Origin of the sequence: Eubacterium sp. BL-380-WT-2B, from assembly GCF_009696115.1 — a bacterium.
Taxonomy (GTDB): Bacteria; Bacillota; Clostridia; order Eubacteriales; family Eubacteriaceae; genus Eubacterium; species Eubacterium callanderi.
The window spans coordinates 1-110,574 of the sequence record NZ_VUMP01000003.1 but is presented as its reverse complement, the minus strand read 5'-3'; the positions used below and the strand labels follow the sequence as shown (position 1 = coordinate 110,574).

General features: G+C 47.3%; 125 protein-coding genes, 2 pseudogenes and 1 riboswitch (1 of these 128 only partly in view). Of the genes and pseudogenes, 27 read left to right on the top strand and 100 right to left on the bottom strand.

All coding sequences use genetic code 11. From position 1 onward, the window contains the following. On the top strand, positions 1–779 hold the 3' end of the coding sequence (locus FYJ53_RS06605) for an amidohydrolase (RefSeq protein ID WP_154557233.1). Its footprint begins 946 nt before the window's first position; 779 of the gene's 1,725 nt are visible here — the last part of the coding sequence; its start codon lies beyond the left edge, outside the window; its stop codon occupies positions 777–779. A gap of 53 nt (positions 780–832) precedes the next feature. On the opposite strand, the gene FYJ53_RS06600 is transcribed toward FYJ53_RS06605, so the two are convergent. From FYJ53_RS06600 to FYJ53_RS06585, 4 genes are all read right to left on the bottom strand, one after another. Continuing rightward, complete coding sequence (locus FYJ53_RS06600; RefSeq protein ID WP_154557232.1) at positions 833–1,630, bottom strand: histidinol-phosphatase HisJ family protein; 798 nt, start codon at positions 1,628–1,630, stop codon at positions 833–835. A 13-nt stretch (positions 1,631–1,643) separates the two neighbouring features. Beyond that, the gene (locus FYJ53_RS06595) at positions 1,644–3,263 is read right to left on the bottom strand and encodes a type II toxin-antitoxin system RnlA family toxin (protein WP_090411546.1); all 1,620 of its coding nucleotides are present in this window, start codon (positions 3,261–3,263) and stop codon (positions 1,644–1,646) included. 374 nt (positions 3,264–3,637) lie between these two features. After that, positions 3,638–5,146 (bottom strand): ribulokinase, encoded by a 1,509-nt coding sequence (locus FYJ53_RS06590; protein ID WP_154557231.1) that lies wholly within the window; start codon positions 5,144–5,146, stop codon positions 3,638–3,640. Between the two features lie 248 nt (positions 5,147–5,394). After that, positions 5,395–6,363 carry a sugar-binding transcriptional regulator gene (locus FYJ53_RS06585; protein ID WP_013379729.1) on the bottom strand — a complete coding sequence of 323 codons (969 nt, stop codon included), beginning with the start codon at positions 6,361–6,363 and terminating at the stop codon, positions 5,395–5,397. Between the two features lie 248 nt (positions 6,364–6,611). Between FYJ53_RS06585 and FYJ53_RS06580 the strand changes: the two genes are divergently transcribed. The 7 genes from FYJ53_RS06580 (at position 6,612) to FYJ53_RS06550 (ending at position 11,960) form a co-directional block, all read left to right on the top strand. Then, entirely contained in the window at positions 6,612–7,652 is a 1,041-nt protein-coding gene (locus tag FYJ53_RS06580) for a glycerol-3-phosphate dehydrogenase (protein ID WP_013379727.1), read from the top strand. A 116-nt stretch (positions 7,653–7,768) separates the two neighbouring features. After that, positions 7,769–8,254: a Cys-tRNA(Pro) deacylase gene (ybaK, locus tag FYJ53_RS06575; RefSeq protein ID WP_013379726.1), complete on the top strand. Its 486-nt coding sequence runs from the start codon at positions 7,769–7,771 to the stop codon at positions 8,252–8,254. Between the two features lie 25 nt (positions 8,255–8,279). Continuing rightward, positions 8,280–8,972 (top strand): response regulator transcription factor, encoded by a 693-nt coding sequence (locus tag FYJ53_RS06570; RefSeq protein ID WP_013379725.1) that lies wholly within the window; start codon positions 8,280–8,282, stop codon positions 8,970–8,972. 37 nt (positions 8,973–9,009) lie between these two features. Beyond that, positions 9,010–9,225, top strand: coding sequence for a hypothetical protein (locus FYJ53_RS06565; RefSeq protein WP_154557230.1), 216 nt, complete (start codon positions 9,010–9,012; stop codon positions 9,223–9,225). Positions 9,226–9,254: 29 nt separating this feature from the next. Then, positions 9,255–10,178, top strand: coding sequence for an ABC transporter ATP-binding protein (locus FYJ53_RS06560; protein ID WP_154557229.1), 924 nt, complete (start codon positions 9,255–9,257; stop codon positions 10,176–10,178). Continuing rightward, the gene (locus FYJ53_RS06555) at positions 10,171–11,010 is read left to right on the top strand and encodes an ABC transporter permease (protein WP_154557228.1); all 840 of its coding nucleotides are present in this window, start codon (positions 10,171–10,173) and stop codon (positions 11,008–11,010) included. Before FYJ53_RS06560 ends, FYJ53_RS06555 begins: the two co-directional genes overlap by 8 nt. A gap of 41 nt (positions 11,011–11,051) precedes the next feature. Next, positions 11,052–11,960 (top strand): sensor histidine kinase KdpD, encoded by a 909-nt coding sequence (locus FYJ53_RS06550; protein WP_154557227.1) that lies wholly within the window; start codon positions 11,052–11,054, stop codon positions 11,958–11,960. Positions 11,961–11,995: 35 nt separating this feature from the next. On the opposite strand, the gene FYJ53_RS06545 is transcribed toward FYJ53_RS06550, so the two are convergent. Continuing rightward, entirely contained in the window at positions 11,996–12,985 is a 990-nt protein-coding gene (locus tag FYJ53_RS06545; protein ID WP_013379719.1) for a 2-hydroxyacid dehydrogenase, read from the bottom strand. 167 nt (positions 12,986–13,152) lie between these two features. Here FYJ53_RS06545 and FYJ53_RS06540 point away from each other — a divergent pair, with 167 nt between their 5' ends. Then, complete coding sequence (locus tag FYJ53_RS06540; RefSeq protein WP_013379718.1) at positions 13,153–14,196, top strand: dihydrodipicolinate reductase; 1,044 nt, start codon at positions 13,153–13,155, stop codon at positions 14,194–14,196. Between the two features lie 52 nt (positions 14,197–14,248). On the opposite strand, the gene FYJ53_RS06535 is transcribed toward FYJ53_RS06540, so the two are convergent. The 10 genes from FYJ53_RS06535 to FYJ53_RS06495 form a co-directional block, all read right to left on the bottom strand. After that, positions 14,249–15,175, bottom strand: coding sequence for a hypothetical protein (locus FYJ53_RS06535; RefSeq protein WP_154557226.1), 927 nt, complete (start codon positions 15,173–15,175; stop codon positions 14,249–14,251). A gap of 157 nt (positions 15,176–15,332) precedes the next feature. Beyond that, a complete protein-coding gene (locus FYJ53_RS06530; protein WP_158308581.1) occupies positions 15,333–15,902 on the bottom strand; it encodes a nitroreductase family protein in 570 nt (189 codons plus the stop codon). Between the two features lie 85 nt (positions 15,903–15,987). Beyond that, a complete protein-coding gene (locus FYJ53_RS06525; protein WP_195840246.1) occupies positions 15,988–17,349 on the bottom strand; it encodes a glycosyltransferase family 39 protein in 1,362 nt (453 codons plus the stop codon). Continuing rightward, entirely contained in the window at positions 17,339–17,515 is a 177-nt protein-coding gene (locus FYJ53_RS21130; RefSeq protein WP_013379714.1) for a hypothetical protein, read from the bottom strand. Before FYJ53_RS21130 ends, FYJ53_RS06525 begins: the two co-directional genes overlap by 11 nt. A 15-nt stretch (positions 17,516–17,530) precedes the next feature. Next, entirely contained in the window at positions 17,531–17,878 is a 348-nt protein-coding gene (locus FYJ53_RS06520; RefSeq protein ID WP_154557224.1) for an EamA family transporter, read from the bottom strand. Next, a complete protein-coding gene (locus FYJ53_RS06515) occupies positions 17,871–18,218 on the bottom strand; it encodes an EamA family transporter (protein ID WP_154557223.1) in 348 nt (115 codons plus the stop codon). The genes FYJ53_RS06520 and FYJ53_RS06515 overlap by 8 nt, the downstream gene beginning before the upstream one ends. Further along, a complete protein-coding gene (locus tag FYJ53_RS06510) occupies positions 18,199–19,164 on the bottom strand; it encodes a glycosyltransferase family 2 protein (RefSeq protein ID WP_154557222.1) in 966 nt (321 codons plus the stop codon). Before FYJ53_RS06510 ends, FYJ53_RS06515 begins: the two co-directional genes overlap by 20 nt. Beyond that, the gene (locus tag FYJ53_RS06505) at positions 19,154–20,284 is read right to left on the bottom strand and encodes an acetyl-CoA carboxylase biotin carboxylase subunit family protein (RefSeq protein WP_154557221.1); all 1,131 of its coding nucleotides are present in this window, start codon (positions 20,282–20,284) and stop codon (positions 19,154–19,156) included. Before FYJ53_RS06505 ends, FYJ53_RS06510 begins: the two co-directional genes overlap by 11 nt. A gap of 20 nt (positions 20,285–20,304) precedes the next feature. After that, positions 20,305–21,435, bottom strand: a complete 1,131-nt coding sequence (gene rffA / locus FYJ53_RS06500; protein WP_154557220.1) for a dTDP-4-amino-4,6-dideoxygalactose transaminase — start codon at positions 21,433–21,435, stop codon at positions 20,305–20,307. A 117-nt stretch (positions 21,436–21,552) separates the two neighbouring features. After that, complete coding sequence (locus FYJ53_RS06495) at positions 21,553–21,870, bottom strand: carboxymuconolactone decarboxylase family protein (protein ID WP_013379708.1); 318 nt, start codon at positions 21,868–21,870, stop codon at positions 21,553–21,555. Positions 21,871–22,037: 167 nt separating this feature from the next. On the opposite strand from FYJ53_RS06495, the gene FYJ53_RS06490 reads away from it, so the two are divergent. From FYJ53_RS06490 to FYJ53_RS06480, 3 genes are all read left to right on the top strand, one after another. Next, positions 22,038–22,673, top strand: coding sequence for an ATP-binding cassette domain-containing protein (locus FYJ53_RS06490; RefSeq protein WP_041690123.1), 636 nt, complete (start codon positions 22,038–22,040; stop codon positions 22,671–22,673). Continuing rightward, positions 22,666–23,460: an iron export ABC transporter permease subunit FetB gene (fetB, locus tag FYJ53_RS06485; RefSeq protein WP_013379706.1), complete on the top strand. Its 795-nt coding sequence runs from the start codon at positions 22,666–22,668 to the stop codon at positions 23,458–23,460. Before FYJ53_RS06490 ends, fetB begins: the two co-directional genes overlap by 8 nt. 189 nt (positions 23,461–23,649) lie before the next feature. Next, positions 23,650–24,495 (top strand): DegV family protein, encoded by an 846-nt coding sequence (locus FYJ53_RS06480; protein WP_013379705.1) that lies wholly within the window; start codon positions 23,650–23,652, stop codon positions 24,493–24,495. Between the two features lie 59 nt (positions 24,496–24,554). On the opposite strand, the gene FYJ53_RS06475 is transcribed toward FYJ53_RS06480, so the two are convergent. From FYJ53_RS06475 to FYJ53_RS06445, 7 genes are all read right to left on the bottom strand, one after another. Beyond that, positions 24,555–25,133, bottom strand: a complete 579-nt coding sequence (locus tag FYJ53_RS06475) for a TetR/AcrR family transcriptional regulator (RefSeq protein ID WP_013379704.1) — start codon at positions 25,131–25,133, stop codon at positions 24,555–24,557. 139 nt (positions 25,134–25,272) lie between these two features. Next, positions 25,273–26,721, bottom strand: a complete 1,449-nt coding sequence (locus tag FYJ53_RS06470; protein ID WP_073382313.1) for a GntR family transcriptional regulator — start codon at positions 26,719–26,721, stop codon at positions 25,273–25,275. 207 nt (positions 26,722–26,928) lie between these two features. Next, positions 26,929–28,218, bottom strand: a complete 1,290-nt coding sequence (locus tag FYJ53_RS06465; RefSeq protein ID WP_041689839.1) for a bifunctional diguanylate cyclase/phosphodiesterase — start codon at positions 28,216–28,218, stop codon at positions 26,929–26,931. A 403-nt stretch (positions 28,219–28,621) separates the two neighbouring features. Further along, positions 28,622–29,140 carry a hypothetical protein gene (locus tag FYJ53_RS06460; RefSeq protein ID WP_013379700.1) on the bottom strand — a complete coding sequence of 173 codons (519 nt, stop codon included), beginning with the start codon at positions 29,138–29,140 and terminating at the stop codon, positions 28,622–28,624. 154 nt (positions 29,141–29,294) lie between these two features. Next, positions 29,295–29,570 (bottom strand): LysR family transcriptional regulator, encoded by a 276-nt coding sequence (locus tag FYJ53_RS06455; protein ID WP_081474280.1) that lies wholly within the window; start codon positions 29,568–29,570, stop codon positions 29,295–29,297. Positions 29,571–29,746: 176 nt separating this feature from the next. After that, a complete protein-coding gene (locus FYJ53_RS06450) occupies positions 29,747–30,190 on the bottom strand; it encodes a hypothetical protein (protein WP_013379698.1) in 444 nt (147 codons plus the stop codon). A gap of 59 nt (positions 30,191–30,249) precedes the next feature. Beyond that, the gene (locus FYJ53_RS06445) at positions 30,250–30,603 is read right to left on the bottom strand and encodes a hypothetical protein (protein WP_041689838.1); all 354 of its coding nucleotides are present in this window, start codon (positions 30,601–30,603) and stop codon (positions 30,250–30,252) included. Positions 30,604–30,759: 156 nt separating this feature from the next. Here FYJ53_RS06445 and FYJ53_RS06440 point away from each other — a divergent pair, with 156 nt between their 5' ends. Further along, on the top strand, positions 30,760–31,419 hold the full coding sequence (locus FYJ53_RS06440) for a DUF1638 domain-containing protein (RefSeq protein ID WP_013379696.1): 660 nt from the start codon (positions 30,760–30,762) through the stop codon (positions 31,417–31,419). Between the two features lie 97 nt (positions 31,420–31,516). Here the strand turns inward: FYJ53_RS06440 and FYJ53_RS06435 are convergent, their stop codons facing one another. From FYJ53_RS06435 to FYJ53_RS06410, 6 genes are all read right to left on the bottom strand, one after another. Further along, positions 31,517–31,705: a ferredoxin gene (locus FYJ53_RS06435; protein WP_013379695.1), complete on the bottom strand. Its 189-nt coding sequence runs from the start codon at positions 31,703–31,705 to the stop codon at positions 31,517–31,519. Positions 31,706–31,806: 101 nt separating this feature from the next. Then, on the bottom strand, positions 31,807–32,319 hold the full coding sequence (locus FYJ53_RS06430; RefSeq protein ID WP_013379694.1) for a flavin reductase family protein: 513 nt from the start codon (positions 32,317–32,319) through the stop codon (positions 31,807–31,809). A gap of 129 nt (positions 32,320–32,448) precedes the next feature. Continuing rightward, positions 32,449–32,649 (bottom strand): cold-shock protein, encoded by a 201-nt coding sequence (locus FYJ53_RS06425; protein ID WP_013379692.1) that lies wholly within the window; start codon positions 32,647–32,649, stop codon positions 32,449–32,451. Between the two features lie 256 nt (positions 32,650–32,905). Then, complete coding sequence (locus FYJ53_RS06420; RefSeq protein WP_013379690.1) at positions 32,906–33,655, bottom strand: tetratricopeptide repeat protein; 750 nt, start codon at positions 33,653–33,655, stop codon at positions 32,906–32,908. Continuing rightward, positions 33,656–33,949 (bottom strand): lipoyl domain-containing protein, encoded by a 294-nt coding sequence (locus FYJ53_RS06415; RefSeq protein ID WP_154557219.1) that lies wholly within the window; start codon positions 33,947–33,949, stop codon positions 33,656–33,658. Positions 33,950–33,958: 9 nt separating this feature from the next. Then, positions 33,959–34,537: a DUF5714 domain-containing protein gene (locus tag FYJ53_RS06410; protein WP_154557218.1), complete on the bottom strand. Its 579-nt coding sequence runs from the start codon at positions 34,535–34,537 to the stop codon at positions 33,959–33,961. A gap of 221 nt (positions 34,538–34,758) precedes the next feature. Between FYJ53_RS06410 and FYJ53_RS06405 the strand changes: the two genes are divergently transcribed. Further along, the gene (locus FYJ53_RS06405; RefSeq protein WP_013379687.1) at positions 34,759–34,971 is read left to right on the top strand and encodes a hypothetical protein; all 213 of its coding nucleotides are present in this window, start codon (positions 34,759–34,761) and stop codon (positions 34,969–34,971) included. A gap of 106 nt (positions 34,972–35,077) precedes the next feature. Here FYJ53_RS06405 and FYJ53_RS06400 read toward each other — a convergent pair whose 3' ends face one another. The 7 genes from FYJ53_RS06400 to FYJ53_RS06370 form a co-directional block, all read right to left on the bottom strand. Continuing rightward, positions 35,078–36,520, bottom strand: coding sequence for a sodium:alanine symporter family protein (locus tag FYJ53_RS06400; RefSeq protein ID WP_090411584.1), 1,443 nt, complete (start codon positions 36,518–36,520; stop codon positions 35,078–35,080). Positions 36,521–36,564: 44 nt separating this feature from the next. Beyond that, a riboswitch (glycine riboswitch) is annotated at positions 36,565–36,659 on the bottom strand. 149 nt (positions 36,660–36,808) lie between these two features. Continuing rightward, positions 36,809–37,072 carry a hypothetical protein gene (locus FYJ53_RS06395; protein ID WP_013379683.1) on the bottom strand — a complete coding sequence of 88 codons (264 nt, stop codon included), beginning with the start codon at positions 37,070–37,072 and terminating at the stop codon, positions 36,809–36,811. Between the two features lie 13 nt (positions 37,073–37,085). Continuing rightward, positions 37,086–38,306 (bottom strand): Card1-like endonuclease domain-containing protein, encoded by a 1,221-nt coding sequence (locus FYJ53_RS06390; RefSeq protein ID WP_013379682.1) that lies wholly within the window; start codon positions 38,304–38,306, stop codon positions 37,086–37,088. Beyond that, entirely contained in the window at positions 38,290–38,808 is a 519-nt protein-coding gene (locus tag FYJ53_RS06385; protein WP_013379681.1) for an O-acetyl-ADP-ribose deacetylase, read from the bottom strand. Before FYJ53_RS06385 ends, FYJ53_RS06390 begins: the two co-directional genes overlap by 17 nt. 60 nt (positions 38,809–38,868) lie before the next feature. Continuing rightward, complete coding sequence (locus FYJ53_RS06380; RefSeq protein ID WP_013379680.1) at positions 38,869–39,459, bottom strand: hypothetical protein; 591 nt, start codon at positions 39,457–39,459, stop codon at positions 38,869–38,871. Positions 39,460–39,630: 171 nt separating this feature from the next. Continuing rightward, the gene (locus FYJ53_RS06375) at positions 39,631–39,888 is read right to left on the bottom strand and encodes a hypothetical protein (protein ID WP_154557217.1); all 258 of its coding nucleotides are present in this window, start codon (positions 39,886–39,888) and stop codon (positions 39,631–39,633) included. Positions 39,889–40,392: 504 nt separating this feature from the next. After that, positions 40,393–42,750, bottom strand: coding sequence for an ATP-dependent DNA helicase (locus FYJ53_RS06370; protein WP_154557216.1), 2,358 nt, complete (start codon positions 42,748–42,750; stop codon positions 40,393–40,395). Between the two features lie 117 nt (positions 42,751–42,867). Between FYJ53_RS06370 and FYJ53_RS06365 the strand changes: the two genes are divergently transcribed. Together FYJ53_RS06365 and FYJ53_RS06360 are read left to right on the top strand one after the other, a co-directional pair. After that, positions 42,868–43,542: a DUF3786 domain-containing protein gene (locus FYJ53_RS06365; protein WP_195840245.1), complete on the top strand. Its 675-nt coding sequence runs from the start codon at positions 42,868–42,870 to the stop codon at positions 43,540–43,542. 88 nt (positions 43,543–43,630) lie between these two features. Then, entirely contained in the window at positions 43,631–44,671 is a 1,041-nt protein-coding gene (locus FYJ53_RS06360) for a YdcF family protein (RefSeq protein ID WP_195840244.1), read from the top strand. Between the two features lie 47 nt (positions 44,672–44,718). Here FYJ53_RS06360 and FYJ53_RS06355 read toward each other — a convergent pair whose 3' ends face one another. The 3 genes from FYJ53_RS06355 to FYJ53_RS06345 all read right to left on the bottom strand — a co-directional run bounded on the left by FYJ53_RS06355 (position 44,719) and on the right by FYJ53_RS06345 (position 48,740). Continuing rightward, a complete protein-coding gene (locus FYJ53_RS06355; protein WP_013379674.1) occupies positions 44,719–46,101 on the bottom strand; it encodes a sn-glycerol-1-phosphate dehydrogenase in 1,383 nt (460 codons plus the stop codon). A gap of 87 nt (positions 46,102–46,188) precedes the next feature. Then, entirely contained in the window at positions 46,189–46,887 is a 699-nt protein-coding gene (gene araD, locus FYJ53_RS06350) for an L-ribulose-5-phosphate 4-epimerase (protein WP_013379673.1), read from the bottom strand. Between the two features lie 182 nt (positions 46,888–47,069). Continuing rightward, on the bottom strand, positions 47,070–48,740 hold the full coding sequence (locus FYJ53_RS06345) for a ribulokinase (protein WP_038353526.1): 1,671 nt from the start codon (positions 48,738–48,740) through the stop codon (positions 47,070–47,072). 186 nt (positions 48,741–48,926) lie between these two features. On the opposite strand from FYJ53_RS06345, the gene FYJ53_RS06340 reads away from it, so the two are divergent. Next, on the top strand, positions 48,927–49,691 hold the full coding sequence (locus FYJ53_RS06340; protein ID WP_013379671.1) for a DeoR/GlpR family DNA-binding transcription regulator: 765 nt from the start codon (positions 48,927–48,929) through the stop codon (positions 49,689–49,691). Positions 49,692–49,762: 71 nt separating this feature from the next. Further along, a pseudogene (locus FYJ53_RS06330) lies at positions 49,763–51,109 on the top strand (M20/M25/M40 family metallo-hydrolase). Positions 51,110–51,205: 96 nt separating this feature from the next. Here FYJ53_RS06330 and FYJ53_RS06325 read toward each other — a convergent pair. The 9 genes from FYJ53_RS06325 to FYJ53_RS06285 form a co-directional block, all read right to left on the bottom strand. Next, the gene (locus FYJ53_RS06325) at positions 51,206–52,234 is read right to left on the bottom strand and encodes an IS30 family transposase (RefSeq protein WP_154557211.1); all 1,029 of its coding nucleotides are present in this window, start codon (positions 52,232–52,234) and stop codon (positions 51,206–51,208) included. 10 nt (positions 52,235–52,244) lie between these two features. Continuing rightward, positions 52,245–52,430, bottom strand: a complete 186-nt coding sequence (locus tag FYJ53_RS06320; RefSeq protein ID WP_154557210.1) for a hypothetical protein — start codon at positions 52,428–52,430, stop codon at positions 52,245–52,247. After that, positions 52,427–53,185 (bottom strand): hypothetical protein, encoded by a 759-nt coding sequence (locus FYJ53_RS06315; RefSeq protein ID WP_154557209.1) that lies wholly within the window; start codon positions 53,183–53,185, stop codon positions 52,427–52,429. The genes FYJ53_RS06320 and FYJ53_RS06315 overlap by 4 nt, the downstream gene beginning before the upstream one ends. A 27-nt stretch (positions 53,186–53,212) precedes the next feature. Further along, the gene (locus FYJ53_RS06310) at positions 53,213–53,968 is read right to left on the bottom strand and encodes a zonular occludens toxin domain-containing protein (protein WP_154557208.1); all 756 of its coding nucleotides are present in this window, start codon (positions 53,966–53,968) and stop codon (positions 53,213–53,215) included. Positions 53,969–53,986: 18 nt separating this feature from the next. Further along, the gene (locus FYJ53_RS06305) at positions 53,987–54,241 is read right to left on the bottom strand and encodes a hypothetical protein (protein ID WP_154557207.1); all 255 of its coding nucleotides are present in this window, start codon (positions 54,239–54,241) and stop codon (positions 53,987–53,989) included. Beyond that, positions 54,238–55,683: a hypothetical protein gene (locus FYJ53_RS06300; protein WP_154557206.1), complete on the bottom strand. Its 1,446-nt coding sequence runs from the start codon at positions 55,681–55,683 to the stop codon at positions 54,238–54,240. Before FYJ53_RS06300 ends, FYJ53_RS06305 begins: the two co-directional genes overlap by 4 nt. 291 nt (positions 55,684–55,974) lie before the next feature. Then, positions 55,975–56,145 (bottom strand): hypothetical protein, encoded by a 171-nt coding sequence (locus FYJ53_RS06295; RefSeq protein WP_154557205.1) that lies wholly within the window; start codon positions 56,143–56,145, stop codon positions 55,975–55,977. A 542-nt stretch (positions 56,146–56,687) separates the two neighbouring features. After that, a complete protein-coding gene (locus FYJ53_RS06290; RefSeq protein ID WP_154557204.1) occupies positions 56,688–56,858 on the bottom strand; it encodes a hypothetical protein in 171 nt (56 codons plus the stop codon). Positions 56,859–56,866: 8 nt separating this feature from the next. Then, positions 56,867–57,124: a hypothetical protein gene (locus FYJ53_RS06285; RefSeq protein ID WP_154557203.1), complete on the bottom strand. Its 258-nt coding sequence runs from the start codon at positions 57,122–57,124 to the stop codon at positions 56,867–56,869. A gap of 384 nt (positions 57,125–57,508) precedes the next feature. Here FYJ53_RS06285 and FYJ53_RS06280 point away from each other — a divergent pair, with 384 nt between their 5' ends. After that, a complete protein-coding gene (locus tag FYJ53_RS06280; RefSeq protein ID WP_154557202.1) occupies positions 57,509–58,639 on the top strand; it encodes an aldo/keto reductase in 1,131 nt (376 codons plus the stop codon). Positions 58,640–58,690: 51 nt separating this feature from the next. Here FYJ53_RS06280 and FYJ53_RS06275 read toward each other — a convergent pair whose 3' ends face one another. The 8 genes from FYJ53_RS06275 to FYJ53_RS06240 all read right to left on the bottom strand — a co-directional run bounded on the left by FYJ53_RS06275 (position 58,691) and on the right by FYJ53_RS06240 (position 68,864). Beyond that, on the bottom strand, positions 58,691–61,492 hold the full coding sequence (locus tag FYJ53_RS06275) for an ATP-binding protein (RefSeq protein ID WP_243143958.1): 2,802 nt from the start codon (positions 61,490–61,492) through the stop codon (positions 58,691–58,693). Between the two features lie 107 nt (positions 61,493–61,599). After that, on the bottom strand, positions 61,600–62,751 hold the full coding sequence (locus tag FYJ53_RS06270; RefSeq protein WP_013379667.1) for a toxic anion resistance protein: 1,152 nt from the start codon (positions 62,749–62,751) through the stop codon (positions 61,600–61,602). A gap of 1 nt (position 62,752) precedes the next feature. Then, the gene (locus tag FYJ53_RS21775; RefSeq protein WP_154557201.1) at positions 62,753–63,964 is read right to left on the bottom strand and encodes a 5-bromo-4-chloroindolyl phosphate hydrolysis family protein; all 1,212 of its coding nucleotides are present in this window, start codon (positions 63,962–63,964) and stop codon (positions 62,753–62,755) included. 153 nt (positions 63,965–64,117) lie between these two features. Beyond that, the gene (locus FYJ53_RS06260; protein ID WP_013379665.1) at positions 64,118–64,834 is read right to left on the bottom strand and encodes a GTP pyrophosphokinase family protein; all 717 of its coding nucleotides are present in this window, start codon (positions 64,832–64,834) and stop codon (positions 64,118–64,120) included. Positions 64,835–64,956: 122 nt separating this feature from the next. Beyond that, complete coding sequence (locus FYJ53_RS06255; RefSeq protein WP_013379664.1) at positions 64,957–65,562, bottom strand: FMN-dependent NADH-azoreductase; 606 nt, start codon at positions 65,560–65,562, stop codon at positions 64,957–64,959. 7 nt (positions 65,563–65,569) lie between these two features. After that, positions 65,570–66,520: a 2-hydroxyacid dehydrogenase gene (locus FYJ53_RS06250; protein ID WP_013379663.1), complete on the bottom strand. Its 951-nt coding sequence runs from the start codon at positions 66,518–66,520 to the stop codon at positions 65,570–65,572. A 127-nt stretch (positions 66,521–66,647) separates the two neighbouring features. Next, positions 66,648–67,325 (bottom strand): RecX family transcriptional regulator, encoded by a 678-nt coding sequence (locus tag FYJ53_RS06245; protein WP_013379662.1) that lies wholly within the window; start codon positions 67,323–67,325, stop codon positions 66,648–66,650. 60 nt (positions 67,326–67,385) lie between these two features. Then, on the bottom strand, positions 67,386–68,864 hold the full coding sequence (locus tag FYJ53_RS06240; protein WP_154557200.1) for a M23 family metallopeptidase: 1,479 nt from the start codon (positions 68,862–68,864) through the stop codon (positions 67,386–67,388). 201 nt (positions 68,865–69,065) lie between these two features. On the opposite strand from FYJ53_RS06240, the gene FYJ53_RS06235 reads away from it, so the two are divergent. The 3 genes from FYJ53_RS06235 to FYJ53_RS06225 all read left to right on the top strand — a co-directional run bounded on the left by FYJ53_RS06235 (position 69,066) and on the right by FYJ53_RS06225 (position 72,023). Beyond that, positions 69,066–70,385: an ATP-binding protein gene (locus FYJ53_RS06235; protein ID WP_154557199.1), complete on the top strand. Its 1,320-nt coding sequence runs from the start codon at positions 69,066–69,068 to the stop codon at positions 70,383–70,385. 218 nt (positions 70,386–70,603) lie between these two features. Beyond that, positions 70,604–71,050, top strand: coding sequence for a DUF6323 family protein (locus tag FYJ53_RS06230; RefSeq protein ID WP_154557198.1), 447 nt, complete (start codon positions 70,604–70,606; stop codon positions 71,048–71,050). Position 71,051: 1 nt separating this feature from the next. Further along, positions 71,052–72,023, top strand: coding sequence for a DUF6179 domain-containing protein (locus tag FYJ53_RS06225; RefSeq protein WP_154557197.1), 972 nt, complete (start codon positions 71,052–71,054; stop codon positions 72,021–72,023). Here FYJ53_RS06225 and FYJ53_RS06220 read toward each other — a convergent pair. Together FYJ53_RS06220 and FYJ53_RS06215 are read right to left on the bottom strand one after the other, a co-directional pair. Next, the gene (locus tag FYJ53_RS06220; protein ID WP_154557196.1) at positions 72,020–72,814 is read right to left on the bottom strand and encodes a TIGR03915 family putative DNA repair protein; all 795 of its coding nucleotides are present in this window, start codon (positions 72,812–72,814) and stop codon (positions 72,020–72,022) included. The genes FYJ53_RS06225 and FYJ53_RS06220 overlap by 4 nt on opposite strands. Beyond that, complete coding sequence (locus tag FYJ53_RS06215) at positions 72,799–74,109, bottom strand: putative DNA modification/repair radical SAM protein (RefSeq protein WP_013379656.1); 1,311 nt, start codon at positions 74,107–74,109, stop codon at positions 72,799–72,801. Before FYJ53_RS06215 ends, FYJ53_RS06220 begins: the two co-directional genes overlap by 16 nt. A gap of 149 nt (positions 74,110–74,258) precedes the next feature. Here FYJ53_RS06215 and FYJ53_RS06210 point away from each other — a divergent pair, with 149 nt between their 5' ends. Then, positions 74,259–74,909 (top strand): pentapeptide repeat-containing protein, encoded by a 651-nt coding sequence (locus tag FYJ53_RS06210; RefSeq protein ID WP_177190723.1) that lies wholly within the window; start codon positions 74,259–74,261, stop codon positions 74,907–74,909. 40 nt (positions 74,910–74,949) lie between these two features. Here the strand turns inward: FYJ53_RS06210 and FYJ53_RS06205 are convergent, their stop codons facing one another. The 7 genes from FYJ53_RS06205 to FYJ53_RS06175 form a co-directional block, all read right to left on the bottom strand. Beyond that, entirely contained in the window at positions 74,950–75,429 is a 480-nt protein-coding gene (locus FYJ53_RS06205; protein ID WP_013379654.1) for a dCMP deaminase family protein, read from the bottom strand. Continuing rightward, on the bottom strand, positions 75,426–76,322 hold the full coding sequence (gene sdaAA, locus FYJ53_RS06200) for an L-serine ammonia-lyase, iron-sulfur-dependent, subunit alpha (RefSeq protein WP_154557195.1): 897 nt from the start codon (positions 76,320–76,322) through the stop codon (positions 75,426–75,428). Before sdaAA ends, FYJ53_RS06205 begins: the two co-directional genes overlap by 4 nt. Positions 76,323–76,332: 10 nt before the next feature. Further along, complete coding sequence (gene sdaAB, locus FYJ53_RS06195; RefSeq protein ID WP_154557194.1) at positions 76,333–77,001, bottom strand: L-serine ammonia-lyase, iron-sulfur-dependent subunit beta; 669 nt, start codon at positions 76,999–77,001, stop codon at positions 76,333–76,335. A gap of 52 nt (positions 77,002–77,053) precedes the next feature. Then, positions 77,054–77,584, bottom strand: coding sequence for a large conductance mechanosensitive channel protein MscL (gene mscL / locus FYJ53_RS06190; protein ID WP_371720490.1), 531 nt, complete (start codon positions 77,582–77,584; stop codon positions 77,054–77,056). Between the two features lie 81 nt (positions 77,585–77,665). After that, on the bottom strand, positions 77,666–77,965 hold the full coding sequence (locus FYJ53_RS06185; RefSeq protein WP_154557192.1) for a hypothetical protein: 300 nt from the start codon (positions 77,963–77,965) through the stop codon (positions 77,666–77,668). Between the two features lie 107 nt (positions 77,966–78,072). Then, on the bottom strand, positions 78,073–78,516 hold the full coding sequence (locus FYJ53_RS06180; protein ID WP_013379649.1) for a hypothetical protein: 444 nt from the start codon (positions 78,514–78,516) through the stop codon (positions 78,073–78,075). A 16-nt stretch (positions 78,517–78,532) separates the two neighbouring features. Then, positions 78,533–79,093, bottom strand: a complete 561-nt coding sequence (locus tag FYJ53_RS06175) for a TetR/AcrR family transcriptional regulator (RefSeq protein WP_195840243.1) — start codon at positions 79,091–79,093, stop codon at positions 78,533–78,535. Positions 79,094–79,349: 256 nt separating this feature from the next. Between FYJ53_RS06175 and FYJ53_RS06170 the strand changes: the two genes are divergently transcribed. Next, positions 79,350–79,739, top strand: a complete 390-nt coding sequence (locus FYJ53_RS06170; protein ID WP_154557190.1) for a hypothetical protein — start codon at positions 79,350–79,352, stop codon at positions 79,737–79,739. Positions 79,740–79,853: 114 nt separating this feature from the next. Here FYJ53_RS06170 and FYJ53_RS06165 read toward each other — a convergent pair whose 3' ends face one another. The 5 genes from FYJ53_RS06165 to FYJ53_RS06145 all read right to left on the bottom strand — a co-directional run bounded on the left by FYJ53_RS06165 (position 79,854) and on the right by FYJ53_RS06145 (position 83,555). Continuing rightward, positions 79,854–80,201 carry a DsrE family protein gene (locus FYJ53_RS06165; RefSeq protein WP_143074398.1) on the bottom strand — a complete coding sequence of 116 codons (348 nt, stop codon included), beginning with the start codon at positions 80,199–80,201 and terminating at the stop codon, positions 79,854–79,856. A gap of 75 nt (positions 80,202–80,276) precedes the next feature. Next, entirely contained in the window at positions 80,277–80,729 is a 453-nt protein-coding gene (mscL, locus tag FYJ53_RS06160; RefSeq protein ID WP_013379644.1) for a large conductance mechanosensitive channel protein MscL, read from the bottom strand. 75 nt (positions 80,730–80,804) lie between these two features. Beyond that, positions 80,805–81,725 (bottom strand): CorA family divalent cation transporter, encoded by a 921-nt coding sequence (locus FYJ53_RS06155; RefSeq protein WP_050814042.1) that lies wholly within the window; start codon positions 81,723–81,725, stop codon positions 80,805–80,807. 28 nt (positions 81,726–81,753) lie between these two features. Continuing rightward, on the bottom strand, positions 81,754–83,226 hold the full coding sequence (locus FYJ53_RS06150; protein ID WP_154557189.1) for an alpha-amylase: 1,473 nt from the start codon (positions 83,224–83,226) through the stop codon (positions 81,754–81,756). A gap of 149 nt (positions 83,227–83,375) precedes the next feature. Further along, the gene (locus FYJ53_RS06145; protein ID WP_013379641.1) at positions 83,376–83,555 is read right to left on the bottom strand and encodes a hypothetical protein; all 180 of its coding nucleotides are present in this window, start codon (positions 83,553–83,555) and stop codon (positions 83,376–83,378) included. 175 nt (positions 83,556–83,730) lie between these two features. On the opposite strand from FYJ53_RS06145, the gene FYJ53_RS06140 reads away from it, so the two are divergent. After that, entirely contained in the window at positions 83,731–84,021 is a 291-nt protein-coding gene (locus FYJ53_RS06140) for a hypothetical protein (protein ID WP_090411672.1), read from the top strand. Between the two features lie 149 nt (positions 84,022–84,170). Here FYJ53_RS06140 and FYJ53_RS06135 read toward each other — a convergent pair whose 3' ends face one another. After that, positions 84,171–85,364: a CaiB/BaiF CoA-transferase family protein gene (locus FYJ53_RS06135; protein ID WP_123876041.1), complete on the bottom strand. Its 1,194-nt coding sequence runs from the start codon at positions 85,362–85,364 to the stop codon at positions 84,171–84,173. Positions 85,365–85,688: 324 nt separating this feature from the next. Next, the gene (locus tag FYJ53_RS06130) at positions 85,689–86,348 is read right to left on the bottom strand and encodes a hypothetical protein (protein WP_073382318.1); all 660 of its coding nucleotides are present in this window, start codon (positions 86,346–86,348) and stop codon (positions 85,689–85,691) included. A gap of 156 nt (positions 86,349–86,504) precedes the next feature. Between FYJ53_RS06130 and FYJ53_RS06125 the strand changes: the two genes are divergently transcribed. Both FYJ53_RS06125 and FYJ53_RS06120 read left to right on the top strand, forming a co-directional pair. After that, complete coding sequence (locus tag FYJ53_RS06125) at positions 86,505–86,672, top strand: YjzC family protein (RefSeq protein WP_013379637.1); 168 nt, start codon at positions 86,505–86,507, stop codon at positions 86,670–86,672. 74 nt (positions 86,673–86,746) lie between these two features. Beyond that, positions 86,747–86,962: a KTSC domain-containing protein gene (locus FYJ53_RS06120; protein ID WP_041690115.1), complete on the top strand. Its 216-nt coding sequence runs from the start codon at positions 86,747–86,749 to the stop codon at positions 86,960–86,962. Here the strand turns inward: FYJ53_RS06120 and FYJ53_RS06115 are convergent. The 29 genes and pseudogenes from FYJ53_RS06115 to FYJ53_RS21410 form a co-directional block, all read right to left on the bottom strand. Further along, positions 86,957–87,466 carry a GNAT family N-acetyltransferase gene (locus FYJ53_RS06115; protein ID WP_013379635.1) on the bottom strand — a complete coding sequence of 170 codons (510 nt, stop codon included), beginning with the start codon at positions 87,464–87,466 and terminating at the stop codon, positions 86,957–86,959. The genes FYJ53_RS06120 and FYJ53_RS06115 overlap by 6 nt on opposite strands. A 101-nt stretch (positions 87,467–87,567) precedes the next feature. Further along, complete coding sequence (locus FYJ53_RS06110; RefSeq protein ID WP_013379634.1) at positions 87,568–87,906, bottom strand: cupin domain-containing protein; 339 nt, start codon at positions 87,904–87,906, stop codon at positions 87,568–87,570. A gap of 230 nt (positions 87,907–88,136) precedes the next feature. Continuing rightward, positions 88,137–88,292, bottom strand: a complete 156-nt coding sequence (locus tag FYJ53_RS21125) for a hypothetical protein (protein WP_013379633.1) — start codon at positions 88,290–88,292, stop codon at positions 88,137–88,139. Between the two features lie 38 nt (positions 88,293–88,330). Beyond that, positions 88,331–88,951, bottom strand: a complete 621-nt coding sequence (locus FYJ53_RS06105) for a lysozyme family protein (protein ID WP_050814041.1) — start codon at positions 88,949–88,951, stop codon at positions 88,331–88,333. 689 nt (positions 88,952–89,640) lie between these two features. Further along, a complete protein-coding gene (gene bsh, locus FYJ53_RS06100) occupies positions 89,641–90,615 on the bottom strand; it encodes a choloylglycine hydrolase (protein WP_154557188.1) in 975 nt (324 codons plus the stop codon). 518 nt (positions 90,616–91,133) lie between these two features. Then, a complete protein-coding gene (locus tag FYJ53_RS06095; protein ID WP_154557187.1) occupies positions 91,134–92,144 on the bottom strand; it encodes a peptidoglycan-binding protein in 1,011 nt (336 codons plus the stop codon). Further along, positions 92,144–92,428, bottom strand: coding sequence for a phage holin (locus FYJ53_RS06090; protein WP_154557186.1), 285 nt, complete (start codon positions 92,426–92,428; stop codon positions 92,144–92,146). Before FYJ53_RS06090 ends, FYJ53_RS06095 begins: the two co-directional genes overlap by 1 nt. Continuing rightward, positions 92,418–92,744, bottom strand: a complete 327-nt coding sequence (locus FYJ53_RS06085) for a hypothetical protein (RefSeq protein ID WP_154557185.1) — start codon at positions 92,742–92,744, stop codon at positions 92,418–92,420. Before FYJ53_RS06085 ends, FYJ53_RS06090 begins: the two co-directional genes overlap by 11 nt. A 58-nt stretch (positions 92,745–92,802) precedes the next feature. Continuing rightward, a complete protein-coding gene (locus tag FYJ53_RS06080) occupies positions 92,803–93,210 on the bottom strand; it encodes a lipocalin family protein (protein WP_154557184.1) in 408 nt (135 codons plus the stop codon). A gap of 3 nt (positions 93,211–93,213) precedes the next feature. Beyond that, positions 93,214–93,549 carry a hypothetical protein gene (locus FYJ53_RS06075; RefSeq protein WP_154557183.1) on the bottom strand — a complete coding sequence of 112 codons (336 nt, stop codon included), beginning with the start codon at positions 93,547–93,549 and terminating at the stop codon, positions 93,214–93,216. After that, positions 93,549–93,809: a hypothetical protein gene (locus FYJ53_RS06070; protein ID WP_154557182.1), complete on the bottom strand. Its 261-nt coding sequence runs from the start codon at positions 93,807–93,809 to the stop codon at positions 93,549–93,551. The genes FYJ53_RS06075 and FYJ53_RS06070 overlap by 1 nt, the downstream gene beginning before the upstream one ends. A gap of 1 nt (position 93,810) precedes the next feature. Next, positions 93,811–94,059 (bottom strand): hypothetical protein, encoded by a 249-nt coding sequence (locus FYJ53_RS06065; RefSeq protein WP_096920270.1) that lies wholly within the window; start codon positions 94,057–94,059, stop codon positions 93,811–93,813. A gap of 12 nt (positions 94,060–94,071) precedes the next feature. Next, positions 94,072–97,932 carry a hypothetical protein gene (locus FYJ53_RS06060; RefSeq protein ID WP_154557181.1) on the bottom strand — a complete coding sequence of 1,287 codons (3,861 nt, stop codon included), beginning with the start codon at positions 97,930–97,932 and terminating at the stop codon, positions 94,072–94,074. Continuing rightward, positions 97,908–98,540 carry a hypothetical protein gene (locus FYJ53_RS06055; protein WP_154557180.1) on the bottom strand — a complete coding sequence of 211 codons (633 nt, stop codon included), beginning with the start codon at positions 98,538–98,540 and terminating at the stop codon, positions 97,908–97,910. The genes FYJ53_RS06060 and FYJ53_RS06055 overlap by 25 nt, the downstream gene beginning before the upstream one ends. A gap of 18 nt (positions 98,541–98,558) precedes the next feature. Beyond that, positions 98,559–99,452 (bottom strand): phage tail domain-containing protein, encoded by an 894-nt coding sequence (locus tag FYJ53_RS06050; protein ID WP_195840242.1) that lies wholly within the window; start codon positions 99,450–99,452, stop codon positions 98,559–98,561. 13 nt (positions 99,453–99,465) lie between these two features. After that, the gene (locus FYJ53_RS06045) at positions 99,466–102,510 is read right to left on the bottom strand and encodes a phage tail tape measure protein (RefSeq protein WP_154557178.1); all 3,045 of its coding nucleotides are present in this window, start codon (positions 102,508–102,510) and stop codon (positions 99,466–99,468) included. Positions 102,511–102,772: 262 nt separating this feature from the next. Further along, complete coding sequence (locus tag FYJ53_RS06040; protein WP_154557177.1) at positions 102,773–103,123, bottom strand: hypothetical protein; 351 nt, start codon at positions 103,121–103,123, stop codon at positions 102,773–102,775. A 66-nt stretch (positions 103,124–103,189) separates the two neighbouring features. Then, positions 103,190–103,732, bottom strand: coding sequence for a hypothetical protein (locus FYJ53_RS06035; protein ID WP_154557176.1), 543 nt, complete (start codon positions 103,730–103,732; stop codon positions 103,190–103,192). 61 nt (positions 103,733–103,793) lie between these two features. Next, a complete protein-coding gene (locus tag FYJ53_RS06030; RefSeq protein WP_154557175.1) occupies positions 103,794–104,375 on the bottom strand; it encodes a hypothetical protein in 582 nt (193 codons plus the stop codon). After that, positions 104,362–104,745, bottom strand: a complete 384-nt coding sequence (locus FYJ53_RS06025; protein WP_154557174.1) for a hypothetical protein — start codon at positions 104,743–104,745, stop codon at positions 104,362–104,364. The genes FYJ53_RS06030 and FYJ53_RS06025 overlap by 14 nt, the downstream gene beginning before the upstream one ends. A gap of 2 nt (positions 104,746–104,747) precedes the next feature. Further along, positions 104,748–105,161 carry an HK97 gp10 family phage protein gene (locus tag FYJ53_RS06020; RefSeq protein ID WP_154557173.1) on the bottom strand — a complete coding sequence of 138 codons (414 nt, stop codon included), beginning with the start codon at positions 105,159–105,161 and terminating at the stop codon, positions 104,748–104,750. Next, positions 105,154–105,468, bottom strand: a complete 315-nt coding sequence (locus FYJ53_RS06015; protein WP_154557172.1) for a phage head-tail adapter protein — start codon at positions 105,466–105,468, stop codon at positions 105,154–105,156. The genes FYJ53_RS06020 and FYJ53_RS06015 overlap by 8 nt, the downstream gene beginning before the upstream one ends. 5 nt (positions 105,469–105,473) lie before the next feature. Beyond that, the gene (locus tag FYJ53_RS06010; protein ID WP_154557171.1) at positions 105,474–105,782 is read right to left on the bottom strand and encodes a phage head-tail connector protein; all 309 of its coding nucleotides are present in this window, start codon (positions 105,780–105,782) and stop codon (positions 105,474–105,476) included. A 28-nt stretch (positions 105,783–105,810) separates the two neighbouring features. Further along, a complete protein-coding gene (locus tag FYJ53_RS06005; protein ID WP_154557170.1) occupies positions 105,811–106,827 on the bottom strand; it encodes a major capsid protein in 1,017 nt (338 codons plus the stop codon). An 18-nt stretch (positions 106,828–106,845) separates the two neighbouring features. Next, the gene (locus tag FYJ53_RS06000) at positions 106,846–107,448 is read right to left on the bottom strand and encodes a phage scaffolding protein (protein ID WP_154557169.1); all 603 of its coding nucleotides are present in this window, start codon (positions 107,446–107,448) and stop codon (positions 106,846–106,848) included. 198 nt (positions 107,449–107,646) lie between these two features. Further along, positions 107,647–107,817 carry a hypothetical protein gene (locus FYJ53_RS21120; RefSeq protein WP_195840241.1) on the bottom strand — a complete coding sequence of 57 codons (171 nt, stop codon included), beginning with the start codon at positions 107,815–107,817 and terminating at the stop codon, positions 107,647–107,649. Between the two features lies 1 nt (position 107,818). Further along, entirely contained in the window at positions 107,819–109,000 is a 1,182-nt protein-coding gene (locus FYJ53_RS05995) for a minor capsid protein (protein ID WP_154557168.1), read from the bottom strand. After that, positions 108,981–110,405, bottom strand: a complete 1,425-nt coding sequence (locus FYJ53_RS05990; protein WP_154557167.1) for a phage portal protein — start codon at positions 110,403–110,405, stop codon at positions 108,981–108,983. The genes FYJ53_RS05995 and FYJ53_RS05990 overlap by 20 nt, the downstream gene beginning before the upstream one ends. An 11-nt stretch (positions 110,406–110,416) precedes the next feature. Beyond that, positions 110,417–110,574 (bottom strand): annotated as a pseudogene (locus tag FYJ53_RS21410) (PBSX family phage terminase large subunit); the annotation flags it as partial.

The window sequence follows — 110,574 nt, the reverse complement described above, 5'->3', positions numbered from 1 at the left end:
GCCCAACCACCCTGAAGCTTTTTAAGGACGGCACACTGGAGGACTATTCCTCCCTCATGTTTGAAAACTTCAGCGACCACTCCGGCGAGGGCGTTGAAATCCTGGATAACGACCATATGATGGCGATCGCCAGGGCCGCGGCCGATAAGGGCTTCAACCTCCACACCCACGCCATCGGTGACAAGGCCATCTCCGAAACCCTTGACCTCTACCGGGATCTGGGGGACATCGAGGGCACCAAGACCATGGCCCATGTCCAGATTCTGCCCGAGGACGGTATCCAGCGCTTTGCAGAGCAGACTGACGTCTTCTACCAGACCACCCCGGTATGGGCCTTGGGCGATGAATTTACCAAGTCCGCCCTGGGCGATGACCGCTACGGCCGCCAGATGCCGCTGAACACCGTTTCCCAGAACGGCACGCTGCTGACCTTTGGCAGCGACGCCCCGGTGAGCAACGGGCTGGCTGGCATCAACCCCTTTACGGAAATGTACCATGCTGTTAAGCGCGGCGAATCCGACGATTATGACCCGCCAAAGAGCGAGGGTATCGACATCGCCACCGCCATCAAGGCTTACACCATCAACGGGGCCAGACAGGTCAACGCCGGAGATGAAATCGGCAGTATCACCGCTGGCAAAAGCGCGGATTTCATCGTTCTGGACCGCGACCTTTTAACCGTCCCGACCGATGAGATCAAAGATACCACCGTGCTCCAGACCTACTTTAAGGGCAATGAGGTTTACAACGCCCAGGATCAGCAGGGCAGCGCAAAATAATCTAAAAAAAGTGTGAGAAACAGCGCTCAGATGCGCCTGTTTCTCACACTTTTTTATTGTCCTAAGGGCATCAGCCTTGGCCGGCGTTTTTCAAAGGCCGCCAGCGCCTCAAATCCGCAGTCTCTCAGCAGCGCGGCCGCCTCGGACAGCCCATCGCCCACCCGGGCCGCGCTATGGGCGTCGGAGCCGAGGGTGACGATCTGGCCGCCAAGGGCCTTGAACCTTTTTACAATCCAGGGGTTTGGCATAAACTGCCGGCAGTTTTTACTCAGGCTGGAGGTATTAATCTCAATGCCCCGGCCCCGGTGGATCACAGCCTTCAAAATCGCTTCAATCTGATGCGTGTAGGCGTCGAGCCGGTAGATTCCCTGCTCGTCCCAGGCATAGCGGTTGACCAGGTCCAGGTGGCCGAGCACATCGTAGTCGCCCTCCTCAGCCAGCCCCAGCACCTCGTCATAGTAAGCGTCAAAGGCGTAGTCGGCGCCGCGCTCCCGGATGGTCTGGCGGATGGTAATATCCCCGATATTGTGGACCGAGCCGATGATAAAATCGTAATGGGCCTGGGCCAGAAAATCGTCCAGGGTATCCCGCCGGTACTGCCCCTCCCCAACCTCAAGGCCGAAGCGCACTGCCGGGCCCGCCCCGGCGCTGTCCCTGAGGTACTCCTCATAGGCCTCGCGGTAGGGGTAAAGGCCAAAGCTCTTATCCTTTGGGTTTACTGTGAAATGGTCTGTGATGCACACCTCACTCAGCCCTCTGGCCGCCGCCATTTTACGGATAGCCCCAATGGTCTCCTCCGAGTCAAAGGAAAAGCGGGTGTGAACATGGTAATCGGCAAGATAACCGAACATAGGCGCTCCTCCCTCAGATGGTGATGGTCATCTCTTCCAGATGAAACTGAAAGCTGGCTGCCTCCAGGTTCTGCAGGGCGCTGATACAGATGTCCTCAGCCGCTTCCCGGCTGCCAATGACCATGACATTGTCCAGATTGGCGTGGAACAGGGCGTTTCTGTAGCTCCCGAAGTTCTCAAAAATGGACTGGAGCATCTCACCCTTCATGGAGTCGTTGATCATCTGCAGATACTGGTGCTTCTGACGCCCGACAGTTTTAAAAATCTTGCCCACCGGCTGGTTGGCCAGGTCGATGCCGCTCAGGTCTGCCAGGTATTTGAGGTACAGCTCAACCCCGCGGTATACGGAGAAAACCATGGGGCTGTAGTCGGTCAGCTCGATGCTGGCGTCGTTAAGCAGCACAAAGGACGGCGAAATCAGGTTGATGAACTGGTCCGCCTGATCCTTTAAAATCCGGATGGTATAGGGGATCTTTTTCCGGATGACCTCATTGATGGATTCCTTTTCCACCCTGCGGTCTCCGGTATTGTTCTCAAAAATATCCTCCAGGCGGATAATGCAGTCCCGCAGCAGCTCGGTGTTCAGTCCCTTCATCTCGCACACGCCGGTGTTGTTGTTGCGCCTGAAAAATACGGACTGCCCCTCAGAGACCATTTTAAAGCCGTTTTCCAGAGACTCGTTGGCCGCGCCGTCCAGCCAGCTGTTCCGGCAGATATAATCCCAGGTGGCGGTTTTCATGGGGAACCGCAGCTCAAAGGATAAAGGCTCAGGTGATTCGGCCTTTACACAGTCGATGGCTTCCACCAGGTAGCTGTTAATGTTGCTGGTCAGGGTGACCGCCTGTTTTCTTTTTCCCGGGCCTGTATTTTCAATTTTCAGGCTGACACTGTTATTGCTTTTGTCCGTGATGGCCTTGAGCTTTTTGGTCGAGCTGAGGCTCAGCTTCTCGCCAGTGACCACAATGCGGTTGATGCGGAAGCTGATGTCCTGTACCGTCCAGTGGGGCTCGGTCTTTGGGGGCTTTAGGGGCTCCTCGGCCACGGGCAGGGCTGTGAGCGCGGCCACGGCCACCGGCTGCTTTTTCTTTTCCCACTTGTAGCTTTCATTTTTCACCGCTGCCTTCTTGGCCGGCTCTTTTTTGGCGGTTTCCTTTTTAGCCGTCTCCTTTTTGGCGGTTTCCCGGTCAATGGGGTCTCCCCACTGGCGGTCGAACAGAGAGGCCAGGTCTGTGTCAAACAAATCGTTGCTGGCATAGACGGTGGCAATGCGCTTTTTGTTAAAATAGGAGATGGTGAACTTGCGCTTGTTCACATAAAAAACCCGGTGGTATTTTTTATTGTATTTGGGATTGTTGGTAAAATCCGGCCGTTTCATCAGGGTTTCGATCAGCTCCTCATACCCCTTCTCGCTCATGGAGAAGGAGTAGGTACAGGATATGCGGTGCGCAGAAACCGACAGCACCTCCAGATCCCGGTCAATGGCCTGTGAGGGGGCCCCGGAGATAAAGCAGTTGTTCTTTCCAGCTGCCTTGGTAAATTTAGCCTTGGAGGCCAGCACCATATTATCCGGTATGTCGTACGCCGCAATGGTGAGGTTTTCCAAAGCCTTCAGATCGCAAAGTTTTACTTTCATAGCAACCCTCCTTTTCTCTATTGTTATTTATACGCCTTTTTCGCTCTATTAATCATACCACAGAGGGGGGTGAATGTATATTAAATTCCACACTACGCAAAAAGATCGGCGCAAAACTGCGCCGATCTTACACTGTTGATGAAGCTTTAAATTAAGAGGTTAAACTTTAGAAAGAGACTTTTGAATGGAGAATGTAGAATTGAGAATGGAGAATTACAGGAACAAAATGCTGCGCATTTTGAGTAGGATAGCGGCCGCGGGCCGCTATATGAATCGCTTTTTCGTTAGAAAAAGGGTTTACTCATTCTCCATTCTCCATTCTCAATTTTCCATTGAAAGTGCCTCCCACTTTAACACTCATCCAACTGCCAAGCTTACGCCCCCGCCATGGTTCCCTTTAGCTGATGGTAGATTTCCACATATTTTTCAAAGATGCCTTCATACACCGCATGGGTTTCCGGATTTGGCTCGACCACATAGGCTTCCTTAACCATGCCGCGGGTGGCTTCCTCAAAATTCGTGTAGGCCTTAGAGCCCACAGAGGCCACAATGGCACAGCCCAGAGCGCTGGCACCTGCGTCCTCGGTCACCACAATAGGTTTTCCGGTCACATCTGAGATGATCTGCATCCAGACCTTATCCTTGGTAACGCCGCCGCAGCCCACAATGGTATTGACCGGGCTGCCATTCTGCTCAAAGCTGTCAATGATGTTCTTGGTGCCAAAGGCCACAGATTCCAGCAGGGCTCTGTAAATATGCGCCTTGGTATGGCTGAGGGTCAGGCCATAGATAACCCCCTTGGCGTTGGCGTCCTTATAGGGGGTACGGTTCCCCTGGAAGAAATCCAGAGCCACCAGTCCGTCGGCCCCGGGGGCAATGCCCTCAATCTGTTCATTCATATAGGCGTAGGGGTTGTCCATTTTGTCCACGCCAAACTCACGCATGTACCATTTTACAATGGAGCCGGCTGAGGTCTGCCCTCCCTCCAAAAGCCACGCGTCCGGGATAATGGGCGCGTCGTAGGGCCCCCAGAGGCCGTCCAGCTGCAGCTTCTGTTCGGAGAAGCAGAGCTGTACAAAGCTGGTGCCCATGATCATGGCCATTTTACCGGCCCGGTCTACCCCCAGGCCAAGCATACCGATGTGGGCGTCGATGCCCCCCTGCACCACGAGCATTTCCGGGTTCAGATCGTATTTTTCCGCAAAATCCTTATTGATGGTGCCCAGCACATCGCCCACACGGGTCACATCCAGAATCATCTTATCCTTATAATCCTCAAGGCCTGCCTGGTTGAAGAAGTCATCGGACCAGCCGCCCTCGCAGGCCACATAATGGGCCTTGCAGGCTGCCTGGCAGACCGAGTTCGTAAATTTGCCGCAGAGCTTATGGTTGATATAGTCCAGCTGCTCGATGATCTTATAGCTCTTTTGATAGATCTCCGGCTGATTATTCTTAATCCAGAGCATTTTCGGGATGGTCCACTCCACAGAATCCTCGCCGCCGCAGTAGTCGAGGATCGGGTGGTGGGTCGCGTTGACAAGCTCTGTTTCCTTAACCGCCCGGTTGTCCATCCACATGATGGCATTGGTCAGGGCCTCGCCGTTTTCATCCACCGGGATAATGGTGGGTGAGGTGGCGCACACGCTGATGGCGGATATGCTGTAGCGCAGGCCAATGGACAGCTTATCGGTCACATTGGCGACCGCGGTGTTCAGACAGCGCCACCAGTCCGCGGGCCGCTGCTCCGCCCACCCCGCCTGGGGGTACAGGGTTTCATAAGCCTGCTCATCCGAAACCACCACGTTGCCGCTCATATCGGCCACTACCACACGCACACTCTGCGTGTCCAAATCAATACCCATAAAATAATTCGCTTGCTTCATTTAAATTTCCCCCTTAGAAATTTGAAATTTATTTTCGGATTGTCGAAAAAACAGAAAGACGAAGCCTTTTACCTAAGGAAGAAAAAAGCGTCCTGCGGGCAACAACCTCACACGGATATCTTCTTCACTAAAGTTAACGCCTGATCTCACCAATGTCCGGCTGTTCCGGTTGTGTTTCACGATTCCTGGCCGTTTACCTCAGCGCCTGGACCTTTTTACTTATCTGGATAAAAGGCGCAGTCGCTGACTTATTTTTTCGAGTCCTCTGAATTTTCGTCGATCTCCAGAACCTTTCTCGCCAGCGGCTCGTCAAGATAAAGCACATCGGCATAGCCGCCGCGCAGAGCGCCCAGAACGGCCTCGGCTTTCTCAAGCCCCACGGCTACCATCAGCTTATTCGGTATTTTCTTAATGTGCTCAAGGGAAGTCCCCACGACTCTGCCGTCCAGGTTTTCATCCGCCACGTTGCCATCAATATCAATATAATGTGAGCAGACATCGCCCACTGCGCCTTTGGTCTTAAAGCTCATGTACTCCCGCGGGCTAAAGCAGCCCAGCTCATAGAGCACCGAACGCTCGGTGATGTTGCCCACCGAAAAGACCGCGGTCCGGCAGCGTTTTGCAAGCTGAAGCACTGAGCTGATCTGGGAATCCCCCATGATCACCTCAGCGATATGCGGCGTGTCCACAATGGCCGGCGCGGGCAGCAGATAGCCGTCCCCGCCGATGGCGTTCTTGAATGCCTTGACAATATCCGTCGCGCCTGACTCGTACAGGGCCCTTGAAGCCCCGCCGTTGAGCTGGATAGTCAGGGTATTGCTGCGGCTCATTTTTGGCAGGTGCTTAATGAGGACATTTAAGGTCCGTCCCCAGGCCACGCCCACGACGCTGTCATCCACGATGTACTTGGGCAGGTCCGCCGCCATGGCGCTGCAGACATCCTGCACCAGCACCTCTCTGTTTTCCACAACATCGGCCGCAATCACCACCTTGCGGATGCCAAAACGGTTGGTAAATTCAGCCTCCAGATCGGCCAGCGCGTAATGCGGCTGACGAATCCGAACCTCCACAAACCCCAGGTCCATGGCGTTCTTTAAAAGACGGCTGACGGTGGATTTAGAAATATTTTCCTTGGCGCCGATATCCTGCTGGCTCATCTTGAGTTCATAGTACATTTTAGCGACGCGAAGGATCTGATTGACTTTGCTCTGTTCCATAATGCTGTCTTCCCTTCTTGGTGGTAGAGAAAAATTTCAATATCTGAGATTATTTTCATTGTAATGGTTTTTCAATACTTTGTCAAGCTTATTTTTGTGAAAAACACAATACCGAAAAAATATATGAGATTATTTTCAATACTTGAAAAAAATCTCATTTTTCTCTTGACAATTCAAAAAAACAGGCGTATTCTATAATCAACAACCAATTACCACGAGAAACAAAAGAACCAAAGGAGATTAAAACTATGAGCATTCTTACCTATGTCGGCGCAGGCCAGATGGCATCTGCATTAACTTATCCTGTGATTGAAAACGGACACGAAGTACGCTTGGTGGGTACCCCCCTTGACAGAGAAATCATTGACGAGCTCCGCAGATCAAACTTCCATATCAATTTAAAGAGGACCTTGCCGGACAGTGTTAAGTACTACCAGGTCGAAGAAGTGGAAGAAGCCCTCAAAGGTGCAGATGTTGTATTATGCGGCGTCAGCAGCTTCGGTGTCGACTGGTTCGCGGAAAATATTCTTCCAATCATCCCTGACGATGTTCCGATGATCGCAGTGACCAAGGGCATGATCGACCAGGAAGACGGCTCCATGATCACCTATCCCCACTACTGGGAATCCAGACTTCCTGAGGGCAAAAAGCTTTCCATCAACGGCATCGGCGGTCCATGCACCAGCTATGAGCTGGCCGACAAGGACAATTCCGCCGTGGCATTCTGTGGCCGTGACATTGAAACCCTGCGCAAAATCAAGGCAATGTTCACTGCCCCCTACTACCATGTAAGCCTCTCAACCGATGTGATCGGTGTTGAATGCGCCGTCGCGCTCAAAAACGCTTACGCCCTGGGCGTTTCCCTGGCAGTCGGCATCGCGGAAAAGAATGAAGGCATCGGCGTTCAGCATTACAACTCCCAGGCCGCCCTGTTTGGACAGAGCGTGAAAGAAATGAAGCAGCTTCTGAATTTAGTGGGCGGCGGTGAAGAAAATATCATCTACGGCGCCGGCGACCTCTATGTTACCATCTTCGGTGGAAGAACCCGTAAAATCGGTACACTTCTCGGCCGCGGCATGTCCTTCGACGACGCCATGGAAGAGCTGGCAGGCGTCACACTGGAATCCATTGTCATCGCCACCCGCACCGCGAAGGCTGTCCGCAGACTGGCCGAAAACGGCAAGGTCGATCTGGCCGACTTCCCGCTGCTCATGCACGTAGATGACATCATTAACAAGGGCGCCGAAGTGGATATCCCCTGGAAAGCCTTTGAAACTGAAAAATTCTAGACAGCCCCTGCACCTCATATATAACCCCAAAAAGATCGGCGCAATTTTGTGCCGATCTTTTTTTGTGCTATAATATCTCCGTAATCAACCCACAGATAAAAAGGAAGTGACTTAGATTGGCAAAAAAGGATAAAAACAAAACCAATGTGATGCGCATTTTAGATAAGGCGAAGCTCCCCTATACCCCCCACGAATACGACCATGAGGACGGCGCTGTAGACGGCGTTACCGTCGCCGCCCGCCTGGGCCAAAAGGTGGAGGAGGTCTTTAAGACGCTGGTATGCCACGGCCACTCCGGCGATTACTGCGTCTTTGTGATCCCGGTGGCAGAGGCGCTGGATTTAAAAAAAGCTGCCCGGGCGGCTGGAGAAAAATCCGTTGAAATGATCCCTGTCCGGGACATCAACAGCGTCACCGGCTATGTGCGCGGGGGCTGCTCCCCCATCGGCATGAAAAAATCCTACAAAACGGTTTTTGATGAAAGCTGCAAAAGCATCCATCATATCATTGTCTCCGCGGGAAAGATCGGCTATCAGATCGAGATGGAGCCCGAAGCCCTTGTCACCTTTGTGCGGGGCAGCGTGGCCGACATTATAAAATAAGCCTGGCAAAAGAAAGGAACCCTCTATGAGCCCATACAATATTCTTATCGTAGAAGACGACGCGGACATCAACAGCCTTCTGGAAAAGCTGCTGACCAATGCTGGCTATCACGTGCGCCCTGCCTTTTCCGGCAGCGAGGGCAAAATGTGCCTGGAGCAGTACCAGTATGACCTGGTGCTCCTCGACCTCATGCTTCCCGGTGTTACCGGGGAGGCGCTGGTCGCCCAGATCCGCAGGTCAAGCACCGTGCCCATTATCATCATTTCGGCCAAGGCCTCCGTGGCTGACCGCATCGACCTTTTAAAGCTCGGCGCGGATGATTTTATCTGCAAGCCCTTTGACGTGGGCGAGGTGCTGGCCCGTGTCGAGGCCCAGCTGCGTCGCGCTGTGGCTTTTTCAGAAGCCGGCGGCAGCGTGAAGATTCTGACAAGCGGCGACCTCGTCCTGGACGCGGACAGCATGGAGGTGCGCCTGAAAGATCAGCCTGTTTCCCTGACCGTCCGGGAATTTAAAATCCTTCATCTGCTCATGTCCCATCCCAAAAAAGTCTTTACCAGAGAGAACCTCTTTACCCAGGTCTGGGAGGACGCGTTTCTGGGCGAGGACAACACCGTCAACGTCCACATCAGCAATATCCGAAGCAAGCTCGCCAAAATCGACCCTGACACCAGCTATATCAAAACCGTGTGGGGCATCGGGTTTAAGATGGAAAGGTAAACAAAGTGAAAGGTTGAAGGTTGAAAGTGGAAGGTTCATGAACCCTTTGGCTGACGCCAAAGCGATTAAAAGCGGCCGCAGGCCGCACCGCATCAAAATGTGCAGTATTTTTTATGCTTTCGGCAAGCCTCCGGTTTGGCCTAAGAAAAAGGTCGAAGTGCAAGGCATGGCGGCAATTCGGCTTTTTTCGACGGCCAAACTTCATGCTTTCTTAACATTTGCTAGAGCAAACCTTACAATTTCCCAAGTATAATAAAGCCAACGAAAGGACAGGTGAACAACATGAAAACAACCGTACTTAAAACACGAAACCTTACTAAAAAATACCATCATGTTCCGGCTGTGGAGGGCGTATCCCTCTCCCTCGAAAAGGGCGACATCTACGGCCTCATGGGCAAAAACGGCGCGGGCAAGACCACGCTGATCCGCCTGATCACCTCGCTGGCCTTACCGGACGCAGGCGAGATTGAGCTCTGGGGGGAAACCTCGGCGGGCGGGCTGAACACCATGCGCCACCGCATTGGCGCCATTGTTGAGGATTCCTGCTTTTATCCCTTCATGACAGCCCGTGACAATCTGGAATACTACCGGATACAGCGAGGCATTGCCGGCAGAGAATGTGTGGACGAGGCTCTGGAGCTGGTTGGCCTCAGCGGGACCGGAAAGAAAAAATTCCAGAAATTCTCGCTGGGGATGAAACAGCGCCTCGGCCTGGCCCTGGCCGTCATGCACCGGCCCGACCTGCTGATTCTGGATGAACCCACCAACGGGCTGGACCCCATGGGCATTGTGGAAATCCGGAACGTTCTGCTGCGGCTTAACCGGGAGCGGGAAGTCACCATTCTGATTTCCAGCCATATTCTCTCTGAGCTTTCCACCCTGGCCACCCGCTATGGCTTTATCCATCAGGGGCGTCTTGTCAATGAGATCACTGCCAGGGAGCTCGAACGCGAGTGTCAGGAATACCTTGAGGTGGTCGCAGACAACACCGAACGGGCTGCCATGGTTTTGGAAACCTGCCTGGACTGCCGCGCCTATGAGGTTCTCCCCGATGGCGTGCTGCGTGTTTACGGCTTTCTGGACCAGGTCCCGCTCTTATCGCAGACACTGGCGCAAAACGGCGTTGGCCTCTATGCGCTGACCCCCAAAGGCTCCAATCTCGAGGACTATTTTATCTCAGTTATCGGAGGTGAAGAAAATGCTTAACTACATCAAGGCCGAATGTTTTAAAACCTTTAAGCGGATTTATATGCGCAACACGCTGTTAATCTTCGTGCTGCTGGCCATCGCGGTCAACGTCCTGTTTTTTGTCGCCTTCCGGAGCAGCCCCACAAATTCTCAGGAGCTTATCCGGACCAGTCTCTCCGTTATTGTCCCCATGCTCCTGATCATGGTATACACTGCGCTCATTATGGTTGACATTGTCTTTTCTGATGAGTACAAATACAAAACCTTTAAAAATACCCTGTCCTTTGGCTTCACGAGGACCCAGGTCTATTTTGGGAAGCTGGCTGTCTCCATGATTGTGACGGCTGTCATATTCTCTATCACCCTGGCGGCTTATCTGGTCAGCCTGTTTCTGCTGCTGGGCTTCCCCGAAGATATGGGCCTGATCGGCGTGGTGTTTAACCGCGTTGCGGCAGCCATTCCTTTGTATATCGGCGCGCTGTGCCTCTGCAACGCCTGTGCCTTTATCATCCCCAACAATACGGCCTTCAGCTTTGTGTACATGGGTTTCCTGATGGTTCCCTATCTTCTGTTCTATACCCTGACGCTTTTAAATCCTGCTTTTACGCCGCTGTTCGGCACTGCTCTGGTAACGCCCTTTTACACATCCATCATGGGGCTGGACATCCATGTTGCCAATATGGGCGATATGATGGGCGTAGGCTTTAAGGTGGATAACATTGAAAACATCCTGAACGCTGCCCTCCTCCCCGGAACCTCTGTCGCCTACTGTCTCATCCTTGGTCTGGTCTACGCGGCAGCCGCTACCCTGATCGGCCTTGCGGTTTACAGACGCCGGGAAATACGTTAGAGGGCTTACCGTACATTACATTTCTGAAAGGAGTCAGAAACATGTTCCTGACACTCATCTTTTTTATCGCACTGTCGGCCGTTTTACTGGCTCTTTTACTGCTTGAGCGCCAGAGCCTGGGCAAGCTCAGGGATGACCTGAGCGCCGTCAACCATTCTGATGAAAGCACACCAAACAGGCGGCTGTCCCTGCCGGCGCCCGGGCGCTCCCTTGAGGCGCTGGTCCGCGAGATCAATGTCCTGATGGACCAGAAGCAGGCGGTTCAGGTGGAATCCCTGCGGCGGGAGAAGGCGCTCAGACGCCAGATCGCCAACATCTCCCATGACCTGCGGACACCGCTGACGGCCATTCTTGGCTACACCCAGCTTTTAAAAGATCCCGCCCTGTCCGCCGAGGACCGTGCCGAGTATCTGACCGTGGTGGAAAAGCGCTCCCACACCCTCCAGACCCTGCTCACAGGTTTTTACGACCTCTCCCGGATGGAATCCGGCGAGTACCCCCTGAACCTCTGCTCGGTTGCGCTCCACACGATTCTCTGCGAGCTGCTGGCCGCTTTTTATGAAGACTTTACGGATAAGGACATTCATCTTGAGATTGACCTTGAGGATGGGCTGCCCGAGGTGAGTGCTGACGCGGGCGCGGTCACCCGTATTTTCACCAACCTGATCCAGAATTCCCTGAAGCACGGAGGCCGGCACCTTGAAATCCGCCAGTACGCCGAAGGAAATACCGTGGTCACGGTTTTCAAAAACGAGGCCGGTGGTCTGACCGAGTCGGACATCGCTTCGATTTTTGACCGCTTTTTCACAGCCGACCGCATGCGCACCGGCCAGAACACTGGACTGGGTCTGGCCATTGTCAAAAATCTGGTGGAGGCCATGGGCCACCGGGTCACCGCCAGTCTGGACGGCTCACTTTTCAGCCTCCGTATTTACTGGAATCAGGCGTAAAAAGAGCACGGCACAATTTTGCGCCGTGCTCTTTCTTATGGTTTGATCACAATGTTTTCCGGCTCTTTTCCCTCAGATACCAGGCGCAAGTTTTTCCAGCTGTCCCGGTGCATCTTATGAAAAACGTGATAGGTCGTGCCCGCCACGTGGGGCGAGACGGCCAGCTTCTTTTCCCTGACTTCCTCAGGCAGCCTTAAAATCGGGTTATCCAGCGTAAAGGGCTCTGGCGCGAGGGTATCAATCCCGGCACCGGCAATGGTTCCATCAAGGAGCGCCTGGGCCACAGCCTCCTGATCCATGATCTCACCCCGGGCTGTGTTGATGAGGATTCCGGTTTTTTTCATTTTTCTCAAAAAGTCTCCGTCGATAAAACCAGTGGTTTCCGGCGTTACCGGCAGGTTGACACTCACAATATCTGAGGTCTCGAGCAGAGTATCAAGGTCACAGTAGGCAGCATTCCGCTCTGTCTCCTCCTTCTCGGGCAGACGGTGCCGGTTATAATAAAGCATCCGGCACCCAAAACCGTTCAGCCGTCTGGCCAGCTCCTTACCGATGGCGCCAAAGCCGACAATGCCCACAGTGCTGTCTCCCAGCTCCATGAGCCCGTCCAGTATGAACTGCTGCTTGGCGGCTGCCTGTCCGCCCTCATACACCATGCGGGCGCCCTCCATAAACCGGCGCTGCAGCGCTAAAATCAACAGGATGATCTGCTCAGCAACGGCGCCGCTGTTGGCGGAGGCGTTATTGCACACATATACGCCCTTCTCTCTGACGGCCTCCAGGTCAATCCGGTTATACCCCACACCCTCAGACTGGATCAGCTTCAGATTTGGCAGGCCCCGGATCAGGCTGCCGCTGACCGGCAGCACCGGGTCGGCAAAAATAAAGGCTGCGTCACCGGCCTTTTCCAAAATTTCGTCGTCGGTCATCCCCTGGGCAAAAACGAGCTCCCAGTCCTCTGGAATCTGGCTGAAATCGGTGTATTTCTCAATCCGCGCTCTGGCGGCCAAAACAATGACTTTCATTTTATCGCTTCCTTTCTTTCCCCATTGTAACGGTTTCTGCCGGTAATTTCAAGGCAGGTTTCTTAGGTTTTTTAAGCCCTTGTTTAATCCTTTGCTTTTGGGTATATTCCTAAAAGAAGATGCACGCAGGGAAACCTGCAAATTCAAAGAAAAGAGGTTTTAAGCCAATGTTTAGAGAAAAAGTCCGTGTGGTTCAATACGGCTGCGGCAAGATGGCCAAGGTCATTATCCGCTATTTATATGAAAAAGGCGCAGAAATTGTGGGCGCCATTGATGTTAACCCGGATATTGTGGGGATGGATGTCGGCGATTTTGCCGAACTTGGCGTAAAACTGGGCATCACCATCAGCGATGATGCCGACGCGGTTTTAGACAATACAGACGCGAATGTCGCCATTGTCACCATGTTCAGCTTTATGGACGATATGGAGGAAGCCCTCGAAAAAGTAGCCAAGCGTGGTATTAACGCCATTACTACCTGTGAGGAAGCGATTTATCCCTGGAATACTTCTCCAGCCATCACCAACCGGCTCGATGTCCTTGCCAAAGAAACCGGCTGTACCATCGCGGGCTCTGGCATGCAGGATATTTTCTGGATCAATATGATCGGTACCATCGCGGGCGGTGTTGAGCGCATCGACCGCATCGAGGGCGCTGTGAGCTACAACGTTGAAGATTACGGCCTGGCGCTGGCCAAGGCCCACGGAGCCGGCCTTACTGCCGAAGAATTTGAAGAACAGATTGCCCATCCCGAAACCCTTGAGCCCTCCTACGTTTGGAACTCCAACGAAGCGCTGTGCTCAAAAATGGGGTGGACCATCAAGTCTCAGACACAGAAAAACGTCCCCTTCTTCTCGGACGAGGATGTTTATTCCGAAACTCTGGGCGAAACCATTAAGCGCGGTAATGCCATAGGCATGAGCTCTGTGGTCACCACTGAAACCTTCCAGGGACCTGTGATCGAAACACAGTGTATCGGCAAGGTTTATGGCCCCAACGACGGCGATATGTGTGACTGGAAAATTTCCGGCGAGCCGGACACCACCTTCTATGTGGAAAAACCAGCCACAGTAGAACACACCTGCGCCACGGTTGTCAACCGAATTCCGGCGCTGCTGAACGCACCTGCCGGTTACTTTACCGTTGAAAAAATGGAGCCCGTCGAATATATGACCTATCCGATCCAATATTACGTGGATGAATTTTTCTAAAAAACCACAAAAACGGCACCGCTTTTAGCGCGTGCCGTTTTTTATGCCCATTTTACAGCTTTCCAAAGTTTCTCAGAAACAGGGTGTTCATAATGGCCCGGCTGCCCTTCCACCAGTTTTCACTGAGGATAAAGGCATCGCCGTACTGCGCCATATTATCGAACCAGGTCCAGGTAATCCCCCAGACACCGTCTTTGGGCTTGGTATCCAGCAGATACTGCAGCTCTTTCTCCACCATTTCCGCGTTATCTTCATAGAAAACACTGGAGGGGCTGTTGATGAAATTTGACGGGCGGACGCCGTACTGCTCCCAGATCGTTTCATCTTCCCCGATGGCTTTTTTTATTTTTCCGCCCAGCGCTTTTACCAGGGCGTCACCATCATATCCGCCGAGACTGATCTCTCTGATGGTGTCGATGAGCACCATATACCCGTTCAGGCCCATTTCTCCGTAGCTCATATCCTGTGTCAGCATCTCCAGAAAAGCTTGCGTGAAGGTGAGTGCCTTCTGGTAAAGCGGGGACTCCGGATCGCCATATTTCAGGATAAAGGCTGCGAAACTGGCTGTCATGCCAAGATACTCCTTACGGTTTATTTCCTCGCTGTAATTCCACCAGGGCGCGTGTGGGTAGTCATCGTTGCTTTCCACTGTAAAGCGCCAGCCATAGTCTGCCAGATCCTTCTCTGCCTCCAGGTATTTCCAGATTCCCTGATAAACGGGATGCTCCATGTCCTCAAAGCCGGCGAGTCTCAAAAGCCCGAGGGCGTGGTCGGTGCTCGCGGGGGTGGAATTTGGATTCCAGTTGTCCGGCTCCAGAACATGGCCAAAGCCGCCGTCCTCGTTCTGGTAGGATAACAGCGCGTCAGCAACTGCTTTTTTATCCCCATCCTCAAAAAAATACTGCCACAGGCACAGCTCCACATGCCGCGCGTTTCGGTACATCCATGTTTTAATTTCATTATAAAAGGCGTTCTGCATCGCAAGTCCTTCCTTTCGTTGTTATATCTGTTATTATACCATCTCAGATTCTGCGGACTTGTAAAAAAGCGACATTCTTGACGCTGTTAAAATTTCCACGTGCCAATAAAAAGGACACTGTCCGAAAACAGTGTCCCATACTTTATGTGAAACCACCTTACAGAAAACGTACCTTTGAGCCATCTCTCGGTTTCGCTTCCGGCGCTTCATCCGGATAGCCCAGAGCCAGACCGATAATAAACTCATAGCCTTCAGGCGCGCCAATCTTTTTCATCATGTCCGCACCGTCCTCGCTGGTCATATAGTCTAAAATCATGCCGATGATACAGGTGCCCACACCCATGGATTCTGCCGCCAGGGCCATGTTTTCAACCACAATGCCGCCGTCCACATAGCGCCATTTATTGGCCGTATCGCCCACAATAAAGGCAAAGGCCGGCGCGTGGTAATAAACCGAATAGTTATCCGCAGACAGATCATAGCGGCTGCCGTGCTCGTTGGCATAGGCCTTAAAGCCAGCGTTCATTTCCATTAGCAGGTCCTTGTCCTGGACCATAATAATATCGCAGGACTGCTCGTTCCGCCCGGTCGGGGCCTGAAGGGCTGCCTCCATAATGCTTGCCAGCTCGCTCATTCCCACAGACTCCTGTTTGTATTTCCGGATACTCCGGCGGTTTAAAATACTGCTCATGGTTGGATTTGAGATCATCTGAATAGTTTCCATCATTACCTCCATCATTTTATAATCACATTGGGCTTATTTTATTTCACCCTGACACTATTATATCACACCTGTAAAGCGGCGGCGCTTGTCAGGAAAGCACTGCTGCCGCCAGATTGCCGCAGAATGCGTAAAAAACGACCACCACCTCAGCAAAAATTGTCAAAAGTGTTACTGGAATGGCAAGGCCTTTTGACCGCAACGCATTTTCCGCCCACACCAGGCCCTTTGCCAGAAAATACATGAGCGGTATGAGCGCGGTGATCACATAGCGCCCCTGGGGCTGGTAATCCGACGAATAAGAATACCATATGCTTAAACCGATGGGCAGCAGAATTGCCAGTATCAGCGTGGCTGTCCATAAATGCCCTCGGGCGCCCTCTTCTTTTCGCGCTTCCTTAAACCACCACAGGAGAAAGCCAACGCCCCCCACACCAAAAATTCCCGTCAGGACAACATAGGCAATCTTCGACATGGGAATACTCATAAAACCAAAATTTCCTAAAAAGCTGATATAGGTCAAAAAAATCCAGGGCTGACTCACAGATTGACCTGGCTGATGATAAGACCGGAAAAGCATCTGCAGAATCGAATAGCCCGAGTTCATGGGCGTCACATGCTGCGAGGGCTTATAAGCTGGCTGGGCCAGCTGTTCTGCCAGCGCGGCGCTTGTCCGCATGCCGAAAAAATCGCCGTCGTGCAGCAGGGCGCTTCTCACAAACCACCAGCCTGCCAGTACAGCGCAGATCCCGATAATGACCAGGCCCAGGCCCAAAAACTTCCTGAGCGGCCATTTTTTACGGTTTATCAGGTAATCTCCTGCATACAGAACCACACTACACAGGATAAAGCCATAGGCATTGTAATAAGATAAAAAGCAAAGTGAAAGCCCCACAGCCATCACCACACAGCTTTTTAAATCCCAGTGGCGTTTCATTCCCAGTATCCACGAGTAAAAGATCAGCGCTGTGGAAAACAGCGCCAGGGTGTCATTATTCACATAGGAGGAAATAAAAACAAACTGTGGCAGAAGACAGACCAGCACCGCGAAAAGGTAAACCCCTTTTCCATTAAAGCACTTTCTGCCAATGGCCAGCACCAGCACCACTGTGCCCGTGGCAATGAGCGTATTGGCAAAGCGGGCCGCAAGGTAAAGCTGATCCTCAACCATGCCGAACAGCGCTCCCGCCTGCATAAATACCGCGGCGATCTGGTAGGCAAAAATCGGCTGATAGGCATAAGACTGTCCCCATAGGGGATTGACAATTTCCGGTTCATTGCCAAAGGGCAGCACCCCGTTCTTAAAAATAAAATGGGCGATATCGTACCGCATGTCCTCATCCGGCGCATTATTGTAGGGAATCAGCTGCGACCAGGCAAAATAAAAGAAGAAACAGAACAACACAAAGAAAATTTCCCGCTGATAGGTTTTGAAAAAAGCTTTAGTCTGCATCCCGATCCTGTTCCTTTCTGAATACCAGGCTGAACCAGAATGCCAGAAACGCCCCGGCTGCGAGCACAAGGGCAACATTCAGCACAAAATTACCTGTTTTGAACAAAAAAGGCAGTGCAATGTAGAGCAGCAGCAAAACCAATAATACCGTCAATATTTTTTTCATCCATTACCTCCTCGCTTAAAACAGCGCAAAAACCATAATCCCCGCAATAATCAGCACATTGCCGATGATCTTTCTCCGGCTGAGTTTTTCCTTTAAAATGAGTGTTCCCAGCACCGCCACATAGATATAGCCTGTCGCCTCAAGGACCGGCCCCAGCGAAAGCGGCACACCTTTATAGGCAAAGGTTGTCAGCAGGGTGGACGCCAGGAAAATGGTGTATGCCATAATGACCATGGGGTTTAAATACTCCCGGATAACACTCGCGTACTTAACCTCCGCGCTTTTTTTCAGAATGATCTGGGAAATGGAGGATATGAACACCGAAACCAGAAACAGGATGGTATAAAAAAGCATATTATTCATCGTCACTCACCACCAGATAAATGCCCGCGATAATAATAACAGACCCCACTACCATGGAAATCTGAAGCGTCTCACCAAAAAAGAGCATGCCCCAGACAATGCCCCAGATGATCACAACCGCTTTGTTCGCAAAGGCCACCGTCAGCGGCATCCGCTTAAGCACCTGCTGCCACAGCAGCGCGTAAACCGCCAGTATCACCAGCACCAGACCATAATAAAGAAAAAACTGAAATGACAGAAACGCCTGAGCCGCGGCCGCCTTTGAGCAAACCGAAGAGAAAGAGTAAACCAGCAGGAGGGCGTGGAGAAAAACAAAATCCTTAGCGCGTATCTTTTCCATTTTTCCCGTCCTCAATATTCAGTGTGTTCCGCACCACATACTGCGGCGCGTTGTTCTGGCTGATATAAATACGGCCGATGTACTCGCCCACAAGTCCCAGCATCACCATGATCATACCGCCCAGAAAAACCGTAGCCGCCATCAGCGACGCCCAGCCGGTAACCTCACTGGGTTCTGCAAACTGTCTTATAATGGTCACCACGCCGTAGACAAAACCCACCATGGCGATCAAGAAACCTAAAATCGTAGCGATCCGGAGGGGCTTGACTGAAAAAGCTGTAAAGCCATCCAGCCACAGTGAAAAAAGCTTGCCGATGGTATAACCGGACTCCCCGGACTCCCGCTCCCTGTGGGGAATCTCAACAGCGCTCACCCGCTTGGTAACACGCATGAGCAGCCCGTCAATATAAGGAAAAGGCTTGTCATACCGCAGCACCTCGTCGATGACAAAGCGTCTGGCGCAGAAATAACTGGTAAAAACCAGATGCCTGGGCTTTCCGATCAGCGCGTCTGCCATCATATCATTGACCCTGGAGCCAAAATTCCGAAAAGCGCTGTGCTTTTTTTCCGGATATTTGGCGTAAACCACATCGTCGCCCTCGTGCACCCGGTCCACCAGCTTATAGAATTCTCTGGGATCGGTCTGTCCATCGTCATCCAGGTTGATGACCAGATCGCCGGTCACATAGTGATAACCTGCCATAATGGCTGACGCCTGCCCAAAATTCCGGGCCAGGTTAACGACCCGCACTCTTGGGTTTATATCTGCCAGGCGCATTAACACCTCATAGGTATTGTCCGGCGAGCAGTCATTGACCAGAATAACCTCATAATCATAGCCAGGACGCTGCCTGACAGTCTCATCAATATCCCGCACCACAGCCTCTATGGTATCCTCTGAACGGTAGCAGGGAATGACAAAGGATAATTTTTCGCTAATCGACATCCGCCCCCATCCTTTCCTTTTCAAAAATATAAAAGCCGTAGCGGCTGGAGCTGTCTGTAACCGGATGATCATCCAGCTTTTCCGGCAGAGAGGTACACACAATCCGATCCTCTGCCGCCTCTTTCATGGCTTCGTAGTCTGCCAGATCCTCCGGACCGAAAATAAAACGGATTTCGACCGGGGAAGGCTCGTGTATAATTGAAAAATTCGGCACCTTCCCGCAGGCAATGTCAATGACCATGCCCACAAAGTCATAGCCTGTTGACAATGGCACCAGATGTGAGCCAATACAGTCTCCTCCCATTCGTCCGCCAATCTCCACAATGCGGATAACTCCGTTTTTCTGGATAATGATTTCTGAATGGGACGCTCCGAATCTTATTTGAAGGGTGTCCAGAGCTTTCTTGACAATGGTGATGATCTGGTTGCGCAGGGCGGGTGTGACTTCAGCTGGCTGTAAATGGCCCTTTTCAATAAAATTAGGCGCGCCGGTGGTTCTTTTTTCCGTCAGCGCAAGAAAAACATGTATCCCCTCATAGGAGATACACTCCACGCTGTACTCCTTGCCCTCCACAAATTCCTCAATCATCACCTTTTTTTCAAAGGAATCCTCAAGGGCTTTATGAATGGCGGCTTCCAGCCCATCCGGTCCCTCGATCTTCGTAACCCCCCGGCTTCCGGACCGGTCCGTGGGTTTTACAATCAGTGGGTACGTAAGCGCCACATCCTGCGGACGGGTGGTCGCATCGCCTTCCATAAATCCAGGGATCGGATCATCCGCAGCCTTAAAGGCGCAGCGCATGGCATACTTGTTGGTGCTGAGCTCAGCAGATGCCATGGAATTTCCCCTTAGCCCCAGCGCTTCAGCCACATAGCTGACCGTCAGAGACGCCAGGTCCGAGCCGATGGAGCAGATCCCCGCAATCCCCTCGGCTCTGCAGATTTCCAGAATCTTTTCCTTATCGACAATGCTGACAGGGTGAAAGACATCGGCTGTTTCCTCACCGATATCCCCTGCCTCCCAGGCAAAAACATGGGACTCATAGCCCTTTTCCTTTGCCCTCAGAATCAGCGGATTCTGAAACTCGCTGGCTCCGATTATTGCAATTTTCTCCTTCATCAATCCATTCTCCTTCACGTTCACACCCGATAAAAGTCTTCGATGGCACTGGCCACCCGGTTCTGGTCTTCCCTCGCCAGCCCATAGTACATCGGCAGCCGCACAATCCGTTCACTTTCCCTGGTCGTATAGCGGTCCTTGCCGCTGAAACGGCCAACCCTGAGGCCCTCCGGCGCGGTGTGCAGGGGAATATAATGAAAGATCGCCTGGATGCCGGCTTCCTTCATGTGAGCCATGAGCGCGGTCCTCTCCTCAAGATCCCGGGCCTTGATATAAAACATGTGGGCGTTGTGCGTGCATTCCTCAGGAATAAAGGGCAGCTCAATCTGTTCTCTCCGGGCAAGGGGCAGGAGCAATTCATGATAGTAATCCCAGCTGGCCAGCCGGTCATTGTTGATTTCATCCGCGTGCTCCAGCTGTGCCCAAAGATAGGCGGCGTTCATATCGCTCGGAAGATAGGATGAACCATGGTTCACCCAGGTATATTTATCAATCTCCCCCCGGAAAAAACGGCTTCGGTTGGTCCCCTTTTCCCGGATGATTTCAGCCTCTTCTTTATATTTCAGATCATTGACCACAATGGCGCCGCCCTCGCCCATGCTGTAGTTTTTGGTCTCATGAAAGCTGAAGCAGCCAAAATCGCCGAGGGTGCCAAGGGCTTTTCCTTTGTAAGAGGCCATCACTCCCTGGGCAGCGTCCTCAACCACCTTAAGGCCATGAGCAGCTGCGATGCCGTTTATAGTGTCCATCTCGCAGGAAACACCGGCATAATGCACTGGGACAATGGCGCGGGTTTTAGGGGTGATCGCAGCTTCAATCTGTTTTTCATCAATATTCAGAGTATCCGGCCGGATATCCACAAAAACAATGCGTGCCCCCCGCAGAACAAAAGCATCGGCAGTGGATACAAAGGTATAGGCAGGCATGATGATCTCGTCGCCCGGCTGTATCTGCAAGAGCAGTGCTGCCATCTCAAGGGCGTGGGTACAGGAGGTTGTCAGCAGCACCTCCTGCGCATTACAGCTTTTTTCCAGCCAGGCCTTGCATCTGGCCGTAAAGGCACCGTCACCGCTGATCTGCTTATTGTCGATTGCCTCCTTAATATATTTGAATTCATCCCCCATAAAGGGCGGTTTATTAAATGTAATCATATTGTCGCCTCGTTCGTTTATTTCTCACGCTACCTATTATACGTCATATAAAAAGGCGGGTCAAATTCAACACAAAAAAAGATCTGAAATTCAGATCTTTTTAATTATTTCCTTAAACTATGCTGTCTCTGTTTCATCATAGGCGTTAAGTGCCACCTCTAAAGCGTCAAGCACTGCAAGCCCTACTGCCGGCAGCCCCACCAGCACAGCGTCCCTGACTTCGTCTCTGCTTGCCCCCACCTTCTTTGCCATCATCACATGAAAAGCCAGGCCGCCTGTCATTTGCGCGGCCGCCAGCGCGGAGATATAGGCCAATGCGTGGGTCTTTTTATCCAACGCGCTGTTTTGGGCCATTGCCTGAACAAGCTGTGAATAGGCTTTGCCTACCTCACCCGATTCTTCCATAAACATCTGAAATCCTGTGGTTACTTTCATTAATATCGCTCCTTTTTTAGTATTAAGATCATTTTACGCTGGCTTTCTTTAGTTTATCCCACACCTTTTAAAAGCGTGCCTTCCCTTTTGGGCTACTCCCGGAGGGCAAAATGTGCTAAAATAAAAATAAAAAATGTGCTAAAATAAAAATAAAAAAGGAAAAAGCTGTGTTTGAAATCTGTAATCTGAAATTTAAAAATATTCTGGATATTGAGGCTCTGACCATTGACCGTCCCATCACCTGTATCATCGGCTCCTCGGGCAGTGGAAAAACCACACTGCTCAAGCATTTAAACAAGCTGTATACCCCCGACAGCGGCGCCATTACCTACAACGGCAGCGATCTCGCCGAAATCCCGGCTGTGTCCCTGCGCCGCGAGGTGGTCATGCTCGGGCAGACTCCTGTAATTTACAACGGCGACCTGGAAGAAAATTTACAGATCGGCCTCCGTTTTTCTGAGAAGCTGCCCGCGTCCAGGGACCGCCTGCTAAACGCCCTCGAGCAAGTGAAGCTAAATAAACCCTTGGATGATCCCTGTCTCAGCCTTTCAGGCGGTGAAAAACAGCGCCTCTGTCTGGCACGCGTCATGCTCATGGACGCGGAGGTTTATCTGCTTGACGAACCCTCGGCAGCGCTGGATAAGGAAACGGAGCGTTTTATCATCACCAATCTGGCCGATTTTGTGACGCGCGAAAAGAAAGCGCTCATCATGGTTACCCACTCCGAGGAGGTCTCCGGCCTTTATCCCGAGGGGACCATCCGCATCGAAAACGGACGGACAGGAGGCTACGCCCATGAATAACAGCACCGTTATGGACCTTTCCATTTTTAATCTCGCCATCGCCTATACCTTTGTGCTCCTGCTGCTGGTCATCTTTAAGGCAAGAGGCATCAAACGTGAAAAGATGATCCTCATTGCCACCACCCGCATGACCCTCCAGCTCACGGTGATGGGCTATATTTTAATGTATGTTTTTGAAAATCCCAGCTGGTGGCTGACGCTGCTCATGCTCTCCGTCATGGTTGGATTTGCCATCTTTAATGCTTTAAAACGTGTGAAAACACTCATGAACAAAAAGCTCAGGCAGCTCATCGCCGTATCGATGGTGGCCGGCTATGGCGTCACGGCCATTATTTTCATGCTGGCAGTGCTGCATGTTACCCCCTGGTTCAACCCTCAGTACATTATTCCCATCTCAGGCATGATTGTCGGTAATGCCATGACGGGTATCGCCCTGGGGGCCAACAAGCTGTGCAGCGCCATGCTTGAAAGGCACGACCAGATTGAAAGCGCCCTCATGCTGGGCGCCACTCCCAAGGCCGCAACCCGGGATATCGTCAACGAGGCCTTTGACAGTGCTATTCTTCCCACCATGAACAATATGCTGACCATGGGCATTGTCTCCCTGCCGGGCATGATGACCGGGCAGATCCTTTCCGGGACCTTTCCCCTGACTGCCATCAAATACCAGATCGGCATTATGCTGGCTATTCTGGGCTGCACAGCCATCACCGTGGTTCTGTTTGTCACCCTGGGCTATAAAACCTTTTTTACCAAAGATGCCCAGTTTATCAGCAGCCAGCAGTAGCCTCTCCCTTTAATCTTCTGCCAGCTTACCGCCGCAGCCAGTCTTTGGCTGTGGCTCTTTTACTTTAGGAAAATGAAAACTTTTGAAAACTCCTTGACATTTAAGCATTCTTTGATAGAATTATAAATATTATTAGTTTTAAGTTAAAGTTATTTTAAATTTCAAATGAAAAACAGAGAGGAATTATCCATGTCCATAAAAATTATTACCGACTCAACTTCCGATATCTCACAGGAGGAGGCTAAAAAGCTGGATGTCTCCATTGTCCCGCTTAAGGTTATCGTAGGTGATAACCAATACGATGAAGGGGTAGATATCAGCATTGAGGAATTTTACCCAATCCTTGAAAGCTCAAAAACGCTTCCGACCACCTCACAGCCAACTCCCACGCAGTTCCTCCCTTATTTTGAGGAAGCTAAAAAGGCCGGCGACGACGTCATTGTCCTGCTGCTGTCCAGCAAAATCAGCGGAACAGTTCAGAGCGCAACCCTGGCCAAAAATATGGCGGAGTACGACCGCATTCACATCATCGACACCTTAAACGCCAGCATGGGCCTGCGCCTGCTGGTTGAATATGCCGTAAACATGCGGGCTGAGGGTAAAACAGCCGATGAGATCGTCTCTGTCCTCGACGAAGCCCGCCACCGCCTGGTGCTGCTGGCCATGGTCGATACCCTGGAATACCTGCAAAAGGGCGGCCGCCTTGGAAAAGGCGCGGCCACCATGGGTTCCCTGCTGCGGATCAAACCCATCGTTACCCTGAACCAGGGCAGTCTCGAAATGCTGGCAAAGGCCCGCGGCTTAAAAAACGGCAACAAAATCCTTTCTGAACAGATTGCCAAGGCTCAGGGGCTTGACCCTAACGTGCCCGTCTATCTTGGCTATACCCGGGACAAGGAGCAGGTTATGGACTTTAAAGCCCAGGCCATCCGCGACCACCATCTGGGCAAAATCGAAATGCATCCGGTAGGCTGTGTCATCGGAACGCACACCGGCCCCGGGGCGGTCATCCTTGTCTTTTTAAAAGCGAAATAAGCCTGTAACCTAAAAATCCCCAACCGAATCAAAGAACCCGGCTGGGGATTTTTTATTGTTTAACTGGCTAAAATCGGTCTTAAAAGCAATCCGAACTGCTCCTCAATTCGCGGACCCGGAAAGTTTAACAGGGGCAATGAAAGCTGCATGCTGTTGATAAAAAGAGCCAGATGTCTTGCAAAGGCCGCGGTGTCAGGCAAAACAAACTCGCCCTTTCGAACCCCATACTCCAAAATTTCCCGCAGCATTTCGGAGATACCGTCAAACTGCCACTGAAAGATCACCCGGTCATCGGGGTTTTCAAGAAAGAACTCATAAGCAGCGTTGGATAAGGTCGTTCTCTCCTGCTCAAAGGCACATTTCTGCCGCTTCATATAGGAAAAAAGAATGTCTCTGGCAGACATTTCCTCCCAAATCGCCACCTCTACACGCTCCAGCTCCTCTTTGGCGTCACGCTGGAACAACGCCAGAAAAATCTCCCGGGTCGATCCGTAATAGCGGTATAGTCCACCCCGGCTGATGTCGCAGGCCTCCACAATGTCCTTCATGGTAACGGCGGCAAAACCCTTCTGGATAAAAACATCCCGCGCCTTGTCTAAAATATAATTCCGCTTCATATCAGCCTTCAGTGTACTCATAAAACCTCCAAAACGACATACGTGTCACTTTTAATTATATGTTTTATCCCTTCGTTCGTCAAGTAAAGCATGAGTAGATTTTTGTCAGGCTTCAACAAAAGTTTTTCTCCTGTTTAAGACCAGCAAATCCCTTTTTGGCTTAGGTAATAACAGGTTCTGCCGGAACACCCATCCTGCGGCAATAGTCTACGGTAATATCGTATTGTATGCGGATAACCGCGTACAGGCTTTTTTCCAGGGCGTCTTCATCCTCCTCAAGGTAAGCGTTGAGCGCCCTTTCATAGTTTTCCATAATAGTGCTGACACGACTGCTGTAATCATATTCGGCAGTCTGTCTGTAATGGCTGCCCTTAATCATGATGTTTTCCAGCTGCATGTAAATATGCCGCAGCGTCGGAGATTCCATCTGGAGGATCATTTCATTAAACAGAGGGATCGGCGAATGGTAAGTCACTGTTTTCAGCCGGCTTTCCTGCTGCTCCGGCCCTTTGTTCCTCCGTTTTCCCTTTAACGCCTCACGGACAAAGGTCTTATGGGTAAGCAGGAACGCAGCGCGGGCATCCAGCAGGTTTTTCAGGTCGTTCTGCATCTGCTGGACCGGTATTTTTTCTTTGTCGATCCGGATGGCCTCACGCTTGATGACAACCGCCTTTTTCCCCTGGGAGCGCTCCACCATACCGGTCTCCTCCAGGCTGCCGAGGGCGTTTCGGGCCGTTTTAACCGAAACCTGGAATTCCTCCCGGATCGCATTGAGGGACGGAATGGAATCGCCTATCTGGTATTCTCCAATTTCAATACGTTTCAGGATAACATTAATGATGGAGTTCGTCAGGTTGTGGCGTTCGCTGCTGATAAACCAGTAAAATGGCACCTGTTCCTCTGCCCCCAGCCTGTCATTATACTTTTCGGAATACGCCACAAACTCGCTGTCTCCAAATACTGCGCCCAGCCCCTGCCGCAGCTTATCCAGGCTGCCTTCCTCCATTCCCTGAAAAAAGACCTGCAGGTAAGGCAGAGACCACACTTTAAAGTCCATCATCATTTTTTCTTCAAAAATAATGGAAAACAGGCCGGTAAACTGAACCATCTGCTGATAAAGCTCTTTGATCAGGGGGTTTTTCAGGGTTTCCAGAAGCTCCTCCCAAAAACGGCTGAAGCAAACGACAATGTTTCTGCCGCAGGCTTCCTGATAATCTGCGTAAAGCTGTTTAAACCGGACAATGTCTTCGGGGCCGCAGTTTAAGGCCGCGTAAATCATAATATCCGAAAAAAACAGCGATGTGGCCCGCATCACATCCACGATGGAGCCAACCCGTTTAGACATAAAGTTCCAGTAAAACTGCGAGTTGTCGTCATGCTCCATATCAAAGGTCACAACCGTTCCCTTTCCCTGAGAGGTGCTCACCAAACTGTTGAGTGCCAGCATCTGGACCGCTGTGCGGATGGTAATCTCTGCGACATTATATTCTTCAGCCAGCTGCTTTCTGGACGGCAGAACATCGCCTTTTTTCAGTATTCCCGTCATGATTCTAAGCAGCAGGTTTTCATAAACATAGGTTGCCAAATTCTGGGTGGCTAATTCACTCATACTCTGTCCTCCGGTTCCAGATTACACACATTTAACAGCCTTGATTATACCATAATCGTTCTAAAAAGCCTACAATATTAAAAATATTATTTATAAAACCTTTTTTCTGCAATAAAAAAACTCCCACAAAGCAGAACACACAGCTACGATACCCCCGTTTATTTGTGCTTTTCCTGTTTTGTTGGAGTTAAAAAACACAAGCCCCGCTTATGTTTTTGGCAAATAGTTTGTCAGCATATCTGCGGGCATGGGCTTTGCATAATAAAACCCCTGTACCCGGTCACACTGGTATTTTTTTAATAAAGCTTCCTCTTCCCGGCATTCAATGCCCTCCACATGTGTCTTGATTCCAAGGTTCTTAACCATCTTCAGCATCGAATCCAAAAGGTTCCGGGCACGCTCATCCTCTATACAGCCAGCCAGAAACGATCTGTCAAATTTAATCACATCAAAGCAGGCCTCCCTGAGCAGGCTTATGGAAGTGTTCTCCTTACCGAAATCGTCCAAAGCCAGTGAAAATCCGGCTTTTTTCAGCGCGCTCAGCGCTTTCATGAGCGTTTCATTTTCTGAAAGCTCAAAGGTCTCGGTGAGTTCAATCTCAATGTATTCGGGCGGCACACTGTTGACTTTGCAAATCTCAAGCAGCCTGTCCGCCAGTCCCGGTTCCCCGATATGTCGTCTTGAAATATTTACCGCAATGGGTACTGGTTCCAGGGCCTGCTTTTTCCAGACGCTTAGCACCCGGCAGGCCTGCTCCATCATATAGAAGTCCAGTTTTCTGATAAAACCGTTCTTTTCAAACAATGGAATAAACTGATCCGGACAGCTGATTGGCCCAGCCTCGGGATTGATCCAGCGGACCAGGGCTTCAGCACCGGACAGGCGTCCCGTTGCCAGTTCAAACTGCGGCTGAAGATATATTCTGAATTCGTTATTTTCAATACCAAACTGCATCCGCTTTTCAATCTTGCGAACTTCCTGAAGGTTTTTCCGCATGGCGTTATCATAAACCGCGAAGCCGTCACCCACAGGCCGCTCAGCGCTTTCCAGAGCATAATTTGCCCGTATGAGCCAGTCGTCACCGCTTTCCATATCTTCGTTATACTCACAGAGCCCAAGGCTCACCACTAACGAATAGGGATAACCAATACAGCGTACAAATTCCGCTTCGATCTGCTGCCTCATTGACTCCAGTCTTTCTTTTATGGCATTAACCGGTCCCAGCATCAGCAGGTAAAAACGGTCCTTGAAAAAGCGCGAAATGCTCTCCCCTCTGCCCAGGACTTTTAGTGACTGGTCAACAATAATTGACAGCAGACGGCTGCCATTGCGCATGCCCCAGATTTCATTCACCAATTTAAAATTATGAATATCCATGGCGGTTAAAACCGCTTCTGTTCTTTTTTCCTTCAGGATTTCTCCAAGATGCCGGATAAAAAGCTCCTTCTTTTGCTCCTTTTCCGGCAGACAGTCTGTCTTATATATTTGAGCAGTCATTTTTTGCTCCTTCATAAAAGCCAGCATTTGCTGATATTAAGAGAGAGACAGCATAAGCGCTGTCTCAAAGAAGAGTAAATGGAGGAAATTGGCGCGCTCCTCCACCCGTCGCACAGGGCCGCCCCTGTGCAGGAATGTAAATGTCTATTCAAGCAGAGAGGGAGTCTCTCGAGAATAGCAGACTTTATGCCCGGATTACAGTCCTCGCTCTAAAACAGCGCTATCTTTTATCCTTATAATCCAAGCAGCTATATTATACAGGATTTTCTTTTACAGTGCAATCTCAAAATAAAAAAATCATATCACTATTTACACTGTGATATGATTCTTTTACCTAAATACTATAATTATTGATTTTGTTTTTGGTAATATTTAAAAACATCTAATTACAGCTATCCTTATTTTAAAAATATGTCTGATACTCAACCGACGGCTTATTTCTTAACGCAAAGACGAAAAAGGGTTCTGTCACCGGGAAAATAATACTTAAAATCAGAAACACCAGCGCCTGGTTGGATGTGCCATAAAGGCGGTATAGCCGGTAGTGTGCCGCAAAAGCATAGATCGTGTAGGCAACCCCGTAAAGGTATCCTATAATCGGAATAAAGGCGACTGCCGGTACCAGAATAAAGCCGATGGGCAGCAGAACATGGGCGTTGGAAATTTTAGCGCTGCCAAAATAAACGCGCCGGTTTATGAGCATCCCCAGCAGATAAAGCTGCGCGATGGGGATCCAGGCGGTCCAGGCATGGGGCAGCTCCCTGTTTTTTGCCATTCGGTAATAAGCATATGCTAAAAGCAGGTAAAGCGCAATACCGATCAGAGCAGAGATAACAGCCACCACGCCGGCGGCTGCGCCAAAAAGGGCGGTCATAAAAGTATTTAAAGTATTACTGGTGCTATAATAATCAAGTGATTCCATTTGTTTAACCTCCAATGTAAGACATATCTATCATATACCCTTATCACTTGCTGAAAATCATCCTTAATGCACTGCCACCTGGCCATAATGCACAAAAAAAGAACAGCTTGTGCTGCTCTTGCCTTTTTAAATATCCTGTTTGTATCTTTTCCGACTATGCCTTTTCCTCTCCGTCCATATTTTGGATAAAGCGGACACCGTCCTCCAATTGGGCAATAGCAATGGTGACATACTCTTCAAAAGCCTTCCCATAACTGGTCAGTACCACATTTCTGCCTTTTTTCCTGAACAGAGGAACGCCGAGCTCTTTCTCCAGTCCCGCAATCGCATAGCTCAAGCTTGGCTGACTGATGTTAAGCTCTTTGGCAGCCTTCGCATAATGTTCCAATCCAGCCAGAGTTTTAAAGTAATATAGATGATTAAGATTCATTTTTTCCGGCCTTTCAATAATTTCTTGAATGTATTGATACAATTATACAAAATTCTAGAGATAATGTCAAAAAAAGATATAAAAATAGAAACTTTTCACAACGTTTATTCTTTATTTTCAATAAAAACGCCAGAGAATGTAGCTCTATGCATCTTCTCTGGCTTATTTTGTTATAATCAATCATCCATCGCAAACTTGTTTTCCAGATTTTCCTTTACAGCCCCAAGGTCATCATCCGCCTTTTCAATATCCATTTTGGCGACCTTATAATCCCTCTCAGAAAGCTTCTGGTTTTGATAGTCTGCTTCTATCTGGTTTTCATAATTGTCAATTTTTTGATCCAGGGTGTTGATTCTCTGCATAATCTCGTTGAACTGCTGAGTTTTTTCATTCATATCATTTTCAATGGGCACCACCGTGTCCACTTTCTGCGAGATTTCCGAGGTTTCGCGTTTGAATTCATTGATTGTACTGTCGTTTGAGGCTTCCTCATCCATTTCCTGGGTTCTGCTGTCAGGGGCAGACGGGCTTTCACCAGAAGGCTGTGTCATGCTGCACCCTGCCCCCAAAAATAAAAGAGCAGTCAAAAGCAGCACTAAAACAAAGGATTTTCGTTTCATAGCTTCTCTCCTTTTCATTAATACTGCTTCTGATATACCCTGTTTCTTTCTTATTTAAACTAATTGAACATTTTAAAAATATTCAGCATAACGGTATAGCTTTCACCTGAGAGCTCGTTGATTAACGCTGAAACCGACGGGCTTTCATACCTTGACGGATCATAAAAGTTGGCGGCAAACTGAACGAGAATCTTTTCCTCACTGCCCAGCCCTCCGTTCAGAATTTTGGCGAAGTCAATGGCTGAATCGTTCATGCAGGGCTCGGTTCTGGCCATCAGCTCAGGGGTTGAACTGAAAATATAAGCGCTGACCAGGTATCCCGGCGCCTGGTACACCCTGCCATTGCGGCGGGCCATATCCTTAAATCTTGCTTTGTGAAAATTGTTCAAAAAATAACCATCATTAAAATTCATCTCTGCCTCCAAAAGAAGTGTTTTTTTCATTATAGCACTGCCTGGTTCACGTTAACAAGATACATTTTAGTTCATAAAGGACACACAAATGTCTTAAAGTATGTTATAATATACAGACTGTTAAATGTTTACATGCGGATAGGAGGCATTACACCAATGGGGCAATTGTTAATTGCGTGCGAAACCCTGAAGGATGAAATCCAAAAGGTCATGGATTCACATCAGCTGGAAATACCGGTTCACTGGATGGGAAACTCACTTCATAACGCACCGGACCGCCTGAGAGAAGCCCTGCAGGAAGTTTTAGGCTCCATAACAGACCTCGACCAGGTTTTACTCGGTTACGGTAACTGCGGTAACGGCCTTGTGGGCATTGAATGCCCTGGCGCTGCTATGGTGATTCCCCGTTTTGGCGATTGTATTGATATGCTCCTGAACGATAACTCAGCCCTGGATGAAATACGAAGTAACACCTATTTTCTGACAAAGGGCTGGCTTCGGGGAGAGTGCCCTGTGACAAAGGACCTGAACTACCAGCTTAAACGCTATGGAAAAGAACAGTCAAAAAAAATCATGCGGGTGCTTTTTAAAAATTACACCTACATGATGATGATCCAAACAGGCTCCTACGATATATCAGAGGTGCAGGAGGAGCTTGACGCGTTTTCAGCCCTTACAGAGCTTGAGCTCATCGAGGGCAAGGGCAGCCTGACCATTCTGGAACAGCTGCTGACAGGGAACTGGACAAAAAATTTCTGCGTTATCCCTCCAGGACAGCAGACAACCCTGGAGGATTTCAAATCCCTTACTTTATGAAAAACACAAAAATCCTCCGGCGCCGGCAGCGGATGCCGGGCCGGAGGCCTGCGAACCCTCAGGAAAGGACCGGTAGATTTTACCGGTCCTTTCCTGTTTATTCTACTGTAATCACTTCTACCGGGCAGCTGTCTGCGGCTTCCTGGACACTGTCCTCCAGATTTTCCGGGACTTCTTCCATAATGACTTCAGCTACGCCGGAATCACCCATTTCAAAAACCTCAGGACAAACCTGTGTACATAATCCGCAGCCGATGCAGCCGCTTTCATCAATACTTACATTCATAACATTCAATCCTTTCTGAATCAATTCAACTGACAATAAGTAATTACCCTTTTAAGGCGTTGTCAAACTGGCTTTTCAGAAAATTTCATGATCTCCGCAAGTCACTGCTCTTTAATATAAGCCTTTTCAATTTCTCCCACATACAGGGTGTGGTAATCCCTATCGGCATACCATTTTTCATCAAGCTCCGGCCCAATGGTAAAGCCCTCCGGCCCCATGTCCGTGGCGTAAAGCTTTTTGCAGATCAGAGCGAGATTTCCCTCTTTAAAGTACGGGGCATCATCCGGCGCCAGCGTCAGGCCGCTTTTAGCAATTTTGTCCTCATCCCGTCCTGAGACAGAGCCCAGATAGCCCAGTTCCTTTTTATAGCCTTCATCAAAAAAGGTCAGTGAAAAATACTCTGAGCCATCCACAAATTCTTTTGTAAAACGGCTTTCACGGATGACAATAAAAGCGACATCCTTTCCCCACATTACCCCCAGGCCGCCCCAGCCCGCGGTCATTGTATTGGCTTTTCCATCCTTTTCAGCGGTGATCAGCATCCAATCTTTCGCGATGCGCTTAAATGGGTTCAGGGATAAATCTTCAGTTGTTATTTTTTTATAATCAGACATGGTGTATCACTCCTTTGTTAAAATTATTAATCATTATAAACCTTCTGGTTTAAAAAGTATACCCGTATCAAAAAATAAAAACAGCCAGATCAGCAAATGCCGTTCTGGCTGTTTTCGGCTTAATTTAAATTAAGCAACACTAACGTTTTTAGCCTGTAAGCCTCTTGGACCTTCTTCTGTATCAAAGGTAACTTCCTGACCTTCATTTAAAGTTTTGAAGCCATCGCCTGTAATAGCGGAGAAATGTACGAATACATCATCGCCTTCTTCTCTAGAGATAAATCCAAAACCTTTTTCGCTGTTAAACCATTTTACTGTACCTTTATTCATTTTACGGTACCTCCTAAATTAAAACTTCATTCCAGGAACATATAAATAAAAAAACACATATTTTTGTAAATCATTTCGAAAAGTAAAACCAAAATGACTTGCAAAAATATGTGAAATCAATTGATACTTCCTTGAATACGAGACTTATTATATCCTCTTTTACGCATTCTGTCAATCCCCCAAAGAAAAACTTTTTCTTTTAAGCTTTTTAAATAAAAGCCACTGTCTGAAAGGTGCCAGACAGCGGCTTTCAATATCAGGTATACTGCACCACCGAACGCGTGCCGGCGATGGCGGTCTCAAGCAGAGCGCGTGCCTCTGCCAGATCCTCCTTGACACCCGGAAAGGAAAGGTGCGCAAAGGCGTCCCCCCTGAGCAGAAACTGGTAACAGCCGTACTCTGCTGCCTGAAGCCACTTCAGGGCGTGCAGCACATCCTTTTCCATACCCTCTCCCTTTAAAGCACAGTGCCCAATCCGGGCCGCGATGTTTGGATATTCAGGACAGTCCTCGTCAATTAAGCTGATGGCTCTCCGATACCAGTACACCGCTTTTTTAAAACTCTGGTCCACATACCTGCCGTGGTAGTACATATCGCCGATTTTATACATACCGCAGTGATTGCCCAGGGCTGCTGCGCGCCCGAAATAGTTCCAGGCCTTCTGGTCATCCACATCCACTTCACGGCCGTAATAGTAACAGTAGCCCAGGTTGTTAATGCCCCAGACATCACCGGCAGCGGCAGCTCTTTCATACCATTGCCGCGCTCTGGTATAGTCCTGCTTTATATTAACCCCCTCATAGTACATGGCGCCGATCACTGCCATGGCGTGTCCGTTTCCCTGCTCTGCCAGTGTGTGATACCATGACCAGATACGGTCAAAGGTCTCTTTACTCAGCTTTTGCTTATTGGTTTTATAAAAATAATAATCCGCTGCCTGCTCCATGGCCTCCGCATCACCAGCTTCGGCCAGTCCCGTCAGCAGTTCCAGGGTTTCCTGCTCCATTTATACCTCACTTTCAACATAGCCCAGAGGTGTGTCCACCCCGGCCTTTTGTCCTTCCGCCACACAGATCTCACTGAGAACGCCGCCTGCGGGCGCAGTCACAGCGATGCTCTGCTTTTCAATCTCGCCCTCTGCCACCAGCTCCCCCTGGGCTACGGACGCTCCGGCTTGTTTCTGCCAGTAGATTACAGCCTTTTTATATGTCATGAGCACTGGTTCTTTCTTACATTCACAGGCATTCTCATCCTTGACGACAGGCGATGCCCGGTGGCCGATCAATATCGGGATTTTCATCTTCGCACCTCACATCCTGAAAAAGGGGCAGGCATCCCCTTTGCAGTCTTCATTCACAGTACTGAAGGTGCACTCAATTTCTTCCGGAGCCTCAAGCGTAATGTCTAACGTCTTTTTTAAAAAAGGCACCGCATACTGTAATGCCAGAAAGCAATTGCGCTTGCAGCAGCGCGGACCGTCTATTTCCGCAATCTTCATCAGGCTGCCGGCAGTAATCCGGTTGGTCATGGCCCAGGTTTCCTCCGAATGCGGTGTGGTGCCTGTCAAAATGCTCATAAAAATCCCCAGCCCCACAGCTGCGCCACAGTCGCCGTACAGGCCGCAAAAGCCCTTAAGGACATTGAGCGCCCGTTTTTTTGCTTCCTCCAGGGCTGCGCCAAGAGCCTCCTCCGTTTCACCCTGGAGCCGGTACACTGCGGTCAGCATAACCGCTGGTACCAGATAATGGTGATAAGGATAATGCATGGGAAATTCCGGATGCCTCATAATCTGGACCGCCAGCCTGGCCGGCACAATGGGCTTACCCATCCTAAAAGCGCCGAGACATTCCTCCGTAATATAGGCATAGCCATCAAAACATGGTTCCATTTCTTCACTCCTCATTATTAGACTAAATCCAATGTTATTTCTATTATAATAAGTCTCCCAGAACGCGTCAAGGAGACTTTTAATAAAGTCTTAAAAACAGCGTGGATATACCAGTAAAATTTCATAAAATAAAATAAAATTTTGGATATCGTGTTGATTATACCTCAATAAGGGTATAGAGTATATATAGAAAAACATAACAAGCAAAGGAGATGCTAACGATGAGTAATGAAAAAGAACGTAACGATGAAATTATGTTTGGTGCGGATGTAAAGGATGATCCGGCAAGAACCGGTGAAAAAACCAAGGAACAGGAACGCGATGACGAGGTATTTTTCGGTGCTAAGGTGAATGAAAAGGAAGATAAGCCACTTTCCAGCGAAGAACAGGAACGCGCAGACGAAGTTCAATTTGGCGCAAAAGTGAAAAAATAAACAGAAAAAACTCCTGAAGTTTTGCACTTCAGGAGTTTTTTTATGCAGGTTCCCCGCAGCCTCTTGCCAGACTGCAAAGAATATTAAAAGAGGGTTAAAGATCCTTTCAGACTTCTTCCGGGTCTGTGTTAAGCCCCATGGGGTTTAACGCCTCTGCCCGGTTAAAATACGCTCTGGTTTCCGCAACCACCACACCGCTGAGGGCAATGATGGCGATCAGATTCGGCAGAGCCATCAAAGCGTTAAAGATATCCGCAATGGTCCAAACCGCTGAAACCGTCATAAACGGACCGATAAAAACAGCCAGAATATACAGCCAGCGATAGGTTGTCACCGCTGCGCTTTTTCCATTGGCCAGATACTCCAGGCAGCGTTCGCCGTAATAATTCCAACCCAGAATCGTGGTAAAGGCAAAGAACACCAGGCAGGCCATCAAGAGAAAAGAGCTGACCTGCGGCGCGAAGGGCAGGCCTGTTTGAAAGGCATGGGTCGTAACCGCTACTCCCTCAAGTCCGATGTCCCAGGCTCCGGTGATGACAATGCTGAGTCCTGTCATGGTACAGATGATAATTGTATCAATAAAGGTTCCTGTCATGGAGACCAGCCCCTGACGGGCAGGCTCCTTGGTCTGAGCGGCGGCCGCCGCAATGGGGGCGCTCCCCAAACCCGCTTCGTTTGAGAATATACCTCGGGCAATCCCCTTCTGCATGGCCACGATAATGGCCCCGATCGCCCCGCCGGTTACTGCGCGCATGCCGAAGGCACTCTGAATAATTTCGAGCAGCGCGGCCGGAATGGCTTTAAAGTTCATGATCAGAATCAAAAGACAGCACAGAAAATAGGCAATCGCCATAAAAGGTACAATAATTTCAGAAACCCGCGCAATCCGTTTGATCCCTCCAATAACCACCAGCCCCACACAAAGCGTTAAAATCAAACCGCTGATCACAACAGTCCAGGAGTAATCCGAGCCAAAAAGGCTGACCGTCCAGGCATTGTTCGGGTCAAAAAAACCGTTGACCGCGGAGGCAATCCCATTAACCTGCGTAAAGGTACCGATGCCCAAAAGGCCGACTCCTGCCCCGAAGAAAGCGAAAATTTTACCCAGCCAGCGCCATTTTACCCCCATACCGCGTTCAATGTAATAAAAAGGGCCTCCCAGCACATGGCCGTCCTCCTCAATAACACGGTACTTGATGGCTAAAACGCCCTCGGCATATTTGGTGGCCATCCCAAAGAAGGCCGCGATCCACATCCAGAACAGCGCGCCGGGGCCGCCAGCAACAAGAGCCGTTGCCACACCGACGATATTGCCTGTGCCGATGGTGGCTGATAAAGCCGTGCACAAAGCGCCGAAGCTGGTGACCTCACCGGTCCCGTCTTCTTCATTTTTAACCATAAACTTAAGCGCTTTTGGTAAGTGACGAATCTGTAAAATATGCAGGCGGCAGGTCAGGTAAATACCGACTGCCAAAATCAAGACAATGAGCGGAATTCCCCAAACCTTATCATCCACCCATACCAGAAAATCAGTGAATTGTTGAAACATTTTTGTTCCTCCTTCTTAATATCGTTGGAGTTGAACAAAAGCAAAATAACTGCTCTGTCCTTTTGCCTGAGAGATAGCCCTGAAAACAGGGGGTACACCTTCGGCGCTCTTTTAAAAGAGACTCTCCAGAGTTTTGTTGCATCTTAAGCCTTTCTTAAGGCAACGTATAAAAGTGTACCACACCTTAAAATAAAAGACAATAGTCTTTTCAACAAAGACAAAAACAAATATGCACAAAAATAAAAACAGCAGATCCGGCACACAGGGGGTACCAAAATCTGCTGTTCTCTATTTTTTGAATTTCACGGCAATCTGAGGCCAGACAGGAACGGGTATAAGAACCACCCCAAGCTCCTCCCTTACCCTTGTTGTAAACTGAAAAGCCAGCACATCCGGATTGACGCACCGCGCGTTGGCTGCGTAGTGGGCGGCGCTCTCCGCAATAGCCTTTATCTTTCTGTATTCGCTGTATTCCAGACTTTCCTCCGTCTCATATACATATTGCTGTCCCTTAACCCCAACCACCAGAAACGGCTTTTTTTGCTCATCCATTTTTGATCTTCTCCTATTCCGGGAAATGGTAACGCCCTGCTGCGATTTTCAGCAACTCCCTGCCAAGATTTCCCTTTTTAATGGTATTGATATCCAAAATCACGATGCCCATCTCCCTTGCCCGGATATAAAGGCTGTGATTTGTATTCAGACAATTGTCCGCAGTTATGAGGACAGCCTGTGCCATGTCTCCTCCAAAGCGCTCACACAGTGTCTTAATCTCATATAAATCATAGGGAGAACGCTTGGTGATGCTGGTTTTACAGGAAATAAACAGTGCCCGGATCCCCTTCAGCAAAACCACATCAATCTCATTCTGCGGATAATGATTCTTATTCTCATAATCCCAGCCGATGACAGCGCTCATAACCAGATCATCGAAACCGCCGGTCTGGGCGGCGCTCAGATAAGTGCAGAGCTCCAGCCAGACCCCCTGGTTTGTGAGAAGCCGCCTGATTTCCGTATTTTCAAACCGAAAGCAGACGCGCCGGCTGTCAATAGCCAGATCGTGAATCGCACCCGCCTTCTGCAAAGCGTAAAACACATCCAGATTTTTAAACTGCCGCAGCAGCATATTGACACGGCCATCCCGTTTCTCACTGACCTCCAGACAATCGTAAGCGTGCTCCTCCTCAGCTGCGTTGCGGCACACATACTGGAACCAGATGCTGACATGGGGCCACTCTTCCAGAAACCGCAGAAAAACCTGGCATATCCTGCCAATACAGGCCTCCTGAGCCGCGTCGCCAAGGTTTGGATAATAATGGTCGGTGCGTTCCAGACGCGCGCCGTAGGCCAGCAGCAAATCGCTGATATCAAGCTTTGGCAGCACCAGCGGCTCACGCCGCTCTCCTTCACTGGTAATCCAGATCAGCTCCTGACTGTCCACATCCTTATACAGCTGCGGAACACCGCGCAGCGCACAGAAATGCCCTACCAGGGCCAGAAGCAGATCCGGGCCTCCGGAAATTTCAAAAACACAGTCCGCATGCTCCCAGGTAATCTGCTCAAGCATCCGCACCACCCGGTTGCCGTCCTTTAAATCCGGCTCCATAAAGCGCAGCTCTGCCTCAATGCCCTTTCGTCTAAGCAGACGCTCAACAAGGCTCTGGACCCGGTCAGTAAGACTGCCCTTCAGGCCGATGAATATCAAAACTTCCGGCTTAAAGATCAGCGCCGCCAGAATATTTTTGACCGGATGGGCCGGATCATAAAGCTCAATTAAGGTCTTCATAGGCTTTTTTGTAAGCCGCCAGCGTCCGTTCGTCAAACAAAACAAACAGAATACGGTCAAAGCTGTCCGCATGGGCATCCCAAAAATCCTGAACGGTCTTCAGCGCAATGGCGGCCGCCTGATCCACCGGATAATGGTACACCCCGGTTGAAACCGATGGAAAGGCCACCGACCGCGCGCCGGCTTCCTGAGCCCGCATCATGGCGTTCCCATAGCAATCCCGCAAAAGCGCTGCCTCATGCTGTCCGCCGCCGTGCCACACCGGCCCGACTGTATGGATAACATATTTGCAGGGCAGCCGGTATGCTCTGGTTGTTTTCGCCCCGCCGGTGGCGCATCCCCCCAGAGTCCGGCACTCTGCCAGAAGCTCCGGCCCGGCCGCACGGTGGATGGCGCCATCCACACCGCCGCCGCCCAGCAGCGAGCTGTTGGCCGCGTTGACAATAGCGTCCACACCATAATCCCTTGTGATATCGCCCAGTAAAAGTTCAATGTTTCCCATCCTTTTCCTCCTCTGCTTCCATTTCACATAAAATTATCCAGACATGCATCCCTGCCCATCCTATTCCTGTTTGATCAGATCCTCCCAGTTAACCTCATAGGGCGAATCATACGATGGATTGCGCACAAAGGAAAAGGACGTCTCATCATAATAGAAATAATTGGTATCACAAATAATGTCATCCCGGATCTTCTGCATTTTATCGGAATAATCCCGGGCGCTTTTCAGGCGTCCGTCCTTAAACTTGAGCAGATACACATCCTTGTAGGCATAATGCTTCTGAACACCTGTGGATTCATAAAAATCCTCCACCAGATCCCGCCCAATAAACATACCGCCGCTGTAGGCTGCCGGGATATTGACGCCCCGGTAAACCTTAAACAGGCTCAGAAAAAAGTCCTGGCTGTTGGCCTCTGGAGCCACGCCCCTGATTTCCGGGTAATGGCCCAAGGTGGTCATGTACAGGTTTCTCAGGCACAGACGGCCCTCGCGCAGACCGTACTGCCCATAAAAACCCCTGGCGCAGGCTGGACAAAAGGATACTGGAAAAGCGCCGTAATCCGAAGGATCAAACACCAGCGGATTTTCCAAGGCTGTGATATGATATGCTTCATTTTTGAAAATATACTGATCTGTAAATTGAACGGTCATTTTGTATTCCTTTCCGTAACGGAAATTTTTTCTTGCTTCCCCATCATTTTATGAAAAAAGGCAGACCTGAATAAAACCTCAGCCCTGCCCTCTATCGTTTTTCATTATACCCCATCGGCTAAAAAAAATCAATGCGGGTAAAGGTTTATACCCCAGAGTTAAACCGGCGAATCAAGCCGCTTTCTTCCGCATGGCGAGCAGAGCCCGTTTGTATGCTTTTGTCACTGCCGCCGGGCTCACGCCCTTTTGGGCGGCCTTGTTGTTGTAATACATCAGCAGATGCCAGTAGGCCTGAAGCAGCTTGGACAGCCGGGCGGTCTCCAGCACCTCTCTGTTGATCGGGATATCGTTCTGGCACTGCAGCTCAAGGCCTTCGTTAAGATTTAGCTCATACAAACGCGGTACCTTTCCGGTCGTTTTGATCATCATTTCCACAAGCGACCGCGCGGCCGGGGTGGGGCTTTGAGAATGGCCTGGGCCGGGGTGTCCTCTGGGGTGATGAGGGGGATTAAGGTGTAGTGGGATTCGGGGAGGTGGATGGTCATCATGGGGCTCCTTTGGTTTTGATTTTTTGTATTCGGCGGGCGGTGGGCGGATTGGGGGTTATAAAAAACCGGAAGGCGAAAGGCATTGTAGTATGCTTTCGCTTGCCGGGTGGGTGTCCCGGAAAGCATGGATTTAATTGCAAAAAATTATTTTGCTGACAACTTTGCATTTAATCTATATTTTTTTATCGAAGCAACTCGCTTATGCCAAGGAGGGAATGTTATAATAAATCACGCAGTTGAAAAACAAATCATTTTCTTAAGCGAAAATTTCAAAAAAGTTCGCAGACTACTAAAAGTCCACGAACAATTCCGCCGCTATTTCAACCATAAAAAACACGCGTATTCCCCTGATTTTATCACGGAATACGCGTTTATTTTTTACACTTTACTCATTTTCTTCCTTTTCATTCCAAAAGGCCCGGGTCTCCTGCCGGACGTCCTCTGCATTTCTCACCTTTATATAATGGGACAAATGCGGCGGGAAGAGCCGGCGGTAGCCGCTGCTTGAAAACCGGCTGTCGATAAAGAGCACCATGCCCCGGTCAGCCTCATCCCTGATGACGCGTCCAACGGCCTGGAGGACCTTATTCATGCCAGGAAACTGATAGGCATAAGCAAAGCCGCTGCCCTGCTTATCGTCATAATAATTCCGGATAATATTGCGCTCATCGCCGATTTGCGGCAGGCCCACGCCCACGATAACGGTTCCGATGAGGCGGTCTCCCTTGAGGTCAATCCCCTCGGAATAGATACCGCCCATCACACAGAATCCGATGAGGGTTTCAGGATTTTCGGCGTCGAAGGCTTCCAGAAAAGCTTCTCTTGCGGCCTCGTCCATATCCCGCTCCTGTGCCATGGACCGGATGTCTGGAAAACGCTCTCCAAAAACTTCATAGACTGCACTCAGGTAGGCATAGGATGGAAAGTATGCCATGTAATTGCCCTTTTTCCCTGCCGCAAAGGCAGCGATCATTTCGGCGATGGGGGTATAGCTCTCTTCTCTGTCCACATAGCGGGTGCTGATGGTATCTGCCAGCAGAATACCAAGCTTTGACGGGTCAAAGGGGGAGGGCAGCTCGTAGCGCGGGGTTTCCTCCTCGCCGCCCAGCACAGCGATAAAATATTCCAGAGGGGTGAGGGTGGCTGAAAAGAGAACGGATGCCCTGCCGCAGGCCAGCCTTGCCCTCAGCAGCAGCGCCGGGTCCAGGCACACCTGTTTCACGATCACCTCGCTGCCGTAGGTGTGGATGGTGGTAATATAGTGCTCATCGTAAAACTCGGCGATCTTTAAATAGGTCCGGGCTTGAAAATAAAGCTCCAGCACCGCGTCGGCTGCTGGGTGGTCCGGGTGTTTTTTCTGCCAATCCTCGCAGGCAAAGCAGAAGAAGCCCAGAAGCTCGTTAAAATCTCCAAGCTCCTCCCTGCTGATGCGGGACCGGCTGTCCGGGCAGCTTTTGCGCAGGTCGATCATGGCCTGGTTCACCTTGTTCAGGGGCTCCTTCAGGCGTTTGTCCGTTTTGGTCAGCTGTCTTTTAAGGTTCAGAAAATCGGATTTCCTAAGAGCAGCCGAGTACATTTCCCTTGCCCTGTCTACCAGATTGTGGGCCTCATCCACCAGAAAGACGTAGTCCCCTTTCTCGTCTATAAAAAAACGCTTCAGGGCCACCAGCGGGTCAAAGAGATAGTTGTAATCGCAGATAATGGCGTCGCACCAGAGCGTAAGGTCCAGCGAAAACTCAAAGGGGCACAGATTATTCTCAAGGGCGATGGCCTCAATATTCTCTCTTGAAAAGACGGTATCCTGCTGGAGCACCTCATAGAGCACATCGCCCACACGGTCAAAATAGCCGTCGGCATAAGGGCAGTCGTCTGGGTTACAGCTGCGTTCGTCCAGAAAGCAAATTTTATCCTTGGCCGTCAGGGTGACCGTCCGAAGCGCCAGACCCTTTTCCTTCATGAGTGTGAAGGCGTCCACAGCAGCCTGCCGGGTGATGGTCTTGGCTGTCAGGTAAAAGAGCTTTTCTGCCATACCGCCGCCCAGGGCCTTGACAGAGGGAAACAGCGTGGACAGGGTTTTTCCGATGCCAGTGGGCGCCTGGCAGAAAAGCTTACCGCTCTTTTTGATGGTGTTAAAAACAGCCACAGCCATCTCCCGCTGGCCTCTGCGGTAGGTTTTATAAGGAAAATCTAAAGCATGGATGGATTGATCCCGCTTTTCGACCCACTGGCGCTGCATCTCTGCCCAGCGGATATAAGCGTCTAACAGGGCAAGATAGAAATCCTCCAGCTCGACGACGGAAAAGCTTTTACGGAACCGGCGGATTTCTTTTGTATCTACCTGATAATAGGTGAGCTGGATATCAATGAAGTCAAGCCCCTGCTGGCTGCCGTAGATATAGCCGTAGCATTTAGCCTGGGCCCAGTGTACTGGACGGCTGTCTTCATCCATGTCCTCCAGGCTTCTGGTGATGGTTTTAATCTCGTCGATGACGATAATGCCATCCTCCTCAAAAATCCCGTCTGCCCGGCCCTGTATTTTAAAGGTAAAGCCCTTCACATCTGTGGTTTCTGCCAGAGTGACCTCTGCCCGGTAATGCTCTCCGGCTTCTTTTTGCAGTTTTCGATGGATACGCGCTCCTTCTGCTGCCCGGTCAAAGCCACCAAAACGGCTGTCAATGCTGCCTGAGCGCATAATAAATTCTACCAGCTCCCGCACCGAAAGCTCTACTACCTCATAGGCCATACTCATCCCTCCCTTCTCGGTAAAGCTATTGTAGCACAAACCCACCACAATGTGAAATTGCCTCTGCTGCTCCGGCGTGCTATAATGGGCATAACTTACAAAGCGAGGTATCATACCATGTACGATTATATGAAAAGCCGCCCCGAGGAGGGTGCCTACCGCGGCGCCTTTGATGAAAGCCGGCGTAAGCTGCGCGCCCTTGACCCTGTGGTCATCGAAAAAAACACCGGCTGCGCTTATGACGAAAAAACAGGGTGCTTCAGTCTTGTCTGCTTTGGCCAGCCCCTGACGATTCCCTATCGGGACGGTGATGTGTTTTTTTCAGGCACGGCTGAAAAGCCTGAGATCAGCTGGCGGCTCATCGCGCTCAATTATTTTTCCCGCGCTGTGGAGCTTCCTCTTTCGGGTAGATGGATTTCCTATAAGGATCAGCCTAGAGGCGCTGTTTTTTACCCGAACATCCGGAAGAATGTCATTGAACCCATGGGTGTTTTCTATGACCGCTGTGATCTTGAAATACTGAAAGCCAGTCTGCCGGAAATCGGCTTTTCGATCATCCCGGATAAGGCGGATCTCTGTGCACAGGGGTTCTTTGCGCCGCGTATTCCTGCCCGCATCCAGTTCTGGGCAGGTGATGAGGACTTCCCGGGTGCTTTCCAGCTTCTTTTTGACGCCACCATCAGTGACCAGATGCACATCGAAGACAGTGTGGCTCTTTGCAGCCTGGTGGCGGATCTGCTTCAGGAGCAGTACTATCTGAAGCTTAAAAAAACAGCTGATGACGACCGGTAATTTTTACCGGTCGTCAAAATGTCTGCTTTATTTTCATAAGGGCGGGTATATTTATACTATAAAAATAAATTTCAATCAGGAGAATGCCATGATTTTTTTAATACCTGCCATTATTATCCTTATCCTGTTTTACCGTCTGTATTATAAGCAGAGGCGCCCCATTGCCGGCGGCATTTTGATAACAGTCCTCCTTGCCCTGTTTCTGCTGGGGCTTTGCGGTTATGCGTTGATGTCCCCTCTCAGCCCGGTTATCTGGGTCATACTGGGAATCGTCGCTTTGATATTTTTAATGGGGCCCCTGCTGCTGCTTTTCTCAAGCATTGCGTTGATGATCAATGGGCAGCGGATGGTATCGCGCGAGGGAACACGGCTCAGCAATTTTCTACCCTTATTTCTCGGAATCATCATGCTTGCCGCGCTGATACTGTTCTACACACTTCCCTTTTTTATGAATGTCAATCCTGTCATACCACTGATCTATTCCATGCTGGCGATTGTCGTTTTGTTTTTCGGCTTTCTGTTTATCAGCTTTGCCAATGCCTCTGCCCTTTACTACTTCAACAAGCCTTCCTACGACGAGGATTTTATTCTGATCCTGGGCTGTCGGGTGATTGACGGCAAGGTTACACCGCTTCTGGCCAAGCGCCTGAACCGGGCCATTGCTTTTTATGAAAAACAGATGGAAATGACTGGAAAGAAAGCAAAATTTGTTGTCTCTGGCGGTAAAGGAATGGATGAATCGGTTTCGGAGGCCTTGGTAATGAAGGATTACCTTTTGTCCAAAGGCTATCATAAATCGGATATTTTAGTGGAGGAGCATTCCCGAAACACCCGGGAAAACATGCTGTTTTCCAAGGCGATCATTGACAGGCTTAAGCCGAATGCCCGGGGCATATTTGTAACCAGCAGCTTTCACGTTCTCCGTGCCAGTCTTTATGCCCGTGACGCTGGGCTTGACTTTACTGGTGTTCCCGCAAAAACAGCGTTTTACTATTTTCCAAACGCCTTTCTCAGAGAATTCATCGGGGTGCTCTCAATGAACCGGCAGACCTACGCCATCGTCTTTGCCGCTCTGGTCCTCTGTACCATGGTTCCCCAGCTTGTCTTTTTAAACATGGGTCTTCTGTAAACTGAAAAAGGACAGACGCGATCGTCTGTCCTTTTTATATTAAAGCTTTATTTCATATATTTTTCAATAATATCATCCGCTAATTCTTCAAGAACACCCATGTCATAGAAGAACTGAAGTGCAGCATAGCGGTTGCGCAGCTCTTTGGCATACATCAAAATATCCTTGAATTCTTCCTTTGTTACATTGAACTCTGCCGGACTGGTAAGACCGTGGAGGGCTTTTAACAGCTGCGGCGCTTTCTGGGTATCTGCCACCACGTCTTCCATCAGGCTCACCAGCTTCGCTTCATTATTCTGAATGCTGTCAATGCGTTTTTCAACCACTTCAGGATCATTCTGATGTACCTGCTTATAAAGTTTAATGACTTCATCTGCGCCCAGGCCAAAGGAACGCTTGATTTCCTTTTCCCAGGTGTCATAGTCAAAGGTTTCTGCGTGCGCGCGTGCTTTATCATAGTCGAAAGGCATGGTCAGGAATTTTGCGTACATATCGCTGACGATGCAGGTTGCCATGCCAACACAGGTGCCGTGCAGCTGGCCGTATTCGCCCTTGAAGATGGACTTCATTTCCAGGAAGTGGGAGATATGATGCTCGGAGGCAGACGCCGGTCTGGAGAAACCGATATAGCTCATGGCAATCCCGATGAGCACCAGGGATTCCATCAGGTACTGAAGCGCGTCGGATTCTCTGTTCACGAGGCCCGGCACCGTATCCACACATTTTTTAACAGAGTAGAGCACCAGCTCTCCGACCTCTGGGCAGTAATATTCGCCGTTGATCAGCTCAGACATTTTCCAGTCGTTGATGGCTAAATATTTACCTAAAACATCGCCTAAACCAGCCGCGATCATGACATCCGGTGCAGTGGCCAGAATATCGGTATCACCGATGATGGCATTGGCACATTCTGCGGAATAGGTGATTTTAAGATTGTTATGAACTAAAGGAGAAACGTTTGAAGCGTAGCCATCCATAGATGGTGCCGTCGCCACAATATAATACGGCAGTCCCGCGCCAAACGCGACATAACGGGTTAAGTCATTTAAAGAGCCTGAGCCAATGGCAATGATCAGCTTGGTATCAGCCGGTAAATGTTCCTTCATTTCTTCGGCGTATTTATCTTCTGCGTGCATGCTCTTATGTGGGAAAATATATTTTTCAACAGGATAGCCTGCTTGCACTACCATACTTTCAACGCGTTCACCGGCTACTTCCCAGGTATTGACATCAGCCACGATAAAAACCTTATCGCTTTTACTCAGGATGCTCCCGTCTTTTAATTTCTGGGTTTCCATAATGCCTGGCAGTTTGTCTAAAGCGTTTTTGCCGATGGCGATATTTTCGATGCTTGCGATATGTTTTTTGCCGCAGCTGCAATCAAACTCGTGGTTAATCAATTCGTTAATGGATAATTCTTTAAAACTCATGTTTTTCTCCTTTTGATTTTATAAATAGGTTAGATTCAGATATTTCATTTGTTTTTTAAGGAACACAAAATCATAGATTTGGGTTCTCTAGTTCTGGCCGTAATAGGCGTTTTCGCCATGCTTGCGGTAGAAATGTTTGTTTAAAAGCACATCCTGCATTGGGTACGCGCCGCCAGCCAGCTGCTCGGTGTAGAAGGCCATCATGGCCAGCTGGTCTAAAACAACCGCATTGTGGACAGCCTCGTGCGGGTCTTTCCCCCAGGTAAACGGGCCGTGGCTTTTAACCAGGACGGCTGGCATATAATCGGGATTGATGTCCATATCATTGAAGGTTTCAACAATAACCTTGCCAGTATTGAGCTCGTAGTCACCCTCAATTTCTGTATCGGTCATAACACGCGTGCAGGGGATCGGGCCATTGAAGTAATCAGCATGGGTTGTTCCGTAAGCATTAATATCTTTTCCTGCCTGAGCCCAAATGGTCGCCCACTGTGAGTGGGTATGTACCACACCGCCGATATTCGGAAATTTACGGTAAAGCTCAAGATGTGTGTCGGTATCGGAGGATGGATTCAGGTCTCCTTCTACCACTTTACCATCTTCTAACGCGACAATGACCATATCTTCCGGCTTTAGCTTGTCGTATTCCACACCGGAGGGTTTAATGGCAATCAGACCTTTTTCCCGGTCAATACCGGATACATTACCCCAGGTAAAGGTAATAAGCTTATACTCCGGCAGCAGCATATTGGCTTCATAAACTTGCTGTTTCAGTTCTTCTAACATGGTTCCTCCCTAAATGATTAAAAATTTCTGTCGATCTTCAAATGTTCTTTTTGTTACTTTATGTTTTTATAATAGCACATTTTTAACATTTCGTCAATTGTAAATTGATAAAATCCTCCAAAAAACAAATAATTTGGGACAAAAAAAGTCATTCCCCCTGTTTGGGGAATGACTTTTACTGACTATTTAGCTGCTTCTGCCTTGATGACTTTCAGACGTTTCATTACGTCGTTTTCGCCGCGGCCGAAGTAATCGTGCAAGATGGCATATTCCGCAAACAGCTTGTCATATACTTTTGCGTTTTCTTCATTTGGTGTATAAAGAATATCTTTTTCATTGGCCAGAACCTGAGCAGCTTCAAATACAGAATCGTAGCCGCCCTCAGCAGCGCCTGCTGCTACAGAAGCCATAACCGCAGCGCCAAGGGCCGGGCCATACTCGGAGCCCGCAATGCGGATCGTTCTTCTGGTAACATCGGCGTAGATCTGCATCATCATGGCATTCTTCATGGCAATGCCGCCAGTTGCGTACAGATTATTGACCGTTACACCGCATTTTTCAAAGTTTTCAATGATTTCTCTGGTACCATAAGCGGTTGCTTCGATTAATGCGCGGTACATTTCCTCTGGTTTTGTCTGCAGTGTCATACCGAGCATCATACCCGTCAGGTCGTTGTCGAGGAGGACGGAACGGTTGCCGTTCCACCAGTCAAGCGCGATGAGTCCACTTTCACCGACCGCCATTTTTTCAGCTTTTTCGGTTAAAATCTGATGCAGGTTTAGGCCGCGTGCTCTTGCTTCTTTAGCGTATTCTTCAGGAACGCAGTTGTCAACAAACCATGCAAAATGATCCCCTACACAGCTCTGTCCGCCTTCGTATCCAAAATAACCTGGCAGAATACCATCTTCAACGACGCCAAAGACGCCGGGCACAATTTTTTCTTCTTTAGAGATCAGCATGTGGCAGGTGGATGTCCCCATGATCATGAGCATCTGGTCCGGACCAGCCTGTTTCATGGCACCCGGTACACCTGCATGGGCATCGACATTAGCAATGGCCACAGCGGTACCAACCTTAAGGCCTGTCAGCGCGGCACCCTTTGTGTCAATTTCGCCTGCTCTGCTGCCGATCGGTGAGATTGGGCAGTTTAATTTTTCTTCCACCACATTTTCAAACTGTGGGTCGAGTGCTTTATAGAAATCCTTTGACGGATAACCGTCTACTTTGTGATATAAAGCCTTGTAGCCTGCTGCACAGGAGTTTCTGGTCTGTTTTCCGGTCAGCTGCCAGATTACCCAGTCGCCAGCTTCAATGTAATAATCCATGTCTTCATATAATTCATGGTCTTCAACACAGATCTGCCACAGACGCGGTGTCATGGATTCAGATGACGCCTTGCCGCCATAGCGGGCCATAAAATCTTCTCCGCGCTGTTCTGCAATTTCAGTCAGTTTATTGGCATAGCTCTGAGCGCCATGATGTTTCCACATCATAACATACGCCATTGGGTCGTTCTTATATTTGTCTAAGAAGCACATAGGTGTGCCGTCAGCTTTTACCGGCAAGACTGTACATGCTGTAAAGTCAACCCCTACGCCGATAACATCTGCCGGGTCTACCTGTGTGCGTGATAAAACTTCCGGAACCGCGTTCTTGAAAACGTCCAGGTAATCCTGCGGATGCTGGAGTGCATAGTCCATTGGCAGCTTTGTGCCATCCGGCAGCTCTCTGTCCATTACCGCATGCGGATAATTGTAAAATGCCGAGCCAATTTCTTCCCCTGTTTTTACATTGACCACAACTGCTCTACCGGAGAGCGTACCGAAGTCGATACCGATTACATACTTTGCCATCTTTGTTATTCCTCCTCATGTTTTAAATGAACCTTTAACATGTTCGTTTGGATACTTTATGTTTGTATAATAGCACATTTCATAATAGAAGTCAACCGTTTACCTTTAAGCTACTTGCAATTAATCCTAAAATGGTTTATTCTATAGATAAGTGACACAAAAGAGCACATAAAGGAGACATAAACGATGTTAAAAGAACAAAGAGAGGAACAAATTCTACAACTTTTGGAACAACACGGCAGTGTAGAGGTTTCACAGCTCTGTAATCTTTTTGGCGTTACCAAAATGACGATTCGCAGAGATCTTGATAAATTGGAGAATGAAGGAAAAATTTCCAGAACACATGGCGGTGCTGTCTTAAACAATACAGATATTCTTTTGGAAAAACCTCTTTATGTGCGTTTAAACACAAATACCGAACATAAAGAGCGCATTGCCAGAAGAGCCGCTGCCATGATTTCAGACGGTCAGAAGATTTTTCTGAGCTCCGGCACCACTGTCTTTACCTTGGCGCGGCAGCTGGACAATTCCAGACGTCTGCTTATTGTGACCGATGGTCTCAACACAGCCCTTGAGCTCAGCAAGCGCACAAATATATCCATTATCATCATCGGAGGTGAACTGCGCAGTAACACCCTGGCAACAACCGGCAGTTTTGCAGAGGGAATGATCCGGGAATTTAAGTTTGAAACAGCTTACATCGGTGTAACCAGCATCGGCACAGACGGCTCTCTGCACCACGGGAGTCTGGTGGAAATCGGACTGTATAAAGTGCTGGCTGAAATCTCAAAGAAACTTGTGATTATGGCCGATTCCGACAAGCTTGGAAAGGATGACTTTGTCTGTGTAGGAAAATTAAAATCCGGCGACACACTGATCACAGACTCTGACGCAGACCCTGACATTGTAAAGCTATACCGGGATATGGGTGTTGAGATCATTCTGGCATAATTTTCGTTTTCGCAAATTCGCAAATATGCTATAATAGCATTAGGATTAATTTTGTCAAAGGATGTGACGCCATGAATACAACCCTTACGCTCAATAAAGCAATCCAGAACCTCTCAAAGGCCATTCAAATAAAAACAATTTCCAACAGGCCCGGACGTGTACCAGACTATCAGCCTTTCGATGATTTTATTGTCTTCTTGAAGGAGGCCTACCCTATCTGCCACGAGCATCTTGAGCACACCCGTGTGAATAATTATGGACTGGTTTACCGCCTGAAGGGTAAAAACCGCGATGCAGAGCCCTTGCTTTTTCTGGGGCATTATGATGTTGTTCCGACCGCCCCGGGCAGCGAATCGAAATGGACCTACCCGCCTTTCAGCGGTACTGTTGCCGATGGCTATATCTGGGGGCGCGGTGCTTTAGACGACAAATTCCAAATTATTGCTCTTTTCGAAGCACTGGAACGCTTTATTACCATGGAGTAGCAGCCTGAGCGTGATGTTTATCTCGCCTTTGGATTTGATGAGGAGGTTGGCGGAAACCTTGGCGCCTCCCGGATCGCTTCCTTTTTCAAGTCGCAGAATATTCAATTTGACTGTGTGCTGGATGAAGGCGGAATGTGTATTGAAGATCTTTTCCCGCAGATTAACCGCCCAATGGCGACTGTCGGCGTCGGCGAAAAAGGGCAGGCCAACTTAAGGGTTACCTTCTCACAGAAGGGCGGGCATTCCGCTGTGCCTTCACCGGGCAGCGCCATCTATCATCTTTCAAGGCTTCTGGTCAGCATCGAAGACCATCCTATGCCTCCGCACCTCACCGAGCCGATTAAACAGCTGCTCAAAAAGGTCTCACCGGATGTCCATGGTAAAAGACGTCGTTTTTACGACCATATCGAGCTTTTAAAGCCTGCGCTCTATAAAGAGCTCTCAAAAGTACCCATGACAAACGCCATGATAAGAAGCACCATTGCTCCAACCATTCTGCAGGGCAGTGATATGGCTAATGTACTTCCAGGAGAGGCATCTGCTATTTTAAACTGCCGTATACTCCAGGGCGATACTGTGGAGGATATGATCCGGCATATCACCAGGCTCTGTGGCAAGAAAAAACCGGATTTTGAAATTTTGATGAATCATCCCCCTTCTGCATTCTCGGAAACTGATACCCAAGCCTACAGGCATCTGGAAGCCTGTATTTCTGTTATCTTCCCTGGCGCAGAAACGACGCCGACCATTTCACTGGGCGGAACAGACGCGCGTAAATACGATATTGTATCAAAAAATATTTATCGTTTTACCCCTGTTCAGGTCACTAAAAGTGAACGTGATGCCATGCACAACATCAATGAACGTATTTCCATTGAAAACCTGGGCCGGGCCATTACTTTTTACACCACGTTTATTCAAAATTACCGGTAAATCTCAAAAGACACAGAGGCTTTTACTTTCGTGTCTTTTTTATTTTTTAAAATTATGTGAATGTCAACATAAAATTACAAAATTCTTGAAAAAAGTTTAAAGCTTAGAGAGTTCAAGCTCGAAAAGCTCAGCAGAACAGCAGTAATTGAGGATTTTCCGCGGGTAGTGATTAATACGATCAATGACCTGCTTAATGTAATGTAAGCTTAAATCAGCGATTTTTTCACCTTTTTTGATGAATCTTCGGATAAAGCGGTTATAGTTCTCGTTACTGCCCCGTTCGCAGGCGGTATAAGGATGGCAATAGTATGTTGCCGTCCTTTTCTTTTTGGTGTAAAGCGATTTTTCTATTCCCTCTGGGTTTCTGAACTCAGCGCCATTGTCCATGGTAATGGTTTTGAAGATTTTTTTAAATTTGTGCTTATACTTCCGCTCAAGAATGTCCAGACACTGAATGACACTGGCTTCATTTTTTCGGGACATGCGAAAGACAATGCTGTCCCGGGTTTTACGTTCGGTAAGGACAAGCAGGCACTGCTGATCGCTCTTCAGGGATTCAACGCAGTCCATTTCCCAGTGACCAAAGGTTTGACGGTCAAGGATTTCCTCGGGACGGTTTTCAATGCTGGTACACTGTTTGACTTGATATTTCCGCTTAACGCGCTTTATTGGCCGTTTTTTTTTGAGCCCTTTCACAGGTAGGTTTTTGTTTGTTACACCGGGAATATAGCCCTTGTCAATGGCATAATAAAGGCTTGTGGTGCAGGGAATATCTTTTTCCGGGTGTTCTTTGCGTAGTGTTCCAATGGTAGCGTCTGGGCTTAACTGCTCTTTTATAAGCTTGTGCTGAATGAGTGTCAGGAGCTCCTGATCACGCAGTACCTTTGGCTGTGTGCCTTTGTTTTTCTGTTTTTCCAAAAAGTCGGACTGTGCGAAGTCTGCGCAGTAGGTTTCATACTCGATCAGATCAGAGTTCAAAAGGGCGATGGTGCCCCGCTTGATTTCATTGTAAATAGTCTTGAGGGACTTGTCTAAATTTTTAGCAATTTCCCGTTTGGGCATGTTGGCTTTAAGATAGCCTTCAAGCTGTATTCGTTCCTCTTCGGTAAAATATTTGTTTTTCATTTTTGTCCTCCTATCTGGAGGACTGTAAAGCCTCCAGTTCGATTTTCTTTTTTTCAATGTGCTGAGCTAACTGGCGGTAGTCATTCGGCTTAATATAATTGCAGTCCTTTAAGCCTGCCAGATAGCCTTTTAGATAATACAATTGGTATAAATTTTCTGAGTGCGTGATTTCTTCCAAAACTCTAAGATATTTCATAAATTTTCATACTCCTTAAAATAATCCTTGAACCAGTCGATACTATCGACAAAGGTGGATTTCGAATACAGCCCTTCAAAAGCCATGGAAAAGTCAAGGGGCTTGGTAAGTTGACCTTCTTTGATCTTCTCAGCGGTTTTAAGACCTCTGGAACAGTAGTACATCTTTTTGTTAAGTGCAATACTAGTTGTGTCTAAATTCTTTGAAATGTATTTCGTGATGTAAAGTGCGGTCTTGACATTATCCCGGATCGGCCCCAGCGAGTTAAAGCCAAACTTTTGACGGTAGCTTTCCCAGCTAATATAGCCTTTTTCAGAGAGCTTTTTAAGCGGGTGGGGTTCCATGTCCTGACAGGGAATTTCTGAGAGTAAACCGTGCATGTGCCAATTTTTACCGTCCTTGTGTAATTCTGGTATGAGCAGATACTTGATGTCTATCTGGCGTTTCTTCCGCTGATCTCTGATAAACTGACTGAGGTCTTTTATAAAGGTGTCCAGATCATCACGCTGGTACTTTTTTGGGTCGAGGGTAAAAGTACCAAACCAATTCCAATCATTGCACAATGCTTTTTCTAAAACCTGTGATTTTGTCCTTGAAAGGGAGTGCGCTAGTTTTTTATCATGTTTACCTTGTCCTTTCTTTACAGTCTGCTTTTGGTCTTTCTTGCCTTTTATAAGCTGTTTGCAGATGGTAATCTTATAATTATTTTCACCAAATTTTTTGATCTGTACGACATTTTTTCTTTGCGTCTGCATACAATTTCCCGTAATATGTGACTTATGTCAAGTAGCGGGCTCCGCCCGCCGTCCGGGTTCCTCTCCCGAGGACTTCCGGTCAGCGTGCGGGGCCGCTTTCTTAGACGTAAGTTTCATCTTTGCGGGTTCACCGCCAATACGCACGATCTCGCCGCTTTTTATCTGATCTTGAATAATCTTTGTAGGTTTAACAGCAAGCGCAGGATTGAATTCAAAAAACGTATCATAAAGCCCTCCGTAATATTTTGAGTAGGTAAAAAAGTCGGCGCTGTTCTTGTCCTTGATGGCCGTATTGCGCTCGACCGCAATGAACAGTTGAAAGGGGAGCCAGCGGTACAGCCAGTAATTGTTAGCGTGACGGTGGTGTACCTCGATTTCCACCAGTGCCCGGATCTGGCTGTCGATTTGGTTCAGGTTCTGTTGAATAAGGATAATATCATAGCCGTAATGGCGGTGCTGGGCAAAGAAGGACAGAAAGTCCAGGCGATCCTTGGCGTTCCAGGTACGGCTGTTAAATTTAACCGATGCTTCATCAATCACCAGCAGGGTCTGTCCCATCTTCCGGGGTTCGTGCATGGTGCGGTTGAACTGCATGAGAAGGGGGACAGTGATATCATCGTTGGAAAAATAGAAAAAGTGTCCCCGGTTCTTTTTGATCTCGTTGACTTTGATGGGAAAATTCGCAATGACGTTTTTGCCCTCCTCGAGCCAGCCGACCACATTTCGGGTAGCGTGTAAGCTTTTTCCACTTCCGGGGGTTCCGGTGTAACATTTGGTTGACATGGTTGTCTTTTGTACCTCCTATTCGATTCTCAGAATGTGCATAATCCACTTGATAAACTTATAGCCCACGATGCAGGTTCCCCAGGCAAGGAGTACGGGCATCATGAGATTGACGGGCAGGAAATAGTTCACGTAGCCCATGAACTCAGACGGGACGTCAAGGGTAATGCCCGTAAAGGGGGAGGTGGGCAGAATGTTGACAATCCAAGCGATAATCCCGCAGATGAGCGTAATTAAGAAGTTGATAATCAGAATGAAGAAATCTGCGATCATTCGTCACCACCTCCAAAGAACATGCCAAAGGTTTTCCACGCTAAGCCGATGATAAAGGCAATAAAAGCCAGATTGCGGAACAGTGGGGCGTACTCGTCAAACATGGACAAGTCCCCTTTGATAGGAATCTTCCCGGCGCCGACCGAGGTGAAATCGACCTCCCAATCAAAAGCGAAGGGGACGGGCTCGGCCTGAAAGATTCCAAACAGGCGGATTAGATCACCGGGCAGGGAGAAGGGAAACTTTTCGCTTAAGTTGTCGGGCATGCTATTCAGGGCGTCGAGGTTTAAAGACAGCGTGGGGACAAAGGCGGCTTTCATGAACTTTAACAGACCATCCATGAAATCACCGATGGGGTTGACCCATTTGTCCCCGTTGTATTCGGGTGTGGGTTCCGGCGGTGTCGGGGTTGGTGTGGGCTCGGGGGCTTCGCTTCCGGGCTGATCGGGTGTAACATCTTCGTAGCCGGGGAGGTCTGGGAGGTCATCGGTGTTCGGGTTGTAGCCCTCGGGCAACTGCGGGAGCTCGTCAGGGGTAGGGTTTACAATCAGATTCTCAGTCGAACCGTCAATGTAGTTTGTAATATTATTTATGACTGTTTGGGGCAGGCGGGTTGGGAGTTTTACTTTGTTTGGTAACTTGTTTTTAAAATCAGGTCGATAAATAGACGTTTGATCACCTGTTGCTAAACCTAAAAATTTTGTAAGAATAAGATCATTATCTAAACCAACAGACCAATCCGGAAAAGGAGACACAAAAAACGAAAAACCAAATGAACCCGGTCTATTAATACGATAATTACTGCTGCCAACAATATCAACATAGAAACCGGCATAGCGTTTACCATCTTTTGCTATAACATTGTTAACAATACAATTTTTATATGAACCATAATCCTCGAAGTACCAACCTGTTAGCGGAAAGTACGGTATTTTTATAGTAGGCCACATACCTTCTGTCGTTTCTGGATTAAGAGTAACATAAAGACGGTTGTTCCCATAAGTTCCTAAGAGGGTTCGGCCTTGGGATTCGTCTTCGGGAATCGTTGGCCATACTACATCTACCACCCCTTTTAAGACGGCGTACAGGGCTTTCCCGCTGTATTTGCTCCAGTCGATGTCTTTTCCGGCTTTTAAATCGTTGTCGAGGTTTTGGAGAGCGTTAAGCTGTTTGTTATATTCAGTGGGGTCTGGAAATACAGCCTGTAGGTTAGCAGTTAGCTCTTCATTGGTAGCTGTCATTTGTTCGGGAGTAAGAATAATATTATTCGCATATCCCGCCGCTTTCATTCCTAAAAGAATAGAAGCTATGCAAGCTGCGCCAACTATTAAAGGATTTGCTTGTACCCGTTTTGGTTGAAAGAACGGCATAATAGCTATTAATAAGCTTAACAAAACACTAATAACTTTTAAAGAAACATTTCTTTTTATTTTTAATTCCATATTTTAAATCCTTTCAATAGATGTTATAATAAACAAAAAGAGGTGAAAAAATGAAACTACTTTCAATCATTATTATGCTTTTGCTTGTTATTGTAATATGGCTAATAATTGGAGCAAATCATACAAATAGCGACTTTTTTAAAAAGCTACATGATATGGCGTATCAAAATAAACTTAGCAAAGCTTTATTTTTCATCCTCATTGTCATTATGATAATAATAATATGGAGAATATAAAAAACCTGTCTGCCAACCTAAACAGGAAGGCCGACAGGCTTTTTTAATGAGTGCGTTAAGATGTGGATTTGTTGAATGCTTTCTTACCGATCTTGTAGACGGCAAAGACAACAACAATGGCTACGCCAGCACCCAAGATGCCGAGTACCGGAGCCTGTAAACTCGAAATAGCATCGGTAAAAGACTTGGTCATTTCAGTAATCGCAGTGGTTAAACCTTCGCTCATGGTGTCACCCCCTTTCAGTGCGTGGAATTCCAAAAGGCTTTAAAGATCAGATAGCCGCAGAATGCGACCACCCAGAGGGTTAAGCTGCCAAAAAAGCCTAAGATGGTGAAGTGAATGAATAGATTAAAAAACTGTAGTTCCATGTTAAAACCTGTCAAATATCTTTGAAAGCATGTGGGTCACGGGTACGGCGAGTACGCCGCCGAAGATCAGGCCTGCCATGGTTGCTTCTATGGTCATTATTTGTAGGGTTGTCATATTACCTCCCGTACTCAGCGATGTGGATAATAATTTATAAAAATTTTGAAAGCTATAAAGGATACGCCTAAAACAGCGACAACTAAGCTAATAACTGCTAATACAATCATGGTGCCTCCTGTAGCTTAAAACCAGTCTCTATAGGCGAATATCAAACCTACGACCACTCCAAGCATAAGAAAAATTAATTGAATATTCATAGTGCCTCCTGTAGTTCCAATCCGGCCACGCCGACGGCGTGGGGCAGGTGAATAAATCAGGCAAGTACGCTTTGCCAAGCTTGCCTAATTTTTCACCTGTTCCTGTATGGCCCTTGCGGGGGCGAGAAAGGGGTGATCTTCCAGCATTTCTTCTAAGATGCCGTCACAGAGGTAGTAGGTGGCAAAGGCTTCAAAGGCCATCTGTGAAATATCGTTGTAGCGTTCCTGTAACGCTTTCTTTTCTGCTTTGTCCATGGCGGTCCTTAAGCCGCGGTCTTGTGTTCCTGAATCAAAACGGGGTGGCCTTTAAGGTCACAGAAAATCGTGACGTTCTTGCCGACGAAGGCGTCGAAGTTAACACGCATTCTGTCGTAGTCGGCTCGGGAGATGAATTTCTTCTCGGCTTTCTGTCCTTTGACGTTGTCGTCTTTGGACATGAGGAAGATGTTAAAGCCGTCAATGCGTCCTCCGTCTTTGGTTTCAAAATTTAAAATCTGATATCCTGCGAAATAATAGTTCATATTTTCTTTTTTCCTTTCTGCTCTATCAGCGACCCGGTATAGCGCTACCGGGTTTCGTCTCAATTTTCAGAGACTCGTCGGGCTGATTCCGTGAATACACAAGCTTCATAACCATCGGCGTAACCCAAATGAAGGAGATTAAAAGATGGCGTTCTCTCAACTTCTGTTGCAAAGTCCTTGAACCGTATAACCGACAATATAAACATCTTTTGCTTTCATTACCAGTACCTCTTATAAGTTTATTCAAAGTAAAGAGCACAACCTCTTAAGTACTTTGTAATTTCATTATAAAACTTTTCTTTTTTAAAATTATATAAAAACCGCTTGCGAGTTCTGTTTTACAGCGTTATCATAAGAACAGGTTTACATAATTAGGAGGAGAGAATGTATAAACGTAAGTACCGAAACACTGAAGATGCTATCTCAATTTTAGGCTTTGGCTGTATGCGCCTGCCAAAAATCAACCCGGACAGACCGGAGATTGATGAAGTGGCCGCGCAGGCACTTTTTGACTATGCCTTTGAACATGGCATTAACTATTTTGACACAGCTTTTAACTATCACCAGCGGCTGTCTGAACCCTTTGTGGGCAAAGCTCTGAAAAAATATCCCCGGGATCAGTTTTATCTTGCCAGTAAGATGCCAGGTTTTCTGGTAAAAGAGGAAAAGGATGTCGATGAGATCTTTGAAAAGCAGTTAGAAAACTGTCAGGTAGACTATTTTGATTTTTACCTTTGCCATGCGATTTCGGATGAAAGTTTCAAAGTCTATGATGACTGTAACATTATGGAACATCTGCTGAAGCGCAGGGCTGACGGACAGATCCGCCATCTAGGCTTTTCCTTTCACGGCTCTCCGGAAAAGCTGGAGGAGCTGGTTGAACGTTACGACTGGGATTTTGTCCAGCTTCAGTTAAACTATGTGGACTGGAATGTTCAGAATGCCAAGCGCCAGTATGAAATTCTTGATGCACATGGTCTTCCATGTATTGTCATGGAGCCTCTGCGCGGCGGCACCCTGGCAGTCCTCTGTGATGAGGCGGCTGCTGTTCTTAAAGAAGCTGAACCAGATAAAAGTCTGGCTTCCTGGGGATTGCGCTATGCTGCCACTCTGCCAAATGTGCTCACTGTGCTCAGCGGCATGTCCGCCATGGACCAGGTCGCTGATAATATCTGTACCATGGAAAATTTTGAACCCTTATCCGAATCCGAGATGGCGCTTGTCAACAAGGCCGGTGATATTTTCACTAAAACAAAGACCATTCCCTGCACTGGCTGCCGGTATTGTATGGACTGCCCCTCCGGCGTAGAGATTCCAGGACTTTTCAAGCTCTATAATGAATATATGCTGGGCGAGGACAAAAATGATTTTGTCAACGGCTATAAAGCGCTGGGCCCAGAAAAGCAGGAATCACAGTGTACTGCCTGTGACCAATGTACAGAACATTGCCCGCAGAGCATTGATGTTCCTGAGGCCTTAAAAAAAGTGACCGCGCTGGCGGAAAAGCTTTTATAATAAACAAAAACCGTCCAGGCTTATCAAACAAGGCCTGAACGGTTGCTTTTATTATTGATTCATACATTTCTCAATAACATCAATCAATTTGTTAAAATCAATGGGTTTAGAGACATAGTCGTTCATCCCTGCTGCCAACGCTTTAGCCATATCCTCCGCAAACGCATTGGCCGTCAGGGCAATAATTGGTATAATTTTTGCTTGAAAATGCTCACAGTCACGGATCTCACGCGCCGCGGTATAGCCATCCATGACTGGCATTTGCAAATCCATTAAAATAAGCTGATAAGTGTAAGGCTCTGATTGCATAAAAATTTTAAGTGCTTCCTCTCCATTTTCAGCACATTCCACCAGATAACCTTTTTCTTCAAGTATTGTCTGGGCAATCTCCAGGTTAAGTGAATTATCTTCGACCAGCAGCAGCTTTATCTTGTCTGCAGCCTTTGATTTCTGTTTTTGGACATCTGCTCTCTCTGCCGGTTTCTTAATAACATCTGGATGGTCTTCCTCTATTTTCAAATTGAGGGTGACAACAAAGCGGCTTCCTTTCCCTTTTTCACTTTCAACCTGAATATTCCCCTGCATGGCGGCAACTATCTTTTGTGAAATGGACATTCCCAGGCCCGTTCCCTGGATCTTCTGAACCTGTGGGTCCTCTGCACGTGAAAAGGGCACAAAAATATAATCCAGAAAATCCTCATCCATTCCAATACCGTTATCCTCAACCGTAAAAACAAAGCTTCCATAGCCCGATATTTTTCCTGACACCTCCTGTACTGTTAAAAGGATCTCCCCGCCATTCAAGGTATATTTGATAGCATTGCTGATCAGATTTAACAGTACCTGCCGGATACGTCCAGCATCTCCGATCAGTACATTGTGCTCAATATCCTTAATAATCACTGTTAACTCATGATTTTTCTCCGCTGCCTCTGTACGGACCATCGCGCTTATGTCCTCGATCACTTCACTGAGGCAGAAAGGTTCCTCTGCCAAAGCGATTTTCCCCTTTTCGATTTTAGACATATCTAAAATTTCATTGATCAATGCCAGCAGATGCTTGCTGGACAGGTTGATTTTTTCCAGACAATCCTTTACTTTTTGAGGATTATTGATCTGACTGGCCGCTATAGACGACATACCGATGATAGCATTCATTGGCGTACGGATGTCGTGGGACATTTGTGCCAAAAAGCTGCTTTTGGCTTCATTAGCTGTTTTTGCTGCTTCGTAAGCGGCAAGAAGTACTTTTCGGTTCTGCTCTTCCTGTTCCATCTCTTCCAGCTTTTGTTCATTGATGTTCATATTGGCAAAGATGACCTTTGTCACCTCACCATCCCGTATTTCTGCAATACTAAAACGTGAACGTACCCAATAAAGCCCATCTGGATAAATTCTCCGAAAGTCAATCTCGTAAACCGGCTGCTCCAATGAGAGCGCATATCTCAAAAAATCAGGACTGCCCGCACGATACATTTTTTCCTGATCTGCCTTATAGACATATTCCCTGACAAATTTTGAATAGTACGTGTCAAGACTTCCTTTTGGAAACTCACGACGCTTCCGAATAACTTCTTCCTGCCAGATGGCCTCCTCGGTGTTGTTTTCCAAATCAAACAGGTAAATGGAATAATAGCATTGGCATAAATTGGACAGTATGTTTTCCCTCTGTTGTGCCTCCTGTTTATCATCAATGTTTCTCAGCATTAATATAATGCGCTCCTCATTGTCCTGGAAAATCCTGACTGCATAATAACTGTAATAATGCAGGATTTCTCTCTCTTTATTCCAAAGTCTCAGGACACCTTCAAGATAACCTTTTTTATCATAGCATTGATTGTCAAAGACATTATCAAAGGCCTTTTTATCCTCCAACGGCATCATTTTAATTAATTGTTGATAAAAATCTTCATAATTTCCGTGTTTTAGCAAATGAAGCAGTTCGCCATTATAGTGAATGCAGTGATACTCAAGCCGTTCAAAATCCAGGCATATAACCAGTTTATAAATCTGTGATAAAGCAATTTGTGTGGTTGTGTCATCAATCTTTTTTTCCATCTCCACATCTTGCTCATCAAATGCGATAATAACCCACGGATACTCAGGCGAATACTCGGACGAAGGCATGATTTTGGTGCGCCGCCACCTGCCCTGTCGATTCCGGTACAAGACCTCACTCTGTTTTTCACCACTTCTTATACGGCGCCATATGTTTTCAATCCCCGCCGTTTCCAAAAAAGCTTCCTGGTACTGAGGTGCTACCTCCGTTATTGTATAGTTTTTTATGAATCCTTCATAGTCCGAAAAATCCATCTGTAATTTTCGAAAAACCTCAGACTGCTTTATCGCTTTATAAGTCTTATCCTGAAGATTACACAAAAAGATTCCCGTATAGCTTTTACTGAGCGTCTGTATAATCGTGTCATATTCTCTTTTAAGCATCACTGTATTCGTGATGTTTTGGTGATAACCTCTCAGACACAGGCCTTTTTTATAATTCCAGTCTCTGACGCCCCCACAACGCACATAGATTCTTCCCCATTTTGGATGCTGCCAGGGGTACTGTACCTCTGCCCGGTCATCCTGGGCCATTCGCTCTACTGCACTCTCTACTACCGGGTAATAGTCCTCATCAATACGATTATACCACCATTCATAACATATCTCCGGTGTGGGGGTTTCGGTAAAACCCAGTAAGTCTAACATCGATTTGTCTGCATACATTCTGGGTTTTGTTCCTTCCTCCAGCTCAATAACCCACAGCCCTGTCTGTGCTTCATGCAGCACCTCCTGCATTTTATTCATATCCTTAAAATGGTCAAGCATATCCTTTTCCCTTTCCTCTATCCGCATCCTTTATAAGCTCCCTTCCATATCTTTTGAAGGGATTTTAATATTAAGTTTATTATACTATAAAACCGCATTAAAACCGAATAAAAAAACAGGGCAATGCCCTGCATTTATTTTTTAATTTCCAGCAGCTTCTGCTTCAGCTCGCTTTCAATTTTCTGCATTTCAACTTCAGCGGCCTGGCGTTTTTCCCGGCCTTCAGCCTGAATTCGCAGAACCTCGTCAAAGGTAGAAATCAGTGATTCATTTGTGTGCTTCAAGGTCTCAATATCCACAATACCGCGTTCAGATTCTTTGGCGGTTTCAATGGTTGCCATCTTAAGGGTATCGGCATTTTTCTTAAGAAGCTCGTTGGTCATATCGGTAACCTGTCTCTGGGCCTCTGCTGCCTGACCCGAATGGACAACCCCCAGCGCCAGCACCATCTGGCTCTTCCAGAGTGGAATGGTATTAACGAGTGAAGACTGGATCTTTTCCGCCATCAGAATATCATTATTCTGAACCAGGCGGATCTGTGGCGCCATCTGCAACGAGATCATACGGGTAAGCTCAAGGTCATGAATTTTCTTTTCAAATCGGTTACACATGGCTGCCAGGTCGTTGGCTGCCTGGGCGTCCTCTGGTAAACCGCTGGCCTTAGATTTTTCCACCAGCGCTGGCAGCTCTTCGCTCTGCGTTTTAGCCAGCTTCTTTTTACCTGCCAGAATATACATGGACAGTTCTTTAAAATAGGTTTTGTTAACCTCGTACATTTTATCCAACATGGCCACATCCTTCATAAGCTGGATCTGATGACCTTCCAGAATTTCCGATATTTTATTAACATTTGTTTCTGCTGTTGCGTATTTTGCACGCATGGCCGTGATCTTATTGGCGCTTTTTTTAAAAAAGCCGAAAAATCCCTTTTCCTCCTCCTGGACGTCAAAGCTTTTGAGCTCAGTGACCATATTGGTGAGCATATTACCAATTTCACCAAGGTCTTTGCTCTTGACGCTGTCCAATGCAGTCTCCGAAAAATCAGCAATTTTTTTCTGTGCACCCGCACCGTACTGCATGATCATATTGGAATTGGTAAGCTCAATCTGCTGTGAAAAGTTTTCCACCATTTGGCGTTCTTCTGGCGTCAGCGTATTTTCATTAAAGGCTGCATCCTCCACAGCTATTTCTTTTACGGTCTCTGGCATCGGCTCCTTTACTTCCTCAAAGGGGTCAAAAGTCAGGGTCGGCGTAACGGTTTCAAAATCTTTTATTTCATCACTCATTTTACTTTCCTCCAGTGTTAAAGTCTTTTTCTGTCAGGCCTTCCTGGGCCAGCATGGTTTCAAGTACTGTAATATCGGTTGAGATATCCATTGCCTTGTCCTGATAAAAGCTGTCGAGCAAATTTTCAAAGGCATAATTGATGGTGTCCAGTGTCTCCTCGATCTCATGCTTTGCGCTCCGGATATTCTCTCCCTGGATAGGCTCCGCGTCCATTTCACGGTAGGCATTGACCAGCTTCAGGGTCGTTGGCAGATAGTAGCCCATAAATTTGCGGGTTTGGGGAAGCTCATCTGTATGGTTTTCGACATACTCAAAAATTTTGCAAAGTATGATTTCCAAACGGTCAAGCTTCTGCGAGATCACTTCCCCTGAAATGGCCTCATTAGCCTCTCGGATCTGTTCTATACTTTCCTTGCCTTCTTCTATGAGCAAACGTGTTTCTTTGAGAATCGGATTTTGAGCCTCCATTCTCTGCTGCCGTTCTACTTCTTCCTTTAGCCGGCGTTCCTCACGCTCGCGCAGACGGACGCCTTCCTCATATTTTTCATAAGCATCGTAGGCTTCATCGCTTAACAGAAGATAAGTTTTTTCATCATTGATCCGCCCTTCCGGGAACATGCCCGAGCGAATCATTCTCAATAAATCCTTGACGACAAACTTATCATTTTTTCCAACACTGGATGCCAGCTGTTTTACGGAGATATAGGCCTGCCCGTTAAGGGTGCGCACATACTCATAAAACCGCTTTACCCGGCCTCTGGATTTTGTTCCTGTTACGGCTAGGATAATGCATATAATCAGCAGGGGGATCAACACCCCCATGGATACGCCCATTGCAATAAGACTGCCGGATATACCGACGGCAATCCCCACAGCCGCCAGAACAAAGGCGCTGAATCCTATCCCAAAGTACCCCAGGACCATCATAATGATACTGGATATTTTACCAGCCGGTGACTTTGCCACCGGTGCACGCAGCGGCCGCTCTACCACCTGCGTCTCTGTTTCTGTTTCTTCTTCATCGTCAATCCTGGCACTTGTTTCATACCATACGGCTTTACCTCTCTGCACACCTTTTTTTACTTCTTCCAGTGCGCTGTTCACCGTATTGCTTATATTTTTGTTGAGCTGTTTAAAATCCGTCGAGTTTATGGCTTCCTTCACAATGGATTTAATTTCCTCGCCAAGATTGGAGTAATCATTCTTAGACACTTTTTTCCTCCATAATATTCATGCTGTAAAACAATTATATCCCATAACACTTAAAATAACAATTTGAAATTGCTAAAACAGGCGGTTTGCAAGGTTTTATTAAACAAAAACACAGCCGTCAGAGGCTAACGCGGCTTTCTGGCGGCTGTATTTTTATCGGATCACCTGATTATGGATATCCTGCATTCTCACATCGGTTTCTGCAATGGTGTCTGCGCACTCCTTCAGCTCACGGGCCACAGACTCCGGAATGTTGGCAGAATCCACAGCCTTATAACGAAGCTGATGTTCCAGGCTGGCCCAGAAATCCATAGCGATGGTCCGAATCTGAACCTCTACCTTGACCATCTCCTTATGGTCAGAAAAAAACACCGGCACCTTTAAAATTAAATGCAGACTTCGGTAGCCGTTGGGCTTTGGCTTTTTTATATAATCGGTAACACGGACAAGCTCAATATCATCCTGCGCCTTCAAAAGATTTTTAACAGCGTAAATATCTTCAATATACGGACAGATGATACGAATCCCTGCGATATCATCCAGATTTTCCCGGGCGGACTGGACGCTCAGGTCAAACCCCTTGCGGTCCAGTTTTTCAACAATGCTTTTGGGCGATTTTACTCTGGACTGGATGGTGTGGATCGGGTTGCGCTCGTGGGTAGACTGAAACTCGTCATTCAGAATCTCAAGCTTCGTACGAACCTCCTTAATCGCTGCTGTAAAGGTATTTTCCAAATCATATAATTCCTTGATTAAAGCCTGAGCCACCTCATAGGGGTCTGTGGTATCGTTTCCAACAAATACCTCTGCCTCAACCTTCTTTAGTATATCCACCATGGGTGTCTTATCGGTTATTTTTGTATTTAGCATACTATCTCTCCTGTTGTGATTATAAAGCAATCTCAATAACAAACTCTATTTTAATATCTTTCGCTTAATTTTTCATAAAATAAATTAAAAAAGCAGACGCTTTTTTCGCATCTGCTTTTATTCTACCATTCTTTTGAGAAGGCTTCAACCTCTAAACAGGCATTATTCACGATCTCCTGTGTTTTATCCGGACATTCCTCCATGCCCTGGGCGTAAAGCACAGAGACATCCTTAATCCCACACAGTCCAAGGATTCCTTTAAGCCAGTCCACACCATAACAGTGCATGATGGGATTATCGGTGTTACAGGTACCGCCGCTGGCCAGCAAAATCAAAGCTTTTTTATTTTCCAGCATGCCGACCGGCCCTTTTTCTGTATAGCGAAAGCTTTTGCCTGCGCGCATGACCGCCAGTGAGTAGCTGACCATCTTCGGCGGAACAATCAGGTTCCAATGCGGCAGTGCAAAAACAGTTCTGTCCGCCGTCATAAATTCTTCACAAAGGTCGTCGATTTCTGTGTAGACGCCATTATCTCCGTCAGACTGCCCATTAAAATAAGCAATCAGCTCTTCGTCAATCTCGGGAAGTTCCAGACGGCTGAGATCAATACGCTTAAGCTGATCCTCTGGATGCGCCGCCTGATAGTTTTTCATAAAAATATCTGCCAGTCTGCAGCTGACTGAATCCTCAGCCAGGGGACTGGCTGTTACAACTAATATTTTTTCCATTTTTTACCTATACCCTATTCTGTGGATTCCCTTCAAGCCAGCAGCGAATATTATCAAACACAATGACTGCTCGCTTGTACAGGGATTCTTTTGTGGCGTAAGCCACATGTGGTGTTAAAACCGTGTTCGGTGCGCTTAAAAGCGGGTAGTCCTTTGGCAGCGGCGGATCTTCCTCGTAAACGTCAATACCTGCACCGGCCACCTTTCCCTCTTTTAGCGCGTCTGCCAACGCCTCATTGTCAATAACGCCGCCTCTCGACGTATTGATTATAATGGCTTCGGGTTTCATAAGCGCCAGCATATCCCGGCTGATCAGTCCCTGTGTTTCTGGACTTACAGGAATATGAAGCGTTACAATATCGCTCTGCTTGAGGAGCTCCTCTAAATCCATATACTTGATACCCATTTCCAGACCCTCTGAGCGAACGGTCCGGCTGTAGGCTAAAAGCTCACATCCAAAAGCTTTTCCAATTTCTGCCACCTTTAAGCCAATGGCGCCGGTTCCTACGATTCCCAGTTTTTTGCCACAGAGCTCATGGCCGATCAAGCCTCCGATGGTTCCGCCATTACGCGTTTCGTGGTCACAAGTCACAATATAGCGGTAGACATCAATCATAAGCCCAAAGGCCAGCTCGGCCACCGCATTGGTCGAATAGCCCGCCGCATTGCACAGAATAATACCCCTTTCCTTACAGGCGGCAACATCTACATGGTCAACCCCTGTAAAGGCAATATCCACCAGCTTTAGATTTTTGCAGGCGTCAATAACCTCTTTTCCAAAGGGCTGGTTGGCCAGTACGACAACATCGGCGTCCTTTACCCGCTCAATCAGCTTTTCTGTGTCGGTTTCCCGGTTTTCATAAGCAATAAACTCATGCCCGTCCGCACGGAGCAGCATGCTCAATGTCTGCAGTGCATCCTCTGTAATGCCGAGGGGTTCCATTATTACAATCTTCATCGCTCGTTGCCTCCGAATCCTTATTTAATCCTAATAAGCTTATTATAATACAAACCCGCATGCTTTTTAAGGATAAATTTATACCAATCACCAAAATTCTTTGTCACTTTAACGGCAGAAAAGATAATTATTCGTCTTCTTCGGTCATTATTCGTATTTGATCGTAACTGTAGCCTCTGCTCATCAGATTACGGGTAACACGCTGCTTCAGTTCTCGGCCCGTATAACCTTTGTTTTCCTGCATTCTGCGGTATTTTTCATAAAAGCGTCTGAGCTCGGTCATCTGTTTTTCTAGAAGTGCCTCGGTCTCTTCCTCGGTCAGGTTTTCAGTTTCATCCTCTGGCAGTCTAGCCTCAATCACCTCGCGGATTACCTCACCTGGAAATCCCTTTCTCTGCAAAAAGGTATAGATCTTACCTTTGCGTTTCCTGTAGCTTTCCCGGCTGTACTGACGAGCCGCTTTTTCAAACTGTTTCTCACAGCATATCCGTTCCTGGTCTGGCGTGTAAAGCTCGTCCATAACGGCAATCAGTTCCTGAGGAATCCCCCTTTTTTTCAGATCATAACGCATTTTTACTCTGCCCCAGAAATTGAAATGAATATTGTTATAGCAGTAATTCTTTACATAAGCGGTGTCGTTAATAAAGGCATATTGTACAAGCTTTGCCATAACCTCTGCAACCACACGCTCACTGTACTCCTTTTTTTCCAGATAGTCGACCATTTCCTTTTCAGTCCGATTTTTAAAAGAAATGTAATTCAGACTCTGGTCATAGGCTTTCTGAACGGTCTTAGGGTCACTCATAGGATTTCCTTTCCACTAAAAAACTGCCGGCTGATCCCGGCAGTTTTATTTTAACAAATTTTAAACATAAGCGCCAGACGAAACAGGAATATAATCCTGAATAAGCTGGGCAACACCGCCAATCTTCACTTCAAAATGAAGATGGTTGGCTGTTGAAGAGCCGGTAGAGCCGGTTCCTCCAATATATTCACCCTGGCCAACAGTCTGGCCAACACTGACATCAATGCTGCTCAGGTGGCCGTACAATGTTGAGTAGCCGCCTTCATGCTGAATTTCAATGCAGTTTCCATAGCCGCCAAAGCTTGTCGCACGCGTTACGGTTCCGGCCGCTGATGCATAAACCGGGGTGCCATAGCTGTTCAAAATATCCACAGCGCAGCCATTGGAGTGATTGCTTGATCCGCCGCCCGGGCGTCCTATTTCACCTACAAGGCCGCTGGTCGGGATCAGAAACTGTCCGCTGCCGCTGATGGAGCCTCTGGATACAGGCGCAGCTGCCGCTTCCTTTGTTCCTACACGCTTAACTGCCTTAACTGGTTCCTTGGTAGTGTTTTCTGATTTAACTTCCTTACCGACCTCCTGGCCGTTTTCATAAGTAAAAACAGCATCGACATCCTTCTGGCCGTTTTCCCCTTTCTGTACTTCTTCCTCTTCGCCAGTCATCAGCTCATCGGCAGGCTGTTCCTCTGTCTCAAAGGGGATTTCTTCTTGATACTGCTTTTCGACAACGGTAACCACTGTCAGTACCGGTGCTTTCTGAGTTGTATTCAGAACGTCGCCTTCCTTTAAAGCATTCAGATCTTTATCAGCATTCATGGATGCCAGACGGTCAACGGTTGTTCCACGATTGGCTGCGATAAGATTTCCATCAGTTTCTCCCGGCTGAACGGTGGTTTGAGCTGTAATCTCATTTCCCTCTTTCAGGTATGACAGGGTAGCGTCATAATTCCTGGCGTCAGGCACTTCCACATTTTGTTCATCAATGGTAACATTCTGCTTAAGTTCTGAGCTCAAAACTGTCGCACCCTCTACCTGGGAATACTGCTGTTTGAAATCATTCAATGCCCTTTCTGCCGTCTCTTTGGAGTCGGTCTGAATGGCTGGCTTTCCATCAATCATGATGGCAGCCCCCTTGAGCTTAACGTCAACTCCGGCATTGTAAATGGTTTCGGCACACTGACCCACATCAAGCTTCTCTCCCATTGTGCGGGTAGGCTTAAGCTTGATATCATCCGCTATAATAACATTCTCATTGCCATATTCTTTGGAGAGCTTTTGCTGCAGCTCTCCAAGAGCATTGTCAAAGGTACTCTGATCCTTGACATATCCAATGCTCTGCCCGTTATATAACACCTCGTAAGCTGTTGTCTGGGCATGGGCAATTCCCGTACCGGCACAGACCAGAAAGGCTGTTACCACAATGGCAGATGCTCTGGCAGTGAAAACCCGCTTTCCAATTTTATCATTAAATTTGTCCAGCTTTGCGTTAATCTTTTCTTCAACAGAACTCAGCTTGTCTCCGAATTTTGAGGTTTTCAATTTTTACTTTCTCCTTAATTAGCGCTAAAACATGTTGTTAGTTGAATTTTAACATAAACGTAAACTTTTCTCAAGATTTTTGTAACTTTTTTGTTACAAAAAAGATGAATCTTTAAGATTTTTTGTTTTTTAGTCCCATCACGCAACTGCTTATGCTATAATAGAATACAAAATACAATTTACTATTGAGGTGAACAAAATATGACAACTGAAAGCTCTGATAATATAAATCGTTTAATTCCGTCTGATATCTTTAACACGCTTTCCTTTTACCGTCCCGTTCTGGAGCACCCAATCCTCAAGGATTTTCTGGTTCTTTCAAGAGCCTATGAATCTGGTTTAAGGGGCGCCGAATACCGGAGGGAATATCTGGATACTTACTATCATTTGAAATCTCTGATGCTGGGTTACTCCTTTAATAAAAGCGAGGATACCAATTACGCCAAAACTCCCTGGAAGGATTTTCTGATCACCCAGATCGTCGGAAATGAGAATCCTCTGACGCTTCTGTTCGAAAGAGGGCCAGTCACTAAGCAGCACCCTTTTGCCAAAAGTATGTACCATGAATTTGAAATTTTCATGAAGCTCTATCATTTTGACTGGGATGCCTTTTTAAAGGAAACAAATCTTGACGACACCAATATCTTTTCTGCCCATATCTTTTTCCCGGTTCCGCCCTGTGATGAAATCGACCTGGCCTTTTCGACCGAGGACATCGACAAAGCCTTCAACGCCACCAACGAATACATCAACCATCACGGTCTTGGAATTTTTGAAATTAACGTCAGCTTTAAAGTTGTAGACGGCGGACGCCTTTCCCCTATTACCAACCAAAAATATAAGCCTATGGATTCCCTGGTCGGCTATGATATGCAGAAAAAGGAGCTCATTGCCAATACCGCCTCCTTTATAAACAATTATACTGGTCTGAACGTACTGCTTCAGGGCGATATGGGCACCGGAAAATCCACGATGGTCAAAGCCCTGCTGGATACCTTTAAGGATACCAAGCTCAAAATGGTCGAAATAAAGAAAGACCAGCTCGAATATATCCCTTCGGTCATCGAATACGTTAAAAAGCGCCCTTACCCGTTCATTCTTTTTATCGACGACCTCTCCTTCGACGAGGACGACGCCGACTATAAAATTTTCAAAAATGTTATGGAGGGCTCTCTCGAGGAAAATCCGCAGAACGTGCTGATTTATGCCACCTCCAACAAACGCCACCTGGTAACTGAAACCATGTCCGAGCGCGATAATGCAGTCCATACAAAAGATGTCATGGAAGAAAAGCTTTCACTTTCCAGCCGTTTCGGCCTGGTGCTCACCTTTGAGGTTCCCAATCAGAAAGGTTATCTCTCAATGGTTTTGGAACTCGCAAAGGAAGCGGGCATCGACATGCCCACCGCAAGAATCGAGTCTCTGGCCATTCAATGGGAACTGCGTCACCTTAACCGCTCCGGGCGTACAGCCGAACAGTTCATAGACTATTTAAAAATCAATTCTTTTACAGAGGATTAACCACTAAAAAAACGCTGAAAGATGCTTTCAGCGGCCTTTTTGCAGATTATCGACGACCGGTAAAATTTACCGGTCGTCTTTTTTCAAAAAAAGAAAAAACATTGACAGCACTGCGCGATCAATGTTATACTAGTGTTTGCGTTCAAATTATTTATCTATATTAATTTTATAATTATATCACATATCGGTCATTTTGTCAATAGGCAAGGAGGATATTTATGAAGAATTTTCAGATTGCACTGCTGAATTCTGGTACTCTGGACATTGCTGAAAAAGAAAATGCCATTCTCAGTACCAATGATGATGCCGCTAAATACGGCCTTTCCCTCACTCCCGACGAAGCCCACGAGCTGATAATGCGCAATATCACCGAGCTTAAAAGCCATGGACGTGTAGAAATTGGCCCGGGTATACTGCCAAAAATTACTCACGCAGTCTGCCATTCCCAAAGTCTCTGGCCTGAAAACTATGCGCAAACCCTGGAAGAACTGGTCGAAGCCTTCTATATTATTAAAGAAGATACTCTGGATCGTATTAGTGATGACTGCATCATCGAGCATCTGGCCGATGCTCTGGACCGCGGATTGACAAATGCCGAAGATATCCTGATGGATCGACAAATTAACGCACTTTGCAAAAGCAAATTACACAAACAGGAGATTTAGAATGAAACAAATGGAGCCCGTTAACACACTGAAAGTCAAAAATTTAGACCCTGCCGAGTACACAAAAACACTGTTATACGAGGGTGTGCGCATTGGAATGATTAACAAAAACAATCTTGAGACCTTTCAAAAGCATCTCAGCGCACTGCTTACCCGCCAGATCAGCCATTACACCAAGGGGGGAAGCTCTGTCAAAACAGAAATCGCCGGCGTCCTGACAGATGGCATTTTTTATTGCATCGACACCATCTTATCCCAGTATGAAAATCCCGAAGATGCCATCGATAAACTTCAAACCTCAACCCTTCCAAGCCTTTTTACCGAAGGGCTGACTCAGATCAAACAGGAAATCAACCAGACAAAGCTGCTATACACAAGGCTGAAGGGGAACCGGCTGAAGGTTGATGTCTATGCCTACAACACCACCATTGACGACATGCCTTTATTTTTTAAAGAGTATAACCCAGAATTCAAGGCAACTGAAACTCCTGGAATGCTGGAATACCTTCCCTGCTACTATCAAAAGAACCTTTCCGGTATCCACTATATGAAAGATATTATCAATAACCTCTACCTTGAAAATCACTTTTGTAATCAGTTTGACCAGGACGAAATCCTTACACTATTGAACCGGTTTGCTGCCAATGTCGGATATCCCAGCAGAGACCTTACAGAAAATATTTTTGGTCTGGTGCTCAATAATGCCGTAGCCCGCAAGCTTTTAAACGACGATAATGCGTCAATCCTTCTCACAGAACAGGAAGCCCTGTCGCTGGCTGAACAATTTGAGGGGCAGCCACGCAAAAAATGCAAGGAAGCCGTCAGCCAGGCAATCTCTGCTATCATCGTCGAAAAGGGACTGCGATGGCCCTCACTGAAAACTTATTTAAGCAAATGCCAGGATAAAACTGTCGCCGGATTATACCGCTCCGTCAAACAGGAAACCATCTGCTCTTTTCTGTCTGTCCGTTAGCTTCCGCTCAAATGCCTTTTCTCACCAGATACGGCAAGGCCCTCAGGCTGATGCTCAACGGTATGAGACCAATAGCGTTTCGGCATATGTGTCATCTGGCATTTTGGATTAAAACGCTGCTTAATGCCGATCGTTTTGTAAAAACGTTGCCACAGCTGTTGGAAAAGAAGCTCCTCTATATCTGCTTCTGGCAGTGTGAAATCGTCAATGGGCACAAGCATCCACTCATAGGGGTGATAAATAAGCGCTGAGTGGTGAACTTCGTCATAGATCATGAACGTTTCTCCATTATACCGATCGCTGAAATGCTCTGCTAAAAGAGGGAGCACCCAATTCTTAGGTGCAATCACCGAGACAAGGGTTTTATTATATTCCCCAAAACGGATAAAACCGCGAAGGAGATGCGCTTCGTTTTTCAGGTGCTTTACAGCCTTATAGAGCTCATGGACATCCGGGTCGGCCAGACAGTCAATGATGCCACCGCCCACACGATAACCCTTGCGGATAAAACGGTACATCAGCATTTCCTTTTTAGGATGACAAGTCAAGAATCCACACTTTATAAAATCCGTCACCTCTGGAGACATTTTAATATCAAACGAACGGAAAACCCTATCGGCGTGTCCGCGGTCTGTTTCAATTTCCTTAATGGGATAAAGAAAAAACTGCTCAAAAGTATCAGGCACAATATCGACAGGGGTTTCTTTTTTCATATAGCTTTCAAAAACACAGCATAGAAACCCTTCAAAGGTGCCATCATAAAGATAAACCTGCCTTATTGCGTCAGACATTTTAAAACCTCCCTGTGCAATACAGGCGACTGATCTTTGTCAAAAAAAGACAGCTGCTCATATTTTCGCTCAATTAAATCACGCTGTCCCTGCTCTGAAATCAGTGCTCTCAGCACACCGTCCGGCGTTACCTTAAGCCCTTCAACCATTTTCCCGCTGCACAGAATAAAATACTGTGCCCGTTTCAATACCACGCCGATTTTACGCAGCCCCTCAAAATCCAGCCTGCCCATCCGTCGCGCCTGAATAATACGCATGGTGCTTTTAACCCCGATGCCCGGCACCCTCAGAAGCATTTCTCTGGAGGCAGTGTTCACCTCAATGGGAAACTGATCCAGATGCGCCAGTGCCCAACTGCATTTCGGATCAACCAGAGGGTTAAAATTCGGATGCTCGGCATCCAGCAGCTCGGCTGCGTGGAAGCCATAAAACCGCAGCAGCCAATCTGCCTGATATAGCCGGTGCTCCCGCAAAAGCGGCGGCTTTGTATCAAGAGCTGGCAGCAGCTTATTTTCTGACACAGGCACATAAGCAGAAAAAAACACACGCTTAAGCGAATATTTCTGGTAAAGACCCTCAGTCAAGTTTAGTATTTTGTAGTCCGTGTCCGGGGTTGCTCCGATGATCATCTGTGTACTCTGGCCGGCTGGAACAAATTTAGGGGTATGACGATATTTGACCACGTCGTAGCTGTTTTCTTCGATTTTGTCTGTAATCATCCCCATAGGTTTAAAAATGGAAGTCTTTGTCTTATCCGGCGCCAGTCTTTTAAGGCCTTCCTCTGACGGAAGCTCAATGTTAATGCTCATCCTGTCTGCCAGATAGCCCAGCTGTGTCAAAAGTCTCGGATCGGCTCCCGGTATGGCTTTTACGTGAATGTACCCATTAAAATTATATTCATCCCCTCTTAAAAGTGCCAGGGTTTCAATCATCCTTTCACAAGTATAGTCAGGGTTTTTGATAACCGATGAGCTGAGAAAAAGTCCTTCGATATAATTTCGCCGGTAAAAACCAATGGTCAGATCTGCCAGCTCTCTGGGAGTAAATGCAGCGCGCTCAACATCCTGAGAAGCTCTGTTCACACAGTACTTGCAGTCATAGACACATACATTCGTCATCAACACCTTCAAAAGTGAAATACAGCGGCCATCTGATGCAAAGCTATGGCAGATGCCGTCCGCCACGGTATTCCCCAAAGCGCCCTTCTTCCCATCCCGTTTTACCCCGCTGGAGGTACAGGCTACGTCAAATTTCGCAGCATCGGTCAGAATTTTCAATTTATCCAACAGTTCCATTTTAAGCCCTCATCTCTTCAAATATCCGTTCTTTCTTTAAAAACAGTATAAAACATTTGATCTCATTAGTCAATCGAAAAAGAACAAATTTTCTATTTATTTCTGATATTTGTTATGCTATAATGAATCATCACGAAAGGAGTGTCCTTATGCGCTTACAACCTCCGGCTTTTCCCGATCCGCTAAAGCCTTATAATGACCTGCTCACTGTTATTTATGAATGTATTGATGCGGAAGAAGATATTGAAAGTTTTGAATTCAGCGATACCAGTCTTGAAGCCTTCCACCAGTCAAAGCTTGAATTTCATCACTGTCAGTTTAAGAACTGCCAGTTTCTGTCTTCTGGCCTGACCCATACTTTTTTTGCTGATGTTATTTTTACGGGCTGTGATCTGTCGAACCTTAACCTCAGTGATTCCACCTTTCACCGCGTTATTTTTAAAAACTGCAAGCTTCTTGGCACAGATTTTAACGCCTGTATTTTGGAAGAATGCCACTTTACAGAATGCCTTGGAAACTTCATGAATTTTTCCACCAGCAAAACCAAACATGTCTTTTTTGAAAACTGTCCTCTGCAAAATGTCAGTTTTCAGGACTGTAAATTGAAAACCACCCAGTTTCAGCAATGTGACCTCTCCGAGGCCGATTTTCTCCATACGCCTTTAAAGGGTATAGATTTCACAAGCAATACTCTGAGCCGGATCACGGTTTCAGGCAGCCAGGAGCTGCGCGGCGCTGTTGTAAATCTTTTTCAAGCCGCTGAGCTTTCAAAACTTTTGGGCGTTGTCATTAAAGAATAAAAAATAAGCTGCCAGCAAAATCCGGCAGCTTATTTCAGCTTTACAGCTCAATGACAATTTTTTTATGCTTAACCTCATAAGCTTCATAGGTGATCCCAACCATATCAAACATTCTTTTGGAGGCAATGACCGCGTCCGTATCCGCATATTTATCTTCCATGTAAATAACCTTTTGGATTCCCGACTGAATAATCGCTTTGGCACATTCATTACAGGGAAAAAGCGTCGCATAAAGGGTCGCTCCCTTCAGGGAACGGCCGCCGTTGTTTAAGATGGCATTAAATTCGGCATGACAGACGTAAAGATACTTTGTTTCAAGAGGGTCACCCTCCCTTTCCCAGGGCATATTGTCATCATGACAGCCTGTGGGCATGCCATTATAGCCCATGGTTAAAATTTTGTTGTCCGGGCTTACAATACAGGCCCCTACCTGCGTCCCAGGATCCTTGCTCCTCTTGGCCGCCAGCAAGGCGATTCCCATGAAATATTCATCCCAGGATAAATAATCTTCTCTTTTCATTCTCTTTCCTCCTCATCCTGTCCTCTATAAATTCGCTTGCACAATACGCAGCCCGTCGGCGTTGCGGCCATGCCCCCAAGGGCTGTTTCCCGCAGCTCTGGCGGCAGCCTTCTTCCAACCTGCAGCATAGCGCTGACGGCCTCGTCAAAGGGAATAAGATTTTCCACGCCGCTCAGCGCGATCTCTGCGCTGATGATGGCATTGGATGCCCCGATGGCGTTCCGCTTCTGGCAGGGCGCTTCCACTAATCCTGCGATGGGGTCACAGACCAGTCCCAGCAGATTTGAAAGGGCGTTGGCGGCTGCGCCCAGACACATCTGCGGTGTACCGCTGAAGAGCTCGGTCAGCGCGCTGGCGGCCATGGCGCTGGCAGCGCCGACCTCGGCCTGGCAGCCGCCCTCTGCTCCGGCTACGGTGGCATTGCGTGAAATAATGTAACCGATGGCCCCGGCGTTGAATAAGGCTTTTTCCATCTCGGCATCGCTGAACCCGTGTTCCTCCTGAATGGCCAAGAGTACGCCGGGCAGTACACCGGAAGATCCGGCGGTGGGGGCTGCAACGATCAGCCCCATGGAGGCGTTGACTTCAAGCACACCCATGGCGTAGGCGATGGCTTTGGCGGTCAGGGGCCCGCTGATGCTTTTACCGGCCAGGCGCCGCGCATTAAGCTTGCGTGCTTCACCGCCAATGAGTCCGCCAACGGAGGTCAGCTCTTTTTCAAGAGCGGTTCTGACTGCGTCTTTCATGATTTCCCAGGCGTGGTGCATCCGGCCTTCTGTTTCCTCAGGTGTGTTTTCCAGATAGGTGGTTTCTCTTTTCAACATGGCCTCGGAAATCGTGCACTGATGGCGGTGGCAGCTTTTTAACAGGGTACTTCCATTTGTGAAATTCATCGTTTTCCTCCTACAGCTCAATGCGCGTAGCGCTGATAATATTCCCGGATGCTTCGATGGCGGCAATGACCTCACCTGTGATCTCTTCGTCGGTTTCAATGATGGTGTAGGCGATTTCGCCTTTCTTTTCCCGGTAAAGCTTTGTAAAAGCGATGTTGATCTGACAGTCACTCAGGCAGCGGGTGATGTGGGCCAGCACGCCGGGTTTGTCCCTCTGCTTGACCAGTATGGTGTTATATTCGCCGGAAAGGGCGATCTCGACACCGTTGATTTCCCGGATTACTGCGGCTCCGCCGCCAATGGACTCTCCGACAACAATGGTGGTCTGTCCCTCTGTATCGGTGATGGTAATGGCCACAGTATTGGGATGGATATCTTTTTTCTCGGTATTGGTGATAAAACGGTATTCAAGCCCTGCTTTTCTGGCGTATTCAAAGGAATCCCGGATGCGGTAGTCTTCGGTGCCAAAGCCCAAGATTCCGGCCACCAGCGCTTTATCTGTCCCGTGGCCGCGGTAGGTCCGGGCAAAGGAGCTATAAAGCACAAACTCTGCCTTCCGGATACTTCCCTTAACCATTTTTCGGGCCAGCAGCGCAATTCTCAAGGCTCCCGCGGTATGGGAGCTGGAGGGCCCGATCATATTTGGCCCAATAATGTCAAACACGGTTAATTCTTTCAATTGCTTCCCCTTTATATTTTAGAAGTTCTTCCAAATAAGTTTACTCTTTATTTTAATGGATTCTATACTTTTTATCAAGCCGCAGCTTCTGCGCATTTTTGGAAATCCGAACATTTTGTGCTGGCTCGTCTTCTTTTTGAGTCTTCAGACTGTCCACCGACGTTGCTGGCGAGCTGGTCTGCTCTTTTTCCAGTATATTTTTTATATCCGTCAACAGATCTATCTCCGTCACTGCGTCCTGTTGATCCTGATTCTGCTCTTTACGGCTGAGCTTCCGGATGGCTTTTGTCACTATATAAATAGACAACGCTATGATAAAAAAATCAATGGCATTCTGCAAAAAATCCCCATAGGAGATCACAAGCTCTGGACGGATAATTTTATCCCCCTCAAGAGTTGCCGGGTGCAGCACCAGTCTCAGCGTTTTAAGATCAATACCCGCTGTCAGATAGCCAAAAAAGGGCATGAGAATATCGCTGACCACCGAGGACACGACCCTGTTAAAAGAATTCCCAATGACCACACCGATGGCCAGGCTGAGGATATTCCCCTTAAACGCAAATTTTTTAAAATCATCAAACACAAACCTGCCTCCCTTCACGTTATACTTATTACCCTTTTTCAAAAAATAAAAAAAGAAAGCCTGAGCTTTCCGAGCGAACGTTTAAGCTGTCAGACTTTCTAATGTGGATTTCACATAACATTTTTTTGCAGACTGTCCGCTTGGAAGCGCATTGATTATCGCATCCTCAAAGCCCGCCTGCTTCACCTCATTAAGTGTCAGATTTGTTTCTTCCATGGTCATTTTTAACAGAGCAATGACGGTTTCCTTCTCTGTTTTCATTTTTTCTGCTCTTGCGCAGGCCAGTAAAAACAAAGATCTTCCTTTTCTGTCGATACGGTCTGAATAAGCGTGTCTCGCGAGGGACATTGCTTTCCGCATCATTTCTGTACTGTATAACATGATTTTAGCACTCCTTTCTTTTTATATTTCTATTGTATATATTTACCCAGAAGATATCATTAGAAACATGTTAAAACTTGTGCTCAATCGCATTAAATCAGAAAGGCTTAAGCATTGACAGCCACAGCGTTTCTCCGGTACTGGATAAAGAAAAAAATACCAGCGCCAATTAAGGAAGCCCCCAGCCCAGTGTAAAAGGTACCGAGATAGAGCGGAGGGATTAAATGTGACATTCTTAAGGTTACTCCAAAGGTAATCATAAAAATCATAATCAGATAACTCTTTTTATCAAAAAAACGGTAAAATGGGATCTTCCCGTCTCCGTAATTCATAATACGTGCGCTGTGCTTAACTACCATCTTATGAAACACAAATTTAAAAAACAGACCGAACACTACCACTGAAAACAATAGCGGGAGTAACGGGCTATGCCAGTTTGCAATCATATCCGGCGTGCCGATCCGCATAATATTAAAGCCTGCGATAAACCAGACAGCGCCAGCCAGTAACAGCAGTTTAAGCTTATCGACTTTTGGAATTATTTTCTTCACTTAATTTATCCTTTCTTTATTCACAATAGAGCACCTGCTCCAGCATCTGGGTTAAAAAGCCGCATTCCTTTTCTCTTTTTCCCATAAGAAGCAGTAAATTGTCAAAAACAAAATCAATCAAGGCCGTTTTTGTGAACTGATCATTCCAGATGTCCTGTCTTATGGCAGTGTCGTTTTCCAGAACCTTCAGCAATCCCTTTTTGATATGTTCAAAATAGCGGGCTTCCTGCTCTTTACCGCCCTGGCCAAGATCCAGCCTGGTAATTTCCTCCAGCCAGCTCTCATAAACCTCCTGTACATTACAGTATAAACGCTCATAGACACCTTTTATAAAAAGGCAAAAATTCTTTTCTTTAAATAAATCATCCCCCATGCCATGAAAGGCTGATCGCCAAAAGTCTTCGATAACGGCAAGCATCAGCTCACTTTTGGTTGGAAAATAATTATATATGGCACCGACCGAGATGCCGCATACAGAGGCAACTCGCCGGATACTGATTTTAGAGAGACTTTCTGTCCGCGCGATTTCCCGGGCAGCTGTCACCAGTGCTTCCCTGGACGTTACGTTTATATTCATTGTTTCCTCCAAAATGAACATCGTTCATATTACTATATTAAATCTTTTTTGCAGTTTTGTCAATCTTTTAAAATAGAATTATTTTAATTTAAGCTTTTATAAATAATCCGCCTCTTATACAATCTCTGTCAAAATTCACAATCTCTGTTTTAAATTAAATGAATTCTAATTTTCTTTTCTGTTTAACCCTCCCAATGCAGGTATATACAATTACGAACAAATTTTAAGGCTGTTTTGACAGAAAGGAGCACTTATAATGAAAAATCTTGACGAATTAAAAGAAAAAACACAGGAAATAAACAATAAAGCCAGCCAGAAAGCAAAGGAAGCGGTCGATAAGGTAAATGAAAGCGTGGAAAAGGCCGCAGATAAAATAAACGAAGCTGCTGAAAATATGGTCGGTAAACTGAACCAAGCTGCCGATAAGGCCAAAGATTCGGTTGAGGAATCCAGAAAAAAGGTTAAGGATAACTCAGAAGATGCCGCTTCCACGGCAAAAGCCAAGGCCGATGAAACCATTGACAAGCTAAAGCATAAGACCGCTGAGGTTGCAGACACAGCCAGGGAAAAGACGGTTGAAGCTGCCGACAACCTTAAGGAGCAGCAGGGCATTGAGCCTGACAACCGCACATCCTATATCTCTTAAGCAATATAAAAAGCTATCGCTCAAAACACAGCGATAGCTTTTTTCGCATAGCAGATATGAAAACAGACTACCCGACATCAGGAATACCTGTGACAGCAGAGTAGCAGTTTTCTGTCAAGGCTTAATATATGCATAGCCCTCTTCCTGCCTTTGGGCCAGTTCAATGACGCCTGCGGGAACGATGGTAACAAAATCACACAAATCCTCTTTTGAAAGCTGATGAGCATTCAATGCGTTTTGACAGGCCGCAATGCGTACCTGCCCATCTGACAGCTTTTGCAGCCTTTGGTATAACGGCTCTTCGATACAGCGGCGTACCAGCCCGGTAACAGCTTCGCCATTCACCACAATCTCAGCCTCCAGCGTAAGCTCGTTATCTTGAACATACTTAACGGCATTGGCAGCATTGGTGGCCGCCATACTCAACCGGTCTGTATCATCCACATGAAACAGTATTTTCATTTTAAAACACTTCCTTTAATGGTTTTTTCTTATTATACCCGGACCAGCGCTTGTTTACCTGAGCCCAGGCAGGTTTTAATCTTCACTTTGGATTTCTGCTGACGCTTGTTTTTTTCGTTTAACCAAAACAGTGGTGCAGTGCGGGCAGCGTACTGCCTTTTGGGGTATTTCGGTATAGCAGTAAGGACAGGTTTTTGTTTTTTCTTCCTCTTCCTCACTGTCCTTTGTTTTTCTGAGACCCGCCAGCTTATTCATGCCCTTGACCATCAGAAAAATAACAAAAGCCATGATAATGAAATTGATAACTGCTGTTATAAAAGCGCCGTAGCGGATACTGGCATCCCCGATATTGATTGCGAGATTGCTGAAATCAACACCACCAAAAAGGCCGAGAACCGGTGAAATAATATCCCCGGTTAATGAACTGATAATTCCCTGAAAGGCCGCGCCCATAATCACCGCGACAGCCAGTTCCATCACATTGCCTCTGAGCGCAAACTCTTTAAATTCTTTTAGTAAATTTTTCATAAACACAATCCTTCCCTAAGTTGTTTTAATAAATATATCCAACTTACAGAAAAAAGCAACATTTTTATCAACTTTTTAAAACCAGTGGTTCCGCTTAAAATAGATAACCGAGGCAACGATCACTCCGGCGCTCAGGATAATAACCATGGGATAACCGTAGAGGCTTTGATACTCTGGCATATTAAAATTCATACCATACCAGCCGGCAATCAGACTGAGCGGAAAAAAGATGGTAGTGATAACAGTAAATAATTTCATGGTCGTATTGAGGTTTATGTCCACCTCAGCCTGATAAGCCTCACGTATCTGTGCCACATATTCAATAAGTGAGAGCACATTGTTATAAAGGCGGTCCACCTTCCCTGACAAAATCCGCAGCAGCTTTAAAGACTGGTGATCAAAAAGCTTGTTTTCATTCAAGTCAATATATTTAAAAACAACACTGACCTGCTCATAATACCTTTTCAGCAGTACCAGCTTCTTTCTGTAGCCGATAATATTGTTCACATAGTTTTTATTTCTCTTGTCATCAATGATCTTTTTCTCAAGAGCCATAACTTTCTCTTCAAATTTATCCAGATAGCTGTTGTCATCCTCCAGAAGTTTATCGAAAAGATGAAACAGCAAACGGCCAAAGCTCACCTCGAGCTTATCGTACGCTGAAATCCGCTTAAGAATTCTGCTGACAAATTTCCTATCCTCACAGACTATAAAAAAAGCATTTTCCCGGATAAACAAATGCATTGTCGGGACATCCAGCTTCATTACCGCCAGATCGACCACAGCAATACAGAGCATATCCAGCCGGTCATAGCTTTCAAAGCGGATCGAGTCATTGGACAGTGTCCGCTTTAGAAGCCCGGAGTGAAGTCCAAATTTATCCCCCAGCGCGCCGGCCGCCTCGTAGGTGTAGACACCAATATATTTCTTATCGGGTTCCAGCGCTGTTTCATCTTCGATAGGGTAAATCCCTGATTTTTCCATCAAATATAACATTTCATCATCCATTCCTGATTCTGTATTTTTATGGGAGATTAATCATTAGCACACCGTAAGCTCGCTCGTTGACCCAAACGGACAGGGCGGCCAGCGAAACCTTAAAAATACCATAGCCCTCTGTATCTATGACAACCGGCTCTGAAAAGTGACGGGTACAGTCCCTGAAAGACTGGCCCGCGCAGGCTGCTCCAATATACATCCGTTTTTCCCCCTCCGGGCCGTTGGACAGTAAAACACCAATGCCGGAATCCGGATGCTCAACGTCCCCTTCTCTGGTCCATCCCACAATATTCGCATCGTCAAAATAATCATGCTGCTGTCCGTAGGCGTAAAGGCTCCGGACCCTCAAAAGCATTTCCAGTCCAATGACTGCTGGCAGATTGTCGTGGGGCATGGCATAATAATCCCCGTAAAAAATACAGGGATAGCCGCTTTCCCTCAGCAGGATCACCGCGTAGGCCTGGGGCTTGAACCATTCCTGCACCCAGGATTCCAGGGATTGTCCTGGCTGTGTGTCATGGTTATCCACAAAGGTTACGGCCTTATCCGGAAAGGCGGCAACCAGCGTGTTTTCCAGCAGGCTGCCCATATCAAAGGCCTGCCCCTCACAGGAGGCCTGATGAAACTTAAAATGCAGCGGCACATCAAAGAGTGACATACTCCAGTTACAGACTTTAAAGTAATGCTCCAGCGTTTCGACATCCGCACTCCAGTATTCGCCCACTGAAAAAAGCTCTTTACCCGTTGTATCTCTGAGATAGGAGAGCCATTCATCAAAAAACTCGAAACGGATATGCTTAACCGCATCCAGGCGGAAACCATCCATATTGGCAGTTTCGAGATACCATTTTCCCCACCGCTTCAATTCCTCGACTACCTCCCGGTTGGTCATATCAACATCTGTGCCCATCAGGTAATCATAATTACCGTTTTCCGGATCCACCTCGCTGTCCCAGCCCTTGTCATGGAACCGGTAAATACCGCCGCTGTTGCTTTTATTATCCCAGTCTGTCCCGTCAAAATAGCGCCAGTTCCAGGTGAAATCCGAATATTTTCCATTTCTTCCTGGAAAAGTGAATCTTGTCCAGGCTGTAATGACACTCTTTTCGCCGATTTGCTCATTTCGGTCCGTTTCCCTGCTCTGGATCGCTTCCGTTTCCTCACATTCATCTGCGCCAATCCGGTGGTTTAATACAATATCGGCTAAAACCTGAATCCCCTCATTGTGAAAAGCGTCAATAGCCATTAAATATTCTTCACGGGTGCCGTATTTGGTGGCAATGTCGCCTTTCTGGTTAAATTCTCCCAGGTCATATGTATCGTAAACCGCATAACCCACATCGTAAATACCGTCCGCGCCTTTATAGGCTGGAGGCAGCCACACGGCAGTAATTCCAACTTTTTTCAGATTTCCTGCCTGAGCAGCGCACCGTTTCCACAACAGCTTATCTGCCGGAAGGTACCATTCAAAATACTGCATCATTGTTCCGTTATTCATTTTATCACCTTCTCATAACGATTATAGGTTTTGGCTTTTATTATATCATGCGGAAATTATAAAAACATTAAACCACAATGAAAACGACGCCACATTTTAGCAAAATAAAAGACACGCCCTCAGACGTGCCCGGATTTGCTTAACCGTGTTTATTCAACATCTGCCGCTGCATCGGGCTTCGGTGATTCTGAATCAATACATCCCTGTGGAAATTCGGCGGAGCAAATGGTTTCCTCGTAAATATATTCACCACACTTGCCTGTGTTATCAGCTGTCAAGGCGGCACCTCTTTTATCCTTTAAAAATGCGCTTGTATCTTTTTCCATCATAAATACCTCCTTTTAGTGTTATTTAGTTTTTACCCAAAGACCCGTTAAAAATAACACTTTACCTCAAATTTCAGAAAAGCATAAAATCAACGGTTCAATGTTGAATTTTTTTATTTGAACAAGTATAATAGCACTGAGCCAAAACGTTCAACTAACAAAAGAAAAGGAGAAAAATATGGGCTTTCAATTTGGTAAAAGAGGTTATACCTTTGGCGTAATAGCCATTATTCTGTGGGCGCTTAACATCCTCTTAAGCTTTCAAAATAACACCAATCCAATTTCACTTGTTTTAAGCGGCATCATCCTTATCTGCGGCGTTGCAGCCTTTTTTATGGGGAAAAAAGAGCTGGCGGCAGATCCGAAAAATGATAACGCAAAAACCGGACGGACCATTGGTCTTATGGTAGTCGTCTTTAAAGTGGCCAGCCTGCTGTTCTTTATATTCGGCGGCGGACGTCTTTTTTAACACCTTATGCCTGGCTCGCCAGGCTTTTTTTATACATAAAGAGGCTCCCGCCAAAAAGCGGAAGCCCCTGAGAAAAATGAAAAGTTTTCTGGTGTCTGATTTAATTATAGCTGCTTTCTGCCCTGAGCACCAGTTAAATGCTTGTTAAATTATATTGATGTTAAGCTCTCAATCTCGTCGTCTGAGCAGCCCATTGCTTTCAGCACCTCTTTTGTGTGATAGCCGACCGGATAACCGCCGTATCGGTATTGGGCAGGGCTTTCGGACAACTTGACCGCTGTGCCGTACTGGGTGACCTTTTTACCATCTGACAGCGGCAGCTCTACCTCTACCACCATTTCACGCTCACGAATATGCGCATCCTCCCACAGAGCCTCCTGCACTGACAGTACTGGCTCCACACACACATCGAGGCCGTCAAAAACAGCCATCCACTCATCCCTTGTTTTTTCCTTGAGAATCCCCCTTATGACCTCCTTGACCGCCTTTACGTCCTCAGGCCATACCGATCCCTCGATCAAGTCCTCACGCCCGATACAATGACAAAATTCTGCCCAGAATTTTGGCTCAAGGGCGCCAAGGCTTAAATACTGTCCATCTTTTGTCTCATAAAAATCATACATACAGCCGCCATTCAGACGTTCACCCTCGCGCTTCGGAACTTTTCCATCCGCCAGAAAGGCTGTGCCGTCCATACCATTAAAGGGAATGAGGCCGTCCAGCATGGCAATATCCACACGCTGTCCCTTCCCTGTCCGATTCCTGTACTGGACCGCTGCCAGAATCCCGATAACTGAGTTCATTGATCCCACCGCTACATCGGCTACCTGCATATTGGTCAGAACCGGTCCTGTTTCCGTACGGCCAGCCTGGGCCATGTTGCCGCTTCTTGCCAGATAATTAATATCATGCCCAGCCCTGTGGCTCAAAGGGCCTGTCTGTCCATACCCGGTTAAGGAGCAGTAGATCAGACGCGGGTTGATCTCGGCAAGGGCTTCATAACCCAGTCCCAGCTTTTCCATGACCCCAGGTCTGAACTGCTCCATAACAATATCATATTCCATGATCAGCTTTTTAACGATATCGACGGCTTCCGGCTTTTTCAAATTCAGCAGCATGGTCTTTTTATTTCGCCCAAGCCAAGCCTGGTTCGCCGATACATCTGTCCCCTCAATGAAGGGCGGATAGTCTAAAACAATATCCGGCTTGCCCGGTCCGCTTATTTTCAACACCTCTGCTCCCAGGTCTGCCAGCATGGTTGTGGCAAAGGGGCCTGGTAAAAGTGTTGAAAAATCCAGTATTTTCAAGCCCTCCAGAGCTCCTTCTTCTCTTTTATCTGTCATTGTCATAATTCCTCCCCATTTTTTAGCTTCATTTTAACAGAATGACCGCTGTTATGCAAAAAACAAAAATGCCTCCGGCGGACCGGAGACAAAAAATGAGGGGAAAAGAATCATTCAATTCTTTTCATTCGCTTTTGCATTTAAAGACAAAAGCTCTTTGGAATTCTTCATTATTTTATTCTTTTAGCGCTAAAGTTTCAATGCACTTTGCCTCTGTTTACTGCTAAAATCTTGACAGAAAAAAATTCAAACGGATCTAAAACAGACAACTATTTTTAGCTATAGCCAATTTTAAACTCTAAAAGAGTAAAATTTTGCCTTTTTTTACGCTTTTTCTTTCATTTCTTTAAATAAAGGCTCGAAAAGCTCTCGAATAATAACCTCAACAGAAAAATATTCATCAATAGTATTAAAGGCTTCGATCATACTCTTTGGAATTGCTTGTCTTTGAAGCCTTATGCCGCAACACTGTTCTACTCCCTCGGCAACTTCTCTCTCCAACCCATCGGCATTCTCTATTTTACCTGTCAGATATTTTAAACAACACCGGTGGATAAGTCTGAGGGTTTTATACCAGAGGGGACGCTCGGGCACTAAGTCCATTCTTAATCCCAGACGCTCAACTCTTTTGCCAATGTCAAATCCAAAATTACACAAAATATGATTTACTGCAATTTCCTCTTTAAGCACAGTCTTACGTATATCCAGATCAACACTGATACCATCTGTATAGTTTAAGATTAAAATTCCTTTTGGCTTTTCCGTATAATTAGTCATGGCTAAAGAACCATAGCCTGATATTATTTTTTCCAGTTGTCCTGCCGTTATATTTCCTGTTAAGATCAAGTCGATATCCGAAAAACAGCCTGCCTTTCCTGCCGCCAGAGATCCCTCTAAAACAAGGGAAAGTCGCTGTTCATTGCATATATCCTGCATATAATCGATATACTTTCTGTGTTTTGGTGTTGGGTAATTTATTTTCATCTTTACTCTCCCAATTTCTAAATAAAACCGATTTTTCTTAAAGGTTTATTACTCTTACAGCAGGAGGCTGCTAAGAGCGTTATTCGTCATGCCCTTTGGATATATTTGTTCTATACAAATATAAAAAGACCTTTAAACTTGAAAGGAGTGATTTCTATGATGTCAGAACTCGTAAACCCTGGTACAGACAACCAGGCACCGGGTACCTATAAGGAAGTAGGCCCACGCGGCGGCGAAATTAAAAACGGCCGTGTTGTCACAATCGCCAAGGGAGACCGCCTTCCCCCTACTCAGGAAGCCGGCCATAAATGGAAAAAGCAATAATCCTACAAGCCACTGACTGTCAGTGGCTTTTTCCATATTCACATGTTATAATGAGAAAAAAGGGCGTGAATCCTATGTCAATGCATTTTGTCGCTTCTACCCTGGTCGATTCCATCGGCTACCACAACGGAAATTTGTATATCCAGTTTAAAAGCGGAAATTTATACGAATATTTTAATGTTCCTTTCCGCCATTACCAGGGCATGCTGGCTGCGGAATCCGTGGGCAAATATTACGGCAAACATATCCGCGGGCAGTACCCGCGCAAAAAAATCGCATATAGCTTATAGATAGCAATTCATCAAATTAGCCGGGGCGTACTGATCTCCGATTTTAAAGAATTTTTCGTAAATGCCGATGGTCCTAAAGCCAAATTTTTCATAAAGGTGAATAGCGGCCTCATTATCGGAACGAACTTCCAGCTCGACGACCTCACAGCTTATCCTCTCCTCTGCGAATGCCATCAGAGCCTGCATCATTTTTGTGGCGATCCCCTGATTCCAGTAAGACTTTCGAACAGTCAGGCCCAACTCGCCCCGATGACGGATACGCGGCTTATCATAGGCCGTGATCGAGCCCAGAGCTACGATTTCGCCATTAATTTTCCCAACATACATGACCGATTCACCGGATTCCTTTGTTCTTTGAATAAAAGTCTCCTGGGCTTCCACCGTCATGCCAGATCCTTCACTTCCATAGGTTAGATTATCACTCTCCGCGCCTATTGCGTCGCGGTATTGTAAGAGTGCCTTTGCGTCCTCCTTCTCAGCCTGCATAATGGTTAGATGATTCATCCTGTACTTTCCTCCTTTTCCGGTCATTAGCATTATATTATAATCTAAATTCCATTTTTTGACAAATAAAAAGCGGCCCTTTTGAGAGCCGGTTTTTTTACTTACTGAATGACCACTAAAAACATTTTAAATGCTTCAAGGGCATCCACACTGTGGGGAATACCTTTTGGCATAATAATCATTTCGCCTGCGCTGACAGCCTTCTGCGGATCATCACCGATGGTGATTCCTGCTTTTCCGTCCATAACGTAGAGCAATGCGTCGCCGCCCGCGACATGAGTACTCAATCCCTCACCTTCTGGGAAAGAAAAAACTGTGATACTCAAAACGTCGTTCTGGGCAAGGGTTCTGCTTTCTACTCTTCCCTCAGCGTAATCAACCAAATTCGCCAGGGCATGCACTGTTCTTAAATCTATATTTTTAAAACGTTCATTCATCATAAGTACCTCCATTTGTTTTGTTGTTATTAATATATACCCTTTTCCACAACAAGTCCGTGACATTCGCAACATTTAAGCGAAGCTTAAACAGAAAAATCCCCGGATCACAAAGACCCGGGGATTTTAAAAAAGGAAAAGTTGGGGGAGTAAGTTTTATTAATTTAAGTAAGAGGTATGTGTGTTCAAAAATAATTATACCCCTGTCAGAATGGTTTAATCATATCCGCAATCTAAACAATTAAATTTTTCTTCTTTTTAAAATGAACGCTCTCTTCTGGTGTCAGATTATCGACCTCTTTCAGCATTTGCTCAAGGATATTCTCAATCAGTCCGTCTACATAAAAAATATCCAGATTGCGGCTCTTCTGTTCCTGTGCTATCTTCATTTTTTCTCCTTTTATCAAAAATCCTGTTCTAGCCTTTCTCAGATATACTGGTAAACAAGCTGAACATAGAACATATTCCCATATTTATAACGCCAGCCACCATTTGCTTTCAGGGCAATGGGGTTTAGATAGGTCACTTCTTCACCGCCGGATTTCTGTCTGGCGTATTCCTCTGCCAGCTCAACAGTGTAGGTGCCTCCATTTTCTGCGACAAAGTCAAGAAACTCATCGCCGAAATTGTAAGCCTGCACGACAGTGTTAAAATCACATCCTTTTTCCGCAGCAAGCCTCAGCAGCTTTGCAAAATAGCGGCAGCCCTGGTTAATGGACTCATCTGTCTCAAGGCTGTTTGGCGGCAGCCCCAGCGACTCGCTGGACTGCATTACGTCCTCGTGGTTACCTCCGGATTCTACCTGCATAACCGCTAGCAGATAATCCGTATATTCTTCAATCCCATACTCGGCAGCGTACTGCGCGACCACAGGCCTGTATTCAACAACCGCTGACGAAAGCCCTCCTTCCTGGGCTTCATCATTGTTTTTATTTCCCCTTCCAGCCATAAAGCTGCAATTAAGAAGAAGGACACCTGCGATCACCACGATCCCCCAGATAAGCGGTCTGAACCGTTTCTTCTTTCTGGCACGCCTTCTTTTTTTCATAAAATTAAAATCCCTTTCAAAATAATGTTCAGACACTATTCTAATCTTTAAATCTTATATAAGAATTAATTTAAGCCCTCTATTAAATGTAAATTTAATAGAATTGTGCTGAGTACTTTATTCCAGGGCTGCCAAGTGCAAATAAAAAACCCGAACCCCAATCAGACACTGGGTTTCAGGCATCTTCTTTACTATAATGGAGCGGAAGACGGGATTCACAGTCTTTACTTTTATTGGTGTTTTTTCACATTATATAGTGTTATTAATTTTAGAAAACACTATATAATGTGATTGTTTGTTTTTTAGTGATCCCTATTATAATTCTATAAGGGGCAAAAAGAGGGGCAACATAATTATTCAAATTTTGTGCATATACAGTATAACATACAAAAACGCTAAAAGGCACTAAAAAATATATAATAATTTTATTTTCACTAATCGATCAAGTTAACCCTCTTCTTAAACTCCCGTACAACTTCCTCAACCGTCAGCCCCTAGAGTCGGTCCTGTGTCTGTTGAATAATGCCATTTACAACCCCATCCTTGTAGAACACATCCAAATAGTAGCCTTTATACTCTTGCGCGATTTTCATTATTATCCTCCATACAAGAAAACACCAAAACAATAAAAGCCCCCGATTCGACCAGGGGCTAAAATACACCATGAAAAATTTATGTTGATACGGTTTTTAGTTTTGCATTTTTATCTGTTGCTCTTTAATTAATGGATAAGAGACAATACTTTGACTGTCGAGGTTTTCATTATGCATGTCTACGCCTGTTATTTGGCTATTTTCGTAAGTTTTATAGTAATAAACTCCCTTATCAACATTGCAACAAGAGCTATAAATAGTTATTTCATACGTATCTTCAGCTAAACGAACACATCCGCGTTCTTGATTGACTGAACCAAGTATGTAAAAAAACTGACTAATGCTTTCAGATTCAGAAGTTCCAGAGACGGAATTTAGTTTAGTAAATGCTGCTTTTACAAAACGAGAGGACGAAGAAAGGTCTCCAGGAATTCCAATCCCCCCCATACCACGGCTATAAACATCTAAAGCTATTGCGCTTGAAAAACGATTTTCGGGTACTTCTCTGGTGATGTTCACATAATTATTTAGGTTGAAGATCTGAATATCAAAAGTTGGGTTATTGGTTAAAATTCCTACAGGGTTATCATATATTTTCATCCCCTCTTTTACAGATTCCACAGTTATCGATTCGTTCCGGTCCGATATCATCCAATGCAAGGGTGAAAGAGGTAATTTTTCACTAAAATTGATATTGATAAGATTAATCCTACCAAGGAGTTCTTTTACCTCTTTGATGGTAGCGCACTGCCCTAAAATCCAGGGAATAAACTCGAATGGGGTTACATTATCTTTTCCCTCTGCTTCTTGTTTATAGTCCGCATTTTCTGGAAAATTCAATCCTGCCATGCTTAGTCCCTTTTCGTTGGTGGCATCATAATACAGCGGATAATTATCCACAACGAAGGCCATACCAATCATAGCATAATGAGATTCCAGTGCTTTTACCTTTCTGAACTGAAACGGATAATTTCGTGGTGTTACTGTTACCGTTTCATTATAGGAGAATTCCAAATCAAGATTACGACCAAAATAATGATCTTTTGTTGTGTATGTCGCTGCCGTACACATTTTAGCACCTCCGTTTTATATGGATTTCAATTATACAATACCCAGAATCTTACTGTATTAATCGCACATAAATTTTTTAAAAAAACAAAAAACTCCCGATCTAAAAGACCGAGAGTTCTAAAAAAGGAAAAGTTAGTTGGGAGAGTAATTTGTATTTTAAAAAGTAAGAGGTATGCGTGTTCGAGAATATTTATACCCCTGCGGAGTGTGTTTTAAACAATCAAAAAACCGCCTTAACCAATTCGTTAAAGGCGATTTTTCATCCAACAAACGTTGGATATCTCCAACTCTTTAAATTATCTATCCCCCGATCAAAGGATCCTTAGACCAGGGGAGTGTACATATAGAGCAAGGAGGCTTAGATCCATCCGTGCTAACTAAATTATATCATGTTGTTCTCGTGGATTCAATAAAAAAAACAGCCGCCCCGAAGGACGGCCTGAATACATGAGATTTGCACGAGAAAATTAAAAGAATCGGCTATTTAAAGCCATTTTATCGCGAGATTTGCACGAGAATTAAATCCCTAAAGCAGCTCTTGTCAGATCGCCACAGATGCCGTCCACTTCCAGTCCATTTTTTGCCTGGAAATCTTTCAGCGCAGCAATGGTGACCGGTCCCGCACCGCCATCAATGGCAATGTCATAACCGTAACGTTTTAGCGCTTCCTGAATTCGTGCAATCTCGGTCATGAGCGCGATATCCGTTTTGATCCCATACTCACCGTCAACGGTTAAGCCATGGAACCGCTGGATGCATTCACAAGCGTATTGGCTTTCGGATCCGTAGAGTGCATCTTCGGTTAGCGGACCGTTCTCACCTTGGTAGCCGCAGAAATTGCAGTCTCTCTGGAACTGGCGGATATTTTCGTCTGGGCCATCGCCGTAAGAAAGGTAATAACTGCCGCTGAAGATGGACGTAAAGCCATACGGGTTATCATTGCTTGGCTGTGGGTCTGGCGTCGGCGTTGGTTCTGGACTTGGCGCCGGAGCGTTTCCGTCATAAGCGATACCGAGATAATCCAGAATCCCGTAAGCCACTGCCTGTCCGTAAGCACTCGCGTTTAACAGCATGTTGATATCCGCTCGAATCGAACCGGTTTCAAAAATACAGGCGGTCATATTGGTGTCGGTCACTTCCCAGTCGTCACGCTTTAAAATGCCGCGGGTGCCAATCCCCATACGCAGCATCACAGAAGCATTAATACACTGTGCTAGCTGATAGCCGCTGTTGCTGTTCGGATGCACAATTGGATAAGTTCCAGACGGTGCCTGATTCCAGTCGCAGTGCAACGAAACGTATAAATCCAAACCGTGGTTGTTTGCGTATTCTACGCATGCGGAAATATTCATATCATTTTCCGGATAGTCGGTATGCACATCGGCGCCGTATTTTCTCAAAACCTCGATGGCAGCGCCGACGATTGGCTGCATTAAGCCTGCTTCTGTATAATTGCCGTCGACACAGCCAGAATCCCAGTTGCCATTACTGGAAATACCATGCCCAATTGCTAAAAAAATACTTGCCATTACTCTTTACCTCCGTTATTTTTCAAAACGTCCTGAGCCGTTTCCTGAATACTTGTTTTCGCCATTGTAATCCCGCTATCCGCCGTCTTTGGCGTTGTCGGATCAACCAACACACCCCAGGCGGCCAGAAGCATTAAGATCGCGTTCACAGCGTCCTGAATCGGGCCAAAGTCAATAGTTAGTCCAAATAACGGCACAATACTTTGCCCAAAAACAACCAAGGCCGACAACATGCCGGCCCAAAACGGTAAACTCTTTAATCGTATTTTCCAGTTAATGTTCATTTTTTATTACATCCTCTCTAATTTCTAAATCTAACACACGTTCATACAGTTCTTTAGCGGTTCCATTGCCGCCCATCTGCCGATAGGGTTCGTAAAGATGTTCCAAATTCTTTAAATCTGATATACACACCCATCCTCTGGATATAAAAAAATGGCAGGCCTGATAGATTCGGTCATGCAGAATGCTTTGTATTCCCTCCTCCATGAGCTCGATGCGTTTCGTCTGCTCCCTGACCATTTTACGGATCGGCTTTGTAAATATCCAGATTGCAGTAAGCCCGCCGACAATTTCGACAAGCAATCTAAAATAATCCATCCAATATGAGGACCTCCTTTATTTTTCTGCATTATAAAAGGGCCTCCCGGCCCCACTGTTAAACTCTGTAAATTAAGGTACCACGCGGCGTGGTGGCGCCTTCCCTTCCCCAGCCATAGACCTTGCCATCCGGGTCGATACGAAGCTGAATCCAGCCGTATATCCCCCCAACGCCAGCGTTGAAAACTTGAAGGCTTGGTCGGTACTTTTCAGGGACAGTAAAGTAATGGTTATGCTCCTGGGCAGGCTTTGCATTGATCGCACGAAGATCAAAATTAATGACACAAACGCCCAGAGGTTTAATCATAAAAGCGTCATAGACCAAAGTATCCGATGAAACTGCTTTTGTGACACTGAAAGATTCCAGTTCCAGACCTGCTACCATTGAGGCGTTGGTTTTCGGATTCTGCTCTGTCCAGTCTCCATTTGTCTCTTTTTCATATTCGGTGTACTGTTTAACTGGCATCTTTTATTCCTCCAGCATGAACTCAAGGGCCTGAAAGACTTCCAGGCTCAAGTCATGGGTGGCAGTTTCCAAAATGGCTTCTGGGACAGCGTGGATGGGCACCTCATTTTCAATACTCAATAGATCAATAAGCTCCTTTTGATAGACATCGCCGCCCTCTGGGTATTCTTCCTGAAGCTTAGTGAATTCCTCAAAATAGCAATCATATTCTTTAATAAAGGTCTTTCTGTTTTTATTTAAAGCGTAAGAAGCCTTTGCGGGTAAACGCACAGAAATAATCTCACCGATCTGGTTGATATGGTTGATGATTTCCTGGTTGGTCATTTTTACAGTATTCATTATTCTGTAACCTCCTGGCTATTGTTTTTCTCTGCGATCATTTCATCTTGGATGCCGTACACATATGTTTCAAAATCCGCCTGGTCTTTCATGGCCTGCACCCGATTGATTTTGTAAAGCTCCTGGTTTAAAATAGAACGCCCCATATCCATTGTTTCTGGAGCGTCGCTGTTAATATTGGCATAAAACTGGCAGATACGGTCGTCCCCGGCTTTTGAATATTCATTGATATTGATGGTTTTAGTTCTTCCTTCTAACATTTTAATTTTCCTCCTGGTTTAATAATTGATCCTGAAAAGCAAAGACTTCGTTCTCGAAGCTTGCCTGGTCATTAATCGCCGTTTCTCTGTTTTCTTTATAAAGTTCTGTGTCCATAATATTTCTTCCAATTTCCATTTCTTTTGGTGTGTTTTTATGCAAAATCGCGTAAAACTTGCACATGGGATCACCTCTTTCTGAAAGGGAAAAATCGGTGATTTCATAGCGAATATCTTTAATGCCTCTTGCCATTTGCTCCTCCTGTTATAAATAATATAAAATCGTCCCTCTGAATGAGGCCATTCCGCTTGGATGCCACACGTATAAGCCACCATCGGCCTGCAGCTTGATTTGGAACCATCCGTAGACACCACCGACACCCGCTGAAAAAATTAGTCCTGGTGGTCGATAGCCCGCTGGAACGGTAAGAACTTTAGTATGCGTTCCCGCCGCAACATTGCCGGTAAGCGAGAAACTTAACAGGCAAAATTTACCCATGCTGTTATAAACAATGTTGTTCAGCTCACCGGATGGTTTTGAAAATCCAGTGGCAACGGTAAAATCCACAATTTTTGTACAGCCAAATGCTTGCACATATGGGCTTTGTCCTGTATTCATCGTAATACCAGCAACTGCTGCGGTACTTCCTGGTGCCATTAACGATAACGATTTTGTGTTTCCAGAACGCACTGCCTGTAGAAACGGGTATAACCCCACATCCATTGTCGTTGAGCAAGTAGTTGCCCCTAAATAACCTGTACTTAATAAAAGCTGTTGAGTTCCACCGACAAAGGTTCCATCATAGGCCTGATGTGATACCCACCCTTTTGCCTTAAACTGAATGCGTCCAATCTCGGCGGCACTCGCATTTTTAATCGTGACCGTCTGCGTTCCTTGCATCGAAAGGTTTCCAGTCATGGAGACATCCCCGGCGCTGGAGACCTTGAAATTTTTGGTGTCAATGGTGCCGTTAGAAAGATCTATCTTGGTTCCAGCACTGTTGGCAACGTAGTTTTTACTGGTGATCGCAGTCCCGTAGAACTTATCTGCCGTAATAGCGCTTGCGGCAATTTTGTCCGCGGTGATCTGCCCGGCTGCTATCTTGGCTGCGGTGACTGCACCAGCTGCCAGCTGCGTCGCTGTGATGGCGTTGGCCGCGATCTGGGCTGCGGTGATGGTCCCTGCAGCAATCTCGTTTGCCGTAATGGATTTTGCCGCGATTTTCCCAGCAGTGACTGCACCCGCCACAATTTTGTCTGAGGTGACGCTGTTGGCTGCCAGGTTTCCTGCAGCGATGGTTCCTGCTGCGATCTTATCCCCTGTGATGGTATTAGCCGCCAGCTGGGCCGCTGTAATACTGCCTGCCACAATTTTACTGGCATTAACAGAATTGGCCGCGAGTTTATCGAGGGTGACTGCACCGGCCACAATGGTACTGGCCGTTACCGCATTAGCGGCGAGCTTACCAGCGATGACCGATCCTGCCGCCAGTTTTTCGGCTGTTATGCTTTCTGCGCCGATTCTTGCCGCTGCCAAGGTGCCTGTTGTGATTTTCCCTGCGTCTAAGTTCGCGATCAGCGCATTGGTGATGGCCGCATTCGCAATAGCGTTTGTACCAAATTGGGCTGCTGTCCACTTACTACCATCCCAACGGTAAATCCTGTTTCCATCATCGGTGTTAAACCAGGTGTCCCCGGTTTTCCGACCGGTTGTCGGCGGCTGAGCAGTCTGGTAAAAGACCGTGTTCTTGCCGTCCGCGCTGGTCTGCGCCGTGGCCGCTGCCTTTTTTGCCTGATCCGCAAGGGAGTAGGCGCTGTCGGCTTTCGTCTGGGCGGTCGCCGCATTCTGTTTCGCGGTATCGGCGGTGCTCTGTGCCGTAGCTGCTGCCTGAGCCGCTGCGTTGGCTTTGTTCTGGGCGGTCGTAACGGCGGCTTGGGCGGCGGCGATTTCTTCCTCTGTGGCATCCACTCTGCCCGTAACTGCTGCCAGATTTTTTTCAGCGGCTTCCAGGTCTTTTGCGGCCTGGTCTGCCGCTGTCTTTGCCGCACTGGCGTTACTCTGTGCTGTCTGCGCATCCTTCGCTGCCTGATCGGCTGCGGTTTTAGCTGCCGCCGCATTGGCTAAGGCGGTACTGGCGTTGCTGCCTGCTGTTGTGATACTGCTGTTTACTGCATCTGACAAGGCGCTTGAACCAAAAGGACTGGCAGACCATTTTGTCCCGTCCCAGACATATGCCTTATAGCCGTTGGCAGTGTCAAACCAAGTATCGCCTTTCTTGTTGCCCGTAAGTCCGGGCTGGGTATTCTGGTAATAAATTTTGTTTTTACCATCAGCGGTGGTCTGTGCTTGCTGCGCGGCGTTAGCAGCGCCCGTGATCTGGTCATTGACCTGCTGCGCCAGTTTGTCTCCTGTGATGGCCCCAGGTGCGATCTGCACCCCGTTAATGGTGCCGACCGTAATATTCGCCGCGTTCAGGTTCACTACTTCAATCAGGGCAGCGTCAAGCCGCCCAGCGGTGATCTTATTCGCTGTTAAACCCACAATCTTCGCATCGGTAATACTGCCATCTGCGATCTGCGTGGTGCCGATGACACCGGTGCCGATCATCGCCGTGGTAATACAGCCATTCTTAATGTTGGCAAGGTCAATGTCGGCTTTGCCGATCATGGCCGTATCAATGTCCGCGACATCAGCTTTAAGGCTTGTAATATCCGCCGTGATGACGGTCAAGTCGCCGATATGGGCTACATCCGCAATAAGCTTGCGGATATCGGCCGTGTCGGTCTCCAGCTCTGTAATCCGGGCCGTCGCGGCATTCAGATCCCCAATACTGGCTTTATCTGCCACCAGTACCTGGATTTCTGCAGTTTGGGCTCGCAGGGTTTCAACCGTGGCGGTGACCGCTGTTAGGTCTTTGATATCCGCCTTTTCGATAATAGCGTTTTTGATGGTGGCATTTTCTGCGTACAAGTATTTAAAGCTTGCGGAAATTCCCACACGCTCGTTGGTCATTTCAACGCTGTTGGTGTGCAGATTGTCGACAATGGTCTGTTCGGTGTGTCCAAAAACCGGATCAATGCGCAGAACGCTGCTCTCATAAGCCTCGCGCACTTCGGTGATCCGATTATCCTCAATAAAGCCGCTTTCATCCACAAAGGTCGCGGTATCCCCAAGATCCCAGAGCGTTCCGTAATCCTCGGTACTTGCGTCAAATTCATAGCTCACGACCTCTTTCGTGGCCTCAAGCTTTGTATTGCCCCGATCCAGAAGATTATCGGTCTGCCCCTCCGGGATATCTCTGGCGTCAACGAACATTTCTTTGCGCTCAAGTCCGGCCAATTCATCGTGAAGGGTTACGATCTCACGGTCGTCGCCATCACCCTGTCCGCCGATATAAGCCATATTTTTAGCTCCCATGGTGGAATAGGTGTAGGTCCGCTTATTGACTTTATTGTTCGCCTTTGAAAAAATGTAGCTGCGGGGGTTTTCAATACCGTAGGTACAGTCTCGCCCTTCCAGCACTTCAAAGACAAAGCGTTTACTCACAGCGTCCAGTTTGATGGATACACCGAGACCGGACTGCCTGGACAGGGTATAAAGATCATCGGTGAGGTATTTAAGCCGTGTTTGAAAAGTCAGCTTTCCGCCGCGGTGCTGGCTGGTGCCCATGGTAAGCTGTGGTATTTTCCGCTTGCTATCAGACGGATTAACCGCATTCTCATTGACCAGATCGTACATGATGTCCTCAATGGGTTTATTATTCCATATCCGATAACCGTTATTCGTTGCCGGGGGCACTGTGATTCGCCAATAGAGCAGATAAAGAAGGGAATACCCCTTGATGACAATATCTTTCTGACTCTTCGGTTCATAGCCGTCACTGTCATTTTTGTAATACTGGATGATCCCAGAGCGATAGGCGTCATTGTTCAACATAATATAATAGCCTTCGACAAACAGTTCTGGCCGGTCTTCTTCGAGATGAATTTCAAAAGTACCGAAGGTTTCCCAGCGTCTCACGTAGACGGTTGATTTAAAGTTGTCAATCTCTCCGATGAATTCCAGATCCTTATTAAAGAACCGAATGCTGATCTCGGGATTCACTTGGTTTTGTAGACTCTGCACAATGCACCAGCCTCCGCTTCGTCCGGAAAGCTTTCGCCTTCGTTAATCTCAAAAATCTGCCGCCATCCGGTTCCCTGCTGGGTTCGGAACCATTTTTCCACGACCTCCTGGAAGTTTTGAAACCAGGTGTTCATCTCCGTGGGATTTCTCGGCCCCATACCGCCGCAAAGGGCTTTATAAGGCCGTTCATCTACGACCGTAATGGCTCCGGTCAATCCAACTTTCAACTGTGCCAGGGATAGTTCATAGCGTACGCCGTCCCGCTGCAATGCCGGTGGCTGCGGACTGCTGGCCTCGTTTCCTTGCTTAAGCTCAACCAGGCAGTTCATGGCGCTGTAGTCCAGGCGGACCACAACGCGGTCAATGCGCATGTAGTTGGTTGGCTTAGGTACTGTCAAAGTCTTTGGGGTTGTCAATTCATTAAAAATACCGCAGACGTTCGCGTATCCCGGCGCAACCGAGACATTGCCGCTGCCCGCGGTTACTTTATAGCTCATGGTGCCGTCTTCCTCGACCCGGATGCCGGACATAAAGCTGTTCTTGTAATAAGCCATCAGGTCATCCTGTGTATACTCTTTTTCATTAAAAAAGCCGCTTCTTTCTGCCATTTATCTTCCTCCTTCCGGCTAAATGCCTAAAAATCGCCGTCTGAAGCGAACCTCGACGGCGTTGGTTAAGTCCTGGCGTCCGCTGCTGTACTTCAGCACGTTGTCCCCGACCGCCAGAGTCAGGGCCAGATAGCTGTTCAGATCAATGTAGTTGTATCCGTTGCTGCGAACACCATTCTTTTCGATCTCAATGGATTTCTGCCCATAGGCGGTATTGATATATAAGGTTTCATCCTCCAACAAGGGTTTTTGGACAGCCACATACTGGCCGGTGGTCAGATTCTCTACCTTGGGATAAACCGCAGGCCCTTTAAAGACAATTAAAACCGGCGCTGGAACGTGCCCCTGATTAAAAACCTGAACCGTCGGCGCGCCTCTGTGTGCCAGGGTGAAAGGCATCGTAAATGGAAAACTTAAGCCGCCCTCCCAGCTGGTCAGTGCAATCCGGTTATCGACCGGATCGGTATAGTAAGGATCAAAGCATTCCAGTCCTCCCTTAAACTCCTGCAGGAAGTCATTGGAGGTTTTATAGTTGGTGGAGTAGTCCACGGATTGATCCGGTGAACCGTGAATGATCTTGGATTCCGGGTGCGTACCGTGGGTTTCGTAGTTGATTTTAAGGGTCAGCGTATCCTTGGGGTTCATGACAAAGTCAAGTTCTTGTTTCAGAATCTCAATCTCTGCCAGGCCATTCCCGATAATGGAGGCCGTAAAACGGGGATTGCGAATATCCAGGGGGGCCGAGTATTTCGTCACCCCGTCCTGTCCGTAACCTTTCGCCGTTTTAAAGCTTGCTGGTGCCACCCCCGGGTCAAAGTCCTGGAGGAGAAAACCGGTGTCCCGGACAAAGCTTTCAAACAGCACATGGTGTCCGTTATTTTCATTGGTGAGTTCAATGCTTTCGTATTTCATTTTTCCTCCGATCTTAAGGTGTTGTCGGGATATCCCGCATGGCTTTTTCAGCTGCCCGTCCAATTTCGGATGGGCTGTTATTGTCGCCATAGAAGTAAAAGTTTTGGTTTATTGCCGCTCCTGAAAATGGATCGGTAGCTTGAATACGCGCTTTGTTTTCTTCAGCAGTTAAAAGGCCTTCTCCTTTATGAGCAGTTATTTTAAATCCATCATATGGAACATAACTTAGCCCATTATAAGACCAACTGCCGCCGCCACCTCCGCCGCCGCCTCCACCAGAGACGCCTCCACCATCAGTATATTCGGTGAAAACTTGCGCAGTTTTGGGTTCAAACCAGAGCCCGTTCCACCAATTAACAATCTCATCAAAAAGGCTTGTCACGTTTCGTTTAAACTGATCCCACACACTCAGCATTTCACCTGTTTGGGTGTCAACACTGCTGACAATGTCTGGAGTTCCAGCGACGATCTCATCCTTCACTTCTTGGCAAGTTCGGTTGGCAGCACTTTTCTGATCCTCACAGGATTGATTGGCCGCTGCTACCATCTGGTCATACTCCTCTTGGGTAATGATTTCAGCTTCCTTAAGGCGGGCGGCCTCTCGAATGATACCATCTCGCTTTTCTTCAGCCGCTTTGATTTCAGAATCTCGGGCGCTATTCGCGTTTTTGATTAATTCTGAAGCCATTTCTGCACTCATACGCCCTTGGTAATCTTTCATCCGAGCGCGGATAACAGCGGCTTCCTCTTCTGTTTGTGACAGTGTGCCGATCGCTGTATCCCGCATTTGATTCTGGATTGTCTCAAGCTCAACACGCTCTGCTTCTGTTATCTGTCCATTGTTTTCCTTCATGTGTTCACGAATCTCGTTCACACGCTGTTGAAGTTGCTCTGTTGAAGCAATTTCTTTGGTATGCGCTTCATCCATCTTTTGACGAATGCTTTCAGCTGTAGACTGTTCTAAAAATACATTTCCACTCAGGAACGCACTCAGGGTTTCAGTCCTTTGATTATAATTTTCGTTCTCTTTGGAAATAATTGTCTGAGCCATCTGGTCAAAATTCGAAAACAGAACATCTGCTGTTTCCTGGGTCAAGGTATCGCTGTTTAGCTTAATATTATAAAGTGTTCGCGTTACCCCATCGTCCAGCGCCATATATGCCCCGAGAGCTTCTTTGGTTGAATCGGATATTTTAATGGTATTGTCTTTAGCGATGGCCGCGCCCATACCAGAACTGGCCGCTATGCGTTCAGTACTTTTATTAAGGGTTTCAGAAAACAAATCAATCTCGGGTGTCACATCGGCATTCATCTGTTTGTATGCTTCTGCAACGCCTACACCAATCCCTGCTGCGGCAACGGCAAATGCGCCCACTCCAATGGCTGCTGTTCCAAGAGAAGAGCCTAAAACATTGGAGAGTGTCCCGGCTAACCCAGAACCACCACCGACCGCTGTTGCTGCCTCACCAGCAGCACCCGCAACCGTTGTTAGAGACTCTGCAGCCGGTGCTGCGGCTTTTGGTATCCCATCAATGGCGTATTCGACCCCTTCAATAACTTTTGAAGCATCCGGTAAGGCTTTGGCAATACTACCGCCAGCTGTCGCTAACTCCGTAGCTTCTTTGGCTGCCGGTTTAATCAGATCAGGTAATCCGCCGACTGTTTTTCCGAGATCCGCTGCCACTGTTGTGGCTTCAGGAACGGTCTTCGAGATCGCTTTTCCAGCACCCCCGAGGGTCTCGAGCCCTTTGCTCAGTCCTGAAATAAGGGGCTTTAACTTGGTAAACGTTTGGATACCATCGCCGAACAGCTTCAAGACCGGACCGGCTGCTGCTGCAAGGCCGCCCCATTTTAAAATATTCTCCTGCTGCTCATCGCTCAGACTTCCAAACCAGTCCGCCACATCAGAGATCATATCTGCAATTTTTTCCAGGGTGGGTGCTGCCGCATCGCCAAGTTCAATGAGTGAAACCATGATTTTATTCATGGCCTTCTCAAACTTAGCGCCCATGTTATCCTGGCTTTTTTCATAAGCCTCGGTTGCTGCGCCGTTGGCTTCCATCATCGCTTTGGTTTTTTCTGTCAGGTTTTCGGATTGAGCTCCGGCAAGTGCCAGAGCCAGTACCTGGCCTTCTATACTTCCGATGTAAGCCTGTAGCGGTTTCCCTGAATCTTCTGCTGCTTTTACAATGGTATTGAGCGCTCCCTGGAATCCCAGGGATTCCATCATTGCCTGGCCGTTGGCATAACCAAGGCCTTCCATCAGCTCTGTCATATCCTTAGTCGGAGACATAAGCGACTGCAGCACACCCTTTAACTGGGTCGTTACTTCTGAAGCGTTACCCGTTACCCCGGTAGCGGTAGCCATAACACCAAACAGTTCTTCTTGGCTGACCTTCAGGTTTTCACAAAGCGGCACAACTTGACCGATGGAGCCTGCAAGCTCTGGAAAGGTGGTCTGTCCCAACTTTGCGGTCAAAAACGCCAGATCTGCCACTTTTTGGTTGGCTTCGTAGCTTGTGTTGCCGTAGCCTTTTGTTACAGAAGATAATAGGCGGATGGTATCGGTCGTGCTGGCTCCAGAGGCTTTGGCCCCTTTGGCCGCAACCTCCAGAATTTTAGCGCTATCCGCTGTATCTCCATAGGCTGAAATAACCTCATAAAGCCCTCCGGATATGTCTTTGGCGGCAACGCCGGTATCTTTGGAGACATTCAACACACTTTCAGACAGCTCCGCTGTACGGTCTTTGACCTGTTCTGTTGTGCCATCTAACAGTGTGGAAACCATCCCCATGGATTTTTCAAAGTCCATGGCCATTTTTCCAGCCACTGTCGCAACCCCAGCAAGTGGGAGTGACACGTATTTCGTCAGATTGCTGCCGACACTGGATAAGCGTTCACCTGTTTTAGCCGTATTTTCGAGGGATTTGCTAATTTTTTCGGCCTCAGTAACACCCGTTACCCTGGCTTTTTCCATATCGGACTTAAAACCGGTAATATCTGCTTTGAGCTCTACCTTAAGAGGCGCAAGAGAGATACCGCCTGTCAATCCTGGCATTTAAATCACCTCGTTTTCTGCCGGACAGCCGTTAAATCCGCTTTTGTCTGACTGAGACGCCAAAGATTTTTAAGAAGTTCCCGGCCATCCTCTGTTTTATTAAGCACGTCAATCCAGGATTCTTTCCGGTAAATTAAATAAGCCCCGAATGGAAGATTCAGGACCTGCATAAAATTGAGACCGGTATAGTGTGCAATGCGCTTAATTTCAGTTGTGGAAAGAATATAATTTTTCTCCCAATCCTCTTGTTTGAAATACTTCTTTACGACTGCTTCGCCGATGTCTCCGTCTGGGATTGGGAGTTTGAGTTTGGGTCAAGCGCCACCTCAATTCTCGCTTTCATGACGGTATCAATAATTGTATTAATCGCCTTTGAAGGAAAGGCGTCCATTTCGTCATCCGTAAAAGCTCGGTTTTCCATATTGAAATTCAATAATACCTGCGCTATTTTCTGACGGTTTTTATAATACAGTTCCGTATTGTCTTCTTTGTTAGAATCTTCAATTTTACCGATCTCCGCCATAACATTGCAGGATGGCAGTTTCACATGAATAACCGCGTCTTCAATTTTCACTTCAACCGTCTTGGTTAAATATTCATTTAAATCAATCATTTCGATCTCCTTTTTTGGGGTATTATAAAAGCACCCTCGCAAAGAGAGTGCTTAAACTAATTATATTTATTCTGTTATTGGCAATACAATTTGTCCGAATTTTCTATTATTTGAACTTCTGAAAATAATTGTGAGATTATTACTATCCTGTGGGAGTGCGTATGCTATACTAGCGTTGCATTTTGCACCAATAGGGGCATCGTTGATCATCCGATTTCTATCAAAAACTGGATATGTATTTAATACTGTTCCAGAATCATCCATTACTTGAAATGCTTGCTGTGGAATATTCAAATCCTGATTGTTTTCTCCGACAAAATTCACATTTTCATACATATAATCCAAATACACCACTTTTTCAGCTACAATGTCTGTCGTACTGTTTCTATCATCAGTAACTCTTGCTTTTTCTATTGTTAAATAATAATCACCGTGGTCTGTATGGGTTAAAAAAGCTTCATTTTCTTTAATTTCAGGAATCTGGTCTTGTGTTGCGGTAGGAACACTTGGTGTACCAGAACTAAGGTTTTCTTGTTTTTGCTGTCCGCATCCAAATAATACCACCACCATTGTTCCTAAAATTAGTCCTATTAATATGATTCTTTTCATTTTTCTTTCCCCCTAAAAATTATAGATTTATCATACAACATTCAGAAGGAAATAACAAGCCTTAACTGCCACTCGGTGGCATTGGGATCGCCGATGCCTCTTCATCGGTCAATTCTTCCTCGAAAACAGCCAGGAAGTTCTTCAGGTATTCAATGGCCGTGATCTCTGCGTCCACGGTCAGTTCCTTGTCAGTGAACTCAATGGCAAAGCCGTTGCCGCCCTGGCCGATCATGGTGAACCGGATCTTCTTGCCGTTCTCTTTGACGTGCACAAAGCGGAGCAGCACGGTTTTCAAACTGCCGCCTCCGCCAAAGGTCAGGGTACGGACTTTTTTCTGCTTATCCTCCGCAAAGATGGCGGAGCTGAGCAGTGCTAGATTTGATAACTTCCAGCGCAGAATACCGGTTTTAGCCGTGATTTCTTCTTTGGTGATAAAACTCTTGACGGTTTTGCCGTACTGGTTCTTTACATCGTACTTTTCAGGTTTGTAGTCGATGGAGAACCCGCCGGAGCAGTGACCAACGTTGTGGTCGTCGGTCTCAATGACGGCGTCGGCAGGCAGCTCGCCATCGGTTAACGCTGGGCATTCGTACATGTAGACTTCACCAGCGCCTAATATAATTTCTTGATTATCCAGTGACATTTCGTTTCCTCCAATTAATTATAAAATAAAGTGCCGCCTCAAACATCTCGGTTCCAGAAGCGTCAAAGGCGGTGGGCTCACTGCCGCCGGACAGGACAGCTCTGAAACGGATGCTTTTGTACAGGCGGTACACGGTGTCCTGTGACATGTCGAGTGTCTCACAAAGGACGGTACATAAATGTTTACAGGCATCAAAGTCCTGGGCCAGCACCCGCAGGCTCAGCTGGGTCTGATTCACCGCGCCGTATGAAATGGGGGTTGAACCGTAAACCAGACTGGGCTTCTCAACATTGGTGCTGTAGACGGGGTAGATGCTTTGTTTTAAATCGGGGATCTGTTCGCCGATATAGGCGATGACATCATTTTCCATGTTTATTCTCCTGCGAGGATTTGGCTGATTTTTGACAGGTTCTCCTGTTTCGCGTCCTCGAGATAGGGGTTTGGCTTCTGGCCTTTGGTCGTGTGCCAGCCCTTGTACTTTCCGGAAGCGGCCTTAAATTTCCAGGGCGTTTTCCGGCCCCGTCCGTTTTTGGCATAGATCCCGGTGCCTTCGTGAACATAAGGCGCATACACCAGGCTGTTGCCAACCGACCCTGTGACCGCTTCGGTGCTGGTCTCCACCGTGTGGTGGATATCGGCCCGCAGTGTTCCCTGGTCAACAGGGCATTTCTGCTTGGCGGACCGTTCCACCACCAGGCAGGCTTTTTCCATGTTGGCGCCCAGCCGCCGGATGATTTCCAGGGTGGCGTTGTCAACGCTCGCTTCAAAGTCTGTGTACTCAGACATCGGTATCCACCGCCTTCAAAAGCAGATTTGTAAGCCGTGATTCAGTGTTGACGTCAATGACCTGATACCTGGTATCGCCGTCTAAAATCCGGTATAAGCCGCTTTTTATGGTTTTGCAGTGGGTTAATCCGGTATGGCTGGAATCGCCGTATTTGAGGCTTTCGGTCACCAGGAGTTCGTTGGTTTTCCAGATGGCCGCATCGATGGTTTCGATGGTTTTCCAGACCTTTTTTTCAGCTCCGGAAGCCGTTCGTGTCTTTTCTTTTTTCTGTAGCGTCACGGGGTGCATTGCTCGGTTAACGCTCACTTTGATCACCTCCGGAGCTTTCGGTATTTATAAATCCACATTTTCAGTTTTGTCGGCAGGTCGCTGGTATAGCTGGTGGACCCGCCGCTGCTCTGGGACTCGCTCTGAATGCCCTGAACACCGTCAAGGTTAAACTGGGTAAGCACCAGCTCTTTGACCACGCCGTACAGGGATTCTGGAATCACGTCATCCGGCTTGTAGTTGAGCAGATCCTTCAGCTCTGCGATGCAGTCGGCGATCATATCCCGGAGCAGGTCTTCCCTACCTTTGGTGCCGGGCCGCAGCAGGATACTGCTTAGAATCTTTTCTTCCATGAGGCCCTCCTTCGAGAGGGGCACAGGCTTAAAGCTTGTGCCGGAATTCAACAATGCGGATCTGCTTGGGTTCGTAGACGGGTTTCCAGTTTTTGGGATCGGCCAGCTCGGTTCTGGATGGGCCTTCTGCTTTTTCCTGGACGGCTTTTTGATAAGCGACGCCTCTCGGGTGCAGAATGTAGGTCTTGCGGTTGATCAGGTAGTCAATCCCGGAACCCTTGCGTTTTGCGCGGTCTACCTCGGTGGACACAGACCCGACAGGGCTTCCGTTTCCCAGGGCAATGGCGCCGTTTCCGAAGAGGAAGGTCGAATAAACCGTGTTGGCGCCGGTACCGCTGGTAGGGCATCCATCATCAATGATAATGCGTTTTCCCATATAGGTGTTAAAGGGCAGCGAATCCGCCGGGGTGATGGTATCAATCAGGTTCTGCTTGCGAAGTTCCGCTTCGGTTGCAGAGTGCATGGCTACTGCGCTCAGCTGTGCTTTTGCGTCGCCAAGCTTCTGCTGGGCGTCAATAAAGGCGCCGGCGCTCCATTTTGCCGCGGCGCCTGATCCGCCGGAGATATCCAGAAGGTTGGAGTCCAGACGTGTTTCCGCCGGGGTGGCTCCCTCGCCGGTGGTGGCAGGAATGGTGCCAAAGATGCCTTTTAAAAGGGCGATCAGCTCTTTCTGCATATCTCTGGACCAAAAGGCAGCCGCGAGCGATCCGATGGCGGCCATGGGGTCTGAACCCGCTAAGGCTGCGGAAAGGTCAGTGGCGCTCCACATCATGGCTCGTCTCAAAATAACGGCCATGTCCTTGTTTGAAGTGATCTTGTTATCCGCCAGATCGGCGCCTTCAATGACCTGCTCGGATTCTCCGGTCAGATCGTTGAAAAATGGCATCTGCACCAAAGGGGCTGCCTGAGAGGCCAAGCCGTCAAAGGTGCTGTCGTTTGTAATCACGCCGCTCTGGTACAGGGCGGACAATTCCATGGTTTGGTTTACCACATAGGGGGTGAATAGTTCAGGGACAATAACGTCCTGTAAAGTTGTTCCTGGCATTTTTTATACCTCTTTCTTCTAAATTTTTGTACCGGCAGCCTCTGCGAGTGCTCGGGCTTCTGCCGGGTTTTCTCTGAGCAGTTTCCCCTGCTCCGTCAGGTTAAAGGTTTCTTTGGCAAAGGGGTTCTTGCCCTTATAATCCCCGTTTTGAGGGCTGTATTCGGTCCGCTGATCGGGCTTGAAAACATGGGGCGTGGCTTCCCGGTATTGTTTGACCAGTTCCTCCATGCCCACGACTTTGCCGTCCGGATCAAAGGTGAACTTGTCAATACCGCCCTGTTTAAAGAGCAGGTAATCCGGATCGGTGCAGCCGGCTTTTGTCAGGGATTCTTTGACCGCGTAGGTCTTTTTCAGGGTTTCGTTTTCCTTTTTCAGGTTTTTGACATCGGCCTGATAGGTTTCAAGGTCTTTCTGCAGATCCTCGTTTCCTTTGTTCTTATCACCGATATCCTTGATGGTCTTGTTGGCGGTCTTCAGCTCTTCCACTTTGGCATTGTAGTCCTCCTTGGGTACCGCATGCCTGGGGAATTCTGCCTTAATGGCATCGATCAGGCTGTCGATCTTTAACGTACCATCTTCGTTGGTTTCAGCTGCTTCCAGCAGTTTTTTTAACCATTCCATTTTGTATCCTCCATAGATTTTATATTCCGACTCTCTCGGTGTGGGATTGGCCGTTATTCTCCGGCGGAGTCTGGCAGTTTTAGGCCGTACCGGGCATAAAAATAAGACGTTGACGCACGTCCCCAGCGAGATGCGGGATCGCCTCCGCTTATTTTGAGTACTAAAAAACCACCTCTCACTTTCTCGTGATTTGTGGTTTCAATTCATCACTGCTGCAATATCCTCTGGATGGACAAAATCCGTGTAGGTTCCATCCGGCCCCTCAATATCTGCAATATAGGACTTTCCGGGCTTTAAAATGTCCACGATAAAGGCCTGTTCGCCTGTTTTTAACTGTATCTCTCCAAAAAGTTTAACTTCTTGTTCCATGCTACCCCTTCTTTCTTTTATTGATGTAGACGCTTGTCAACCGGGTTTCACGTTTTTCTTTATCGATGATCCATCCTGTCATCAAGCGGGCTACCCTGCCATTTGCGCCCACAAGCATCATCTCAATTTCATAGCGGTCTCCGTAACCGTCTGTCCCTTTATACACCGCGGGAAAATGTGACAGATTTCGCTGTATATTTTCCATCAGTTCCCGGTGGTTCTTTTGGGTGTATCCAAGCGCCAATTCTAAGGCTTTCGCTTTATCTGGCTGTCTTGCCTGATCCAGCGCGTACTTCGTAAATTTTGCCTCGGGCATTACCGCATGCTCCAAATCTGGTAATGTATTAATTATACCACCTTTAGCGCTTTTTACAACCTCTTCCCTGAGATACTTCTCAATCATCTGCGGATCCGTCACCGGCAGATAGGTACACCGGCAATGCGCGTGAAGCGGGAGCACTGGCACTTTATCAATGGCGTAGATTTTCCCATGGAGGGCGCCGCAGCTCGGGCAGGTCCGCTCATCCATTGCGGCCCAGAACTGGACAAACTGCACGCCTCCGGCTTTGTAAGCTTCCAGTGAGGATTGGTTCAGGTAGTGCATGGTTTCGGTTCGGACAAGGCGGTGGGCGGAATTGAAGCTGCTTTGCATGAGCGCGGCGATTTTAGCCGCCACCTCGGTGGTGGTCTTGCCTTGCTGAAGGCCCTGGCGCAGCTCGCTGTTGAGTATCTGAGCCAGCTTCTCCGTATTGCCCCAGAGGCGATCTGAAAAATTTCCGCCAAACCAGGGCTTCTTGAGCAGTTCTTCCATGAGCTTTTTGTTTGGCAGGTCAAAGCCTTTCTTTCCCAGGCTTTTGAGGATATCGCTGTAATTCTCTTTGAAGGCGTTCTCCATGTTCCCTGACGCGAATGCTTCAATTGTGCCGCCCAGGGTTTTCAAAATGCTGTTCATTTTTGCCTGAAGATTCTTCAGATGATTGTATTTATAAAGATCGGACCGTTTGATTTGTCCATTCTTGCTGAGTTTCTCCCCAAGTTCATAGATAGCACTGTTGATCTCCCGGGTCGCGTCCTGATACATTTCAAGGAGGGCCCGGTTCTTTTCCTCCAGGGTGTTGTAGAGCCGCCAGGTGGCTTTATCGGCGATGCGCTTTTCCCAGTATTCACTGTTCTTTCGGGCCATGGTCTTCACCGTTCAATGGATCATCGCCGTTTACCTCAGCGGCTTTTGGGATGCTGTCAAACTCGGGCATCTGCTCAGAACGCTGAATCTTCAGGCGTTCTAATTCTTTGGTGGGGTTATCCACCCATGGGTGGTTCTTTACAATGGTTTCATCGCTGATAACATCCTTGCTCTGGGCGGCAATGTCGGCCAGCTCGGTGTCATTGCTGACGCTGGTGCGTGTCCAGGTCTGGGTGATGGTATCTGCCTGGATGCCCAGAAACTGGCAGATGGCACGGACAAACTTTGCAAAGGATAAGCGAAACTCGGTTTCCACCATGCCAGCTTTCAGTTCCAAAAGGGAGTACAGATAGCTGAGGGCAACGCCGGAGCTGTTCCCAAAGTTCTGCGGATCGGGGTCAATGCCCTGGCCTTGCTCGAAAATGGATTTCCGGGTCATCTGTAAAAGCTTTTCCCGGGCTTCCACGGGAATCTCGATGGCAAGGGTGGATACGCCTGAGCGATCATCAGCGCCTTCGCTTTCTAACTGGATAATCTTTTTCTGCTTGATCTCATTCCAGAGTTCTCCCAGGCTTTCGGCTTCCCCGCCATAATTTGTTACGGTTAAGATAATTTCCTGGATATCCTCGAGGTCATTGACAAAGCCGCTGTAAACTTTGTCGTAGGAGTCGATCAGCTCTTTGATATCCGTAAGGTCACTTTCTGTTTCGTCATTGTTGAGAAACGGGATAAAAGGAACGGAACCGAAATCGTGCTTAAAGGTATCACTGTAATCTGAGAGGCTGCCGCCTGCCCATACTGGAAACCGGTAGTAACTTTGAAGTCCTTCTTCAATGGACAGGTCGGCTTTCTGCCTGAAGGCCTGGCACTCCTGGTCTGTCCAATACTCATAAAGGATGTATTCATCTCCGGTTTTCTCGTCTACCTCACTGTAAATCCGCAGCACTGCGGAGAGTTCCCGGTTCAGATCAGATGTCCAGACAGGAATAACCTGTCTGGAATCCAGGACGCCGTATTGAAAGCTGCCTTTTTGATCAATCCAGTAATGCAGCCAGGCAATACCGGCGTGGGAGGCTTTGACGCAGAGACTCTTGCAGTTTTTGGCGTAGGAATCACCCAGCACGTCCAGAACTTTCTTGCTGCCCTCATCGTCGCCGGTATCAAAGAGCGGCGGCTGTGAAAACATATAGGCGGCCTTCTGGTTAACCAGAAGCTTATAAAAGTTGCTGGGAACCCGGTTATCCGCGTTCCGTATGGTGGTTTCTTTATCGGGTTCTTTTTTAGCTTCTGACAGGATATCGTTTTGTTTTTTGTAATAGCGCTCTGCCTTGTTGGCTCTGTTCACAAAGCTATCGTGTCCCCGTATCCGCTGTTCAATAATCTTCTTTGCGATCTCTAATTCCATATGCTCACCTCTCATTCTTCGGATAACCGCAGCCCTCGCTTACGGATAATTGTGTAACAGAAATACCGCACCGCATCCATGGCGTGGTCGTATTCCTTGACGGGTTTGTCCTCTCCGCGGTCAACGGCTTTTTCGTCCCATGTGTAGGAGCTGAATTCTTTGATGGTGT

What these genes read in the sequence shown, in the direction of transcription:
- FYJ53_RS06600 (WP_154557232.1), bottom strand. Translation starts at nt 1,630, where the DNA reads ATGTTCGGTTATCTTGCCGATTACCATGTTCACACCCGCTTTTCCTTT.
- FYJ53_RS06595 (WP_090411546.1), bottom strand. Translation starts at nt 3,263, where the DNA reads ATGAAAGTAAAACTTTGCGATCTGAAGGCTTTGGAAAACCTCACCATT.
- FYJ53_RS06590 (WP_154557231.1), bottom strand. Translation starts at nt 5,146, where the DNA reads ATGAAGCAAGCGAATTATTTTATGGGTATTGATTTGGACACGCAGAGT.
- FYJ53_RS06585 (WP_013379729.1), bottom strand. Translation starts at nt 6,363, where the DNA reads ATGGAACAGAGCAAAGTCAATCAGATCCTTCGCGTCGCTAAAATGTAC.
- FYJ53_RS06580 (WP_013379727.1), top strand. Translation starts at nt 6,612, where the DNA reads ATGAGCATTCTTACCTATGTCGGCGCAGGCCAGATGGCATCTGCATTA.
- FYJ53_RS06570 (WP_013379725.1), top strand. Translation starts at nt 8,280, where the DNA reads ATGAGCCCATACAATATTCTTATCGTAGAAGACGACGCGGACATCAAC.
- FYJ53_RS06565 (WP_154557230.1), top strand. Translation starts at nt 9,010, where the DNA reads ATGAACCCTTTGGCTGACGCCAAAGCGATTAAAAGCGGCCGCAGGCCG.
- FYJ53_RS06560 (WP_154557229.1), top strand. Translation starts at nt 9,255, where the DNA reads ATGAAAACAACCGTACTTAAAACACGAAACCTTACTAAAAAATACCAT.
- FYJ53_RS06555 (WP_154557228.1), top strand. Translation starts at nt 10,171, where the DNA reads ATGCTTAACTACATCAAGGCCGAATGTTTTAAAACCTTTAAGCGGATT.
- FYJ53_RS06550 (WP_154557227.1), top strand. Translation starts at nt 11,052, where the DNA reads ATGTTCCTGACACTCATCTTTTTTATCGCACTGTCGGCCGTTTTACTG.
- FYJ53_RS06545 (WP_013379719.1), bottom strand. Translation starts at nt 12,985, where the DNA reads ATGAAAGTCATTGTTTTGGCCGCCAGAGCGCGGATTGAGAAATACACC.
- FYJ53_RS06540 (WP_013379718.1), top strand. Translation starts at nt 13,153, where the DNA reads ATGTTTAGAGAAAAAGTCCGTGTGGTTCAATACGGCTGCGGCAAGATG.
- FYJ53_RS06535 (WP_154557226.1), bottom strand. Translation starts at nt 15,175, where the DNA reads ATGCAGAACGCCTTTTATAATGAAATTAAAACATGGATGTACCGAAAC.
- FYJ53_RS06530 (WP_158308581.1), bottom strand. Translation starts at nt 15,902, where the DNA reads ATGATGGAAACTATTCAGATGATCTCAAATCCAACCATGAGCAGTATT.
- FYJ53_RS06525 (WP_195840246.1), bottom strand. Translation starts at nt 17,349, where the DNA reads ATGCAGACTAAAGCTTTTTTCAAAACCTATCAGCGGGAAATTTTCTTT.
- FYJ53_RS21130 (WP_013379714.1), bottom strand. Translation starts at nt 17,515, where the DNA reads ATGAAAAAAATATTGACGGTATTATTGGTTTTGCTGCTGCTCTACATT.
- FYJ53_RS06520 (WP_154557224.1), bottom strand. Translation starts at nt 17,878, where the DNA reads ATGAATAATATGCTTTTTTATACCATCCTGTTTCTGGTTTCGGTGTTC.
- FYJ53_RS06515 (WP_154557223.1), bottom strand. Translation starts at nt 18,218, where the DNA reads ATGGAAAAGATACGCGCTAAGGATTTTGTTTTTCTCCACGCCCTCCTG.
- FYJ53_RS06510 (WP_154557222.1), bottom strand. Translation starts at nt 19,164, where the DNA reads ATGTCGATTAGCGAAAAATTATCCTTTGTCATTCCCTGCTACCGTTCA.
- FYJ53_RS06505 (WP_154557221.1), bottom strand. Translation starts at nt 20,284, where the DNA reads ATGAAGGAGAAAATTGCAATAATCGGAGCCAGCGAGTTTCAGAATCCG.
- rffA (WP_154557220.1), bottom strand. Translation starts at nt 21,435, where the DNA reads ATGATTACATTTAATAAACCGCCCTTTATGGGGGATGAATTCAAATAT.
- FYJ53_RS06495 (WP_013379708.1), bottom strand. Translation starts at nt 21,870, where the DNA reads ATGAAAGTAACCACAGGATTTCAGATGTTTATGGAAGAATCGGGTGAG.
- fetB (WP_013379706.1), top strand. Translation starts at nt 22,666, where the DNA reads ATGAATAACAGCACCGTTATGGACCTTTCCATTTTTAATCTCGCCATC.
- FYJ53_RS06480 (WP_013379705.1), top strand. Translation starts at nt 23,650, where the DNA reads ATGTCCATAAAAATTATTACCGACTCAACTTCCGATATCTCACAGGAG.
- FYJ53_RS06475 (WP_013379704.1), bottom strand. Translation starts at nt 25,133, where the DNA reads ATGAGTACACTGAAGGCTGATATGAAGCGGAATTATATTTTAGACAAG.
- FYJ53_RS06470 (WP_073382313.1), bottom strand. Translation starts at nt 26,721, where the DNA reads ATGAGTGAATTAGCCACCCAGAATTTGGCAACCTATGTTTATGAAAAC.
- FYJ53_RS06465 (WP_041689839.1), bottom strand. Translation starts at nt 28,218, where the DNA reads ATGACTGCTCAAATATATAAGACAGACTGTCTGCCGGAAAAGGAGCAA.
- FYJ53_RS06460 (WP_013379700.1), bottom strand. Translation starts at nt 29,140, where the DNA reads ATGGAATCACTTGATTATTATAGCACCAGTAATACTTTAAATACTTTT.
- FYJ53_RS06455 (WP_081474280.1), bottom strand. Translation starts at nt 29,570, where the DNA reads ATGAATCTTAATCATCTATATTACTTTAAAACTCTGGCTGGATTGGAA.
- FYJ53_RS06450 (WP_013379698.1), bottom strand. Translation starts at nt 30,190, where the DNA reads ATGAAACGAAAATCCTTTGTTTTAGTGCTGCTTTTGACTGCTCTTTTA.
- FYJ53_RS06445 (WP_041689838.1), bottom strand. Translation starts at nt 30,603, where the DNA reads ATGAATTTTAATGATGGTTATTTTTTGAACAATTTTCACAAAGCAAGA.
- FYJ53_RS06440 (WP_013379696.1), top strand. Translation starts at nt 30,760, where the DNA reads ATGGGGCAATTGTTAATTGCGTGCGAAACCCTGAAGGATGAAATCCAA.
- FYJ53_RS06435 (WP_013379695.1), bottom strand. Translation starts at nt 31,705, where the DNA reads ATGAATGTAAGTATTGATGAAAGCGGCTGCATCGGCTGCGGATTATGT.
- FYJ53_RS06430 (WP_013379694.1), bottom strand. Translation starts at nt 32,319, where the DNA reads ATGTCTGATTATAAAAAAATAACAACTGAAGATTTATCCCTGAACCCA.
- FYJ53_RS06425 (WP_013379692.1), bottom strand. Translation starts at nt 32,649, where the DNA reads ATGAATAAAGGTACAGTAAAATGGTTTAACAGCGAAAAAGGTTTTGGA.
- FYJ53_RS06420 (WP_013379690.1), bottom strand. Translation starts at nt 33,655, where the DNA reads ATGGAGCAGGAAACCCTGGAACTGCTGACGGGACTGGCCGAAGCTGGT.
- FYJ53_RS06415 (WP_154557219.1), bottom strand. Translation starts at nt 33,949, where the DNA reads ATGAAAATCCCGATATTGATCGGCCACCGGGCATCGCCTGTCGTCAAG.
- FYJ53_RS06410 (WP_154557218.1), bottom strand. Translation starts at nt 34,537, where the DNA reads ATGGAACCATGTTTTGATGGCTATGCCTATATTACGGAGGAATGTCTC.
- FYJ53_RS06405 (WP_013379687.1), top strand. Translation starts at nt 34,759, where the DNA reads ATGAGTAATGAAAAAGAACGTAACGATGAAATTATGTTTGGTGCGGAT.
- FYJ53_RS06400 (WP_090411584.1), bottom strand. Translation starts at nt 36,520, where the DNA reads ATGTTTCAACAATTCACTGATTTTCTGGTATGGGTGGATGATAAGGTT.
- FYJ53_RS06395 (WP_013379683.1), bottom strand. Translation starts at nt 37,072, where the DNA reads ATGGATGAGCAAAAAAAGCCGTTTCTGGTGGTTGGGGTTAAGGGACAG.
- FYJ53_RS06390 (WP_013379682.1), bottom strand. Translation starts at nt 38,306, where the DNA reads ATGAAGACCTTAATTGAGCTTTATGATCCGGCCCATCCGGTCAAAAAT.
- FYJ53_RS06385 (WP_013379681.1), bottom strand. Translation starts at nt 38,808, where the DNA reads ATGGGAAACATTGAACTTTTACTGGGCGATATCACAAGGGATTATGGT.
- FYJ53_RS06380 (WP_013379680.1), bottom strand. Translation starts at nt 39,459, where the DNA reads ATGACCGTTCAATTTACAGATCAGTATATTTTCAAAAATGAAGCATAT.
- FYJ53_RS06375 (WP_154557217.1), bottom strand. Translation starts at nt 39,888, where the DNA reads ATGATGATCAAAACGACCGGAAAGGTACCGCGTTTGTATGAGCTAAAT.
- FYJ53_RS06370 (WP_154557216.1), bottom strand. Translation starts at nt 42,750, where the DNA reads ATGGCCTATGAGGTAGTAGAGCTTTCGGTGCGGGAGCTGGTAGAATTT.
- FYJ53_RS06365 (WP_195840245.1), top strand. Translation starts at nt 42,868, where the DNA reads ATGTACGATTATATGAAAAGCCGCCCCGAGGAGGGTGCCTACCGCGGC.
- FYJ53_RS06360 (WP_195840244.1), top strand. Translation starts at nt 43,631, where the DNA reads ATGATTTTTTTAATACCTGCCATTATTATCCTTATCCTGTTTTACCGT.
- FYJ53_RS06355 (WP_013379674.1), bottom strand. Translation starts at nt 46,101, where the DNA reads ATGAGTTTTAAAGAATTATCCATTAACGAATTGATTAACCACGAGTTT.
- araD (WP_013379673.1), bottom strand. Translation starts at nt 46,887, where the DNA reads ATGTTAGAAGAACTGAAACAGCAAGTTTATGAAGCCAATATGCTGCTG.
- FYJ53_RS06345 (WP_038353526.1), bottom strand. Translation starts at nt 48,740, where the DNA reads ATGGCAAAGTATGTAATCGGTATCGACTTCGGTACGCTCTCCGGTAGA.
- FYJ53_RS06340 (WP_013379671.1), top strand. Translation starts at nt 48,927, where the DNA reads ATGTTAAAAGAACAAAGAGAGGAACAAATTCTACAACTTTTGGAACAA.
- FYJ53_RS06325 (WP_154557211.1), bottom strand. Translation starts at nt 52,234, where the DNA reads ATGAAAAACAAATATTTTACCGAAGAGGAACGAATACAGCTTGAAGGC.
- FYJ53_RS06320 (WP_154557210.1), bottom strand. Translation starts at nt 52,430, where the DNA reads ATGAAATATCTTAGAGTTTTGGAAGAAATCACGCACTCAGAAAATTTA.
- FYJ53_RS06315 (WP_154557209.1), bottom strand. Translation starts at nt 53,185, where the DNA reads ATGCAGACGCAAAGAAAAAATGTCGTACAGATCAAAAAATTTGGTGAA.
- FYJ53_RS06310 (WP_154557208.1), bottom strand. Translation starts at nt 53,968, where the DNA reads ATGTCAACCAAATGTTACACCGGAACCCCCGGAAGTGGAAAAAGCTTA.
- FYJ53_RS06305 (WP_154557207.1), bottom strand. Translation starts at nt 54,241, where the DNA reads ATGATCGCAGATTTCTTCATTCTGATTATCAACTTCTTAATTACGCTC.
- FYJ53_RS06300 (WP_154557206.1), bottom strand. Translation starts at nt 55,683, where the DNA reads ATGGAATTAAAAATAAAAAGAAATGTTTCTTTAAAAGTTATTAGTGTT.
- FYJ53_RS06295 (WP_154557205.1), bottom strand. Translation starts at nt 56,145, where the DNA reads ATGAGCGAAGGTTTAACCACTGCGATTACTGAAATGACCAAGTCTTTT.
- FYJ53_RS06290 (WP_154557204.1), bottom strand. Translation starts at nt 56,858, where the DNA reads ATGGACAAAGCAGAAAAGAAAGCGTTACAGGAACGCTACAACGATATT.
- FYJ53_RS06285 (WP_154557203.1), bottom strand. Translation starts at nt 57,124, where the DNA reads ATGAACTATTATTTCGCAGGATATCAGATTTTAAATTTTGAAACCAAA.
- FYJ53_RS06280 (WP_154557202.1), top strand. Translation starts at nt 57,509, where the DNA reads ATGTATAAACGTAAGTACCGAAACACTGAAGATGCTATCTCAATTTTA.
- FYJ53_RS06275 (WP_243143958.1), bottom strand. Translation starts at nt 61,492, where the DNA reads ATGCGGATAGAGGAAAGGGAAAAGGATATGCTTGACCATTTTAAGGAT.
- FYJ53_RS06270 (WP_013379667.1), bottom strand. Translation starts at nt 62,751, where the DNA reads ATGAGTGATGAAATAAAAGATTTTGAAACCGTTACGCCGACCCTGACT.
- FYJ53_RS06260 (WP_013379665.1), bottom strand. Translation starts at nt 64,834, where the DNA reads ATGCTAAATACAAAAATAACCGATAAGACACCCATGGTGGATATACTA.
- FYJ53_RS06255 (WP_013379664.1), bottom strand. Translation starts at nt 65,562, where the DNA reads ATGGAAAAAATATTAGTTGTAACAGCCAGTCCCCTGGCTGAGGATTCA.
- FYJ53_RS06250 (WP_013379663.1), bottom strand. Translation starts at nt 66,520, where the DNA reads ATGAAGATTGTAATAATGGAACCCCTCGGCATTACAGAGGATGCACTG.
- FYJ53_RS06245 (WP_013379662.1), bottom strand. Translation starts at nt 67,325, where the DNA reads ATGAGTGACCCTAAGACCGTTCAGAAAGCCTATGACCAGAGTCTGAAT.
- FYJ53_RS06235 (WP_154557199.1), top strand. Translation starts at nt 69,066, where the DNA reads ATGACAACTGAAAGCTCTGATAATATAAATCGTTTAATTCCGTCTGAT.
- FYJ53_RS06230 (WP_154557198.1), top strand. Translation starts at nt 70,604, where the DNA reads ATGAAGAATTTTCAGATTGCACTGCTGAATTCTGGTACTCTGGACATT.
- FYJ53_RS06225 (WP_154557197.1), top strand. Translation starts at nt 71,052, where the DNA reads ATGAAACAAATGGAGCCCGTTAACACACTGAAAGTCAAAAATTTAGAC.
- FYJ53_RS06220 (WP_154557196.1), bottom strand. Translation starts at nt 72,814, where the DNA reads ATGTCTGACGCAATAAGGCAGGTTTATCTTTATGATGGCACCTTTGAA.
- FYJ53_RS06215 (WP_013379656.1), bottom strand. Translation starts at nt 74,109, where the DNA reads ATGGAACTGTTGGATAAATTGAAAATTCTGACCGATGCTGCGAAATTT.
- FYJ53_RS06210 (WP_177190723.1), top strand. Translation starts at nt 74,259, where the DNA reads ATGCGCTTACAACCTCCGGCTTTTCCCGATCCGCTAAAGCCTTATAAT.
- FYJ53_RS06205 (WP_013379654.1), bottom strand. Translation starts at nt 75,429, where the DNA reads ATGAAAAGAGAAGATTATTTATCCTGGGATGAATATTTCATGGGAATC.
- sdaAA (WP_154557195.1), bottom strand. Translation starts at nt 76,322, where the DNA reads ATGAATTTCACAAATGGAAGTACCCTGTTAAAAAGCTGCCACCGCCAT.
- FYJ53_RS06185 (WP_154557192.1), bottom strand. Translation starts at nt 77,965, where the DNA reads ATGTTATACAGTACAGAAATGATGCGGAAAGCAATGTCCCTCGCGAGA.
- FYJ53_RS06175 (WP_195840243.1), bottom strand. Translation starts at nt 79,093, where the DNA reads ATGAATATAAACGTAACGTCCAGGGAAGCACTGGTGACAGCTGCCCGG.
- FYJ53_RS06170 (WP_154557190.1), top strand. Translation starts at nt 79,350, where the DNA reads ATGAAAAATCTTGACGAATTAAAAGAAAAAACACAGGAAATAAACAAT.
- FYJ53_RS06165 (WP_143074398.1), bottom strand. Translation starts at nt 80,201, where the DNA reads ATGAAAATACTGTTTCATGTGGATGATACAGACCGGTTGAGTATGGCG.
- mscL (WP_013379644.1), bottom strand. Translation starts at nt 80,729, where the DNA reads ATGAAAAATTTACTAAAAGAATTTAAAGAGTTTGCGCTCAGAGGCAAT.
- FYJ53_RS06155 (WP_050814042.1), bottom strand. Translation starts at nt 81,725, where the DNA reads ATGTTATATTTGATGGAAAAATCAGGGATTTACCCTATCGAAGATGAA.
- FYJ53_RS06150 (WP_154557189.1), bottom strand. Translation starts at nt 83,226, where the DNA reads ATGAATAACGGAACAATGATGCAGTATTTTGAATGGTACCTTCCGGCA.
- FYJ53_RS06145 (WP_013379641.1), bottom strand. Translation starts at nt 83,555, where the DNA reads ATGATGGAAAAAGATACAAGCGCATTTTTAAAGGATAAAAGAGGTGCC.
- FYJ53_RS06140 (WP_090411672.1), top strand. Translation starts at nt 83,731, where the DNA reads ATGGGCTTTCAATTTGGTAAAAGAGGTTATACCTTTGGCGTAATAGCC.
- FYJ53_RS06135 (WP_123876041.1), bottom strand. Translation starts at nt 85,364, where the DNA reads ATGACAGATAAAAGAGAAGAAGGAGCTCTGGAGGGCTTGAAAATACTG.
- FYJ53_RS06130 (WP_073382318.1), bottom strand. Translation starts at nt 86,348, where the DNA reads ATGAAAATAAATTACCCAACACCAAAACACAGAAAGTATATCGATTAT.
- FYJ53_RS06125 (WP_013379637.1), top strand. Translation starts at nt 86,505, where the DNA reads ATGATGTCAGAACTCGTAAACCCTGGTACAGACAACCAGGCACCGGGT.
- FYJ53_RS06120 (WP_041690115.1), top strand. Translation starts at nt 86,747, where the DNA reads ATGTCAATGCATTTTGTCGCTTCTACCCTGGTCGATTCCATCGGCTAC.
- FYJ53_RS06115 (WP_013379635.1), bottom strand. Translation starts at nt 87,466, where the DNA reads ATGAATCATCTAACCATTATGCAGGCTGAGAAGGAGGACGCAAAGGCA.
- FYJ53_RS06110 (WP_013379634.1), bottom strand. Translation starts at nt 87,906, where the DNA reads ATGATGAATGAACGTTTTAAAAATATAGATTTAAGAACAGTGCATGCC.
- FYJ53_RS21125 (WP_013379633.1), bottom strand. Translation starts at nt 88,292, where the DNA reads ATGAAGATAGCACAGGAACAGAAGAGCCGCAATCTGGATATTTTTTAT.
- FYJ53_RS06105 (WP_050814041.1), bottom strand. Translation starts at nt 88,951, where the DNA reads ATGAAAAAAAGAAGGCGTGCCAGAAAGAAGAAACGGTTCAGACCGCTT.
- bsh (WP_154557188.1), bottom strand. Translation starts at nt 90,615, where the DNA reads ATGTGTACGGCAGCGACATACACAACAAAAGATCATTATTTTGGTCGT.
- FYJ53_RS06095 (WP_154557187.1), bottom strand. Translation starts at nt 92,144, where the DNA reads ATGGCAAGTATTTTTTTAGCAATTGGGCATGGTATTTCCAGTAATGGC.
- FYJ53_RS06090 (WP_154557186.1), bottom strand. Translation starts at nt 92,428, where the DNA reads ATGAACATTAACTGGAAAATACGATTAAAGAGTTTACCGTTTTGGGCC.
- FYJ53_RS06085 (WP_154557185.1), bottom strand. Translation starts at nt 92,744, where the DNA reads ATGGATTATTTTAGATTGCTTGTCGAAATTGTCGGCGGGCTTACTGCA.
- FYJ53_RS06080 (WP_154557184.1), bottom strand. Translation starts at nt 93,210, where the DNA reads ATGCCAGTTAAACAGTACACCGAATATGAAAAAGAGACAAATGGAGAC.
- FYJ53_RS06075 (WP_154557183.1), bottom strand. Translation starts at nt 93,549, where the DNA reads ATGAATACTGTAAAAATGACCAACCAGGAAATCATCAACCATATCAAC.
- FYJ53_RS06070 (WP_154557182.1), bottom strand. Translation starts at nt 93,809, where the DNA reads ATGTTAGAAGGAAGAACTAAAACCATCAATATCAATGAATATTCAAAA.
- FYJ53_RS06065 (WP_096920270.1), bottom strand. Translation starts at nt 94,059, where the DNA reads ATGGCAAGAGGCATTAAAGATATTCGCTATGAAATCACCGATTTTTCC.
- FYJ53_RS06055 (WP_154557180.1), bottom strand. Translation starts at nt 98,540, where the DNA reads ATGGCAGAAAGAAGCGGCTTTTTTAATGAAAAAGAGTATACACAGGAT.
- FYJ53_RS06050 (WP_195840242.1), bottom strand. Translation starts at nt 99,452, where the DNA reads ATGAAATACGAAAGCATTGAACTCACCAATGAAAATAACGGACACCAT.
- FYJ53_RS06045 (WP_154557178.1), bottom strand. Translation starts at nt 102,510, where the DNA reads ATGCCAGGATTGACAGGCGGTATCTCTCTTGCGCCTCTTAAGGTAGAG.
- FYJ53_RS06040 (WP_154557177.1), bottom strand. Translation starts at nt 103,123, where the DNA reads ATGATTGATTTAAATGAATATTTAACCAAGACGGTTGAAGTGAAAATT.
- FYJ53_RS06035 (WP_154557176.1), bottom strand. Translation starts at nt 103,732, where the DNA reads ATGAAAAGAATCATATTAATAGGACTAATTTTAGGAACAATGGTGGTG.
- FYJ53_RS06030 (WP_154557175.1), bottom strand. Translation starts at nt 104,375, where the DNA reads ATGTCACTGGATAATCAAGAAATTATATTAGGCGCTGGTGAAGTCTAC.
- FYJ53_RS06025 (WP_154557174.1), bottom strand. Translation starts at nt 104,745, where the DNA reads ATGGAAAATGATGTCATCGCCTATATCGGCGAACAGATCCCCGATTTA.
- FYJ53_RS06020 (WP_154557173.1), bottom strand. Translation starts at nt 105,161, where the DNA reads ATGTCTGAGTACACAGACTTTGAAGCGAGCGTTGACAACGCCACCCTG.
- FYJ53_RS06010 (WP_154557171.1), bottom strand. Translation starts at nt 105,782, where the DNA reads ATGGAAGAAAAGATTCTAAGCAGTATCCTGCTGCGGCCCGGCACCAAA.
- FYJ53_RS06005 (WP_154557170.1), bottom strand. Translation starts at nt 106,827, where the DNA reads ATGCCAGGAACAACTTTACAGGACGTTATTGTCCCTGAACTATTCACC.
- FYJ53_RS06000 (WP_154557169.1), bottom strand. Translation starts at nt 107,448, where the DNA reads ATGGAATGGTTAAAAAAACTGCTGGAAGCAGCTGAAACCAACGAAGAT.
- FYJ53_RS21120 (WP_195840241.1), bottom strand. Translation starts at nt 107,817, where the DNA reads ATGGAACAAGAAGTTAAACTTTTTGGAGAGATACAGTTAAAAACAGGC.
- FYJ53_RS05995 (WP_154557168.1), bottom strand. Translation starts at nt 109,000, where the DNA reads ATGGCCCGAAAGAACAGTGAATACTGGGAAAAGCGCATCGCCGATAAA.
- FYJ53_RS05990 (WP_154557167.1), bottom strand. Translation starts at nt 110,405, where the DNA reads ATGGAATTAGAGATCGCAAAGAAGATTATTGAACAGCGGATACGGGGA.